This is a genomic window from Streptosporangium sp. H13245 (assembly GCF_055690525.1).
The window spans coordinates 1-115,343 of record NZ_JBSZKT010000020.1 but is presented as its reverse complement, the minus strand read 5'-3'; the positions used below and the strand labels follow the sequence as shown (position 1 = coordinate 115,343).

The window sequence follows — 115,343 nt, the reverse complement described above, 5'->3', positions numbered from 1 at the left end:
AACTCGCCCGCCTTGCAGGCGCGCTCCAGGTCGTCCAGGGCGCCGATCATGCGCGCCAGCTCGTCGTCGCTCAGCAGGTTCGCGCGATGCAGCACCCTGGCGTGCGCGCGCGAGGCCAGCAGGTCGTACGGAACCAGCCGCCAGTCGAAGTGCACGCTCACCGAGAGCCTGGTCAGCGCGTCGGCCGGACCTCCTTCGAACCGGCCGCCCCAGAGCCGCATGGGCTTGCCACCATCAGTCACCGTTGTTCTCCCTCCCCATTCAATCCGCGACCTTAGCCCAATCAGACCAGTCGGGCGTCCCGGGCGGAGGCAATCTTGGAGGGCAGGCTCCACAGCTCGACGAAGCCCTTGGCCAGGGACTGGTCGAAGGTGTCGCCGGTGTCGTAGGTGGCGAGGTTGAAGTCGTACAGCGACGCCTCGGAGCGGCGTCCGGTGACGGTGGCCCGGCCGCCGTGCAGGGTCATCCGGATCTCTCCGGTGACGTGCTCCTGTGCCTCGGCGATGAAGGTGTCGAGGGCCTTCTTGAGCGGGGAGAACCAGAGGCCGTCGTAGACGAGCTCGCCCCAGCGCTGGTCCACCGACCGCTTGAAGCGGGCGAGGTCGCGCTCGACGGTGACGTTCTCCAGCTCCATGTGGGCGGTGATCAGGGCGATGGCGCCGGGTGCCTCGTAGACCTCGCGGGACTTGATGCCGACGAGCCGGTCCTCGACCATGTCGAGGCGGCCGACGCCCTGGGCGCCCGCGCGGCGGTTGAGCTCCTCGATGATGTGGAACGGGCTGAGGTGCCGCCCGTCCAGCGCGACGGGGACGCCCTTGACGAAGCTGACGATGACCTCGTCCGCGTCGCGCGGCTGTGCCGGGTCGGCGGTGTAGGCGTAGACGTCCTCGATCGGGCCGTTCCAGATGTCCTCCAGGAAGCCGGTCTCGACGGCCCTGCCCCAGATGTTCTGGTCGATGGAGTACGGGTTGTTCTTGGTGGTCTCGATCGGCAGGTTCTTCTCCTCGGCGTAGGCGATCGCCTTGTCCCGGGTCCACGCGTAGTCGCGGGCGGGGGCGATGACCTTGAGCTCGGGGTACAGGGCGGCCAGACCGGCCTCGAACCGGACCTGGTCGTTGCCCTTGCCGGTGCAGCCGTGCGAGACGTGGGTGCCGCCGAACTGCTTGGCCGCCGCGGCCAGGTGCTTGACGATCAGCGGCCGTGACAGGGCGGAGACCAGCGGGTAGCGGTCCATGTAGAGGGCGTTGGCCTGCAGCGCGGGTACGCAGAAGTCGGTGGCGAACTCCTCGCGGGCGTCCACGACGACGGATTCCACGGCGCCGCAGTCGATGGCGCGCTTGCGGACGGCCTCCATGTCCTCACCGCCCTGGCCGACGTCGACGGCGACCGCGACGACCTCGGCGCCGGTCTTCTCGGCGAGGAAGGGAATGGCGACGGAGGTGTCGAGACCTCCGGAGAACGCGAGTACGACCCGGTCGGTCATGATGGGTATCTCCAAGATCTTTGCTGGCCAAGGGCGGCCAAGGGTGTCGGATGCTGCCGGGGATAGCCTGCCTGAGCAGGCTAAATACGTCGGTCGGCGTGCCGGAGAAGTCCCTCGGCGACAGCTGCCCCGCCCATCGGGTCGCGGCTGATGACGAGAATCGTGTCGTCTCCGGCGACCGTGCCGAGGATGGACTCCCAGTCGGCGTGGTCGATGGCGGAGGCGAGGAACTGCGCGGCGCCCGGCGGCGTACGGACGATGACCAGGTTGGCGGAGGCCTCGGCGGAGACGAGGAGCTCCTCCGCGAGCCTGCCGAGCCTGGCGGCCGGGGACTCGCCGGTACCGAGCCTGGCGAGCCTTATCCGGCCGCCGCCCTCCCCCGGCAGGGCGTAGACCAGGGAGCCGTCCTCGGCGCGCAGCTTGAGCGCGCCGAGCTCGTCCAGGTCGCGGGAGAGGGTGGCCTGGGTGACCTCGACGCCGCTCTCCAGCAGGAGCTTGGCCAGCTCGGGCTGGGACCTGACGGGCTGCCGCTGCAGGAGGTCGGCGATCCGCGCCTGGCGGGCGACCTTGGTCATCGGGATCGTCATGTGGGTCACCCGCCTCCGGGCGCTTCACCGCTCGCGTGCGTGTCCCGGCCCGACGCCGAGACCAGCCAGTGCAGCAGGGCCTTCTGGGCGTGCAGCCGGTTCTCCGCCTGGTCCCACACCAGGCTCCGCGGGCCGTCGAGGACCTCGGCGGAGATCTCCAGGTCGCGGTAGGCGGGCAGGCAGTGCAGCACGACGGCGCCGGGGGCCGCCCGGCTCACCAGCGCGGCGTTGACCTGGTACGGCATGAGGTCGGCGATCCGCTCCTCCTTGCCCTCCTGGCCCATGGAGACCCAGGTGTCGGTGGCGATGACGTCCGCGCCCTCGGCGGCCTCGGCCGGGTCCGCGAGGACGGCGACCGACCCGCCGGTCTCCGCGGCGACCTCGGCGGCCCGGCGGAGGATCTCCGGGTCGGGCAGGTATCCGGCGGGGGTGGCGATCCGCACGTGCATGCCCGCGACGGCCCCGCCGAGCAGGTAGGAGTGGGCCATGTTGTTGGCCCCGTCGCCGAAGTAGGCCAGGGTGAGCCCCGCCGTCCTGCCGAAGTGCTCCCTGACGGTCTGCAGGTCGGCGAGGATCTGGCAGGGGTGGAACTCGTCGGTGAGGGCGTTGACCACCGGCACCGAGGACGCCGAGGCCATGGCCTCGATCCTCTCCTGGCCCGAGGTGCGCCACACGATGGCGCCCACCTGGCGTTCCAGGACCCGGGCGGTGTCCTCGATCGACTCGCCCCGGCCCATCTGGGAGGATCCGGCGTCGAGGATCAGGGGGAGGCCGCCGAGCTCGCCGATGCCGACCGCGAAGGAGACGCGGGTGCGGGTGGAGTGCTTGTCGAAGAGGACGGCGACGGTCTGCGGCCCCTCGAAGGGCCGGTAGGCGTAGCGGTCCTTCTTCACGGCCTCGGCCAGGTCGAGCACCTGGGCCTGCTCCGCGGGCGAGAGGTCGTCGTCCTTCAGGAAGTGCCTGACGTGCGCCTGTCCGGCGAGGTTACTGGGCATCTGCTGCCTCGTCGAGGATCGCGGGAAGCGCGGCCACGAAGGCCGCGATCTGAGCTGAGGTGATCACCAGCGGGGGCGCGAGCCGTACCGCGTCGGGCTGGAGGGCGTTGACCAGGAAGCCCGCGTGCCGCGCGGCGGTCTGGACCTGGGCGGAGCGGTCGGCGGTCAGCACGACGGCCCGCCACAGGCCCCGGCCGCGGACACCGGCGAGCAGCGGGTGGTCGATCGCGGCGATGCCCTCGGCGAGTTCGGCGCCGACGGTGCGGACGTGCTCCAGCAGGCCGTCGGCGTCGATGGTGTCGAGCACGGCGAGCGCGGCGGCGGCCGAGACGGGGTTTCCGCCGAAGGTGGACCCGTGGTCTCCCTGGGCGAAGACGGTGGCCGCCGCGCCGAGGCCGACGCAGGCGCCGATCGGCATGCCGCCGCCGAGGCCCTTGGCCAGGGTGAGCACGTCGGGCAGGACGCCGTCGTGCTGGTGGGCGAACCAGTGCCCGGTACGGCCGATCGCCGACTGGATCTCGTCGGCGACCAGCAGCGCGCCGGTGACGTCGCAGATCTCCCTGGCCGCCGCGAGGTAGCCCTCGGGCGGGGGCACGACCCCGGCCTCGCCCTGGGTGGGTTCGAGGAAGACCGCGGCGCACTCGCCGGTGACCGCGTTCTTGAGCGCGTCGGCGTCACCGTATGGGACGAAGCGGACATCGATCGGGAACGGCCCGAACTGGTCGCGGATGGAGGGCTTGCCGGTCAGGGCGAGCGCGCCGAGGGTACGGCCGTGGAAGGCGTTCTCCGCGGCCACGAAGTAGGTGCGGCCGCTCGCCTTGCCGTACTTGATGGAGAGCTTCAGCGCGGCCTCGTTGGCCTCGGTCCCCGAGTTGGTGAGGAACACCTTGGCCGGGGCTCCGAGCAGGCCGAGCAGGCGCTCGGCGAGCAGCACCTCGGGTTCGTGCAGGAAGAGGTTGCTGGTGTGGGCGAGCGTGGCGACCTGGCGGGAGACGGCCTCCACCAGGGCGGGGTGGGCGTGGCCGAGCGAGCTGACCGCGATGCCGCCGATCATGTCGAGATACTCGTGGCCGTCGACGTCCCAGACCCTCGTGCCCTCGCCCCGGGCCAGTGCCACCGGGGGCACGCCGTAGTTGGGCATGAAGGCGGCCTCGAAGCGTCTGGCGAGCGCCTCTCCTGCGGGGCTGTCCTGCGGGCTCACTGGTCGTTCCCCTTCAGCTGGGCGGGGGCCTCGGGCCGCCGCCTGACCGGTTCCGGCGCGGCCGCCGCCTCGGGGGCGTCCGGCAGCACCATGGTTCCTATGCCCTCGTCGGTGAAGATCTCCAGCAGCACCGAGTGGGGCACCCTGCCGTCGAGCACGTGGGCCCGTGGCACGCCGCCCTGGATGGCGGTCAGGCACGCCTCCATCTTGGGGATCATGCCGCTGGACAGGCCCGGCAGGAGCTTCTCCAGCTCGGTGGCGGAGAGCCGCTCGACGACCTCGTTCTCGTCGGTGCCGGGACGCCAGTCGCGGTACAGGCCCTCGACGTCGGTCAGGATGATCAGTTTGGACGCCTGGAGCGCCACGGCGAGCGCGGCGGCGGCGGTGTCGGCGTTGACGTTGTAGACGGTGCCGTCGTCGCTGCGCGCGACCGAGGAGATCACCGGGATCCGCCCGTCGTCCAGCAGTGCCCGCACGGCTCCGGCCTCGACCTTGACGATGTCGCCGACCTGGCCGATGTCGACGCCGACGCCGTCGACGACGGCGTGCTTGCGTACGGCGGTGAGCAGGTGGGCGTCCTCGCCGGACATGCCGATCGCGAACGGCCCGTGCCGGTTGATCAGGCCGACCACGTCGCGGTTGACCTGGCCGACGAGGACCATCCTGACGACCCGCATGGCCTCGGGGGTGGTGACCCTGAGCCCGGCGGTGAAGGTGGACTCGATGCCGAGCAGGTCGAGCTGGGCGTTGATCTGCGGCCCTCCCCCGTGCACGATCACGGGCCGCAGCCCGGCGTAGCGCAGGAAGACGACGTCGGCGGCGAACTTCTCGCGCAGGTGCTCCTCGGTCATCGCGTTGCCGCCGTACTTGATGACGACGGTCGCGCCGTGGAAGCTCGCGAGCCAGGGCAGCGCCTCGATCAGCGTGGCGGCCTTCGTCAGGGCCTCGGCGCGCCTCATGAGGAGTACGCCGAGTTCTCGTGGACGTACGCCGCGGTGAGGTCGGTGGTGTGGATCGTCGCCGAGTGCGGTCCCGACGACAGGTCGATGGTGATCGTCACCTCGCGCGGGGTGAGGTCGACCTTGGAGCGGTCGTCGCCCGCGGCGCCGCCCCTGCAGATCCAGATGCCGTTGATGGCGACGTTGAGCCGGTCGGGCTCGAAGACGGCGTCGGTGGTGCCGACGGCCGACAGGACCCGGCCCCAGTTGGGGTCCTCGCCGTAGATGGCGCACTTGAGGAGATTGGAGCGGGAGACGGCGCGGCCGACGGTGACCGCGTCGTCCTCGGAGGCGGCGCCGACGACCTCGATGGCGATCGCCTTGGAGGCGCCCTCGGCGTCCATCAGCAGCTGGCGGGCGAGGTCGGCGCAGACCGCGAGGAGGACCTGCTCGAACTCGGCGAGGCCGGGGACGACGCCCGAGGCGCCGCTGGCCAGCAGCAGCACGGTGTCGTTGGTGGACATGCAGCCGTCGGCGTCGAGCCGGTCGAAGGTGACCCGCGTCACCTTGCGGAGCGCCGCGTCGAGCTGCTCGGCGGACAGGTCGGCGTCGGTGGTGATCACCGACAGCATGGTGGCGAGGCCGGGGGCGAGCATGCCCGCGCCCTTGGCCATGCCGCCGACCATGTAGCCGCCCGCGCCCTTCCTGAAGGAGATCTTCGAGACGGTGTCGGTGGTGCGGATGGCGTCGGCGGCGGCCAGGCCGCCGTCCCTGGCGAGCTGGGAGACCGCGAGGTCGACCCCGGCCAGCAGCGGGTCCATCGGCAGCCGCTCGCCGATCAGGCCGGTGGAGCAGACCGCGACCTCCCCGGCCGAGTCTCCCAGCGCTCCGGCGACCTTCTCCGCGGTGGCGTGGGTGTCCTGGAAGCCGAGCGGCCCGGTACAGGCGTTGGCGCCGCCGGAGTTGAGGACGACGGCGTGGACCCGGCCGCCGGCCAGCACCTGGGTGGACCACAGGACCGGCGCGGCCTTCACCCGGTTGGCGGTGAAGACCCCGGCGGCGGCGCGCGAGGGGCCGTCGTTGACGACCAGTGCCAGGTCGCGGTCGACGCCGGACTTGATGCCGGCGGCGACGCCCGCCGCGCGGAAGCCGAGAGGGGCGGTCACGCTCATGGGGCGACTCCGTTGAGAGGAAGGCCGAGCTCTTCCGGCAGGCCGAGGGCGAGGTTGGCGCTCTGGATCGCGCCTCCGGCCGTGCCCTTGGTGAGGTTGTCGATGGCGACGACGGCGACGACGCGGCCCGCGCGCTCGTCCAGGGTGACCTGGAGGGCGGCGGTGTTGGCGCCGAGGGTCATCGAGGTCGCGGGCCACTGGCCCTCGGGGAGCAGCCGCAGGAACGGCTCGTCCTTGGTGGCGACCTCGTAGGCCTCGCGCAGGACCGCCCGAGTGAGGCCGGGCCTGGCGGGGGCGGTGCAGGTGGCGAGGATGCCGCGGCTCATCGGCACCAGCACGGGGGTGAAGGAGACGGTGACCGGCTCGCCCGCGAGCGGGGAGAGGTTCTGCTCCATCTCCGGGGTATGCCGGTGGACGCCACCGACGCCGTACGCGCTGGCGGAGCCCATCACCTCGCTGCCCAGGAGGTTCGGCTTGGGTATCCTGCCCGCTCCGCTGGTGCCGCTGGCGGCGACCACCACCACGTCGGGCTCGACGAGGCCGGCGGCGAAGGCGGGGAACATGGCCAGGGTGACGGCCGTCGGGTAACACCCCGGCACGGCGATCCTCCGGGTGGCGCGCAGCTCCTCGCGCCGCCCCGGCAGCTCGGGCAGCCCGTACGGCCAGGTGCCCGCGTGGACGCCGCCGTAGAAGTGCTCCCAGGCGGCGGGGTCGGTGAGCCGGAAGTCGGCGCCGCAGTCGACCACGAGGGTGCCGTCGCCGAGCCGCTCGGCGACGGCGGCCGACTGCCCGTGCGGCAGGGCGAGGAAGACGAGGTCGTGGCCGCCGAGGGTCTCGGGTGTGGTCTCCTGCAGGATCCTGCCGGCCAGCGGGGCCAGGTGTGGCTGGTGGGCGCCGAGGGCGGTGCCCGCACTCGAGGCCGCCGTCAGCGCGCCGATCTCGATGCCGGGGTGGGACAGCAGCAGGCGCAGGAGCTCACCCCCGGCGTAACCGCTGGCACCCGCGATCGCCGCTCTCATCCGTCCTCCCACGTCTGCATGGTTATGCATTGCTACTTATGGACTTACTAGAAAGATTATGCATCTTGGAGGATTGCCATGCAAGCCGATACGACCAGGGAACCCCAAGGCTCGCAAATGCTCCCGCCGACGGGAAACGATGGGAAACATCGCGGGAATCGCGCTTCACGGCTTGTGAACGCGGGCACGAAGTCATCGGTCATGTTTCGGCACTGTTGCACGTACCTACCGGTCGGTATCGTGACATTTCCGGCCCCTCAGCCTCCGGGAGTACGAACGCATGACTGTCACCCACGACCAGGTCCAGGCCCGGCTCACCGGCCCGGGGCAGCTTTTCGAGATGGAAGAGGTCTCCAGCCACGGCGAGACCGTCAAAACCTGGAAACACGCGCCCCGCGACTTCCGGGCACTCCTTGAGACGAGCAGGTTCCACGGCGACAAGGTCTTCCTGACGTACGAGGACGAGCACCTCACCTACGAGGAGCACTACCGGCGGGCCGCCACGCTCGCGCGGCGCCTGGTGGACGAGTACGGCGTGGTCAAGGGCGACCGGGTGGCCATCGCCATGCGCAACTACCCCGAGTGGGTGATCGCCTTCTCGGCCACGCTGGCCGCCGGGGCGATAGCCGTGCCGCTCAACGCGTGGTGGACCCCGCAGGAGCTGGAGTACGGGCTGTCGGACTCGGGGGCCAAGGTGCTGGTCGCCGACGGCGAGCGGGCGGCCGGGCTCGCCGGGCTGGGCCCGGCGCTGATCGTGACCCGCGGCGAGACGCCCGAGGGCGCCCGCTCCTTCGAGGACGTGCTGGGCGAGGTGGAGGCGGGCGTGACGCTCCCGCCGGTCGAGCTCTCCCCCGAGGACCCGGCGACAATCTTCTACACCTCCGGCACGACCGGCCGCCCCAAGGGCGCGCTCGGCAGCCACCGCAACCTCGGGCAGTCGCCGATGACCGTCGCCTACAGCCTGTACCGCGCCGTGATCAGGTCGGGCAAGGACCCGGGCGAGGCGGCCGGGCAGCGGCGGGTCACCCTGCTCACCGTGCCGCTCTTCCACGTCACCGGCTGCTTCGCGGTGATGACCACCACCATGTTCGTCGGGGGCGGCCTGGTGCTGATGCACAAGTGGGACCCGGGCCGCGCGCTGGAGCTGATCGAGCGCGAGAGGATCACCGGGCTCTCCGGCGTGCCCACCAACGTGTGGCAGCTCCTGTCACATCCCGACCTGGGCAAGTACGACATCTCCAGCCTCAACGGCCTCGGCTACGGCGGCGCCCCCGCCCCGCCGAAGCTGCTGGAGCGCATCACCGAGCAGCTGCCCAACCGCGCCCCCTCCAACGGGTACGGCATGACCGAGACCACCGCGCTCGCCATCGGCAACGCCGGGGCCGACTACCTGGCCAAGCCCGACAGCATCGGCCTGCCGATGGCCGTGGTCGAGGTGAAGATCGCCGACCCCACCGGCGGCGAACTGCCGGTCGGCACGGTCGGCGAGCTCTGCCTGCGCGGCCCGAACGTCATCCTGGGCTACTGGAACCGGCCCGAGGCCACCGCGGAGACCTTCGTCGGCGGCTGGCTGCACACCGGCGACCTGGCCAGGGTGGACGAGGAGGGGTTCGTGTTCATCGTGGACCGGGCCAAGGACATGGTCATCCGCGGCGGCGAGAACGTCTACTGCGCCGAGGTCGAGGCCGCCCTCTTCGAGCACCCGGCGGTCGAGGACGCCGCGGTGATCGGGATCCCCCACGACGAGCTGGGCGAGGAGGTCGGCGCGGTGCTCCGGCTGTCGTCCCCGGCGAGCGACGAGGAACTGCGCGCCTTCCTGGGCGAGCGGATCGCCCCCTTCAAGATCCCGGTCAAATTCTGGGTACGCGAGACGGAGCTTCCCCGCAACCCCGGCGGCAAGATCCTCAAAACCCGCCTGCGCCAGGAGATCCTGAGCCCCTGACACCCGCTCCGCGCCAGAAGGATCCCGGGCCCCGCTCCACGCCGGAGAAGGTCCGGGGCCCTGACACCCTCCCCACGCCAGAAGGTCCCGGATCCCTCACCTGCTCCGCATCGGAGAGGGCCCTGGTTTTCGCACCTGACACCCGCTCCGTACCGGGAGGGTCCCCGGGTCCCTGACATCCGCTCCACGCCAGGGAGGGTCCTGAGCCCCCGACGCCCGTCGCCCTCCCCGGGAAGCCGGGCATCGGGACCGGCTCTCCCACGTCCCCTCCCCCGGCGGCGACCTGCCGGAAAATGATTTGCCTTCGCGCAGGTCGCCGCCGAAACTAGCTCTTCGTGCCGGAAAACGCCGATCGCCCGATCAAAACCCTGCTTCGCCGCCTGGCGATGGATCTCAGCCCCCTTCGCGACTCACGCGACTTCCGGCTGCTCTTCGGCTCCGGCGTCATCACGATGTTCGGCACCTTCCTGACGCTGGTCGCGGTCCCGCTGCAGATGAAGGAGCTCACCGGCTCCTACCTGGCGGTCGGCCTGGTCAGCGTGGCCGAGTTCGTCCCGATGGTGGTGTGCGGGCTCTGGGGCGGGGCGATCGCCGACGCCCTCGACCGGCGCAAGATCATTCTTCTCACCGAGGTGGGGCTCTGCCTCACGGTCACGATCCTGACCGTCAACGCGCTGCTGCCGAAACCGCAGATCTGGGTGCTGTACGTGGTCGGTGCGCTCTCGGCCGGGCTGGGCAGCCTGCAGCGGCCCAGCCTGGAGTCGCTGATGCCGCGCGTCGTCAGGCACGACCAGCTGACCGCGGCCGCCGCCCTCGGTGCCTTCCGCTGGAACCTGGGCGCCATCGTCGCCCCGGGCCTCAGCGGCCTGATCGCGGCCTGGTTCGGCGTCGCCGTCGCGTACGGCATCAACGTCGTGACCTTCCTGGCGTCCCTGGTCCTGCTCTGGATGGTCCGGGCCCAGCCCCGGCCGGAGGACACCCCCGCGGCCTCGATCAGGTCCCTGGTCGAGGGGGTCCGCTACGCCGTGGGCCGCACCGACCTGATGGGCACCTACCTGGTCGACATCGCCGCGATGATCTTCGCGTTCTCCACCGCGCTGTATCCGTTCCTCGCCGACGAGCTGGGCGCTCCCGAGGCCCTCGGGCTCTTCTTCTCCGCCTCCGCCATCGGCTCGATGATCGCCTCGGTCACCTCCGGCTGGACCGCGCACGTGCACCGGCACGGCCTCGGCGTGATCATCGCGGCGGCCGTGTGGGGGGTGGCGGTGGCGCTGGCGGCGCTGATGCCCAGCGTCTGGGGCATCTTCGCCTTCCTGGCCGTGGCCGGGGCCGCCGACATGATCAGTGGTGTCTTCCGCGCGACCATCTGGAACCAGACCATCCCCGACGAGTTCCGCGGCCGCCTGGCGGGCATCGAGCTGCTCTCGTACACCAGCGGCCCGATGCTCGGCAACGCCAGGGCCGGGCTGATGGCCGGTCTCGGCGGCACCCGCTTCTCCCTGGGCGCCGGCGGCCTGCTGTGCGTCGGCGCCGTGGCCGCCATGGCCGCGCTGCTGCCGAGGTTCCGCACCTACGACGCCCGCACCGACGAGCACGCCGTCAGGGAGCGCGCCCGCCGCGAGCAGGCCGCCCACGCCTGACACCGGGCCACCGGCAAGTGTCCTCACCGAACGGAATCCTGTTGCTACTGTGAGGGCATGACGGTCGACGTACGGAGCCCCGAGATGACGGAGTCCTCGCTGCCCGACTGGGTCTTTCCTCCGCCGGAGGGGTTCGTCGCGGAGGACCTCGATCACATTCCGCAGTTGCCCGCGCACACAGAGTTGATCGATGGAAGCCTGGTCTTCGTGAGTCCTCAGGCTTCTTTTCACACGCGCACCATGTATCTCCTGGAGGAGGGTCTTCGCCGGACCATTCCGGAAGATCTTCGAGCGCGCCGGGAGATGAGCGTCGTGTTGGGTGCGCGGCAACGGCCCGAGCCTGACATAAGCGTCATCCACGCCTCCGCCGAGCACAGCTCGGAGCAGACCTTCTACCGGGCCGAGGACGTCGTGCTGGTGGTGGAGGTCGTCTCCCCCGTGTCCACGGGCCGCGACCGCGACCGCAAGCCCGTGCTGTACGCCGAGGCGGGCATCGCGCACTTCTGGCTGGTCGAGAACCAGTCGGGAAGGCCCGCGATCTACGTCTACGAGCTCGACCCGGTCACCCGCTCCTACGCGCTCACCGGTATCCATCGCGACCGGCTCAAGGTCTCGGCCCCCTTCGACGTCGACATCGACCTGACGAGCATCGACCGGCTCTAGGGTCCAGGGTCCGCCCCACGCACGGCACTCACCACCACCCGCCGCAGGCGCCGCCGCACTGCCCGGACATCCCGCCACTCGCCGCAAGCTCCGCCGCACCAGCCCGGATGTCCCGCCGCCCGCCACGGCCTTCGCCTCTTCGCGCGGAAGCCCACCGGACGAGGCCGTGTCTCACTCGTTCTCGCGCCAGCCCTCGTACTCCTCGGCCAGCGCCTCCAGGCGGGTCACGCCCTCCGGCGGCAGCGCCCCTGAGGGGTCCTCGACCACCACCAGCCACTGGGCGTCCTCGGCGTCGTCCTCCCCTGCGAGGGTCTCCCTGACCACCGCGGGCACGCCGACCAGCGGAAACTCCGCGGCCACGGTCTCGGCGACCTCCTCGGCGTCGTCGCGCTCGGCGAACACCAGCAGATGCCTCATCGTCCCCTCCCCGGAGCACCCGGACCAACCGGCGGGTACGTCATCGTCTCCCCCTGAAGTCTTCCCCCGAAGGAGAATCCACCCGGAACACGAACATCCCGGCCCAGTACCGCGAAAAGGGGCCCGGGACATGTGCCCCGGGCCCCTCGTGAACCGGTCAGACGCCGCGCAACCGTGCTCCGGCGCGCTCCCCGGCCAGGGCCACGGCCGCGTCGCGGGCCGCGGTGGTCTCCTCCACGGTGAGCGTCCGGTCGGGCGCCCGGAAGCGCAGGGAATAGGCGAGGGACTTCCCGCCCTCGCCGACCTGGGCGCCGGTGTAGACGTCGAACAGCCGGATCGACTCCAGCAGCGGGCCCGCGCCCTCGCGCAACGCCGCCTCCACGGTGGCCACCGGGGTCGCCGCGTCGACGATGAGCGCGACGTCCTGACTCGCGACGGGGTACGCGGAGATCGCCGGGGCCTGCGGCGGACCGGCGGTCAGCGGCTCCAGCCGGGTCAGCTCCAGCTCCATCGCGCAGGTGCGCGGCGGCAGGCCGTACGCCTCGACGACGCGCGGGTGCAGCTCACCGGCGTGGCCGACGAGCACGTCACCGGCGTACAGCGCGGCGCAGCGGCCCGGATGCCAGGGCTCGTGCCGGTCCGCGCGGACGTCGAGGGTGACGCCAGCCTCTGCGGCCACCACGCGGGCCGCCTCGACGGCGTCCGCCCAACCGGCCGCGCGGCCCTTGCCCCACCAGCCGGACGGCTCGAACTCCCCGGCCAGCACGGCCCCGACCCGGAGCGGCTGGGCGGGCAGCGCGGACTCGATCGAGGCGAGCTCCTCCGGGCTCGGCCTGCGGTCGACGCCCAGCACGGGGGCGACGGTGGGCGCGTCGGACGAGGGCCGGTAGACCAGGCCCGCCTCGAACAGCGCCACGTCGCCGAAGCCCCGGCCCACGTTGCGGACCAGCGTCTTGAGCAGGCCGGGCAGCAGGGTCGTCCGCATCAGCGGCTCGTCCTCGCTGAGCGGGTTGGCCAGCCGTACGGCCAGGCGGCGCGCGTCGTCGGCGGGCAGCTGCAGGTTGTCGAAGTCGCGCTCCCCGTTGAACGGGTAGGCGAGGATCTCGACGTAGCCCGCGGCGGCCAGGGCGCGGCCGACCCGGCGGCGCAGGCGCTGGCTCTCGCTGAGACCGGCCCCCGCGGGGGCGGCGGGCAGGATCGAGGGCAGGTTCTCGTAGCCCTCCAGCCTGATGACCTCCTCGGCGAGGTCGTTCGGGTCGGTCAGGTCGGGCCGCCAGGAGGGCGGGGTGACCGCCAGCATGTCGTCGCCGGTGACCGCGAGCCTCGCGGCGATCCCGGCGGAGGCGGGGTCGCCCGTGGCCGCGGTGCCGCCGGTCGTGCCGCCCGTCACCGGGCCGGTCGCGTCGGCGCCCTCGACCGTGCAGCCGACCTGCTCCAGGCGCCGGATCACCGTCTCGCGGTCGTAGGTGGTGCCCGCGACCCTGCCGGGGTAGTCGCTCGGGATGGCGATGTGGACCGGCTCGACCCCCACCTCGGCGTGGGTGACGCCCGGCTGGATCGTGCCGCCGCCGAGCTCGGCCAGCAGCCGGGCCGCGCGCCAGGAGGCGTACAGCGGGAGCTCCCTGTCGACGCCCCGCTCGAAGCGCTTGGAGGCCTCGCTGACCAGGTTGTGCCGTCGCGACATGCGCGCGGTGCCGCTGGCGGAGAAGTGGGCCGCCTCGATCACGATGTCGGTGGAGGCCTCGGAGATCTCGGTGTGCAGGCCGCCCATGGTGCCAGCCATCGAGATCGCGCCCGACCCGTCGGTGATCAGGATGTCGTCCGGGTGAAGCTTGCGGACCACGTGGTCGAGCGTCTCCAGCGTCTCACCCGGCTCGGCCCTGCGCACCACGATCTCGCCGGTCAGCCTGGCCGCGTCGAAGGCGTGCAGCGGCTGGCCGAGCTCCAGCATGACGTAGTTGGTGACGTCGACGGCCAGCGAGACCGGGCGCATACCGGCGCGGGAGAGCCGGGCGCGCATCCACATCGGGCTCGGCGCCGACGGGTCGAACCCGCGGATCTCACGGAGCACGAAGCGGTCGCAGGCCGACGGGTCGGCGATCGAGGCCGGGTAGGCCGGGCCCGGCGCGTCGGGCGGCGAGACGTCGGCGGGGTCGATGAACGCCGAGTCGAAGGCGGTGGCGGCCTCGCGGGCCACGCCCCGGATGGAGAGGGCGTAGCCGATGTCGGGGGTGATCTCCAGCTCGATCACGTCGTCACGCAGGCCGAGCAGCTCGACCACGTCCGCGCCGATCGGGGTGCCGCCGGGCAGCACGAGGATGCCGGGCGAGGAGTCGGCCACGCCGAGCTCCGCCTCCGAGCAGATCATGCCGTCGGACAGGCGCCCGTAGGTCTTGCGCGAGGCGATCTCGAACCCGCCGGGCAGCACGGCCCCGGGCAGCGCGACCGGGACGCGGTCACCGGCCTCGAAGTTGGTCGCGCCGCAGACGATCTCGCGCGGCGCGGCCTCCCCCACCTCGACCTGGCAGTGGCGGATGGGCTTCTTGAAGCCCTCCAGCGTCTCGATGGAGATCACCTCGCCCACGACGACGTTCTTGATGTCGTGGCCGTAGGAGATGACGGACTCAAGCTTGAGCCCGGCGGCGGTGAGCTTCTCGGCGATCTCGTGCGCCGTGACGGCGGGGAGATCGACGTACTCCCGCAGCCATGAAAGCGGGACCTTCATCAGACCTCCATTCCGAAGGGAAGGGTGAAGCGGGCGTCTCCCTCGACCATGTCGCGCATGTCCTCGGCGTTGTGGCGGAACATCAGGGTGCGCTCGACGCCCATGCCGAAGGCGAAGCCGCTGTAGCGGGCGGGGTCGACGCCGCAGGCGATGAGCACCCTCGGGTTGACCATGCCGCAGCCGCCCCACTCGATCCAGCCCTCCGACTTACAGGTACGGCAGGGCGGGTTGCCGGGCACCGCGGAGGCGCCTCGGCAGACGAAGCACTTCAGGTCCATCTCGGCGGAGGGCTCGGTGAACGGGAAGTAGTTGGGCCGGAACCGGGTGGTGATGCCCTCGCCGAACATGACCTCGGCGAACCGGTCGAGGGTGCCCTTGAGGTGGGCCATAGTCAGGCCCTCGTCGATCGCCAGCCCCTCGACCTGGTGGAAGACGGGGGTGTGGGTGGCGTCGAGCTCGTCGGTGCGGAACACCTTGCCCGGCGAGATCACGTAGACCGGGAGCTCCCTGCCGAGCAGCGCCCGGATCTGGACGGGAGAGGTCTGGGTGCGCAGCACCTTGCCGGAGTCGACGGACTCCACGAAGAAGGTGTCGTGCTCCGAGCGCGCCGGGTGGTCGGCGGAGATGTTCAGCGCGTCGAAGTTGAACCACTCCCCCTCCAGCTCGGGGCCCTCCGCCACCTCGTAGCCCATCGCGACGAAGGCGTCGGCGATGCGCTCCTGAAGGGTGGTCAGCGGGTGCCTGGCACCACGGGAGGTGCGGGCGGAGGGCAGCGTGACGTCGACGGTCTCCTCGACGAGGACCCGCTCGTCGCGCTCCGCCTCCAGCTGTGCCTGCCGCTCGGCGAGGGCCTCGGCGACCGCCTTGCGGGCGCCGCCGATGCGCTTGCCCGCCTCGGAGCGGGCCGCCGGGGGCAGGGCGCCGATCTCGCGGTTGGCCAGGGCGATCGGTGAGCGGTCACCGGCGTGCGCGAGGCGCACCTGCTTGAGTTCTTCGAGGTCGCGCGCCGCCTTGACGGCGTCGAGCGCGTCGGCCTGCATGCGCGCCATCTCGTCGGCGTGCAGCGGGGTCACCTCGACCGGGTCGTAGTTTGACAAGAGAGAGCTCCGAATCCAGGGCTTGAGCGGCCATGAGTCTAGTCGGGTAAGCCCACCGGGCCGACATTCGCGATCAGGCGAAGTCGGGGGTGCCGGTGGGCACCATAAATCGAAACTCGGCGCCGCCCTCGGGCCCGCGCTGCACGGAGATGGTGCCGCCGTGCGCCTCGATCAGCCCCTTGACGATGAACAGGCCGAGCCCGGTGCCGCCACGGCGGCGGGCGTTACCCCGCCAGAACTGCCGGAACACGCGCGTGACCAGCTCGGGCGGGATGCCCTCCCCCTGGTCGCGGACGGACACGGCGACTCCCCATTCGCTCGGCTCGACGACTATTGTCACCGTACCGCGCCCGTGACGCACCGCGTTTTCCATCAGGTTGGCGAGCACCTGGTCGATCTTGTCCTGGTCGAGCCAGGTCTCGGGCAGCTCGCCGCGCACCTGGAGCACGAAGCGGTCCTCCGGCTCGCCCGCCGCCACCCGGCCCGCGATGATCCTGGAGATCCTGGCCGGGACGTCGACCACCTGGCGGTGGATCTCCAGCCGTCCCGACTCGATGCGCGAGACGTCGAGCAGCTCGGTGATCAGCCGGGTCACCCGGTCGGCGTCGGCGTTGACGGTCTCCAGCATGACGAGCTTCTGGTCGTCGGTGAAGCGGGTCCACTTGGCCAGCAGGGTCGCGGTGAACCCCTTGACGCTGGTCAGCGGGGAGCGGAGCTCGTGGGCGACGGTGGAGACCAGGTCGGCGCGGCTGCGCTCCAGGCGGGCGCGGGCCCCGGCGTCACGCAGCGTGATGACCACCCGGACGACCTCTCCCCCGCGCCGGGGCTCGCGCACCAGCCGGGCGGCCACCAGCAGCTCCTGGCCGCCGGGGGTGCGCAGCGGCAGCTCGGGCTGGCGGGCGCGGCTGGACAGGCCGCCGTAGGTGTCGAGCCACTTCCACCAGTCGCGCCCGTCGTGGTCACGGAAGGAGAACACGTCGCGCAGGTGCCGTCCCACGGCCCGCTCGCGGGTGACGCCGGTCAGCCTGGCCGCGGCCCGGTTGACGGTCAGCACGTGGCCGTCACCGCCGGTCACCACGAGACCGTCGGGAAGCTCGTCGACGTCGATCACAGAAGCGGCATCGGTGCTCCGCTCGCCGGTGTGTTCGCCGTGCACGACCCCGCCTCCTCGACGCTACATGGCCGACAATAGCGGGTTTCCCACACCGTACGGCAGCCTCGCCGGCCAGGGTGCCTCACCTGGGGCTGGGATCGGTGCGCTGAGATCGGGCAGATGCGTACAGACAGACCGCTGCGGCGGTCGCGAGGTTCAGGCTCTCGGCCCGTCCGTAGATGGGGACCCGGACGACCTCGTCGGCCAGCTTCAGGATCTCCTCCGGAAGCCCCCACGCCTCGTTGCCGAAGATCCAGGCCGTCGGGCCGGACAGGTCCACGTCGTCCAGGGTCTGCTTGCCCGCCCCGTCGGCGGCGAGCACCCGCAGCCCGGCCCCCTTCAGGTGATCCACGGCCCGCGCCACCGGGACGCCCGTGGTGACCGGGAGGTGGAACAGGCTGCCGGCGCTGGCCCGCACGCACTTGCCGTTGTAGGGGTCGACCGAGGCGTCGGTGAAGACGACGGAGTCGGCTCCCGCGGCGTCGGCCGTACGCAGCACGGTGCCCGCGTTGCCGGGGTCGCGGACGTGGGCCAGCACCGCCACCAGCGTGGAGCCGGGGACGACGGAGGCGTCCAGGGGCACGTGCACGAAGCGGCACACGGCCAGCAGCCCCTGGGGGGTGACGGTCTGGGCCAGCTCGGCCATCACCTCGCCGCTGGCCCGGTGCAGGGGCACCCCGGCGGCGGTGGCGGCGGTGACGACGTCGGCGTGACGCAGCTCGGCCTCGGCCGTGGCGAACAGCTCCACCACGACCCCATCCAGCGCCAGCGCCTCGCGGACCGCCTGCGGCCCCTCCGCCAGGAAGGAACGGTCGCGGTCCCTGAAGGCCCGTTTCGTCAGTCTCCGCGCGGCCTTGACCCGCGGTGACTTGATGTTGGTCAGCTCAGACCCGGCCATGCCCGTCCCCCAAGAATGCGAATGCGGCCCGCAGCGTCATCGCTGCGGGCCGCATGGTCGTCAGTGCCTCGCTCAGCCGGCGACCGGCGCGTTCACGTCGGCCGGAAGCGCCTTCTTGGCGGCCTCCACCAGCGTCGCGAACGTGGCGGCGTCGTTGACCGCGAGGTCGGCGAGGATCTTACGGTCGACCTCGATGGAGGCGAGCCGCAGACCCTGGATGAGCCTGTTGTAGGTGATGCCGTTCTGGCGGGCAGCGGCGTTGATGCGCTGGATCCAGAGACGACGGAAGGTGCCCTTGCGGTCCTTGCGGTCGCGGTAGGCGTACGTCATCGAGTGGAGCATCTGCTCCTTGGCCTTGCGGTACAGCCTGGATCGCTGACCCCGGTAGCCCTTCGCCCGCTCGAGAACGACCTTGCGCTTCTTCTTGGCGTTGATCGCCCGCTTCACGCGTGCCATGTGTATCTATCTCCCCGGGGGCGGTTACTTAGCGAGCAGCTTCTTGATCTTCTTGGAGTCGGCGTCGGAGAGCACGACCTCGGGCTTGAGACGACGCGTCAAGGTGGACGGCTTGTGCTCGTTGTAGTGCGCACGGTTGGCGCGACGGCGCACAAGCTTGCCGGAACCCGTGAGCCTGAACCGCTTCTTCGCACCGCTGTGCGTCTTCATCTTCGGCATCTCAGCCGTCTCTCCCTCGATCGTGCCGATGTCCCGGGCCGGTAACCCAAGTCAAGGGCGTGCCTGACTACGAGACCGGACCCGGTCTCGGACTGATCTCGCGACTACCTGACGATCCAGGCTATGCGAGTTACTCCTGCGGAGCCGCCACCGCTCCGCTGACGGACACCTCGTCGTTGACGCGCGTCTCGTCGGTGGCCGGTGACCCGTCACCCGAAGGGTTCTCGTCATGCCGTGCCTTGGCCGCGGCCTTCTCTGCCTTGGCCTCGGCCTTCTTCTTGTGCGGGCCGATCACCATGATCATGTTTCGACCGTCCTGCTTGGGCTGGGACTCGACGAAGCCGAGCTCCGTCACGTCCTCCGCCAGCCGCTGCAGGAGCCGGAAGCCCAGCTCGGGACGGGACTGCTCCCGCCCGCGGAACATGATGGTGACCTTGACCTTGTCGCCGGCCTTGAGGAACCGCACCACGTGACCCTTCTTGGTCTCGTAGTCGTGCGGGTCGATCTTCGGCCGAAGCTTGATCTCCTTGATGATGGTGTACGCCTGGTTACGGCGCGCCTCACGTGCCTTCATCGCGGACTCGTACTTGAACTTGCCGTAGTCCATGAGCTTGCACACGGGCGGGCGGGCCGTCGCCGCGACCTCGACCAGGTCGAGATCGGACTCTTGAGCCAGCTTCAAGGCATCGCCGATGGAGACGATGCCCACCTGCTCGCCGTTCGGGCCGACGAGGCGGACCTCGGGCACGCGAATGCGGTCATTGATGCGGGGCTCGGCGCTGATGGGGCCTCCTAGGTTGCGATCCGCGGCCATCCGGGAGGGGGCCGCAACATGCTCGATCGTGCCGGGAGGTCGTAGAACGCACACCCTGTTGAGGGCGCTCGAACGCAAGATGCCCCGCACGTCACGCATGCGGGGCCACATGAACTCGAAGGCTTCACGCCGTAAGCTCCCCGGGGGTTCACCCCGGTTGTGATCCTGACCTGTCAGCCTTGCGGCCGACGAGGTGGGAGGACGACCTCCGCTTGCGCGTCCAGCAGGCACGCCGGACCGATCGAGTCGTTACTCTACCACAACAGCCCGCTCACGCAGAATCATCCCGCCGGGGCGGCACGCCTGACGATCTCGGCCTTTCCCGCCTCGCGCATCGCCTCCACCGGCACGTCCGCGCGGCCGGTCATCATCTCGACCTGCCGGACCGCCTGGTGCAGGAGCATCGGGAAGCCGCCGACGACGATCCCGCCCCGCCCGGCCACGGCCGCGGCGAGCCGGGTGGGCCAGGGCGCGTAGACCACGTCGAAGAGGGCGGGCACGCCCGCCAGCGTCCCGGCGAGGCCGTCGGCCGCGCCGGAGGGCAGGGTCGAGACGACCAGGTCGACCTCCAGCGCGGTGTCGACCTTGTCGAGGGTCCGCACCGACAGGTCCATGCCCAGCCGCTCGGCGACCTCCACGGTCTCCCCCGCCCTGGCGGGGTCGCGGACCACGAGGATCGCCTCGCCGAGGCCCAGCTCGCGCAGGGCGGCCAGCGCGGAGGCCGCCGTCGCGCCGCCGCCGAGGACGGTCGCCGCCCGGGGCGGGGCCACGCCCGCCTCGGCGAGCGCCTGGACGATGCCGTACACGTCGGTGTTGTGCCCGTGCCGGGCGCCGTCGCGCAGGATCACCGTGTTGGCCCCGCCCACCTGGACCGCGAGCTCGGAGACGGTGTCGAGCAGCGGCAGCACGGCCCGCTTGAGCGGCATCGTGAGCGAGAGCCCCGCCCAGTCGCCGTCCAGCCCGGCGAGGAGGCCGGGGAGAGCGGCCTCGTCGCACTCGATCGCCTCGTAGCGCCAGTCGAGCAGTCCCATGCCCTGGTGGGCGGCGCGGTGCAGGTGCGGGGAGAGCGAGTGGACGATCGGCGAGCCCAGGACCGCCGCCCTCAGCACCCGTTCACCTTGTTCCTCTCGTACTCCTGCTTGAGCGCGGCGAAGTCGGACTCCAGCGTGGCGAACTTGGTGAGGCGCTTCGCCGGGCAGGTGGTCACGAAGAAGAGCCAGTCGCCCTTGGTGGGGTTGAGCGCCGCCTGGATGGCGTCGTCGCCCGGGTTGGCGATCGGGCCGGGGGGCAGGCCGGTGTGCTCGTAGGTGTTGTAGGGCGACTTGCTCTCCAGGTCCTTGTGGGAGGCCTCGATGCCGTACTTGTTCAACGCGTACATCACCGTGCTGTCCATCGCCAGTTCGAGAGGCGGGTCGCGGTCGAGCCGGTTGTAGATGACGCGGGCCACCTTGCCCATGTCCTCCTTGGTGCCCGACTCGGCCTGGACGATGCTGGCGATCGTCATGATCTCGTGCGGCGTGTGCCCGAGGGCCTTCGACTTGCCCTGGAGGTCGTCCTTGTCGGCCGTCTGGTTGAAGCGGTCGACCATCTTGGTGAGGATCTCCGAGGCCGTCATCCTGGGCGTGATCTCGTAGGTGGCCGGGAAGGCGTAGCCCTCCAGCTTGCCCCTGGCGTACGGGGGCAGGCCGAGCTCGCGGACGTTCCTGGCGGCCTGCTGGAACTCCCGCAGCGGCTTGCCCGTCTCCTTGGAGAGCTGCTTGAGGGTGTCGACCAGGCGCAGCCCCTCCTTGAGGGTGACCTTCTCCCGCAGCCGCTTCTCCGGGTCGAGGAGCTTGACGGCCTCCGCGGCCGCCATCTGCTTGCGCATGGTGTACTCGCCCGGCTGCAGGGAGGCGCTCTTGCCCGCCGCGCCGACGGCGTTGACGAAGGCCTTGACGCTCTTCACCACGTCCTGCTCCTGCAGGGTCTGCGCGATGTCGGAGGCGCTCTGGCCGTCCTTGATCTCCACGACGACCTCGCCGGACCCCCGGCCGGTGTAGTCGTCGGGGGTCATCACGTCGCGGACCCAGGTGTAGCCGTAGAAGCCGGCGGCGCCGATGCCGCCGAGCAGGATGATGATCGCGAGCATGGGGGCGACGAAGCCGCCCCGGTTGCGGCGGCGCTTCCTGCGGCGGCCGCGCCGTCCGCCGGAGTCGCGGCCTGGGGACGTGTTGGATCCTCGGCGCGACCGACCTTCGTCGTCGGAACCGACCAGGAAGTCCATATCGAGATCGTTCATAGCGTCGCTGGCCAATCTCCCGCTAGAGACGGCCTGGCGTCAAGCGGGTGTGCCGAACCGAAGGAGGGCACCCGGCCAGACGTCCCGGTGTTCCGGGAGCCGTCGTCTGGGCCGCGGGTGCGGGTCGCCGCCTGCGGCGGAACGGGGGGTATTCCGCCGGGCATCAACGCTTCCCGAGGTGTTTGTTCAGCTCTTCCCGGTATCTCACAAACTCACTCTCTTTGTCAGTGAATTTCGTGATTCTATGCTCCGGATTGGTAGTAACAAACCAGAACCAATCACCTTGATCTGGCTGGAGTGCCGCGATCAATGCCTTCTCCCCGGGGTTCGCGATGGGTCCTGGTGGCAGGCCGGGTTTGAGATAGGTGTTGTAGGGAGACCTCACCTCGGTGTCCCGCACCGAAACCTCCAGGGTCCTGCGCCTCTGCGCGTAGAGCACCGTGGTGTCCAGCTGGAGCGGTGTCCGGGCCCTGATCCGGTTGTAGATCACTCTAGCGATCTTCGGGTAGTCCGGATCCCGTCCGCCCTCCGCCTGGACGATGCTCGCCACCGTGACGGCCTCCAAGGGCGACAACCCTTTCTTCGCCGCGCGTTCCCTCAGTCTTAGCTGGGCGGCCACCTGTTTGTAACGTTCCACCATCGCGGCGAGCACGCCCTGAGCGGTCGCGGCGGGCTCGATCTCGTAGGTGGCGGGGAACAGGAAGCCCTCGGCACTCCCGGCGTACCGGGGCAGGCCCAGCGCCCGCCCGTCGGCCACGGCCCTGGCCAGGTCGGCCCGGCGCATGCCGCTCTCCTCGGCGAGCCGGTCGAGCAGCTCGGGCAGGCGGAGCCCCTCGGGAACGGTGACCGTACGGACCACCCGCGACCCGGGCGCCACCAGCATGCCGAGCGCCGACAGGGCGTCCATGCCCCTGCGGAGCCTGAAGCGGCCGGGACGCAGGCTGCCCGTCCTGGCCTGCTCCTTCGCCGCCGCGACGAACGCCCCGGCACTGGCCACCACCCCGGCGTCGGCCAGCACCAGCCCGATCCGGGCGGCGCTCGCCCCCCGGGGAATCTCGACGACGACCGCTCCCGAGCCCGGCCCCTCGAAGTCGGCGGGCACGAGATAGGAGCGGACCACCACGAACCCGGCCGTCCCCGTGGCGACGGCGAGCACGGACGTCCCGGCCACCAGCAGCCATAACGGCCGCAGACGGCTCACCGAACGATCCCGCCGCCCGGCCCCTCGCCCGGGGGAGGCCCGGCGGGGACGCCGGGGGGCCTGCCGGTGGCGCGTTCGGCGTCCAGCGCGGCCTGGAGCAGCACGATGGCGGCCGCCTGGTCCACCACACCGCGCTGGTTCTTCGCCTTCACCCCGCTGGCCCGCAGGCCCTGCTGGGCGGTGACGGTGGTCAGCCGCTCGTCAAACAGCCGCACCGGGACGGGCGCCAGCCGCAGCGAGATCCGGTTCGCGAAGTCGCGTGCGGCCTCCGCCGCCTGCCCCTCGCGTCCGGAGAGCGAGGTCGGCAGGCCGACCACCACCTCGACGATCTCGTACTCGGCCGCGATCTCCGCGAGCCGGTCGAGGTCGCCCTTCCCGCGCCGGACGGTCTCCACCGGCGTGGCCAGCAACCCCGAGGGGTCGCTGCGTGCCACGCCGATGCGGACCGAGCCGACGTCGACGCCCAGCCGAATGCCGTTTCTCATCGTTCCCGTCTCCACCCCGGTGCCGGACACGGCGCGAGGACGTCGTCTTCCGTCAGGTGAGCGTCTGCGCGATCGCCTGCTCGACGGCGGCGAGCGCCTCGCCGATCGCCTCGGGACGCACACCGCCTCCCTGAGCGACGTCGTCCTTGCCGCCACCGCCACCTCCGAGTGCCTTCGCGGCGACGCCGACCAGGCGGCCCGCCTTCAGGCCCCGGCCGCGCCCCGCCTCGTTGACCGCGGCCACCACGACCGGCCGGTCACCGGGGACACCGGCGACGACGACCACCGCGGCGCGATCGCCCGGGAACCGGCCGCGCACGTCAAGCGCGAGCTTACGCAGGTCGTCGGGGGAGGTGCCATCAGGCGCGCGGTGCGTCACGACGGACACTCCGTGCAGGTCGACGGCGCCTTCCGCCATCTGCCCCGCACCGGCGAGCACCTGGGCCGAACGCAGCGCGCCCAGCTCCTTCTCCGCGGCGCGCAGCCGGGTGACGATGCCCTCGACGCGCTCGGGCAGCTCCTCCCTGCGGGCCTTGAGCTGCTCCGACAGCTGGGCGACGAGCACGCTCTCCCTGGCCAGGAAGCGGAACGCGTCGAGACCGACCAGGGCCTCCACCCGGCGCACGCCCGCGCCGATCGAGGCCTCGCCCAGCACCTTGACCAGGCCCAGCTGCCCGGAGCTGGCGACGTGGGTGCCGCCGCAGAGCTCGCGGGAGTATTCGCCGACCTCGACGATGCGGACGGTGTCGCCGTACTTCTCGCCGAACAGGGCGAGCGCGCCCATCGCGCGGGCCTCCGCCTGGGAGGTGTGGAAGGCGTTGACCCGCAGGTCGTTGATGAGGACCGCGTTGACCTCGTCCTCGACGTCGCGCAGCACGCTGGGCGGCACGGCGCCCGCGGCGGTGAAGTCGAAGCGGAAGCGGCCCGGGGAGTTCTCCGAACCGGCCTGCGCCGCGGTCTCGCCCAGCGCGTTGCGGAAGCCCCGGTGCACCAGGTGGGTGGCGGTGTGGCTGCGGGAGATGGCCCGGCGCCGCTCGACGTCGATCTCCGCCTGGGCCTGGTCGCCCACCCGGATCTCTCCGGAGCGGACCTTGCCCCGGTGCACGACGACGCCGGAGACCGGGGACTGCACGTCCACGATCTCCACCTCGGCCCCGCCGGTGCGGATGACGCCCTGGTCGGACAGCTGGCCGCCGCCCTCGGCGTAGAAGGGGGTGCGGCCCAGCACGACCTCGACCGGCGTGCCCGCGCCCGCGGCAGGGACGGAGGCGCCGTCGACGAGGAGGCCGACGACCTCGGCCTCGGCCGTCACGTGGTCGTAGCCGAGGAACTCGACCCTGCCGGTCTTCTCCAGGAGCGTGCCGAAGATCGAGATGTCGGCGTTGCCGGTCTTCTTGGAGGCGGCGTCGGCCTTGGCCGCGTCCTTCTGCTCCTGCATCAACCGGCGGAAGCCCTCCTCGTCGACCTGAAGCCCCTGCTCGGAGGCCATCTCCAGGGTGAGGTCGATCGGGAAGCCGTAGGTGTCGTGGAGCTGGAAGGCCTGAGCGGCGGCGAGCGTGGCCCGCCCCTTGCGCTTGGTCTCCTCGGCCGCCACGTCGAAGATCGCGCTGCCGGTGCGGAGGGTGCGCAGGAAGGAGTCCTCCTCGGCATCGATGACGCCGTGGATCTGCGGGGCGTCGGCCTTGAGCTCGGCGTACTGCTCGCCCATCACCTCGACGGTCACCGCGGTGAGCTCGTGCATGTAGCGCTCCTCGCCCGCGCCGAGCAGGCGCAGGTTGCGGATGGCGCGGCGCAGGATGCGGCGCAGCACGTAGCCCCGGCCCTCGTTGGAGGGCAGCACCCCGTCGGCGACGAGCATCACGCCGGTCCTGACGTGGTCGGCGACGACCCGCAGCGACACGTCGGCGCGGTCGTCGCGGCCGTAGCGCGTCTTGGTGAGGTCGGCGGCCCGGTCGAGGATCTTGTACGTGGTGTCGATCTCGTAGATGTTGTCGACGCCCTGCAGGATCGCCGCCATGCGCTCCAGGCCCATGCCCGTGTCGACGCTCTTGGCGGGCAGTTCACCGGAGATGTCGAAGTCGATCTTGCTGCGTACCGCGCTGAGCTGGTACTGCATGAAGACGTTGTTCCACACCTCCAGGTAGCGGTTCTCGTCGACGACCGGGCCGCCCTCGCGCCCGTACTCGGGGCCGCGGTCGTAGTAGATCTCGCTGCACGGGCCGCCGGGGCCCGGCACGCCCATGTGCCAGTAGTTGTCGGCCAGGTCGCGGCGCTGGATGCGCTCCTGCGGCACCCCGGCCCTGCGCCAGATGTCGGCGGCCTCGTCGTCGTCGAGGTAGACGGTGGCCCAGAGGCGGTCCTCGGGGAAGCCGAACCCGCCCTCGGACTCGGGCCTGGTCAGCAGCTCCCAGGCGAACGGGATCGCCTGCTCCTTGAAGTAGTCGCCGAAGGAGAAGTTGCCGAGCATCTGGAAGAAGCTGGCGTGCCTGGTCGTCTTGCCGACCTCGTCGATGTCGAGGGTCCGCACGACCTTCTGCGCGCTGGCCGCCCGCCTGTAGGGCGGCTTCTGCTGGCCCAGGAAGAAGGGCTTGAAGGGGACCATGCCCGCGTTGACCAGAAGCAGCGTCGGATCCTCGGCGATGAGGCTGGCCGAGGGCACGACGGTGTGCCCTCGCTCCTCGAAGAAGCGCAGGAAGCGGCGGGCGATCTCTGCCGACTCCATGTCAGCGGCCATCCTTTACGTTGGGGTGGTAGGGGTTTTCCACGGTGTCGAGCCCGAACCTGGACCGCAACTCGATTTCCCGCTCGGCCGCGCTCCGCAGGGCCTCCCCCGCCAGGTCACGTGCCTGTTCCAGGGCGCCACCGGCGTTGCGCACGGCCCTTCTGGCCAGGTGGTTCGGGTGCAGTGCCTGAAGCCTACGCATGGCCCACACCGCGCCGAACGCGCCCAGGCCCATGTAGAACAGCCTGCGGATCATCGGGTGCGCCTGTCCAGCGCCGGCGCGGCGCGCCTGGCCCGCCCTCGGGAGCCCAGGGCCCTGCGGACACCGTGGGTGAGGGCCGCGACCTTGATCATGGGCCCGGTGACCAGGTTCTGGGTGACGTCGCTGACCCTGGCCACATGCCCGCTGACCTGCTTGACGTCCTTGGTGATGGCCTCGATCGCGACCAGCTGCCGGTTGGTCTCGCCGACGGCGGCCGCGACGTCCTCCAGCAGCGGCACGACGCGGTCGCCCAGCTGGGAGACCATCTTGGTGGTCTCGGTGAGCAGCCGGGCCAGTCTGACCATGACGACGGCCGTGAAGGAGACCAGGATCGCCCAGGCCATCGCGGCGATCAGCCCCGCGACCTCTCCTGCGGTAAGCATGTGCGGACCCGCTCCCCTCATAGGTTCATAGGTGACCCCGGCCATGGTCGGGCGGATTGGCAAAACCCTATCGTGCCCGATACCACTCATCCCCGCTTACCGCGCGCCCCCGCGGGGACTACTCCCCGCGGAGGAAGGCGCGGATCCTGGACCAGCGGTCGGCGAAGCCCGCCTCGGCGCCGTGGCGGGTGGGCTGGTAGTAGCGCCGGTCCCTGAGCTCCTCGGGGGCGTACTCCTGGCGCACCAGGCCGTGCTCGAACTCGTGGGGGTACCGGTAGCCCTTGCCGTGGCCGAGCTGCTTGGCCCCGGCGTAGTGGGCGTCGCGCAGGTGGTTGGGGACGTGGCCGATGTTGCCGCGCCGTACGTCCTCGGCGGCCGCGCCGATGGCGTTGATCACCGCGTTGGACTTGGGGGCCAGCGCGCAGTGGATGACGGCCTGGGCCAGGTTGAGCCGCCCCTCGGGCAGGCCGATGAACTCCACGGCCTGGGCGGCGGCCACCGCGATCTGCAGGCAGGTGGGGTCGGCCATGCCCACGTCCTCCGAGGCGAAGACGACGATCCTGCGGGCGATGAACCGGGGGTCCTCCCCCGCCTCGATCATCCGGGCCAGGTAGTGCAGCGCGGCGTCGGCGTCGGAGCCCCGCATGCTCTTGATGAACCCGCTGATCACGTCGTAGTGCTGGTCGCCCTGGCGGTCGTAGCGCACGGCCGCCTTGTCCACCGCCCGCTCCACCACCTCGACGGTGACCTCGCCGTCGGCGATCAGCGCGGCGGCCTCCAGGTAGGTGAGCGACCTGCGGGCGTCACCACCGGCCAGCCGCACCAGGTGCTCGGCGGCCTCGGGCGCCAGGCTCACCTTCCCGTCCAGGCCGCGCGGGTCGGTGACGGCGCGCTCCAGCACCACCCGGATGTCGTCCTCCGACAGCGACTCCAGGGTCAGCAGCAGCGAGCGCGACAGCAGGGGCGAGATGACGGAGAAGAAGGGGTTCTCGGTGGTGGCGCCGATGAAGGTGACCCAGCGGTTCTCCACCGCGGGCAGCAGGGCGTCCTGCTGCGCCTTGTTGAAGCGGTGCACCTCGTCGACGAACAGGACGGTCTGGCGGCCGGACATGCCCAGCTCTCGCCGGGCCTGCTCGATGGCCGCGCGGACCTCCTTGACGCCCGCCGACACCGCGGAGACCTCCACGAAACGGCGCTTGGTGACCCCCGCCACCACGTAGGCGAGGGTGGTCTTGCCGGTCCCCGGAGGGCCCCAGAGGAACAGCGACATGGGCGCCTCGGCCTCGACGAGGCGGCGCAGGGGCGTGCCGGGGCCCAGCAGGTGCCGCTGGCCGATCACCTCGTCCAGTCCCCGGGGGCGCATCCGCACCGCCAGGGGCTCCTGGCCGCGATGGGCCTCCTCGGCCGCCGCGTCGAACAGGCTGTCCACGCCTGAGACAGTACCGCTGTCCGGCCGGGCCCCCGCCGGGCTCAGCTCCAGACCGCGGTGGCCCCGCTGTGCCCGGCCCGTACCACGTAGTAGAGCGCCACGGCGGCCAGGACCACGGTCAGCACCGTGACCGCCAGCTCGGCCGGGCGGCCGAACCCGTCGCCGCGCGTGACGTGGACGAGGGCCAGCGAGACCACGCCGAGGGCGAGGGTGACGAGCATCAGCGGGGTGCCGAAGCCCGCGTGCTCGGCGATAAGCTCGCCGAGTTCCCCGCTGGCGGAGGCGAAGCGGCCCTCCTCCAGCGCCTCCCCGCTCTGCCGCGCCACGAAGACGCTCACCGGCACGACGGGGGCGAGCCCGACCACCGCCCAGGTGAGCGCGGGCCGCGTGCGGGGCGCCAGCGCGTACGCGACGGCGAGCACCGCGAGGAGCGGCGTCAGAACCACGGCCGCGTGAACGACCAGGGGATGGAGGGGCAGGCCGAGGATCTCGTCGAACATGGGGGCGCTCCGGTGGTGCGTGGTTCATCATCAGCAAGTACGGATCCCACCATGGGCGGGTTATGGGGAGTGTGAAGAGACATCGTCTTCCCCTCTGTCCCCATCTGATGAATTCCGCCACTTACGTCCAGCACATGTTGGGGCCGGTACTCTTTTCGCCAGCCCTTGAACAATGGATCAGCGATTTTGGAGGACATAGCGGTGAGCGCCGAGGACCGCCAGAGCCAGCTGGCTCGGGAACACAAGGAGCGGCAGGCGAAGCGTGCTGCGCAGACGACCACCACGTCGAAGCGCAACGTCGTCATCGGAGCGGTCGCCGCGGTGGTCGTCGTCGCGGGAGGACTGTTCGCCGGGGTGACCCTCCTGGGAAACGACGGTGAGGACCCGAAGGTCAACGCCGCCGCCACCGGTTCGCCGACTCCCTCGCCTTCGAACACCTCCGTCGCGACGCCCGGGCCGGTCGTCACCGCCCCGGCCGGCACGAAGTGTTCCTACCGCAAGGACACCAGCGGCAGCCCGGCGAAGGCCGTGGGCATGCCGCCGAGCAAGCCCAACCTGAAGCTGAAGACCATGACGATCGCCACCAACCACGGCGACGTCGTGATCGACCTGGCGACCGGGCAGGCCCCCTGCACGGTCAACTCCTTCGCCTTCCTGGCCAAGAAGCACTTCTTCGACAACACCAAGTGCCACCGCCTGGCCACCCCGGAGAACTCCGGCCTGAGCCTGCTGCAGTGCGGCGACCCGCAGGCCAAGGCCGACGGGAAGAACCCCACCGACGGCCAGGGCAGCTCGGGTTACGTCTACGACAACGAGAACCTCGAAGGGGCTTCCTACCTCAGGGGAACGGTCGCGGTGGCCCAGGCGGCCGACGCCGTCAACCAGAACGGCAGCCAGTTCTGGATCTCGCTGGGCAACGAGACCGAGCAGGTGGAGAAGGCCTACACCCCCTTCGGTGTCGTCACCCAGGGCCTGGAGATCCTCGACGAGATCTCCAAGGGCGGGTGGATCGAGAACCCCGACGACATCACCGGCGACGGCGGTTCCAACGCCCCCAAGATCCCGGTGGTCATCAAGAGCGTGCAGCTCTCCTAGCGGACCCGCGGCGAGCTCGCCGCCACAGGACGCCCCGGCGGTCGGACGACGACCGCCGGGGCGTTCTCGCGTCCCCGGCACGGCCGTACGCGGGCACTCCCCTCGTCTCCGTCCCGGGCGAACGGCCCGCACAAACGGCCCGCACAGACCCCGGAACGGCCGTACGCGAGCACCCCCTCGCCTCCGCCCCGAACAAACCCCCGCACGGCCGTACGCGGGCCCTCCCTCACCCTCAGCCCTGGGCAAACGGCCCGTACAGACCCCAGCCCGGCCGTACGCGGCCCGCGGGCGTTTCCGGCCCCCGAAGGACCGGACGGCCCCGGCGGTCGCGCAGGAGGCTCGTGAGGCGCGCGGGGAAGGTCACCGCGGCCCGTTTCACCCCGGGCGTGAACAGAGGGCCCCCGGAACACGTCCGGGGGCCCTCTGTTCACGCCCGGGGCGGGCGGCGGATCATCGGATCAGGCGTCGGCCTTGGGCCTGCCGTCGACGCCCGCCTCCTTGCGCTGCTCCACCGTGATCGGGGTGGGCGCGCCGGTCAGCGGGTCGAACCCGGAGGCCGTCTTCGGGAAGGCGATGACGTCGCGGATGGAGTCGGTGCCCGCCAGGAGCATGCAGATCCGGTCCCAGCCGTAGGCGATGCCTCCGTGCGGCGGCGGGCCGTACTTGAACGCCTCCAGCAGGAAGCCGAACTTGCTCTCCGCGTCCTCCTTGGAGATGCCCAGCACGTCGAAGACGCGCTGCTGCATCTCGGCCCGGTGGATACGGATCGAGCCGCCGCCGATCTCCATGCCGTTGCAGACCATGTCGTAGGCGTAGGCCAGGGCCTCGCCGGGGTGGTCCTGGAAGGTGTCGGCCCACTCGGGCTTGGGACCGGTGAAGGGGTGGTGGACCGCGGTCCAGCCGCCCTCGCCGTCCTCCTCGAACATCGGGGCGTCGACGATCCACAGGAAGTTCCAGGCCGACTCGTCGATCAGGCCGCAGCGACGGCCGATCTCCAGGCGGGCCGCGCCGAGCAGGTCGCGGGAGGCGGAGGCCGCCCCGGCCGCGAAGAAGATCGCGTCACCGGGGGCCGCGCCCACCTTGGCGGCCAGGCCGCCCGCCTCGGTCTCCGACAGGTTCTTGGCGACCGGCCCGCCGAGCGTGCCGTCCTCGCCCACCAGCACGTACGCCAGGCCCCTGGCCCCGCGCGACTTGGCCCACTCCTGCCAGGCGTCCAGCTCCTTGCGGGTCTGCGAGGCGCCGCCCGGCATGACCACGGCGCCCACGTACGGCGCCTGGAACACGCGGAAGGTGGTACCGGCGAAGAACTCCGTCATCTCGACGAGCTCCTGGCCGAAGCGCAGGTCCGGCTTGTCGGAGCCGTAGCGCGCCATGGCCTCCCGGTAGGTCATCCGGGGCAGCGGCACCGGCAGGTCGTAGCCGACCGTCTCCTTCCAGACGCGGCCGACGAGCCTCTCGCCCAGGGCGATGACGTCGTCCTGGTCCACGAAGGACATCTCGACGTCGATCTGGGTGAACTCCGGCTGCCGGTCGGCGCGCAGGTCCTCGTCGCGGTAGCACTTGGCGAGCTGGTAGTAGCGCTCGAGCCCGGCGACCTGGAGAAGCTGCTTGAACAGCTGGGGCGACTGGGGCAGGGCGTACCAGCTGCCCGGCTGGAGCCGGACCGGGACCAGGAAGTCGCGGGCGCCCTCAGGGGTCGAGCGGGTCAGCGTCGGGGTCTCGACGTAGGTGAACCCCTGCTCGTTCATCACCTCGTGGGCGAGGTAGGTGGCCCGGGAGCGGATGCGCATGGCCTGCGCGACCTGCTGGCGGCGGATGTCGAGGTAGCGGTACTTCAGCCGCGCCTCCTCCGAGATGCCCGCGGTGCCCTCGATGGGGAACGGCAGCGGCGCGGACTCGCTGAGCACCTCGACCTCGGAGGCGACGACCTCGATCGCGCCGGTCGGCAGCTCGGGGTTCTCGTTGCCCTCGGGGCGGACCCGCACCTCTCCGACGACCTTGACGCAGTATTCGGCGCGCAGGCCGTGGGCGTCGTCCTCCTCGCGGAAGACCACCTGGGCCGAGCCCGAGGCGTCACGCAGGTCGATGAAGACCACGCCGCCGTGGTCGCGGCGTCGCGCCACCCACCCGGCGAGCGTCACCCGCTGCCCGGCGTGCTCCTCGCGCAGTGATCCCGCTTCGTGCGTGCGGATCATTTGTCCAGTCTCTCCTTCAGCATCGTGACGATCTCAGCGAGCGGTACGGCGCTCTGGTCCCCGCTGACCAGGTCCTTGACCTGGGCGGCCCCGGCGGCGATGTCCCGCTCGCCGAGGATCACCGCGTAACGGGCCCCGGAGCGGTCGGCGCCCTTCATGGCGCCCTTGACGCCCTTGCCGCCGAACGACATGTCGGCGGCCAGGCCCGCCCGGCGCAGCTCGGTGACGAGCGAGAACATCCGGCGGCGCGCCTCCTCGCCCAGCGGCACACCGTACACCTGCACGCGCGCCTCGGCGCTCTCGTCCCCGAACAGGCCCTCGGCCTCCATCGCCAGGACCGTACGGTCGACGCCGAGCGCCCAGCCGACGCTGGGCAGCGGGGGTCCGCCGAGCATCTCGCTCAGCCCGTCGTAGCGGCCCCCGCCCCCCACCGCGGACTGCGAGCCGAGCCCGTCGTGGACGAACTCGAACGTGGTGCGCGTGTAGTAGTCGAGGCCGCGGACCAGCCGGGGATCGTCGGTGTAGGCCGCGCCGGAGGCGGTCAGCAGCGCGCGGACCTCCTCGTGGTAGGTCTTGCACGCCTCACACAGGTGGTCGACGACGAGCGGCGCCCCGGCCAGCCGCTCCTGCACCTCGGGGCGCTTGTCGTCGAGCACGCGCAACGGATTGATCTCGATTCGGGCGCGGGTGGCCTCGTCGAGGTCGAGGCCGCGCAGGAAGTCCTGGAGCGCGGCCCGGTAGACGGGGCGGCACACCTTGTCGCCCAGCGTGTTGACCAGCAGCCGGACCCCGGTGAGCCCCAGGGCGGCGTAGCCGTCGACGGCCAGCAGGATCAGCTCGGCGTCGAGCGCCGGGTCCTCGGCGCCCAGCGCCTCGGCGCCGACCTGCCAGAAGTGGCGGTAGCGGCCCCTCTGGGCCCGCTCGTAGCGGAACTGGCTGCCCGAGTACCAGAGCTTCACCGGGAGCTGCCCGTTGTGCAGGCCGTGCTGGAGGACCGCCCGAACCACCGACGCGGTGCCCTCGGGGCGCAGCGTGATGGAGCGCCCGCCCTTGTCCTCGAAGGTGTACATCTCCTTGGAGACGATGTCGGTCGACTCGCCGACACCGCGCACGAACAGCGCGGTGTCCTCGAAGACCGGGGTCTCGATGTAGCCGTAGCCCGCCCGGCGGGCGGGCGCGGTGAGCGCCTCGCGCACGGCGAGCGCCCGCTCAGAGCGCGGCGGAAGCCAGTCGAAGGTGCCCTTGGGCGCCTGCAAAGTCATTGTCTAGAGTCCCCTGCCGGGGCCGCGGTCGTGCCGTACGCCCGCGGGCTCCGCGGGATCCGCGAGCTCCGCGCCCGCGGCCGCCTTCGCCTCCGCGAGGTACGGGTTGGTGGCACGCTCGTGACCGATCGTGGTCTGTGGTCCGTGGCCGGGCAGGACCACCGTGTCCTCCGGCAGCGGCAGGCACTTGGCCGCCAGGCTGCGCAGGATGGTCGGATAGTCGCCGCCCGGAAGGTCTGTGCGGCCGATGGAGCCGGCGAACAGCAGGTCGCCCGAGAACAGCACGTCCGGGATCTCCTCGGTGCTGGGCAGCCTGAACGTCACCGACCCCCTGGTATGGCCGGGGGTGTGGTCGACGGTGAGCTCCAGACCGGCCAGCCTCAGCACCTCGCCGTCGGCGAGCTCGCGCACGTCGTCGGGCTCGGTGAAGGTGAGCCCGCCGAACATCTGCTGCCTCGCCGACAGCGACAGCCCCCTGCCCGGATCGGACAGCAGCCCGCGGTCCTCCGGGTGGATCCACGCGGGAACGTCACGCGCGCCGCAGACCGGGGCGACCGACCACATGTGGTCGACGTGCCCGTGGGTGACCAGCACCGCGACCGGCTTGAGCCTGTGCTCGCGCAGCAGGTCGTCGAGGTCGCCGACGGCGTTCTGACCGGGGTCGACGACCACGCACTCCTCGCCCGCGGCGGGAGCGACGACGTAGCAGTTGGTCTGGAAGGACCCTGCGGGAAAGCCGGCGATGAGCATCTGCCTCAGCTGATCTCGTCAAGAATGCGGATGGGAATGTAACCGAAGGGTACCGGTGCGGGTCGGCGGGCTGCGAACCATTACCCATTGGCCGATACGATTCGCCCACCTCATTAAGTACTACTCGGCACTCGGGAGGGCGAAGCGGTGAGCGGCAAGGAGCGTCAGAAGCAGTTGGCGCGCGAGCACTACGAGCGGCAGACGCAGCGACGCGTCGAACGCGAGACCAGGGCCAAGCGCAATGCGATCATCGGCAGCACCGTGGCCGGTGTGGTCGTCGTGGCGGGTGTGATCGCCGCGACGACCCTGTTCGGCGGCTCCGACACGACGGCGACCGCGACCACCGATCCGGCCCCGTCGGACAACGCCTCCCCGGCCGCGTCGCCGGGCGCGTCGGCGGCGGGCGGGCCGAAGGCCTTCGACCCGGCCAGCGGCACCTGCGGGTACGCCGCGGAGCCCGGTGGCGGCCCGGCCAAGAACGTGGGCCTGCCCCCGGAGAAGGTCGATCTGACCCCCAAGAAGATGACCCTGAAGACCAACCAGGGCGACATCGTCATCAAGGTGTCGGCCGACAAGACCCCGTGCACGGTCAACTCCTTCGCCTTCCTGGCGCAGAAGAAGTACTTCGACGGTTCCAAGTGTCACCGGCTGGGTTCCGACCAGTTCCCGATGCTGCAGTGTGGCGACCCGCTGGCCAAGGCCGACGGCAAGAGCCAGACCGACGGCCAGGGCGGTCCCGGTTACCGTTTCGTGAACGAGAACCTGGAGGGCGCCAAGTACACCCGCGGCGTCGTGGCCATGGCCAACAGCGGTCCCGACACCAACGGCAGCCAGTTCTTCATCGTGTTCGGCGACGCCCCGCTGACCCCGGACTACACACCGTTCGGTACGGTCACCAAGGGTCTCGAGATCCTCGACAAGGTGAACAAGGCGGGCGTCATCACCCCGGGCCCCGACGGCACCGGGGCACCGAAGGAAACCGTCGAAATCAAAGACGTGACAATGTCCAGCTAGAGCTGACGTAATACATACAAGGGGCGGTAAGTCCCGAAAGGCTGATGAAAGTGCGGGAGGACACGGTGAGCACCGACCCGTGGGGCCGGGTAGACGACGACGGCACCGTCTACGTACGTACGGCTGAGGGAGAGCGGGCCGTCGGGTCCTGGAAGGCCGGCGAACCGGAAGAGGCGCTCGCCTACTTCCATCGCAAGTTCGACGAGCTGGCCGGGCAGGTCACCCTGCTGGAACAGCGGGTCCGCGGCACCGACCTGCCACCCGCCCAGGCCGAGGCGACGATCGTCAAGCTCCGCGAGGCGATCACCGACGCGCACGCGGTCGGTGACCTCGACGCGCTGCTGGGCCGCCTCAACGCCCTCACGGAGCTGGTCGCCCAGCGCCGGGAGGAGGTCAAGGCCGCTCGCGACGTGGCCAGGGCCGAGGCCAAGGGCATCAAGGAGCGGATCGTCGCCGAGGCCGAGCGCATCGCCGACGACACGACCCACTGGAAGACCGGTGGTGAGCGGCTGCGCCAGCTGATCGAGGAGTGGAAGGCCGCCGAGCGCATCGACCGGGTGACCGAGGCGGCGCTGTGGAAGCGCCTCTCCGCGGCCCGTACGGCCTTCGCCAAGCGGCGCAAGGCCTACTTCGCGGGGCTGGACGAGCAGCGCGAGGGGGTGCGTTCCGCCAAGGAGCGCATCGTGGCCGAGGCCGAGACGCTGGCCTCGTCCACCGACTGGGGTGCCACCGCGTCGGCCTACCGCGAGCTGATGCAGGAGTGGAAGACCGCGGGCAGGGCCTCCCGCGAGGTCGAGGACGAGCTCTGGGGCCGCTTCAAGGGCGCCCAGGACCAGTTCTTCCAGGCGCGTTCGGCCGTCTTCGCCGAGCGCGACGCCTCGCTGGCGGCCAACGCCGAGCTCAAGGAGCAGCTCCTGGTCGAGGCGGAGAAGATCCTTCCGGTCACCGACGCCCGTGCGGCCCGGGGCGCCCTGCGCAACCTCCTGGAGCGCTGGGAGGCCGCGGGCCCGGTCCCGCGCGAGCAGCGTGACCGCCTGGAGGGTGGCCTGCGCAAGATCGACGAGGCGGTCCGCAAGGCCGAGGAGACGGAGTGGAAGCGCTCCAACCCCGAGGCCAGGGCCCGCGCCCAGAACACGGTCGACCAGCTGCGCAAGTCGATCGCGCAGCTGGAGGGCCGCCTGGCCAAGGCCAGGGACGCCGGTAGGGACAAGGACGTCAAGGACGCCGAGGAGGCCCTGGCCGCCCGTCGTTCCTGGCTGGAGGAGGCGGAGCGCACGCTCGCCGAGTTCTCCTGACGCCCGGCGCCGTCACCGGCTGACGCTCTCTCGGGGCCGCGGGGACATTCCCACCACGGAGTGTTCCCGCGGCCCCGCGGTGTCTGTACAGGGCCGTACGGGGCCGTAGAGGGGCGTACGGGACAAAAGCCTAGGAACCGGCGCCGCTGACCCGGTAGACGTCGTAGACGCCCTGGATGTTGCGGACGGCCTTCAGGACGTGGCCCAGGTGCTTGGGGTCGCCCATCTCGAAGGTGAACTTGCTGATCGCGACCCGGTCCCTGGACGTCGTCACCGACGCCGACAGGATGTTGACGTGCTGGTCGGAGAGGGTGCGGGTCACGTCCGAGAGCAGGCGGGGCCGGTCGAGCGCCTCGACCTGCAGCGCGACCAGGAACACCGAGTCGTCGGCGGCGGACCAGGCGACCTCGACCAGGCGGTCGGGCTCGGACTGGAGCTGGTCCATGTTGGGGCAGTTGGTGCGGTGCACCGACACACCGTGCCCCCGGGTGACGAACCCCACGATCTCGTCGCCGGGCACCGGCGTGCAACATCGCGAGAGGCGTACCCACACGTCGGAGTCGCCCGCGACGACCACTCCCGCGCCGCCGCTGCCGCGCGGGCGCCCGCGCAGCTTGGTCGGCACGGAGGTCTCGGCGATGTCGTCCTCGGCGCCCTCCACGCCCCCGATGGACGTCACGAGCTTCTGCACGACCGTCTGCGCGGCCACGTGGCCCTCGCCGACGGCCGCGTAGAGCGCGGAGACGTCCGGGTAGCGCAGATCCCTGGCGAGGGCCAGGAGGGACTCTCCGGACATCAGGCGCTGCAACGGCAGGCCCTGCTTGCGCATGGCGCGGCCGATCGCCTCCTTGCCCGCCTCGATCGCGGTCTCGCGGCGCTCCTTGGAGAACCACTGCCGGATCTTGTTGCGGGCCCGGCCGGACTTGACGAACTTCAGCCAGTCGCGCGAGGGGCCCGCGTCGGGCGACTTGGAGGTGAAGATCTCCACGGTGTCGCCGTTGCCCAGGCGCGACTCCAGGGGCACCAGGCGGCCGTTGACCCTCGCCCCGATGCAGCGGTGGCCGACCTCGGTGTGCACGGCGTAGGCGAAGTCGACGGGCGTCGCGTTCTCCGGCAGGGCGATGACCTGGCCCCTGGGGGTGAAGACGTAGACCTCGGAGACCGACAGGTCGAACCTGAGCGACTCCAGGAACTCGCCGGGGTCGGCGGTCTCCTTCTGCCAGTCGAGGAGCTGGCGCAGCCACGCCATGTCGCTGGCGGGCTTCAGTTTCGCCCCGGGAGGACCCGAGGTGGTCATGTCCTCCTTGTACTTCCAGTGCGCCGCCACGCCGTACTCGGCCCTGTGGTGCATGCCGTGGGTGCGGATCTGCAGCTCCACCGGCTTGCCCTCGGGGCCGATGACCGTGGTGTGCAGCGATTGGTACATGTTGAACTTGGGCATCGCGATGTAGTCTTTGAACCGGCCGGGGACCGGGTTCCAGCGCGCGTGGATCGTGCCGAGCGCCGCGTAGCAGTCGCGGACCGAGTCGACCAGCACCCGGATGCCCACCAGGTCGTAGATGTCGTCGAAGGCGACGTCCCTGGCGATCATCTTCTGGTAGACGGAGTAGTAGTGCTTGGGGCGTCCCTTGACGGCCGCGCGGATCTTGGCGTCGCGCAGGTCGCCGGAGACCTTCTCGATGACCTCCTGCAGGAACAGGTCCCTGCGCGGGGCCCGCTCCGACACCATCCGGGCGATCTCGTCGTACCGCTTGGGGTAGAGCATGGCGAACGCGAGGTCCTCCAGCTCCCACTTGATGGTGTTCATGCCCAGCCGGTGGGCGAGCGGCGCGAAGATCTCCAGCGTCTCCCGCGACTTCTGGTGCCGCTTGTGCTCGGGCAGGTAGCGCATGGTGCGCATGTTGTGCAGCCGGTCGGCGAGCTTGATCACCAGCACCCGGATGTCGCGGGACATCGCCACGACCATCTTGCGCACGGTCTCGGCCTCGGCCGCGGCGCCGAACTTGACCTTGTCGAGCTTCGTGACGCCGTCGACCAGCAGCGCGATGTTGTCGCCGAAGTCCGAGCGCAGCTCGTCCAGGCCGTAGGCGGTGTCCTCGACGGTGTCGTGCAGCAGCGCCGCGCACAGCGTCTCGTCGTCGGTGCCCAGCTCGGCCAGGATCGTGGCCACCGCCAGCGGGTGGGTGATGTACGGGTCGCCGCTCTTACGCTTCTGGTCGCGGTGGTGGTAGGCGGCCACGTCGTAGGAGCGCTCGATGAGCCGCAGGTCCGCCTTCGGATGGGTCGCGCGGACCGTCCGGAACAGCGGCTCCAGAACCGGATTCATGCCGCCACCCCATGTCCCCCCGAAACGTGCGAGCCTTCGCCTTACCGCCGGCTTCTCCTCGGCGGCTCCGGACATGGCGGAACCGGCGTCGCCTGCTGGGACGGCCGTCTCGGGACCGCCTCCGTCGGCGGTCGTGTCGGGGACGACCACATCACGGGGCACTCAGACTCCCTACGTTCGAGTCCAGATCCCTCAGTGTATCCAGACGGGGTTGTGTGCTTTCGTCCGCGGGGTCGATCAGACGATGACGAGGGAGTGCAGCTCCACGTCGGTCAGACGCTCACGGCCCTTGAGGAAGGCCAGCTCCATGAGCACGGCGATGGCGACGACCTCGGCGCCCGCCCTGCGGACCAGCTCCACCGCCGCGCGTGCCGTGCCTCCCGTGGCGAGCACGTCGTCGACGATGAGAACGCGCTCTCCGGGGGTGAAGGCGTCCCGGTGAACCTCGATGGTGGCGGAGCCGTACTCCAGATCGTAGGACGCCTCAAGCGTCTCAGAGGGCAGTTTGCCTTTCTTCCGTACCGGGACGAAGCCCGCGCCCGCCCGGACGGCGACCGGGGCGGCCAGGATGAACCCCCGCGCCTCGATGCCGACGATCTTGTTCACCTCGTACAGCCCGGCCAGTTCCTCGGTCACCGCGGTGAACGCCACCGGGTCGGCCAGCAGGGGGGTGATGTCCTTGAACAGCACCCCGGGCTGCGGGTAGTCGGGCACGTCGCGGATGCGGTCGAGGATCAGGCTGCTCAGCTCGGTCATGGTCGGCGCTCCTGTGAAGGTCTCGGGGAGGGGGAAACTGGGGGACACCTGAGGACACCGGGGGCATCGGTGTCGAAAGGTCTCGCGGGGCTCGGGAGAGCGAGGGCGAGAGGGCCAGGGGTCCAGGGGTGTGGGGAAGGAAAAACGCCTCCGCCCCCTGGACGGGGAGCGGAGGCGCGGACGTGCCCGTGCTTACTTCTTCTTCCGTTTGTCACCGGCGGAGGTGGCTCCGCCCGCGACCGTGGCGGCACCGTTGGAGGCCCCGGCGGTGACCGGCTGGCGCACCGTCTTGATCCCGGAACTCCCCCCGTGGGAGGCGATCCTGCGGGCGAGCGCCTGGTAGCGCGGCTCGCGCTCCTTGAGCGTGACCAGCAGCGGCGTCGCGACGCACAGCGAGGAGTAGGTGCCGACGAGCATGCCGACGAACAGCGACAGCGACAGGTCCTTCAGCGTTCCCGCGCCGAACAGCGTGGTGCCGATGAAGAGGATCGCCGCGACCGGCAGGATCGCCACCAGGGTGGTGTTCAGCGACCGGATCAGCGTGTGGTTCAGCGCGTTGTTGGCGGCCTCGGTGTAGGTGAGCTTGGAGGTCGTGCCGAGCTTGGCGGTGACCTCCTTGATCATGTCGAAGACGACGACGGCGTCGTACAGCGAGTATCCGAGGATCGTCAGGAAGCCCAGCAGGGTCGCCGGGGTGACCTCGAAACCGGACCAGGCGTAGACACCGGCGGTGATCACCAGGTCGTGCAGCAGCGCCACGACGGCGGCGAGCGCCATCTTCCACTCGAAGGCCATCGTCAGGTACAGGATGATCGCCAGCATGAAGACGATCAGTCCGATGATGGCCTTGTTGGCCACCTGACCGCCCCACGAGGCGCCGATGACCTGGAGGTTGACCTGGTCCGCCGGAATCTTGAACTCGGCGGCCACCGCCTTCTGGACCGCGGTGACCTGGTCGGCCGGGAGGCTCTCCGTGGTGACCCGCCAGCCGTTCTGGGTCGTCTGCGCGATGACCTGGTGCGCACCGGCGTCGGTGAACGTGGCGCGCACCTGCTCGATGTTGGCGGTCGGCGCCTTGAAGGAGAAGACGGAGCCGCCCTTGAACTCCACGCCCAGGTTGAGCCCGTTGAAGACCAGACCGGCGATGGAGATCACCAGCAGGATTGCGGAAAGGGTGTACCAGAGCTTCTTGCGGCCGACGAAGTCGACGTCGACCTCGCCCCGGTACAGCCGGCGCGCGATGCCGGACATCAGGCCTCCTGCGGAACGGTCTTGGGCGTGACGGGGGCCTCGCTCATACGCTCGGCGTCGAGCCCGGAGAGCTTGTGCCCCTTGGCGAAGAACTTCAGCTTGGCCAGCATCGCGACGAACGGCTTGGTGAACATGAACACCACGGCGATGTCGATGAGCGTGGTCAGGCCCATGGCGAAGGCGAATCCGGCCACGCCGCCGACCGCCAGGAAGTAGAGCACCACGGCGGCGATGAACATGACGGCGTCGGCGATGAGGATCGTCCGCCGGGCGCGGACCCAGGCGACCTCGATGGCCGTGCGCAGCGAGCGCCGGCCCTCCTTCATCTCGTCGCGGATTCGTTCGAAGTAGACGATGAACGAGTCCGCGGTGATACCGATCGAGACGATCAGTCCGATGATGTGCGGCAGCGAGAGGCGGAAGCCCGCGAACGCGCCGAGCAGCACGACGGCCTGGTAGGTCACGATCGTGGCCACCACGAGGCTCAGCACCGAGACGACGCCCAGACCCCGGTAGTAGAGCATCGAGTAGATGACGACCAGCAGCAGGCCGATCGCGCCCGCGATGAGGCCGCCGCGCAGCTGGTCGGCGCCCAGCGTGGAGGAGACCTCCTCGATGGACTGCTTCTCGAACTTCAGCGGCAGCGCGCCGTACTTGAGCTGGTTGGCCAGCTCGTCGGCCGTCACCTGGGTGAAGCTGCCGGAGATCTGCGCCCGGCCGCCGGTGATGGGCTCCTGGATGACGGGCGCGGAGATGACCACGCCGTCGAGGACCATGGCGACCTGGTTGCGGGGGGCCTGCGAGTTGAAGGCGGTGGTGGTGACCTTCGACCACTGGTCGGGGCCCTGGCCCTTGAAGGCGAGCTGGACGAGCCACTCACCGGTGGTCTGGTCGACGCCGGAGGACGCGCTGTCGATCGAGGTGCCGGTCACGGCCGCCTTGTCCAGCACGAACTTGGTGCTGCCGTCCTGGCTGCAGCCGACGTACTGCTTGTCCGGCGCGTCCTGGGCGCCCACCCCGGTGTTCTTGCTGCAGTTGAGCGTCTCGAACTGCTTGAGCGCCGCCGGGTCGATCCCGCTGGTGTCGACGCCCGCCATCGGGTCGTCGGGCGCCGCGGGCGGGGCCGTCGGCACGGCGCTCGTCCCGGGCGCGGCACTGGCGTCCGGGGCCGCGCTCCTGTCCGGCGCGGCGGACCTGCCGCCGCTCGGCTCGGTGGAGGGCACGGCGGAGGCGCCGGGGCTCGGGTTGGTGAGCGCCGACGACAGGGCGCGGCCGGCCGGGGAGGCCCCGGTGTCGGGCGCGGCGGTCGCGCCGGGCTTCGGGGTCGTCGACTCGGCGGGCTTGGGCTCCTTGGAACCCTTGCGCCCGGAGGCCGTGGGGGACGGCGTCGGCGTCGGTGCCTGGGTGGAGAGCTGCCCCGGGGGCGGAGGCGACCCGGCCCCGATCGCCAGCACTTGGCGGAACCTCAGCTCCGCGGTGGTGCCGACCAGCTTGACGACTTCCTCCTGGCCGGCTCCGGGGACGGAGATGACGATGTTGTCGCCGGATTTGGCGACCTCGGCGTCGGAGATGCCGCTGCCGTTCACCCGCTCGCGGATGATGTTCACCGCGAGGTCGAGGCTCTCCTGAGAGGGAGCGTTCCCGTTCGGCGTGATGGGCTGCAGCGTCACGGTCGTGCCGCCGGCGAGGTCGAGGCCATACTCCGGCGTGTACGCCTTGTTGAGGAGCATCGCCCCGCCCATGGCGAGAATGATCGCCAGAAGCACCAGGAGCATGCGCCCCGGTCTGCTCTGGCCGCTGGTCGGTCGGGCCACTGGTCGTCAGTTCTTTCGGTTATAGGGGGTTGGAGGTGAGGCTACTCACGGCTTCTTGCTCGTCGTGTCGTGGTCTGCACCCTGCTGTTCGGCCGTCTCCACGAAACCGTGGTCGACAGCCTTGACATTCTCCTCCTCCGAGTCGTCAAGGGGAACCAGGACACGGCCGATCGCCGCCTTGACCCAGCGGGTCTCCACACCGGGGGCGATCTCCAGGATCACGTCGTCGGCGTCGATGGCCACCACGGTCGCGAAAAGACCCGTCGTGGTCATGACGCCGGTGCCCGGCGTGAGACTGTTCTGCATCTTGACCTGCTCCTGCTGCCGCTTGCGCTGCGGCCGGATGAGCAGGAAGTAGAACACCACGACCATGAGAGCGATCATGATCAGGCTCGAATAGTTGCCGCCCACAGGGCCGCTCCCTCTCTTGAGAATGACCGGCGAAAGCCGGACGCCGTCTACGGCCACGCCGCTCAGCACGTCAGCCTACACAGCCAGCCAAGGCTCGGAGTTTAGGCGAGCTGTTAAGAGCGCGGCAACGAAGTCACGTTCCGGCACGCAGGGAAGTTCCCGTTTCGATACACTTGTCATCGATCTGTGATCAATCCTGGACGACTTCCCTACCGACTCCCAACGCTAGATTTGCCCGGGATCATCCTCAAGATCGACGAGGAACGAGGCACCGAAGGCGTCCGGCGGGGGCACCAGGCCCAGATGGGTCCAGGCGGCGGCGGTCGCGACCCGGCCCCGGGGGGTGCGGGCCAGCAGGCCTTGGCGCACCAGGAACGGCTCGGCGACCACCTCGACCGTCTCCGGCTCCTCCCCCACGGCCACCGCCAGCGTCGACAGCCCCACCGGCCCGCCGCCGAACTTGCGCAGCAGCGCCCCGAGCACCGCCCGGTCGAGCCGGTCGAGCCCCTCGGCGTCGACCTCGTAGAGGTTGAGCGCGGCGGAGGCGACATCGCGGGTGACGACGCCCTCGGCGCGCACCTCGGCGAAGTCGCGGACCCGGCGCAGCAGCCGGTTGGCGATGCGGGGGGTGCCCCGGGAGCGCCCGGCGATCTCGCGGGCGGCGTCGCCGGGGAGCGCGACGCCCAGCAGGCGCGAGGAGCGGTGCAGCACCTCCTCCAGCTCGGCGACCCCGTAGAAGTCCATGTGCGCGACGAAGCCGAAGCGGTCGCGCAGCGGCGCGGGGAGCATGCCGGCCCGGGTGGTGGCCCCGACCAGGGTGAACGGGGCGATCTCCAGCGGGATCGCGGTCGCCCCCGGCCCCTTGCCCACCACGATGTCGACGCGGAAGTCCTCCATCGCGAGGTAGAGCATCTCCTCGGCGGGCCTGGCCATCCGGTGGATCTCGTCGATGAACAGGACCTCGCCCTCCGAGAGGGTCGACAGGATCGCCGCGAGGTCACCGGCCCGCTCCAGCGCGGGCCCGGAGGTGATCCGCAGGGGCACGGACAGCTCGGTCGCGATGATCATGGCGAGGGTCGTCTTGCCCAGCCCGGGACCGCCGCTCATCAGCACGTGGTCCGGCGGCCGGTTGCGCCGCAGCGCGCTCTGCAGCACCAGCGACAGCTGCTCGCGCACCCGCCCCTGGCCGATGAACTCCTCCAGCCGCTTGGGCCGCAGCGCCGCCTCGATGTATCTCTCGTCGCCCTCGGCGTCCGGCGACACCAGGTCGCGGTCGGAACTCACGCCGCCCCTCCCTCCGCCTCGCTCGCCACGCGGCCCCTCTCACGGCCTCCCGTACGGCGGGCCCCGGCCGGGTGCCTCATCGCACGCTCAGCGCGCGGAGGGCGGCCTTGAGCAGGGGCGCCACCTGGGGGACGCGGCCCTCGGCCAGCTCGGTGTCGGCCTGGGGCTCGACGACGGCGACCGCCTCGTCGGCGTCTCGCGCCGAGTAGCCCAGGCCGACCAGCCCGGAGTGGACCTGGGCCCGCCAGGCGGGCGCGGCGGCGCGGCCGTTGAGCGCGGCGCTGACGGCCTCCTCCGGCGTGCCGAGCTTGTTCTTGAGGTCGACGATGATCCGCTGGGCGCCCTTCGGCCCCACCCCGGGGACCCTGGTCAGCGCCTTGACGTCGGCGGAGGCCACGGCCACCCGGAGCGCGTTGGGGGTGTGCACGGCCAGCATCGCGAGGGCGACCTTGGGGCCGACCCCGCTGGCCGTCTGCAGCATCTCGAAGATGCCGCGCTCGTCGTCGGTGGCGAAGCCGAACAGGGTCAGCGACTCCTCGCGGACCACCAGCGAGGTGGCCAGGCTGGCCTCCTCCCCCGTTCTCAGCGTCGCGAGCGTGCCCGGCGTGCAGTGCACGAGGACTCCCACCCCGCCGACCTCGACGACCGCGCCGCCGGGCGCGATCGCGGTCACCTGTCCTCGCACCGAGGCGATCACTTCGTGGTTCCTCTCGGGTATCCGGCCCCGCCGCGGCCCCGGAAGTAGGCGGCGGGGGTCGTGGTGGCGGTCGCGGCCTTCGCGGCGGCCTCGGCCAGCCTGCTCTGGGCCCCGCCCCGCCACACGTGGCAGATCGCGAGGGCGAGCGCGTCGGCGGCGTCGGCGGGCTTGGGCATGGCGTCCAGCCGCAGCAGGCGGGTCACCATCGTGCCGACCTGCCGTTTGTCGGCCGTGCCGCTGCCGGTGATGGCGGCCTTGACCTCGGACGGCGTGTGCAGCGCGACCGGCAGGCCCCTGCGGGAGGCGCACAGGATCGCCACGGCGGAGGCCTGGGCGGTGCCCATCACGGTCCTGAGGTTGTGCTGGGCGAAGACCCGCTCCACGGCGACCGCGTCGGGCCTGACCTCGTCGAGCCACTGCTCGATGCCCGCCTCGATCGCCACCAGCCGGGCGCCGATGTCGTCGTCGGCGGGGGTGCGGACGACCCCCACCTTGACCAGGCTCAGCGGTGCGCCGGGCCGCCCCTCGACGGCACCGAGCCCGCATCGGGTCAGCCCCGGATCGACCCCCATCACCCGCAGCTCGGGCAACCGCACCGACACGCCTCCGCTCGCCGAACACCTGTTCGGTGGCAGACTCTACCGCGTGGGAGCACCCCGCGCACGGCTCTCCCCCGGCCCGGCGAAGGGGTCCTGGACGGACCCCGCGCTCACAGGTGCTGGGCGGCGGGCTCGGTCTCCCGGCCGCCTCCGGCCCTGTCGCGGAGCCGGTCCAGGCGGTTCATCACCGGCGAGGCCGAGATCCCGTGGATCACCAGGGAGGCCAGCACGGTGAAGGCGACCACGGCCCAGAGCTCCTCGGCGGGCACGCCGAAGTCGGCCTGGCCGAGGGCGTAGGCGAGGTAGAACAGCGAGCCGATGCCGCGGATGCCGAAGAACGCCGTCGCCACGCGCTCGCGCGGCCCCGCCCTGCCGCCCAGCCCGGCGAGCCACCCGGTCAGCGGCCGGATGACCAGCAGCAGCAGGAGGGCGACCCCGGCGCCGCGCCAGGTGAGCGCGGACAGGCCGCCCACCGCGACGAAGCCGCCGAGCAGCAGGATCAGCCAGGCGGTGAACAGCCGCTCGACCTGCTCGATGAAGCCGTGCAGCACCCCGTTGTAGCCGTGGCTGCGCTCGGCCGCCCTGATGCTGCAGGCGGCCACGAACACCGCGATGAAGCCGTACCCGTGCACCAGCTCGGTGAGGCCGTAGGCCAGGAACGTCGCGGCCAGCGCCACGAAGCCGTCGCGGTGCTCGGCGAGCCGCAGGTCGGACTTCTGGGCGCGGAAGAACAGCCGCCCCAGCCCCCGGCCGATCAGCAGGCCGCACACCACGCCCGCGGCGCACCGGTAGAGCAGGTCCACCAGCGTCCACTCGGCGATCCAGCCGACGCCTCCGCTGACGGCGAGCGCGATCGCGGCGTAGACCAGGGGGAAGGCCAGGCCGTCGTTGAGGCCCGCCTCGGAGGTGAGGGTGAAGCGGACCTCGTCGTCGGCCTTCTCCGAGTCGACGGGCTCGCCGACCTGCACGTCGGAGGCGAGCACCGGGTCGGTCGGCGCGAGCACCGCGCCCAGCAGCAGCGCCGCCGCCAGGGGCCAGCCGAGCAGCCCGTACGCGGCGGCGGCCACCCCGAGGACGGTCAGCGGGAGCGTCCAGCCCAGCAGGCGCCAGGTCGAGGACCAGTTACGTCGTCCGAAGGGCCGGTTGATGGCGAGCCCGGCGCCCATGAGGGAGATCAGCACGCAGATCTCGGTGGCGTGCTCGACCAGCGCCCGGTGGGTCACCGGGTCGGGGTCGGGCAGCTCCAGGGGAAGGGCGTAGAGGAGGAGGCCGCCGATCAGGCAGGCCAGGGGGAGCGAGAAGGGGCGCCGGTTGAGGAGCCGGGGCAGCGTGGCCGCGAGCAGCGCGGCGACGCCCGCCACGGCAAAGATGAGATCAGGATTGCCCATTGTCCGCGTGATATGCCCTCGACCACGCGGACAAACCTCGCAGACAATGCGAGATCACACCGAACGGTCCGGGTTACGCGTCGAGCTTCTCCATGACCTCGTCGGAGACGTCGAAGTTGGCCCAGACGTTCTGCACGTCGTCGCTGTCCTCCAGGGCGTCGATCAGCCTGAAGACCTTGCGGGCGCCGTCCTCGTCCAGCGGGACGTTCATCGTCGGCATGAAGCTGGACTCGGCCGAGTCGTAGTCGATCCCGGCCTCCTGCAGGGCCTTGCGGACCGGGACGAGGTCGGTGGCCTCGGAGACGACCTCGAACTGGTCGCCCAGGTCGTTGACCTCCTCGGCGCCCGCGTCGAGGACCGCGACCAGCACGTCGTCCTCGGCCAGCTCGCCCTTGGGGACGAGCACGACGCCCTTGCGGTTGAACATGTAGGACACCGAGCCGGGGTCGGCCAGCGAGCCGCCGTTGCGGGTCAGCGCGACGCGGACCTCGGAGGCCGCGCGGTTGCGGTTGTCGGTGAGGCACTCGATCAGCACCGCGACGCCGCCGGGGGCGTAGCCCTCGTACATGATGGTCTGCCAGTCGGCGCCACCGGCCTCCAGGCCGCCGCCGCGCTTACGGGCACGCTCGATGTTGTCGATCGGGACCGAGCTCTTGCGCGCCTTGGTGATGGCGTCGTACAGCGTCGGGTTGCCGTCCGGATCGGGTCCGCCCGTCCGGGCCGCGACCTCGATGTTCTTGATGAGCTTGGCGAACAGCTTGCCGCGCTTGGAGTCGAGCGCGGCCTTCTTGTGCTTCGTCGTCGCCCATTTGGAGTGGCCGGACATCGCCTAGAGCTCCCTCACCATCTCAGCGAAATATGAATGCACACCGACATCCCCGGTAAGTTCCGGGTGGAAGGACGTGGCGAGCAACGGTCCTTGACGGACCGCGACGATCCTATCCCCAGGTTCGGCCAGTGCCAGCACTTCGACCTCCGAACCCACGGATTCCACCCAGGGGGCGCGGATGAAGACGGCCCGCATGCCGCCCCGGCCGGCGAAGTCGACGTCGGCCTCGAAGGAGTCGACCTGGCGTCCGAAGGCGTTGCGGCGGACGACCATGTCGATGCCGCCGATCGTCTGCTGGCCTTCGATCCCGCCCTCGATCCGGTCGGCCAGCATGATCATTCCTGCGCAGGAGCCGTAGGCGGGCATGCCCGCCTTGACGCGCATCCGGAGCGGTTCGAGCAGCTCGAAGGTCTCGGCGAGCTTCCACATCGTGGTGGACTCCCCGCCCGGGATCACGAGGCCGTCGACCGCCTCCAGCTCGCGGGGACGCCGTACGGTGACCGCTCTCGCGCCCACCGCCTCCAGGGAGCGCAGGTGCTCGCGCACGTCTCCTTGCAGCGCGAACACGCCGATCGTGGGGACGATGGTCACCGATGGTCCTTCCCGTGCGGATGGGGTGCCCCTTCAGCGTATGGCTACCGCTCGTGCGGTCCCAAACCGGTTCTTTTCCGGCCCGGTACGGGAATCCGGCGCCGTTCTCCCGCGGCCAGGCCCCCGGACGCGCCGCGGGCGCCCCGCGGGTCGGTTCGCGGGGCGCCCGTGGTGGGACAGGGTGATGTCAGGGGCGCTTGGTCTCCAGGTCCACGGTCTCCTGGATCCAGTCGATCCCGGGGGTCCTGGCGGCCGAGGGGTCGACCGGGCGCAGGTAGGTCTGCTGCACGCCGGGGACCCGGTCCTCGATCACGAAGGTCGCCTTGGTGTGCGCCGCGGAGCCAGCCTGCGTGACCTTGGGCAGCACCTTGAAGTCGGCGGTGAGCCGGTCGCGCTCGATCCTGGTCAGCACGTAGCCGCGCTGGTTGTTGTAGAACTTCAGGTGCGGGTTGATCGTCAGGTACGGGTGGGTCGCCGGGTCGGAGTCGAGGCCGTCGCCGCCCGTGGAGATGGACGAGGCGACCAGCTCCGAGCCGACCGTGCGGGTGGTCGGGTCGTCGTAGTCGAGCTTGAGGTCACTCGCCCAGTGGGCGTGCACGTCGCCGGTGAGCACCACGGGGTTGCGCACCTTGGCGTCCACCCAGCCCTGGGTGAGGCGCTGGCGCGAGGCGACGTAGCCGTCCCAGGCGTCCTGGCTGGTGATCTTGGCGGGCCCGGCGTTGTTGTCGCGCTGGGCGAAGAAGACCTGCTGGCCGATGACGTCCCAGCGCGCCTCCGAGCGCCGCATGCCGTCCAGCAGCCAGCGCTCCTGCGCGGCGCCGGTGATCGAGCGGGCCGGGTCGACCGCCGCCGGGCAGTCGCTGTAGCCGTCGCCGCAGCCCTGGTCGCTGCGGTACTGGCGGGTGTCGAGCATGTGGAAGGTGGCCATCCTCCCCCACCGGACGCGCCGGTAGAGCTGCATGTCGATGCCCCGGGGGATGGAGGCCCGCCGCAGCGGCATGTTCTCGTAGTACGCCCTGAAGGCCGCCTCGCGCCGGGCGAGGAAGTTCGGCTGGGGCACCTCGGGCTTCTCGGGCACCTCGTCGGCCCAGTTGTTGTCCAGCTCGTGGTCGTCCCAGACGACCAGCCAGGGGGCGGCGGCGTGCGCGGCCTGCAGGTCGGGGTCGGTCTTGTACTGGGCGTGCCGCTGGCGGTAGTTGGCCAGGCTCTCGGTCTCCGGCCCCTCGTGGTGGCGGATGTTGCCGCCGGGAATGGTGTAGGTGTCGCGCCGGTACTCGTACTGGTAGTCGCCCAGGTGCAGGACCAGGTCGGGCCGCTCCTCGGCCAGGCGCCGGTAGGCGGTGAAGTAGCCGTGCTCGTACTGGGCGCAGGAGACGAAGGCCATCGCCAGGGAGGACCCGTAGGAGAGGGCGTGCGGGGCCGTCCTGGCCCTGCCGATCGGCGAGACGTACGGGCCGACCTTGAAGCGGTACCAGTAGTCCCTGTCGGAGGGCAGCCCGTTCAGCTCGACGTGGACGCTGTGGCCCCACTCGGGGGTGGCCGCGGCCACGCCCCTGCGCAGCACGTGGCGGCCCCTCTCGTCGCCGTAGACGTGCCACTCGACGAGGAAGGGCCGGGCGGGCATGCCGCCCAGGCCGTCCTCGGCGAGCGGCTGCGGCGCCAGGCGGGTCCAGATCACGAAGCCGCCGGAGTCGGGGTCGCCGCAGGCGACGCCGAGCGTGAAGGGGTCCGAGCGCAGGCCACGGGAGGCCAGGGACGCGGCGCTCTCCTGGGCGGGCTCGGGGCCCGCGTGGGCGGCGGCGGGGATGCCCGCCGCCGCGCCGGCCGCGATGCCGGTGACGAGAAATGATCGGCGGGTGAACTTCGACAAGGGAACCTCCCGGGTGATCGGGCGCGAACGCCCGTCAGCCTCGCGGAGCATCATGACTGCGGAGTTAACTCCCCCTGTCAGGAAAAAGGCGACCTCCGTCACAGAGATCGCCTGCTTCCCGGGCTCCTCCCGGGTCTCCCGGAGCCGCCCGCGCTACCAGCCGCGCTCGGCGAGCCGGTGCGGGGCCGGGATGTCGTCGACGTTGATGCCGACCATGGCCTCACCCAGACCTCGGGAGACCTTCGCGATGACGTCGGGGTCATCGTAGAAGGTGGTGGCCTTGACGATCGCGGAGGCGCGCTCGGCGGGGTTGCCTGACTTGAAGATGCCCGAGCCGACGAACACGCCCTCGGCGCCGAGCTGCATCATCATCGCCGCGTCGGCCGGGGTGGCGATGCCGCCCGCGGTGAACAGCACGACCGGCAGCTTGCCGGTCCTGGCGACCTCGGCGACCAGCTCGTACGGCGCCTGGAGCTCCTTGGCCGCGACGTAGAGCTCGTCCTCGGGCAGCGAGCCGAGGCGCTTGATCTCACCCCTGATCTTGCGCATGTGGGTGGTGGCGTTGGAGACGTCGCCGGTGCCGGCCTCGCCCTTGGAGCGGATCATCGCCGCGCCCTCGGTGAGGCGGCGCAGCGCCTCGCCCAGGTTGGTCGCGCCGCAGACGAAGGGCACCGTGAACTGCCACTTGTCGATGTGGTTGGCGTAGTCGGCCGGGGTGAGCACCTCGGACTCGTCGATGTAGTCGACGCCGAGCGACTGGAGCACCTGGGCCTCGACGAAGTGGCCGATGCGGGCCTTGGCCATGACCGGGATCGAGACGGCGGCGATGATGCCGTCGATCATGTCGGGGTCGCTCATCCGGGAGACGCCGCCCTGGGCGCGGATGTCGGCGGGCACCCGCTCAAGGGCCATCACGGCGACGGCGCCGGCGTCTTCGGCGATCTTGGCCTGCTCGGCGTTGACGACGTCCATGATGACGCCGCCCTTGAGCATCTCTGCCATGCCGCGCTTGACCCGGGCGGTTCCGGTGACGGTCGTCTCGCTGACTTCGGGCGTGCTGCTGGACACGGTCTCTACCTCACGACGGCTGGCTGCGGGTCACGGGCCGTCCGGGGGACGGCCACTACGCTTCCATCGTAGGTGCTGGCGGCCTGCCCCCTTACCTGACGTCCTGTCACCCTTGGGCGATCTTCTTGGACAGGATGGCGGACTCGCGCCTCAGGGAATGACGGGTTTGGCGGAGGCGAGCACGACCCAGACCTGTCCGGGGGCGAAGTTCATCGGGTCGCCGGTCTCGGTGGTGAAGACGGTGCCGTCCTTCTCCTTGGGCCGCGACCAGCGGGCCTTGAACGCCTGCCCGTCGCGGAGCACGATCGCCTTGCCCTTGCCCGTGCTGTGCACCAGCGGGGTGTAGCTCTGGTTCTTGTCGTGGAACTCCGAGCGCTCGGTCTTGGTGTACTGCACGACGATCGTGGGCGCGCCGAGCTGGCCGCCCTCGGCCGCCATGTCCTTCTTGCCGTCCTGCCAGATCAGCCACTTGCCCGCCGCCTTCGACCAGCCGAAGGTGAAGCTCGCCGCCGGGTATTTCACGCTGTAGGCCTTGCGCGGCACGCCGCCCTCGGCCGGGGCGTCGCCGAAGGTGAACCCGATGTCCTTGGCCTTGCTCGCCTTGGGCGCCCCGGCCAGCAGCTGCCGGGTGTTGGCGAACAGGTTGTAGGGGGCGAACCGCCCCGGCTGGCGGAAGTACGCGCCCGGCTGCCTGCTGTCGGAGACGTCGAAGAGCGGGGCCTCGGCGATGAAGGGGAGCATCTTGGTCTGCGCGCCCGAGTAGGCGAAGGCGGGCCTGCCGAACTGCGGGACGATGTGCAGGTCGGAGATGCGGGCGCTGCGGACCGGGCCGATCTTGGCCGGGATCTTCGAGGAGAAGACCGCCATCAGGCGGGTCAGGCCCGCCTCGACCTGCTCGACGTAGACGATGTCGGCGCTCTTCAGGCCGAGCTGCGGCTTGCCCGCCGAGGTGTTCTCGATCTTCGCCGTGAGCACCGCCCTGCGGGCCGCGCCGGGCAGGCCGGTGAAGGGGTGCGTCGGCTCGGGCGTGGGGGTGGGGGCCACGCTCGGCTCGTCGGCCGCGCCCGCCGGGGTGCCCGGCGCGGCCGGATCCTCGGAGGAGCAGGCGGCGGCCGGGGCCAGGATCGCGACTCCCGCCAGCGTGACGGCGATCATCCGGGGCACCCGCACGGCTCATCTCCTCAAGTCGGCCACTCGGTCATTCGGCCACTCAGTCATGAATCGCCAAGAGCTTACCTGTGTCCGACTTGTCAGATACTCCGGTTTATGTAGGCCTATTTCCCCTTATTCGGCGGCCAGTGCCTTCGGGGGCGTGTCGTCGATCTCGAAGAAACCCGGGTACTCGGTGTGCCCCGCCAGCCGCAGCGTGCGGGCCAGCCAGCGGCGCTGCGCCGTCCGGGTGACGCCCACCGCGTTGTTGTAGAACCGGCGGGAGTAGAGGACCTTGGCCACCGCGGCGTCCAGCTCCTCCAGCAGGTCGGACCCCGCCGGGGTGTCGGCCAGCCGGTCGCGGAAGCGCTCCTGGTCGACGACGGCGCGCAGGGCGCGCGACAGGTCGCTCTCGGCGTGCTCGCGCTCCTCGGGACCGGCCGTACGGGCCTCGTGGGCCGCCGCGGCCAGCACCAGGCTCGTCGCCGGGTCCAGCAGCCGGGAGGCCGCCAGCTCCAGGCTGACGGCGGTGCGCCGCACCAGGGCGGCGTCCAGGGACTCGCGGGCCAGCTCCAGCCGGATGTGCATCCGGTCGAGCCGCCCGGCCCGCCAGGAGATGTAGACGGCGAGGAGCACCACGATCGCGCCCACCACCAGGATCAGCGTGGTCGTCACGGCGTGCCGTCCCCCTCGGTCCCGACGACGGCCGCGGCCCCCGTCACATCCGCAGCCCCCGTCACTCCCGTCACGGAGTCCTCCTCGACCCCGGCCGTGCTCGCCACGGTCTCGTAGACCCGCAGGACGTCGCGGGCGACCGTCGACCAGTCGTACTTGCGCACGGCCTGGCGGGCGGCCTCCGACAGCCTGGCCCGGCGCGCGGGGTCGTCGAGCAGCGCGGCGGCCTCGCGGGCGAGCGACGCGGCGTCGCCCGTCTCGAACAGCGCCCCCGCCCCGCCGTCGTCGAGCACCTTGCGGAAGGCCGGGATGTCGCTCGCCAGGATCGCCGCGCCGGCCGACATCGCCTCGGTCAGCACGATGCCGAAGCTCTCGCCGCCCAGGTTGGGCGCGCAGAAGACGTCGACCGTGTGGTAGGCGCGCACCTTGTCCTCCTCGCTGACCATGCCGAGCAGGCCGATCCGGTCGTGGAAGGCGGCCGGGACCCGCTCCAGCACCTCGTCGGCGTCACCGGGCCCCGCCAGGAGCAGTCGCAGCCCCGGCCGCTCGGCGGCCAGCAGGGCGAACGCCTCCAGCAGCACCGGCAGGCCCTTGCGCGGCTCGTCCATCCGGCCGAGGAAGCCGATCACCTCGCCCTCGTCCCAGCCGGGCAGCGGCTCGCCCTCGTCGTAGCGGCTCACCGTCACCCCGTTGGGGATGAGCACGGCGTCGCCGCCCATGAACTCGACCAGGGTCTTCCTCGCCGCGTCGGAGACGGCGATCCTGCCGCCGATCTTCTCCAGCGCGCTCATGATGACCGGCACCCCGACCGAGAAGGACCGGGAGTTGCCGTACGAGGCGTGGAAGGTGGCCACGATCGGCCCCCTGGCCACCCAGCAGGCGAGCAGGCCCAGCGAGGGGATGGCGGGCTCGTGCACGTGCAGCACGTCGAAGCGGCCCTCGCGCACCCAGCGGCGCACCCGGTTCGCCGACAGGAACCCGAACGACATCCTGGCCACCGACCCGTTGAAGGGCACCGGGACGGCCCGGCCCGCCGAGGTCACGTACGGGGGCAGCTCGGCGTTCTCCGCGGCCGGGGAGATCACCGAGACGTGGTGGCCGTCGGCCATGAGCGCCTCGGCCAGGTCGCGGATGTGCACCTGGACGCCGCCCGGCACGTCCCACGTGTAGGGGCAGACGATGCCGATCCTCATGCCCCTGTCTCCCCGGGCGTCTCCCTGGGCTCCCTGGGCTCCAGGTCTTCGAGCCAGAGGCGCTGGAGCATGTGCCAGTCCTCGGGGTGCTCGGAGATGCCCTTCTCGAAGACGGTGGCGAGGCTCTGCATGACGACGGCCACCTTCTCCTTCCTGGTGCCCTCGGCCGGGATCGCGATCTCCTCGTGGAACTGCAGCCCCCAGCCGCTCCCCTCGAAGTAGGGGATCGCCGGGATGAGGGCGGCCCCGGTGTGCACGGCCAGCAGGCCGGGACCGGCGGGCATCCGGGTGGCCGCGCCGAAGAACTGCACCTCGACCCCGCCCGAGGTCAGGTCGCGCTCGGCGGGCAGGGCGACCGGCAGGCCCGCGCGCAGGCGCTGCGCCAGGGTGCCGAAGGTGTGGCCGTCACCGCCGGTGAGCGGCAGCACCTCCATGCCGAGCCCCTCGCGGAACGCGGTGTAGCGGTTAAACAGCGACTCGGGCTTGAGCCGCTCGGCGACCGTGGTGAACGGGTGGCCCGTCCCGGCGAACCAGGCGCCCGCCTGGTCCCAGTTGCCCATGTGCGGCAGGGCGAGGATCACGCCGCGCCCCCTGGCGAGGTTGTCGTAGACGGGCTCGGTCCCGGTCACCCGCATCCGGGCGACGATCTCGTCCATGGGGATCGAGGGCAGCCGGAACACCTCGTGGAAGTAGCGGAAGTAGGAGCGCATGCCGTCGCGGCTGAGCGCCCGGATCGCCGGGTCGCCGGGCGAGGTGCCCTTCACCCTGGCGAGGTTGGCCTCAAGCCTGAGCACCGACTTCCCCCGGCGCCTCCACAGCCGGTCGGCGGCGGCGCGGAAGGCCCAGGCGGTGAGCCGCTCGGGCAGCCGGGGCACGACCGTCCAGCCGGCGCCGAAGGCCGCGGCGACGAGACGGTCCTGGGGGGAGGGCTTGTCGGTCATCGATCTTTCCGATCAGCGGAGGGTCCGGGGCGGGGTGGAGACGGCCTGCCGGCGTACGTGCAGCAGTCGCTGGCCGACCGTGACCGCGCTGGCGGCGGCGAGCAGCCAGAGCCCCGCGGCCAGGATGTACGGCACGCCGAGGCCGCCGAGACCGGCCGAGACCAGGCCCACCACCAGGCGTTCCGGCCGCTCGGCGAGGCCGACGTCGCACGTCATGCCCAGCGCCTCGGCCCTGGCCTTGACGTACGAGACCACCGCCCCCGCGACGAGGCAGAAGAGCGCGACCCCGGCCAGCACCCGCTGCCCGCTCACCACGAACCAGAAGATCAGCCCGGAGAAGATGCCCGCGTCGCCGACCCGGTCGAGGGTGGAGTCGAGGAAGGCGCCCCAGGTGCTTCCCGGGCCCGTCATCCTGGCCATCACCCCGTCGAGGAGGTCGGCCAGCACGAAGAAGGTGATCACCACCGTTCCGACGAACAGCTGGCCCCGAGGGTAGAAGAACAGGGCCGCGGCGACGGTGCCGAGCGTGCCGGCGGCGGTGACCGCGTTGGGGCTGATCCCGCGGCGGGTGAGTGCCCTGCCCAGCGGGGTCAAGAGCCTGGTGACGGCGGGGCGCAGAAGTTTCAGCATGGCGCTCCGATCGTAGGCCACCCGGCCCTCGGGCGCGCATCGGCGGCGGGCGGCGGCGAGCCGCGGGAGAACGGTGTCCGCGGGCCGCCGGGGACGACCCGGATACGTAGCGATCAGGTCTTCCTCTCGCAAGAGGATCGCCCCATCCCTCTTGTGATATTCGCCACATGGGTATTTGGTGAACAGACCGAGTACACGCGATGAGCGAACTCGGCAGCGGACCCCGGGGGTGTGGCCCCACCAGGCCGCGCCCCTTCGGCAACGACGCGGGAGGCGATGTGGCGGAAAGAGCAACCGGCGGAACAGCGGGAGCCGCGGGGAGGGCACCCGCGGCCGACCGGCCGGGCATGATACGAAACGTCGTGCTGGTCGGCCATTCCGGTGCCGGGAAGACAACACTCGTGGAGGCGCTGCTGGCCGCGACCCGGACCGTCCAGCGGTCCGGCAGGGTCGAGGACGGCACGACCGTGAGCGACTTCGACGAGGTCGAGGTGCGCCAGCAGCGCTCGGTGAACCTGACCGTGGCCCCCGTGATCCACAACGACATCAAGATCAATCTGCTGGACACGCCCGGCTACGCCGACTTCGTCGGCGACCTGCGCGCCGGGCTGCGCGCGGCCGACGCGGCGCTGTTCGTCGTCTCGGCCGTCGACGGCGTGGACGGCCTGACCAGGATGCTCTGGGACGAGTGCGCGGCGGTCGGGATGCCCCGCGCGGTCGTGATCACCAAGATCGACCACCAGCGGGCGAACTTCGAGGACGTCCTCGCCGCCTGCCAGGACGCCTTCGGCGACGGCGTCTCACCCCTCTACCTGCCGGTGGTGACCAACGGCAGGGTGAACGGCCTGATCGGCCTGCTGAGCCAGCGGTTCTACAACTACGCGACCGGCACCCGGACGGAGAACTCCCCGGGCCCCGCCTACGCCGACCAGATCGAGCTCTACCGGGGCGCCCTGATCGAGGGCGTCATCCAGGAGAGCGAGGACGAGTCCCTGATGGACCGCTACCTCTCCGGCGAGGAGATCGACACCAAGGCCCTCGTCGAGGACCTGGAGAAGGCCGTCGCGCGCGGCGGCTTCTACCCGGTGCTGGCCGCGGGGGCCGGGGTGGGCGCCCTGGAGATCCTGGAGCTCATCACCCAGGGGTTCCCCTCCCCGCTCGAACACCCCCTCCCGGAGATCATGTCGATCGGCGGCGAGCCCGTCTCCGGCGTCACCTGCGACCCCGAAGGGCCCCTGGTCGCCGAGGTGGTCAAGACCACCAGCGACCCGTACGTGGGCAGGATCAGCCTGGTACGGGTCTTCTCCGGCACGCTGCGCCCGGACATGACGGTGCACGTCTCCGGGCACGGCCTGGCCGACCGAGGGCACGAGGACCACGACGTGGACGAGCGCATCGGCGCGCTCTCCTCACCGCTGGGCAAGCACCAGCGCACGACCGCCAAGTGCGTGGCCGGGGACATCGCGGCGGTGGCCAAGCTGTCGCGCGCGGAGACCGGCGACACCCTGTCTGACCGGGAGAACCCGCTGCTGATGACGGCCTGGACCATGCCGGAGCCGCTGCTGCCCGTGGCGATCCAGCCCAGGTCCAAGGCCGACGACGACAAGCTGGGCCAGGCGCTGCAGCGGCTGGTCGCCGAGGACCCCACGCTCAGGCTGGAGAACAACCCCGAGACCCGCCAGCTCGTGCTGTGGTGCATGGGCGAGGCCCACACCGACGTGCTCCTGGACCGGCTGAGCAGGCGGCACGGCGTGGAGGTGGAGAAGACCGAGCTGCGGGTGCCGCTCAGGGAGACCTTCGGCGGCAGCTGCCAGGCCCTGGGCCGCAACGTCAAGCAGACCGGCGGCCACGGCCAGTTCGCCGTCTGCCATCTGGAGGTCGAGCCCCTGCCGTCCGGCGGCGGCTTCGAGTTCGTGGACAAGATCGTCGGCGGGGTGGTGCCGCGCCAGTTCATCCCCTCGGTGGAGAAGGGGGTGCGCACCCAGATGCAGCGCGGCGTGCTCGCCGGGTACCCCATGGTGGACGTGCGGGTCACGCTGTACGACGGCAAGGCCCATTCGGTCGACTCCTCCGACATGGCGTTCCAGATCGCCGGGGCGCTCGCGCTGAAGGAGGCCGCGGCCAAGGTGCCGACGCTGCTGCTCGAACCGGTCGACGAGGTGTCCATCCTGATCGCCGACGACCACGTCGGCGCGGTGATGTCCGATCTGTCCTCGCGCAGGGGCCGGGTGCTCGGCACCGAGCCGGTGGGCGTCGGGCGCACCCTGGTCAGGGCCGAGGTGCCCGAGCTGGAGATCACGAGATACTCGATCGACCTGAGGTCCATGTCGCACGGGACGGGGACGTTCCGGCGGGTCTTCCTGCGGTACGAGCCGCTTCCCTCGCATCTCATGGACAAGGTCACCGGCTGACTTCGGTGACGCGGTGACGTGGTGACGCGTGTGCCGGACGGTGCCTCGCCTGGCAGGACGGACGCACCGTCCGGCACACGCCTCCCAGCATGCACTTATGTAACAGAGTCATCACGAAAGGATTTCTTTTTTCCGGTCAAAGCACACCGGTGCTGGTGCCACACTGGGGAACCATGCGAATCGGACGCCCTCTTCTGGCCGCTGCCGCCCTCGCCGTCCTGACCACGGGAGCCGCCTACACCTTCGGCCCCGAGGCCGCGCCCGCCCGGCCGAAGGCCGCGAAGAGCTCGGAGATCTCGGGTGAGCCGGTCGACGCGACGACGGGCGCGACGACCGCCGCCTCGGCGTCGGCGCGCTGCGACGTGGACGCGAAGTACCCCAAGCGGCAGCTGCGCGGGGTGTGGATCGCCACGGTCAAGAACATCGACTGGCCCTCGCGCACCGGCCTGTCCCCGGCCCGGCAGCAGGCCGAGTACGTCAGGATCCTCGACAACGCGGCCAAGCGGCGGTTCAACGCGGTGTTCGTCCAGGTCCGTCCCGCGTCCGACGCGCTGTACAAGTCGGACCTGGAGCCCTGGTCGCAGTATCTGACCGGCACGGCGGGCAAGGATCCCGGCTGGGACCCGCTGCCCTTCCTCGTCGCCGAGGCCCACAAGCGCGGCCTGGAGTTCCACGCCTGGTTCAACCCCTACCGCGCGGCCCCCGACGGGAACCTGTCCAAGCTGCCCGCGAGGCACCCGGCCCGGCTCCACCCCGACTGGATCGTGAAATATGGGGATCTGGCCTACTACAACCCTGGGCTGCCCGCGGTCCGCGACTACGTCACCAAGGTCGTCAAGGACGTGGTGACCCGCTACGACGTCGACGGGGTCCACTTCGACGACTACTTCTACCCCTACCCCGTCGCGGGCGCGACGTTCGCCGACAGTGCCGCCTTCGCCAAGTACGGCAAGGGCGCCAAGCTCGCCGACTGGCGCCGCGCCAACGTCAACAAGCTGATCGCGCAGGTCGACAAGGCCGTGCACGAGGTCAGGAACAGCGTGAAGTTCGGCGTCAGCCCGTTCGGGATCTGGCGCAACAAGGCCGAGGACCCCAGCGGCTCGGCCACCGGCGGCATGTCCGCGTACGACTCCATCTACGCCGACGCCCGCCACTGGATCAAGAAGGGCACGGTCGACTACGTCATCCCCCAGCTGTACTGGCCGCGTGGGTTCAAGATCGCCGACTACGACGTGCTGATGCCCTGGTGGGCCAACGAGGTCAAGGGCACCGGGGTGCAGCTCTACATCGGCCAGGGCCTGTACCGCGTCGGCACCACCGACACCGCCGCCTGGACCAGGCCCGGCGAGATGTCCTCCCACCTGACCCGCAACCGCAAGTACGGGCAGATCTCCGGCGACGTCTACTTCAGCGCCAAGCAGCTCTCCACCAACCCGCTGGGCGCGCTCGACCGCGTCGTCAAGGACCACTACGGCCGCCCGGCGCTGCTGCCGCTGATGAGGGACCGTGGCGGCCAGGCCCCGGCCAAACCCGCCGACGTGCGGCTCCAGGGCACCTCGCTCAGCTGGAGGAGCTCCCCGGACGCCCGCTCGTACGCGGTCTACCGGATCGCCTCGGGCAAGCCCGGGGAGTGCGCCACCGTCGACGCCCGTAACCTGGTCGCGGTCGTGCCCGCCGCGGCCGGAGACCGCCAGGCCTTCACCGCGACGGGCGGCGGCGCCTATCTGGTCACCGCCCTCGACCGCCTGCAGAACGAGAGCGCCCCGAGCGGGACGTGAGAACCCGGCCCAGCCGGTCCCCGACCGGCTGGACCCATGACACGATCTTCCCCTACGGTGCCAGCACTTGGCAGGAGCTGAAGGGGAGGTCGTTCGTGAAGCGGACGCTTGTCGCGTTTGCGGTGGTGCTTGGCCTGCTGTGGCCGGGGGCCGCGCAAGCCACCACGCAGACGGACGGACGGGTGGTGCTGATCGGCATTCCCGGCCTGCGGTGGAGTGATCTCAGCCCCACCGCCACCCCGAACCTGTGGCGGCTGGCCGGGCAGAGCGCGGTCGGCTCCCTGTCGGTCCGCGCGGTGGGCAGGGTCACCTGCCCCTACGACGGGTGGCTGACGGTGTCGGCCGGGGTGCGGTCCGCGGTCGGCTACGGCTGCGGGCTGCCCCCGCAACCCGAGACGGCCGGGGCGGGCGCGGTCATCCCCGACTACGACTACCTGCACCGGGTCGCCGGGCAGCGCAACGCGGGCGCCCTCGGCGAGGCCGTCCACGCCGCCGGTGAGTGCACGCTGGCGGTCGGCCCCGGGGCCGCGCTGGCGCTGGCCGACCGCTCGGGCAGGGTCGACGAGTACGCCCCCTCCCCCGAGCGGGTCCGCGCCGACGCGCTCACCCGGTGCCGGGTGACGGCCGTCGACGTCGACGACCTCATCAAGCCGTACGTGACCGGCGGCCGGCTGGCGCGGGAGGAGGACAGGCTCACCGCGCCGGAGCGGGACGCGGCCCTGCGCCTGGCCGACACCAAGGCCGGGGCGGCGCTGACCATGCTGGCCGCGCTGCCGGGGGACGTCAGCGTGCTGCTGGCGGGCCTGTCCGACCACGGCGGCAACCCGCACCTGCGGGTGGCCATGATGCGCGGCGGAGACGTCTCCGGCCGCTTCCTGGGGGCGGCCTCCACCCACCGCGACGACACCACGATCCTGCCGGACATCACCACGACGATGCTCTCCCTGGCGGGGATCGCGACGCCGCCCGGCGTGATCGGGGCGCACTGGCAGGCCGCCGGGAGGAGCACCGGCGGCACCGAGGCGGCGCGGGTCGAGCTGGAGCGGGCCGACGTGGCCGGGGAGACGATCAGGAACGTGGGCGGGATCTTCTTCACCTCGGTCGCGGTGCTGCAGGTCGCGTTCTACCTGACCGCCTTCCTGCTGCTGCGCCGCAGGCGGGGACTGACCGGCATCCGCGTGGCCGCGATCGTGCTGGCCTCGGTGCCCGTGTCGACGTACCTGGTGAACCTCACCCCCTGGCACCACGCGGGATCGCCGGTGCTCTCACTGGTCGGCGGGATCGCCGGGTGCGCGCTGCTGCTGGCCGTGATCGCGCTGGCGGGCCCCTGGCGCCGGGCGCCGCTCGGGCCGCTGGCGGTGGTGGCGGGGGTGACCGCGACGACGCTGGCGGGCGACCTGCTGACCGGGACGACCCTGCAGCTCAACAGCGTGATGGGCTACAGCGCCGTGGTCGGGGCCCGCTACTACGGGCTGGGCAACATCCCGTTCGCGCTCTTCGCCACCTCGGTGCTGCTGCTGGCCGCCACGATCGCGCACCGGCTGACGCGCGGCGACCGCGCGGACACGCCCGGCCTCGCCGACACGCCCGGCCTCACGGACACGCCCGGCCTCGCGGACACGCCTGACCTCGCGGACGCGCCGACGGACCGGTCGGCGAAGCGGCCCTCGGGCGGGAGCCGGGCGGGCATGGTGGCCGCCGCCGTCGTGGCGGTGCTGGGCGGTTTCGCGATGATCCTGGGCGGCTGGCCGGGCGTGGGCAGCGACTTCGGCGGGGTGATCGCGTTCGTGCCGGGCATCGCGGTGACCGCGCTGCTGATCGCGGGCAGGCGGGTCTCGATCGTCAAGCTGGGCGCGTTCTGCGTGGCGGGCGGCGTCATCGTGATGTCCATCGCCTACCTCGACTACCTGCGCCCGCCGGGCTCGCAGACCCACCTGGGCCGCTTCGTCGGCCAGGTGTTCACCGGCGAGGCCCTGGAGGTGATCGGCCGCAAGTTCGGCGCGATGCTGAGCACGCTGCTCAACCCCAACCTGATGCCGGTCGTGATCGCCGCGGTGGCGTTCCTCGTCTACGCGCTGCTGCGTCCCGAGCAGGCGACCGCGGGGGTGCTGCCCGCCGCGTTCGCGCACTCCCCCGCCCTGCGGGCCGGGCTGATCGGCACCCTGGTCAGCGGGGTGGTCGGCATGCTGGTCAACGACTCGGGCGCCGCGGTGCTGTCCATGGCGCTGGCGCTCGCCGTGCCGCTCACGCTGTCGGCGGGCATCAGTGCCCTGGACGGCGGCGCCCCGCGCTACGACGACCCGGGCCAGGACCCGGCGAGCAACTCCCTGGTGTCGCGCAGCAACTGAGGAAGCACCCTGGTCTGACCGACGACGGGCATGAAGTTGGTGTCGCCGCCCCACCGGGGCACCACGTGCTGGTGCAGGTGGGCGGCGATCCCGGCGCCCGCCACGCCGCCCAGGTTCATGCCCACGTTGAAGCCCTGCGCGCCGCTGGCCTTGCGCAGGGCCACCAGCGCCCGCCGGGTGAAGTCGGCGAGCTCGAAGGTCTCGGCCTCGTCCAGGTCGGTGTAGTCCGGCACGTGCCGGTAGGGGCAGACCATCAGGTGGCCGGAGTTGTACGGGTAGAGGTTGAGCAGCGCGAAGACCGTCTCCCCCCGGGCGACGATCAGCCCGTCCTCGTCGCTCATGCGGGGGATCTCACAGAACGGGCAGCCGTCCTCGGGGCCGGAGCCGGTCGGTTTGCTCGCCCCCTTGATGTAGGCCATCCGGTGGGGGGTCCAGAGTCTCTGGAACGCGTCCGGTGTCCCCGCTCCGTGCTGCGCCTCCGGCTCGTTGCTCATGGTCGCCAGCATATTGCCACGCCGATCCCCGCCGTCTTGCGCCTCCCCCGGGCATCCGGGCCCGGATGCCCGGTATGGGACGCGCGGCGTATGTCACACGGTATTGACGGACGAATGCGGTGGATTTCCGGCAGAATCCCCCCAGCACGTCCACCGACAGCCGAGGAGTAACCCATGACCGACGTCTCCGTCGAGGAGCCGACCGAGGAGACCGCGTCCCCCGGGTCCCCCGCGCCTTTCACGTCTTCCGTGCCTTCTGTGTCGTCCTCCGCGGAGACGGGCGGGAGGCCCAGCCGCCCGTTCTCCCTCAGCCTGTCCCTGTCCGACACCGCGGAGCCCCCGGCGCCCGCAGTGCCCACAGGGCCCGCGGGCGAGCCTGTCGCCTCCCAGGGCGAGCCCTTCCTGGCCGTGGTCGAGGCGCTCCCCGAGCCGTCGCCCGCGCCCGAGGCGCCGGACGACACGATCTCCCTCTCCCCCGTCAGGACGGCACCGGCCGCGAAGATCCCCGCGCCGTCCCCCGTCTCCCCGGTGTCCTCGGCCGTGGTGAAGGGCCGGATCAAGGTGGCCGACGAGGTGGTGGAGAAGGTCGCGGCCCTCGCCACGCTGGAGGTCGCGGGGGTCGCCGAGCTCGGAGGCGACGCCGCCCGCGCGATGGATCCGGCGCGCGAGCGCGCGGGCATCGCCAGGCGCGGCCCCCGGGGCGTCAACGCCCACGTACAGGACCGTACGGCGGCCGTGGACGTGGCGATCGTGGCGGAGTACGGGCACGTCGTGATGGACGTGGCCAACGAGGTCAAGACCAACGTGGCCCGGACCATCAGCCGGATGCTGGGCATGCGGGTCGTGGAGGTCAACGTCGACGTGGAGGACGTCCGCATGCCGGGCGAGACCGGATCCGAGGCTCCCGCCGGGCCCGGAGCCGACGCGTAGGAGGCCGAGAGGCCCCGGAACGACGTACGGGGGCGCGAGAGCCCCCCGTACGCCCGTGGGCAGCCGAGGCCGCCCACGGGGAGGGCTCAGACCTGGAGGCGGCGCTCGATCGCGTCGACGATCTCGGCGATCGCCTCGTCGACCGGCACCCCGTTCTTCTGCTCGCCGTTGCGGAAGCGGAAGGAGACCGCGCCGTTGGCGATGTCGTCGTCGCCCGCCAGGAGCATGAAGGGCACCTTGGACTTCTGCGCGTTGCGGATCTTCTTCTGCATGCGGTCGTCGGAGGCGTCGACCTCGATCCTGATGCCCCGCTCGCGGGCCTTCTTCGCCAGGTCCTGAAGGTAGGGCGCGTGGGCCTCGGCGATCGGGATGCCGACCACCTGGACCGGCGCGAGCCAGGGGGGGAACGCGCCCGCGTAGTGCTCGACCAGGACGCCGAAGAAGCGCTCGATCGACCCGAACAGCGCCCGGTGGATCTTGACGGGCCGCTGGCGGGTGCCGTCGGCGGCCTGGTACTCGAGCTCGAAGCGCTCGGGCAGGTTGAAGTCGAGCTGGATCGTCGACATCTGCCAGGTGCGGCCGATCGCGTCGCGCGCCTGCACGGAGATCTTGGGGCCGTAGAAGGCGGCGCCGCCGGGGTCGAGGACGAGCTCCAGCTTCTCGGACTCGGCGACCTCGCGCAGCGTCTCGGTCGCCTCCTCCCACACCTCGTCGGAGCCGACGAACTTCTCCGGGTCCTTGGTCGACAGCTCCAGGTAGAAGTCGTCGAGCCCGTAGTCGCGGAGCAGGTCGAGCACGAAGCGCAGCAGCGACTTGAGCTCGTCGCGCATCTGGTCGCGGGTGCAGTAGATGTGCGCGTCGTCCTGCGTCATGCCGCGCACCCGGGTCAGGCCGTGGATGACGCCGGACTTCTCGTAGCGGTAGACCGCCCCGAACTCGAACAGCCGCAGCGGCAGCTCCCGGTAGGACCGCCCGCGCGACTTGAAGATCAGGTTGTGCATCGGGCAGTTCATCGGCTTGAGGTAGTACTCGGCGCCTTCGAGCTCCATGGGCGGGAACATCCCGTCCTTGTACCAGTCGAGGTGGCCGGAGATCTCGTAGAGCTTGCTCTTGGTGATGTGCGGGGTGTTGACGAAGGAGTATCCCGCCTCCTCGTGCCGCTTGCGCGAGTAGTCCTCCATCACGCGGCGGATCACGCCGCCCTTGGGATGGAAGACCGGCAGGCCCGAGCCCAGCTCGTCGGGGAAGGAGAACAGGTCGAGCTCGACGCCCAGCTTGCGGTGGTCGCGCTTCTCGGCCTCCTCCAGCATGTGGAGGTACTCGTCCTGCTTCTCGCGCGACTCCCAGGCGGTGCCGTAGATCCGCTGGAGCTGCGGGTTCTTCTCGCTGCCCCGCCAGTAGGCGCCGCCGGAGCGCATCAGCTTGAACGCCGGGATGGACCGGGTGGTCGGCACGTGGGGGCCCCGGCACAGGTCCTTCCAGCGCAGCTCGCCGGTCTTGGCGTCGAGGTTGTCGTAGATGGTCAGCTCGGCGCCGCCCACCTCGACGCTCTCCTCGTCGCCCGCGCCGCCCTTGAGGCCGATCAGCTCCAGCTTGTACGGCTCCGAGGCGAGCTCCTCGGCGGCCTGCTCGTCGGAGACGGGCCTGCGGGAGAAGATCTGCCCCTGCTTGACGATCTCGCGCATGCGCTTCTCGACGCGCTTGAGGTCCTCGGGGGTGAACGGGTCCTTGACGTCGAAGTCGTAGTAGAAGCCGTTCTCGACCGGCGGGCCGATGCCCAGCCTCGCCCCCGGGAAGATCTCCTGGACGGCCTGGGCCATGACGTGCGCGGTGGAGTGGCGGACGATGGCGCGCCCGTCGGGGCTGCTCGCGGCGACCGGCTCGATCACGTCGCCCTCGGCCACGTGGGCCGCGAGGTCCTTCAGCTCGCCGTTGGCGCGGGCGGCCACCACCGAGCGGCCGTCGGCCTCCAGCGCCTCCCCGTACGTCGTGCCTCCCGCCACCACACGCGCGGCTCCGGCGAGGGTGATACGAAGTTCTGGCACGGCGGACACTGTTGCTCCCTGGGAGACGTCGACGAATGGTCTGGGGATCGATGCTACCGGTGCCGGCAACGCGATTTCTCAGGCGTCGCGGCTCCGGCGGTAGCCCAGGGAGGTCAGCTCGGCCCGGGTGCCGCGGAAGACGTTGCGGTCGACGGGTTTGTTCGAGTGCTGATGGATCGTCCACCTGTCCCACGGGCTCGGCACCTCCGGCCTGCCCCGGGGATGGTCGGGCGCGGCGATCCACAGCGGGTAGGGCTCCAGCCCGGCGCAGTTGCCGTTGCGCGCGAACGACAGGAACGTGTAGACCACCGGCTTCACCCCGGCCAGGGCGACGATCGCCTGACACCAGCTGCGGGCGAACCGCGCCACCCGGTGCGCCGGGAGGTGGTCGTTGGTCTCCAGGTCCAGCGCGAGCAGGTCCCCCCTGCGCAACCCTCCGGCCCGCCGCACGATCCGCAGGAAGTGCACCGCCTGCGCCTCGGGATCTCCGGCCGGACGGGCGAAATGGTAGGCGCCGCAGACGATCCAGCTCTCGCGCATGCCGTTCCAGTTGGTGCCGAACCACTTGTCGGTGAAGGTGCTCCCCTCGCTGGCCTTGGCGAAGGCGAAGGAGACCCCGCCCCTCGCGTACGCGCCCCAGTTGACGGCGCCCTGCCAGTTCGACACGTCGATCCCCTGCAACATGGCGGCCACGCTAACCGCCGGGCGCCCCGGGCACACGCCCGACGCTCCCTCGGCGTACTGCCATTGCGGCTGCTTTGGCTAGGCTTGGTCGGCGTGAACGCAGCAGCCCAGACCTCCGGCGCGTACGCGGCCGGCATCGCGACCATGACCTCCGGCGGGACCGTGCTCGACACGTGGTTCCCGTCCCCGCAGCTGGGCGAGCCCTCCTCGCCGGGCACCACGCGGCTGACCGAACGGGAGGCGGTCGAGGAGCTCGGTTCCGGGGTCGCCGCGCTTCTCGGCCCCGACGAGGACCGCGGCGTGGAGGTGGTCGCGGTACGCACCGGCATCACCAAGCTGTCGGAGGCCCCGGCCGACGCCCACGACGCCTACCTGCGCCTGCACCTGCTGTCGGCGCGGCTCGTCCAGCCGCACGGCCAGAACCTGGACGGGCTGTTCGGCCTGCTCAGCAACGTGGTGTGGACCAACCACGGCCCGTGCGCCGTCGAGGGCTTCGAGCAGGTGCGGCTCCGCCTGCGCGCCCGGGGGCAGGTGACCGTCTACGGCGTGGACAAGTTCCCCCGGATGGTCGACTACGTGCTGCCCACCGGCGTACGGATCGCCGAGGCCGACCGGGTCCGCCTCGGCGCGCACCTGGCGAGCGGCACGACCGTGATGCACGAGGGTTTCGTCAACTTCAACGCCGGGACGCTCGGCACCTCCATGGTCGAGGGCCGCGTCTCGGCGGGCGTCGTCGTGGGCGACGGCTCGGACGTCGGCGGCGGCGCCTCGATCATGGGCACCCTGTCCGGCGGCGGCAAGCAGGTCATCTCCATCGGGCGGCGCTGCCTGCTGGGCGCCAACAGCGGCGTCGGCATCTCCCTGGGCGACGACTGCGTCGTGGAGGCGGGCCTCTACGTCACCGCCGGGACCAAGGTGGCCCTGCCCGAGGGGCGGGTGGTCAAGGCGGCCGAGCTCTCCGGCGCCTCCGGCCTGCTGTTCCGCCGCAACTCCACCTCGGGCGCGGTCGAGGCCGTGCCCCGCGGCGGGACGAGCGTGGAGCTCAACAGCGTCCTGCACGCCAACGACTGACCGTCGTCTCCCGCGTCTCATGCCCGGGAGGTCCGCCGTGGGCGCGGTCCGCCGGGACGCCGCCGGAAAGGCCGTCCGGGTCGCTCCTCGCGACCCGGGGGCCTCAGCTGGCAGGGTGGCCCCACGGGCCCCACGCGGGCCCGCGGCCCTCATGTCGACGCGAGTGCCTCATCGGAGGCTCGGGAGCGGGCTCTTCGCGCTGGAAGGATGTAGATGACCGGTCAGGAGACGGCGGGCGACGGTGAGAGCGCGGCGGGGGCGGCGGCCCGGTGGGTGACCGGGCTGTTCGCGCCGCAGGTGCTGGTCATCGGGCTGCCCCCGCTCGTCGGGCTGATGGCCGACGGCTGGCCGGGCGCGGCCTGGGGCCTGGTGGCCTCGGCCCTGTGCGGCGGGATCCCGGCCCTGGTGATCCTGTCCGGGGTCCGTTCCGGGCGCCTGGACTCCCACCACCTGGTCGACCGGGCGAGCCGGACGGTTCCGCTGCTGGTGGCGGTCGCGGCGGTGGTCGTCGCGCTGACGCTGCTGATCCTCCTGGGCGCGCCCCGGCTCCTGGTGGCCACGGTGACCGCGATGCTGGCCGCGCTCGTGGTGACGGTCCCGATCACCCTCTGGTGGAAGATCTCCTTCCACGCGGCCGTGTCGGCGGGCACCGTGGTGGTCCTGGCCCACGTGCTGCCGCCCGTGCCCACGCTGGTCGCGGGCGCGCTGGTGGTGGCGACGGTGTGCTGGGCGCGGGTCAGGCTCACCCACCACACGCCCGCCCAGGTCGCCGCGGGGACCGTCACCGGGGCGGGGACGGCCTGGGCGGCCCTGAGCGCCTTCGGCGTCTGAACGGGGCGGGCCCCGCGTGGGGCGCCCCACAGGAAAGGGACCTCCCCGCGCGAGGGGCCTCCACGGGAAAGCGAGGGGCCCGGAGACGTGGAGACCTCCCCTGCCTGCGGGGCCGGAGGCGGGTGTTCCGGCCGGAGACGATCGTCCGGGCCGGAGACCCCTCGGCCCCGGAGCCGGGGCCCTCAGAAAAGGCTCTTGAGGAACTCCCTCGTCCGGGTGCCCCGGGAGAACTCGGCGGCGACGAAGTCGGTGACCCCGGCCTTGGCGAGCGCCTCGATCCGCGCCGACACCTCGTCCTCGTCGCCGATGATCGCCACGTCCGCCGGGCCCTCGGCGCCCTCCCTGTCGAGCACCGCCCGGTACGACGGCAGCTGGCCGTAGATCTCGAACCGCTCGGCGGCCAGCGCCCTGGCCTCCTCCGGGTCGTCGGTGACGCAGACGGGCAGCGCGCACACGATCCTCGGCGCGGGACGTCCGGCGGCCCGCGCGGCCTCGGTGACGGCGGGCACCACGTGTTCGGCCACCGTCCTGGTACCGGTCATCCACAGTACGGTGCCGTCGGCCATCTCCCCGGCCAGCCTGAGCATCCTCGGGGCCAGGGCGGCGATGAGCACGGGCATGTCCTTCGGCCCCGGTATGTTCAGCCCGATCTGTCCCGTGAGGGTCTCCCCCTGGAAGGCCGCGTTCTCCCCGCGCGCGAGCGGCATCAGGATCGACAGGTACTCGCGCATGTGGCGGGCGGGCCGCTCGAAGCTCATGCCGTACATGCTCTCGATCACGACCTGGTGCGAGAGCCCGATGCCGAGGGCGAGCCGCCCGCCGAGGGCGGCGTTGACGGTGAGCGCCTGCTGGGCGAGGGCCGCCGGATGGCGCGGGTAAGTCGGGACGACGGCGGTGCCGAGCTCGATCCCGGGAACCTGGCCCCCGGCCACGGCGAGCACGGTCAGGGCGTCGAGGTCGAACACGTGCGACACCCAGACGGAGGAGAAGCCGTCGTCGGCGGCGCGGGCGATGCGCTCCCGCAGGTCGCCGAACGCGTCGGGTTTCCGGGAGCCGTTGATGAACAGTCCGAATCGCATCGCTACCGAACTCCATTCTAGTGAGTTCGGCCCAGTCTAGATCGATCATGGGCGGCGGGGGACCCGGAATCTCCGGAAAATCCGGATGTTCCAGGAGGACTCAACCGAGCGGGAACCCGGCGTCCCCGACAAGGACGGGCGTACACCCAGGAAGGGCTCAGGGGAGGACGGGCGTACGCCCAGAGAGGACTCAACCAGGTGGGAACGGTAACCAGGCGTACGCCCAGGGAGGGCTCACGAAAAGACGGGCGTACGCCCTGGGAAGGCTCACGGGAGCTCGGTGAACCGCTCCACCTGCTCGATCTTGCCCGCGATGACGATCACGTCCCCGTACCCCAGCACGGTCCCGGCGTCGGCGTAGGTGAACTCGTCGTACTGGCCCTTCACGCACACGACGGTCACCCCGTACTTGCGCCGCAGGTTGGACTCGCCCAGGGGCACGCCGACGTACTCGCGGGGCGGGCGGGTCTTGACCACCGCGTAGTCGCCGTCCACCTCCATGTAGTCGAGCATCCGCCCGTTGAGCAGGTGGGCCAGCCGCTCCCCCATCTCGTGCTCGGGGAGGATCACGTGGTGGGCGCCGACCCGCTCCAGGATGCGGCCGTGCTCGCGGCTGATCGCCTTGGCCCAGACGTCCTCGATCTCCAGCTCGACGAGCAGGGACGTGGTGAGGATGCTGGACTCCAGGTCGGTGCCGATGGCGACCACCGCCCGGTAGAAGTCGGGCACTCCCATCTGCCGCAGCGCCTCGATGTCGGTGGAGTCGGCGACGACGACGTGGGTGAGCTTCCCCGCCAGGCTCTGCACCACCTTGGGGCGGCTGTCGATGGCCAGCACCTCGGTGCCCCTGCGGAACAGCTCGACCGCCAGGGAGCTGCCGAAGCGGCCGAGCCCGACGACCACCACCGGATCGTTCCTTCTGTCAGCCAACGATCGTCCTCTTTTTTCGGGAGTCCGCAGCCGCGGGGGGATCCGTCAACGCGAGAAGCCCGGAGGCGGACGACAGCCTCCAGGCTCCTGTGTGCGTCTCACTGCGCGGGCCCTTGAGCCCGAATTCGGCTGATTCTACCTCAGGGGAACTCCAGAAGGACTTCCTCGCCACCGGAATCGCGGCCGGTTCCGGCGAGGGTGTCGAGGACCTGCTGACCGTACTTGGCCAGCTTGTTCTCCCCGACCCCGCTGACCGTGCCCAGCTCGGCCAGGGACGAGGGGGCCCTGGTCGCGATCTCGCGCAGGGTCGCGTCATGGAAGATCACGTACGCGGGCACGCCCTGTTCCTTCGCGGTGGCCCCGCGCCAGGCGCGGAGCAGCTCGAACACCGGGGCCGCCTCCTCCGGCATCTCGACGGGCTCGGCCCGGCGCGAGGTGGAGCCCTTGGCGGGCCTGGCGGCCTTCGGCGCCCTCTCCGGCTCGCGGCGCAGCGGGACCTGGCGTTTGCGGCCCAGGACCTCCGCGCTCGCCTCGGTCAGCACCAGCGTGCCGTAGTCGCCCTCGACGGCGAGCAGCCCCTGGGCCAGCAGCTGGCGCACCACCCCGCGCCACTCGGCCTCGCCCAGCTCCGTGCCGATGCCGAAGACCGTCAGGCCGTCGTGGTCGTGCTGGATGACCTTGGCCGTCTTCTTCCCGAGGAGGATGTCGATGATCTGCCCGGCGCCGAACTTCTGGCGGCGCTCGCGCATGAGCCGGAACACGGTCGACAGCACCTTCTGCGCGGCGACCGTGCCGTCCCACGACTCCGGCGGCGACAGGCAGGTGTCGCAGTTGCCGCAGGCGGTGCCCTCCTGGCCGAAGTAGGCGAGCAGCCGCGTACGGCGGCACTCGACCGCCTCGCACAGGGCCAGCATGGCGTCCAGGTGGGCGGCCAGGCGGCGGCGGTGGGCGTCGTCGCCCTCGGAGGTGTCGATCATCTTGCGCTGCTGCACGACGTCCTGGAGGCCGTAGGCGAGCCACGCGGTGGAGGGCAGGCCGTCGCGTCCGGCCCTGCCGGTCTCCTGGTAGTAGCCCTCGACGGACTTGGGCAGGTCGAGGTGGGCGACGAAGCGCACGTCCGGCTTGTCGATGCCCATGCCGAACGCGATGGTGGCGACCATGACGAGGCCGTCCTCACGCAGGAATCGGGCCTGGTTGGCGGCGCGGACGCGGGAGTCGAGTCCCGCGTGGTAGGGCAGCGCCTCGATGCCGTTCTGCACCAGGAACTCGGCGATCTTCTCGACCGAGTTGCGCGACAGGCAGTAGACGATGCCCGCGTCCCCGGCGTGCTCGGTGCGCAGCAGCTCCAGCAGCTGCCGCTTGGGCTCGTTCTTGGGGGCGATGCGGTACTGGATGTTGGGGCGGTCGAAGCTCGCCACGAAGTGGCGGGCCCCCTCCAGGCTCAGGCGGGAGGCGATCTCGGCGTGGGTGGCCTCGGTGGCCGTCGCGGTCAGCGCGATGCGCGGCACGTCGGGCCAGCGCTCGTGCAGCGCGGACAGCGCGAGGTAGTCGGGCCGGAAGTCGTGCCCCCACTGGGCCACGCAGTGCGCCTCGTCGATGGCGAACAGCGAGATCACCCCGCTGTCGAGCAGCCGCAGCGTCGCGTCGACCCGCAGGCGCTCCGGCGCCAGGTAGAGCAGGTCCAGCTCGCCGGAGAGGAAGGCCGACTCGACGGCGCGGCGCTCCTCGAAGTCCTGGGTGGAGTTGAGGAACCCGGCCCGTACGCCGAGCGCGGTCAGGGCGTCGACCTGGTCCTGCATGAGCGCGATGAGCGGCGAGATCACCACTCCGGTGCCCTTCCGCACGAGGGCGGGGATCTGGTAGCACAGCGACTTGCCGCCGCCGGTCGGCATGAGCACGAGGGCGTCGCCACCGGAGACGACGTGCTCGATGATCTCCTGCTGGCCCGCCCGGAACGAGTCGTAGCCGAAGACGCGCTGCAGGACCCGCGACGCGTCACTCACCTCGGGGCCGTTCTCGGGGGAAACCATCGGGACATTGTACGAGGATCTTCCCGCTGGTCGGCGGCGAACAGGCCAACGGGAAAAGGTGCCGCCGGGAGGGTCGGACCTCCCGGCGGCACCGGCACCACGGTTTTCCCGCGTCCTTCCTACGGGGTCACGGGTTGACGTTGATCGTGAAGGTCGACGTCGTGTTCCTGATGTTCTGGAAGTTGTTGCTCAGCTGGAGGTTGTTGAAGGTGGCCGAGCCGACCGCCGGGCCCTGGCCGGGCTCGGGCATCTCGTTGGCCCAGATGGCCCAGCCGGACTTGGCGTCGAAGGCGTCGCCGCTCTTCTTGGCACCGGTGATCGAGACGTTCGTGAAGATCGTGTCGGTGACCGGGTTCTGCGGCTGGCCGCCGACGTAGTTGGTCTGGAACATGATGCCGCCGTAGGTCGGGTCCACGATGTCCACGTTGTTGACGCGGATGCCCTGGAAGACCTTGGAGGCGGAGAAGATCCAGATCGCCGGGAAGACCTGCTGTCCCCAGAAGTGTCCGCCGGCGCGGACGATCGAGATGTTCTCGAACCTGGTGGGCGGGCTGGCGCCGAAGCCGTTCATCGGGTAGCCGAAGTCCAGCGAGCTGATCGTGATGCCGGAGTAGACCAGCGTGTCGGCGATGTAGATGTTCCTGAAGACGTTGTCGTACCCGCCGTAGACCGCGACGCCCGCGGCCCGCCAGGTCAGGATGGACGTCAGGTTCTCGTAGACGTTGCCGCGCATGTCGGCGCCGCCTGCGTCGATGGCCGAGAACAGCGCGAAGCTGTCGTCACCGGTGGCGCGGGCCTCGTTGTTGCTGACGAGGTTGTCCGTGCTGCCGTTGGTCATGTTGATGCCGTCGGCGAACATGTTGCGGATGCGGGAGTTCTTGATCGTCACCCGGTCGGTGTTGGCGCCCCAGTAGAGGCAGACCATGTGCTCGTTCCAGATGTTGTCGATCACGATGTCGCTGACGTTCGAGAAGTCGAACACCTTGCCGGGACCGTCGATGCGCGAGGTGTAGTTACCGAAGTAGGCGAAGTTCGAGAAGGACGAGCCCCTCGCGGTGCCCTCGGCGCGGAAGCCGACGTCGGTGTTGTCCTGCGTGTCGGGCGCGCGGAACTGGGTGTACCAGGGGCCCGCGCCGACCACCTTGACGGCCTTGCCGTAGACCTGGAACTTGCTGGCCGTCTGGTAGGTGCCCGCCGGAAGGTAGACGCCGACCAGGTTGCCGGTGGTGTCCATCCGCACCCGGTCCAGGGCGTTCTGCACGTCCTGGTGGGTGAAGCCGGTGGGGGTCGTGTACTTGGCGGGGTCGGGGTTCGCGACCGGCGAGACCTGCTCGGTGTTGATGAAGTCGATCGCGTACGTCGTGCTGTTGGCCGGGTCCTTCTGCAGCCTGATCTTGCTACCGGCCGGGACGGTGGTCCCGAGCATGACGTTGGCCTCGTCGTAGATGTGACGCGGGCCGCCGGAGCCGGGCGAGTTGTTGGGGCCGGCCTCGGGGCCGTACAGCCAGGCGTACTTGGACGTCAGGTTGATGGGCTTGAGGAAGGTGCCGTTGACGTAGACGTTCAGCGTCGAGTTGATGCCGCCGCCGCCCGCGGAGTCGGGGATGGAGAAGCGGGTGACCAGGGTGTTGGTGCTGGCCTTGGTGGTGAACTCGACGTAGCTGCCCGTGCTGTTCAGCGTCACGGCCCTGCGGCCGGACGCCTCACCGGCGGGGTCGCCGATCTCGCGGTTGGGGCCGACCACGGTCGCCCCGCCGCCGACGACGGCGTCCTCGGCCTCGTACATGTCGTACGGCATGTTGGCGCCGCGGCCGACGAAGAACGGCTGGGTGCTGGTGTTGTTGGCCCGCTTGACCGGGAGCTCGTTGGCGTCGTCGGCGAGGACCGTCCTGACGGTGAACTTGCCGTTGGCCGCCGTCCAGGTGCCCAGGTTCACCGGGCTGGTGGTGGCGCCCGGCGCGATCACGCCGGTGTGGGAGCCGGTCAGGGTACGGACGACGGTGCCCGCCTCGTTGAGGACGTTCAGCGTGATGCCGTGGGCGCCGCTCGCGGAGGCCACGGTGCCCTGGTTCCTGATCGCCACGGAGAAGGTGACGACGGCGCCGTTGGACGGGTTGCTGGGGGTCCAGCTGGTCGTGGCGACCAGGTCGGAGGTGTCGACCGGCCTGATCACGAGCGGGGCGGAGGCCGCGAAGGTGTTGTTCGACTCGTTCTGCTCGATGACGCTGTTGTCCTCGTCGACCTTGGCGCTCAGCGCGTAGCTGCCCGCGTCACGGGGACCGGCGTTGGCGGTCACCGTGGTGGACGCTCCGGCGGCCAGCGCGCCGACCGCGGCGGTGCCGACCTTGGTGGTGCCCAGGTAGAAGTTGACGTTCGTCGCGCCGGAGGCCGCCGTGCCGGCGTTGCGCACCGTGGCCGAGAGCGTGACGGAGTCGGTCTCGATGGGGGACGCGGGGGACGCGGTCACCCCGGTGATCGTCAGGTCCGGGTTCGGCGCCGGGGTGCCGATGACCTGGAACTCGGCGACCTGACCGGCGGGGGCGCCGGTGTTGGAGGTGATCCTGAGCTGGATGTCGGCGTAGGCGCCGCCGACCGGGATCGTCACCGTGTTGCCGGTGGCGGGGTTGAAGATGTAGTTCGCCGCCGACACCAGGCTGGTGAAGGTGGTCGAGCTCTGCGTACGCCCGAGGACCTGGATGTTCTGGGTGCGCGTTCCCCAGGCGCTGTCGGGGTTCAGCTTCACCACGACCGAGCTGAGGGTGGCGTTCGCGCCGAGGCTGACGGTCAGCGTGTTGGGGTAGCTGCCGCCGTTGCCCTCCCAGTAGGTCGCCGTGTTGTTGTCGTTGGCGTTGGTGGCCACGAACGTGAAGACCGAGGAGGAGGCGGTGATCGCCTTGCCGATGGCCAGGTTCGTCCCGGACGGGGTGCTGCCCTGGCGGGTGACGGTGTTGCTGTTGCCCGACTGGTTGCCCGCGGCGTCCTTGGCCTTGACGTAGTAGGACACCGTCGCGGTGGCCGGCTGGGTGTCGGTGTAGGTCAGGACGTTGCCCGCCACGCTGCCGCGCAGGTCGTTGTTGGCGTAGATGTCGTAACCGGTCACGCCGACGGTGTCGGTCGAGGCGTTCCAGGTCAGCCTGATCTGGCCCGAGCCCGGCTCGGTGTAGGCCAGGTTCGACGGCGTGGTCGGCGGCGTGGTGTCACCTCCGCCGCTGACGGGGCCGTACACCTCGAACTCGGAGATCTGACCGGCCGGCCAGCCCGTGTTCGCGGTGATGTTCAGCCGCAGGTAGCGGGCGCTGGTCGCGGCGAAGTTGATCGTCACCGTGTTGCCGGTCGCCGGGTTGAAGGTGTATCCGGCGGAGCCCACGATGGTCGTGGTGGGCGTGGAGCTCGTGCCCGCCAGCACCGACAGGGTCTGCGTCCTGGTGTTCCAGGCCGCCGCGGGCGGCAGCTTCAGGACGACCTGGTCGACGCTGGTCGCGGCCCCGAGGTCCACCTGGACCCACTGCGGGAAGGCGTTGTTGCTGCTCTCCCAGTAGGAGGTGGCGTTGCCGTCGGTGACGTTGCCCGCGCCGTAGGGGGCGCTGACAGTGCTGGACGAGGCCGGCTTGCCCGCCGCCAGGTTGGGGCCGGCCGCCGCCGAGGCCGGCGCGACGACCGCCCCGGCCAGAGCGAGCAGGCTGGTCGCGGCCATCGCCGCCATCAGCCGTAACGCCAGGTACTGCTTTCTCATTGCGTTCCTCTATCTCTCGTCTGGAACGACAGGGTCGGGAGGGAGGCCGTGGCCTCCGTCACGCGACGCGCTCGGCACCCGGGGGTGCCTCGCCCACGAGGTGCGGATCTCCGGTCCTCTTCTTCCGGGTCCTCGGAATCCGGCGGGCGGGCCAGCCGTGTGATCTTGTACGGGCCGATCCGCGAGCCGTGCCTCGTTCGTCGCTGGGGGGTGCTGGTCGCCGTGTGCGCCGGTGTCCTTCTTGTGGAGGTGACCGGCGGGACGAGCGATGGGTGAACGTCGGATCTGTCGGATCTGTCGGTGAGTCCCGGACGGGAGGTGTCCGGAATGGCGGGCCCCTGACCGGCCGGGGCGGCGCGGGACGCTCTGCCGGGCGGGGCCGTGACGGCCCTGCCGTCAACCGCCGGTCAATGTCGGCGCGGGGGCGATGAGTGTCGCAACCGGGGCCGCCAGGGCGGCGACCGACCGCGTAATGCCGAGAACGACATCACCTGGGGCCTCTCCGGAGGGGTGGGAGGGATGTGCGGGCGCAGCACGTCACTGCCGTAAGTTGCGGAGAACAGAGAAAATTTAACAGGACTTTGCAATATTTTTGCATGGCGCTGGCCAAATGTTACATACGTGCTACGGCCGCGTCAACGGGTCGAGAAAGGTGGCTTACCGGGACCCTCTGCCTCAAGTGCGATCCGGCCGATCCGCCTGCCACGGGGGCCTCGCGGCCCTTCCCGGGCCGGGGCGCGAGGGGGGTCGCACCCCTCGGGAAGGCGCCCGCACGACGGGCTCCGGGGGCGAGAATCAAGATCGGGGAAACATCCCCGAAACAAACGGCCGCCGCACGGCTCGCGTGACGGGACCGGCAGGACGAAACCGGCGGCCCCGCACGTCACGGCCTGTCTTCACACCGTTCCCCACGCCGTCCTCGCGCTCGACGCTGGAGGCCGGAGCCGCGAGCCCGTACGGCGCGGTTCTTACGACGGGCGGCCGGAGACCGCCGGTCCCGGAGGGCGCCGGGCCGGGGCTCCCGGGGGCACCCGGCCCGGTGGACACGGGACTTGACCTATTTGGCCTGAAATATGTGGCCTAAGAGACAGCATGCTGAAATATGGGGACGTCTCACCGATCGAACAGGCGCAGCCGGTGTGCCGTGGCCGCGGCCTCACCGCGCGAGGCGGCGCCCAGCTTGGCGAGGATGTTGGAGACGTGCACGCTGACGGTCTTCGCCGAGATGAACAGCTCCCCGGCTATCTCGCGGTTGCTGCGGCCGGTCGCCACCAGGCCCAGCACCTCGTGCTCGCGGGCGGTGAGCCCGAATCCCGCCTCCTCCGGCCCCGGCTCCGCCTCCGCGGAGGCGGGCTCGCCAGGGAGCGCGATCCTCGCCCTCCTGGCGAGGGAGGCGATCTCGGCGGCCAGCGGCGCGGCCCCGAGTCCTGCGGCGAGCTCCGCCGCCCGGGACAGGCTCGGAGCCGCCTCGTCGCGCTCCCCCGCCGCGACGGCGGCCCGTGCCGCGCCGAGCAGGGCGCGGGCCTCGGCGTAGGGCTGGCGGAGCGCGGCCCAGGCGGCGACGGCCACCTTCCACGCCTCCCGGTCGGACACCCCTTCCGCCTGGGCGGCCTCGGCCGTGAAGGTGAGGCTGTGCGCCCGCTGGAGCTCCCCCGCCACGCCGAGCTTCTCCGCCACGGCGCGCAGCCGGGACAGCACCGGCGACGGCGGAGGCGGCGAGGACGGTGAGGAGGGCGGGGACGATGAGGACGATGAGGACACCGCCACCGGCAGGCAGGCGCGCAGGAGTGGCCACACGTAGCGGGGGCTGGACTTCAGGTCGTGCTCGTCCAGGATCCGCTCGACGAGCGCGGACGCCTCGTCGTCCCGGCCGCGCGCCACCAGCAGCTCGACCTCCCTGCGCAGCTGGGGCAGGACCGTCTGGTCCCGGTGGATGCCCGGGGCGAGCGCGGTCCGCGAGGCCTGGAAGAGCGATCCGGCCCGGTCGAGGTCGCCGCGTGCCAGCGCGATGTCGGCGATCAGCCCCTGCAGGCTCGCGCGGTAGGGCGGCGGCGGGGTGACCTCCAGGGTGTGCTCGACCACCTCGGACGCCTCGTCCCAGCGGCCCAGCGAGACCAGGGGCTCGGCGAGGTTGATCGCGACGAAGGCCCCGGACGTGCGGGCCAGGCCGTAGACCTCGGCGTCGGCGACGCCCCGGCGGGCGACCTCCGCGGCCCGCTCGTGCCGTCCGGCCCCCTCCAGGGCGTCGGACTCGAAGATGACCGCCCGCATCAGCGCGTGGTAGGTGTTGGCCCGGCCCGCGATCTCCCGGGCCCGCGCGAACGCGGCGAGCCGCTCCTCCGTCCCGGAATCCTGGCAGCCGGCCCAGGTGAGCGTGACGAGCGCGTGGGCCTCGGCGTCGGGGTCGCCCACCTCCCGGGCGATGCGCATCGCCTCCTCGGCCGTCGCCTCCTTCTCCGCCCAGTCGTCGGGGTGGCTGAGCACGCGCGCCAGGTTCTCCAGGACCTGGGCGCGCAGGGAGGTCGGCGGCTCGGCGGGGACGAGCGCGGCGGCGGCGCGGAGATCCTCCACGGACCCGGCCCTGCCGAGGTCGTACCTGACGAGCCCGCGCTGCCGCAGCAGCCGGGCCGCGCGGATCGGGTCGGTGGCGGTGTCGATCTCCCGCAGGGCCGCCCTGGCGAGGGAGATGCCCCGCTCGAACTCCCCCGCCAGGTGCGCCACGGTGACGGCCTGCCGGAGCACGTCGACGTGGTCGGCCTCGATCCGCTCGGCGGCGTCGGGCACCGCCTCCCACAGTTCGAGGACCCTGGTCAGCATCCGCAGTTGCTCGTCGTAGGCCGCCGTCTTCCTGGCGGCGGCGGCCGCGTGCCACGCGCTGATCAGCGCCCAGAGGGAGTTGTGCGCGGCGTGCCAGTGGTGGGCGAGCTCGATGGCGCCCCGGGGGGCGGGCAGGATGCCGGGATTGATCTCCAGGGCCTCGGCGAAACGGGTGTGCAGGCGCGTGCGCTCGCCGGGCAGCAGGTCGTCGTGGACGGCCTCGCGGATCAGGGCGTGCCGGAAGGCGTACGTCTCGCCGTCGACCACGAGCACGTTGCCCGCCACCGCCGGGCGCAGCAAGCGGGAGAGCTCGCCGTCGTCGGCCCCGGCGACGGCCGAGAGCATCGTGTGCTCGATCCTCGCCCCACCGGCGGCGGCCAGCCGCATCAGCTCCTGGGTCTCCTCCGGCAGCCGCTCGACGCTGGCCAGCAGCAGGTCGCGCAGCGAGTCGGGCAGGGTCTCGCCCTCGCCACCGCTGAGCAGCGCCTCGACGAACAGCGGGTTTCCCTCGCTGCGCGCGTAGACCAGGTCGAGGTCGGCGACCGGCCCGCCGTCGAGGATGCTCGCGGCCTGCTGGTCCACCTCCCTGCGGCTCAGCCTGCGCAGGTCGAGCCGGGTGACCCAGTCGACCCGGCTCAGCTCGGTCAGCAGCGGGCGCAGGGGATGCGTGCGGTGGAGCTCGTCGGCCCGGTAGGTGACCAGGGTCAGCAGGTGCGCGTCGGAGCGCTGGTAGCGGACGAGGAAGGACAGCAGGTCGCGGGTGGAGCGGTCGGCCCAGTGGGCGTCCTCGATGACCAGGATCGCCGGCCGGGTCTCGGCGAGCCGCTCCAGCAGGCCCAGGACCTGCTCGAAGAGCCGGGCCCGTGCCTCGGCCCCCTCCCTCTCCGGCTCACCGAACTCCGGCAGCAGCCGGGCCAGCCCCCGCGTCGCCCCGCCGGGCAGCAGCGCGGCGACGCCGTCGTGGCCCAGGTCGCGCGCGAGCTTGCGCAGCACCGCGGTGAAGGGGGCGAAGGGAAGGCCGTCGGTGCCCAGCTCCAGGCATCCGCCGATGAGCACCAGGGCGTCGCCCGAGCGCTCGGTGAACTCGCGGACGAGGCGGGTCTTGCCGACCCCGGCCTCGCCTCCCACGAACACGGTCGAGGCCGATCCGGAGCGCGCCCTGGCGAGCGCGCCCTCCAGAACGGCGAGCTCGTCGGCACGGCCGACGAACAGGGGACTTACCGCGTGGGCTCTCACGCCCCCAGGATGCCACCGGTCACCGACAGAACCCCAGCGGGGAGGTGTGGACCCCTCATCCGGGTGGCCGGGGTGGCCGAGGCCCCGTTCCGACGCGTTCCCCGGCGCCTCCGGCCGGGGGGAGACGGACGCCCCCCGGAGTTTCCGGAGACCCGGCCGGTGCCGACGTGAGGACCGCCGGGGTCTCGCGTGACGGGATCCGCGACGCCGCGGGCGTCATCTCACTCTGAGTTCAAGATCCTCGGCGAACTTCGCCCAGGCCTCGGCGAGTTCCTTGGCCACCTGGCAGACCAGGTCGACGCAGTGCTCGGGAACCGCGTCGATCAGCTGCTCCCGGCTCGGCGCGAGGTAGGCGCTCGCGCCGAGTGTCCGCAGCAGGAGCCGGCCACGCTCCCTGGAGCGGATGGACGGGTCCTTGACCAGGATGCTCAGCGCCGATGTCCGGCCCCGGTCCTGCTCCGCCCCTGGGCGGGGCCCGGTCGCGACACCCGGCAGCGGGACAACCGAGACGTCCATCCGGTTCTGGGCGGGTGGCGCGGGTGGCACGGCGGCGGGCCGCAGCGAGTTCGGCAGGGGGTCCTCTCCTCGCTTCAGGCGCTCACGGACGTCCCGTACCGTGCTCGGCGAGATCCCGGACTGCTGTGCGATCTGGCGGAGCGAGGCCTGCGGCTCCTCCGCGATCAGCGCGGCCGCGCGGATCCGCCCGGCGGAGCTGTCCAGCGGACGGACCCGCCCGTCGCGCCCCAGCCGTGCCTCGATCCGGGCGCCCTGGGGAAACGCCGTACGGCGGATGTCCCGCACCGTCCGGGCGGACAGCCCGGTGACCTTCGCGATCGCCCGGTCGGACCAGTAGGGGTGCGACCGCACGATCCGGCCGGCGGCCGCGGCGCGGTCGGCGGCCGACAGCGGCAGGCCGTGGGCGACGTTCTCCTTGACCGCGACCACGAAGGCGTCCCGCTCGTCCCCGTCGAAGAACCGCACGCGCATACTCTCCTCACCGCGCAACGCCGCCGCCCGCAGCCGGTGCATCCCGTCCACGACCCGCATGGTGGGCCGGTGCACGATCACCGGGGGCAGTACGGTCTCCAGCCTGGAGAGCAGACGGACGTGCTCCGGGTTCTCCCCCGCGCTCCGCGGCGTGTCCGCCGAGAGCAGCGAGCGGACGGGCACCGTCTCGACTCCCGAGAGCCTGGAGTGGTAGTCCTCCCCCAGCGCCTCTACCCCGGTCTGGTTCACATGCGACGAGGCCGTTTCCATGGTCTGGTTAACCAACGTGTCCTCCCATCCAACGAAACCCTTTCGCTTCCCATTGCCGCGTCGAGCAGGCCGGTGTTCCCTCCCGGACCTCACCGGCCCGCCCTCCCCGTCCCGCGGGATGTACGCACGGGTCGGTACGCGGCGGGGCCGCCGGGGTCAGGGCTCGGCGGGCTCGGTGCCGGTCGTGGAACCGCCCGTCCTCGCGCGGGGTGACCGTCCGGATCGACGACCACCGGCCGCCCGGGGAGATCACGGAGATCCCTGACCGGCGGCGAGCGGATATCGGCGTCCGCACCGGCCCCGGGGGCCCGGCGCGCGAGGTGCTCGTCGTCCACGTCATCGGCTACGACGAGGCCCCTCGCCCGGCGCCCGCCTCGGCGGGCACCCTCATCGCCCCTTCGGCCGCCGGGCCGCCCGGCGCGTGGATACCCGGCCGGACACTCGTTCCGGACGTACTCATACGAATCTCCCGCGTCCCGCCGGACGCGTTCACCCGTGTTCCGTGACCCTCGCGCCGGCAGCGGTTGCGGGGGCGTGACGAGTGCGCATGGATCTCCTTCCGCGAGGTGGGCCACCGTGCGGGCTCCTGCAGGAATTCTGCGGTCCAGCGCCTGTTTTGTCGTTGACGCTCCCCGCACTCCTGTTGATCAGTTCTGCACGGCCGCGGTGGGCGAGAAGGCGTGCCTGCAGTCGCTGGGGGTCATGTCGTAGCGGGCGCGGAAGGCGCGGCTGAAGTGGGCCTTGTTGGTGAAGCCCCAGCGTGCGGCGATGGCGTTGACGGAGCGGCTGCGGAGGGAGGGATCGGCGAGGTCGCGGCGGCAGTTCTCCAGGCGGCGTTCGCGGATCCAGGAGGCCACGGCGCGGCCCTCCTCCTGGAAGAGGGTGTACAGGTAGCGGGTGGAGATCCCGTGGGCGGTGGCGATGGTGTCGGGGGTGAGGGCCGGTTCGCCGAGATGCTGCTCGATGAAGGAGAGGATGCGCTGCTTCAGGGCGTGTCTGTGGATCTCCGGGGGTACGGCGTCCTCGGCGTCCACGCAGGTGGCGAGGACGGAGACCAGGAGGTCTCGGGTGACCTGGGTCAGGGTGGGGATGTCGGCCGGGGTGAACTCACCGGCGCGCGCGTTGAGGTCGGTCAGCCAGCGGGCCAGCGCCCCGCCCATTCCGCGGCGCCCGTCGATGGGGACGCCGACCAGGTTCCGCATCGCCTTCTCCGGCAGCGGCAGCAGCCCGCGAGGGCACTGCACGATCAGGTTCGACCAGCCGTCCGGGAGAGCGTGGACGTCGGCGTGGAAGGCGCGGCTGCTGTCCACCACCACGAAGTCACCGGCGCGGAGCAACATGTCACGCCCGGCCTGGGAGATGGACCCGCCCCCGGCGAGGAAGTAGTTGATCTGGTAGACCTCCGGGTCGGTCTGCCGTATCACCTTCGCCGTCCGCGCGATCTCCAGGTGCGGATAGGCCAGCGCGGACACCTGCAACGGCCCCAGGTCCATGACGCGTATCTTGGCGCGGAAGTCGTCGTGATCGTTGCTGCGGTGCCGGTTGGGCACGTGCGACTGTGCCGCGACCTCCTGCCACAGCGCGAATCGCTCCGGTGCCGCCACGGCCTCCGTAGTGAACTCGGTCACCAGCATCCATTACCCCCACGGTTACCCTGCATTTTTCACCAGGAACCCTGACTTGACAGACATATGTTGACTCGCGACCTTACGGAAGCATAGTCGCATTTTTGAGCATTCTTAAATGCCTACTGGCCCTTATATTCGACGGGACCGGCTCCGTCGCCGGTCGGCGGGCGACCCGTCCCCGTGACGGCGCGGCCGAAGGCCGGCGCCCGCGTACGGACGGCGAGAACGGACGCCCGGCCGGTGGAAGAGGCCACGCCACGGGGCCTTCGGGCCCCTCTCGGACACGAACGGCCGAGCCGGTCGTCGCCGACCTGTCCGCCGTCTGGTCGCCGTCCGGTCGCCGCGCGGGCCGATCCGGGAATGGCGGATTCGACCGCGTCCGGCCGGGCCGCGCCGGGAACCGCGTCGACTTTGATGGGTCTGCCGAAATTCGGATAATTTAGCTTATTTCTTCATATATAGAAAAAATATAGAAATAGGCCGTTCTCCTCTTCTGGGGGAGGTCACATCCCCGCCGCGAAGTCCCGAAGGGGCCGGAGAGGCCGGAGGAGCACCACCACAGCCCCGTACCGGCTGCGGACCGGAGGAGAGGTGTCCGGGGCGCGCGCAGAGGCCCCCAGGGCGCCGGTGGATCCGGAGGGCGGCCGACCCGGCCCCGGTCCCCTCGGTCACGGTGTGGCGCTCCGCTCGGGCCGGGGGCGACGCCGGGACCCACGGGTCGCGACGGACCGGGCCACGCCGAGGCGGCGGATCGGATCCTCCCGGGCGATCGCCGTACTCCGCCGCGCGATGGCCCCATGGACAGACGAAAGCCCCCCGGTTGGTGTCAACCGAGGGGCTCTGACCTGCTTCTTGCTAGTGTGGGCGATACTGGGATCGAACCAGTGACCTCTTCGGTGTGAACGAAGCGCTCTCCCGCTGAGCTAATCGCCCGCCCTGTGCGGCCCCTCACGGTGCCGACGTGGAAAACCATACAGCAATCCGAGAGCGCTCGCGAAGCGGTATCCGCCACTCAAAGGATCTTGGAAGACGACACGGTCGGGAGGCAAAGGTCTGAGGATGCATCCGGCGGGGGGCTACGGTGTCATAGCATCGTCCTGATCCGTAGAAGCACCGAACGACCCGCGCTCGACCCGAATCACCCGAGACGCCCCGCCGGGGAGTCGATGGTGACCAAAACGAGATGCAAAACCCTTGCAAATACGGCCCTGTTGGTGATGTTTAGCCAGGTAGATGCCCAAATGTCGCGCTGTGATGTGTGTTACAGAAGGGCGCGGAGGCGGAATCTTTCCTACAGGTTTCTTTGTTCCGCGTGATAGCTCGCGAGGGACGAAGCCGTTCGGAGCAGCAAGAGCAGTGAAAGCCCCGCAGAGGGGACCGACGACGAAAAAGGTTTGGCTGACGATGAACAGCGCCACCGTCTCTGCCGAGCTAGGCCTTCGGCTTGTGGTCCCCGACCGTACCACCGTCCCCCTGCTCGCCGGGCTCAGCTACACGGCCGGTGATCCGTACGCGATCAGGATGGCCTTCCACGTGGGAAACGACGAGCCGGTCGAGTGGATCTTCGCTCGCGAGCTGCTGACGGTCGGCATCGTGCGGCGGGTCGGCGACGGGGACGTCCAGGTGTGGCCCGCGCGCGCCGACGGTGAGCGCACGCTGCACATCAGCCTCACCTCGCCGTTCGGCCAGGCCCTGTTCGAGGTGCCGCTGGCTCCGCTCACGGAGTTCCTGCACCGGACGTACGAGCTGGTCCCCGCCGGTCGCGAGACCGACTTCATGGACCTGGACGCCGAGCTGAGCAACATGCTCTGGAGCTCCTGACCGGTTCGGCGGGGCCGCTCCGGGCTACGTCCCGGGCTTGAGCAGGCCCCGCATCCGGGCGATCTCGATGCCCTGGCCCGCCACGACGTCCTTCGCGGTGGCCAGCATGGCCCGGTCGGCGCCCTCGCGCAGCTGGAGCCCGGCCATCGTGACCGCCGCCTCGTGATGAGTGATCATGAGGGTCAGGAAGAGCGTGTCGAAGGCCGTCCCCCTGGCCGCCCTGAGCCGGTTCATCTCCTCCAGCGGGAGATTGTGGTCGTCGTGGCCGCCGTGCTCGTCCGCGGTCCGTCCGGCCGCCCTCAGCCACGAGGTCAGGGCCTCGACCTCCGGCCGCTGCGCGGCGGTGATCCGCTCGGCGAGCCTCCGCAGGACCGGCGAGGACGACCGGGACGGCACCAGCGCCGCCATCTCCAGCGCCTGCCGGTGGTGCGGGATCATGCCCTCGGCGAATTTCACGTCGGCCGCGGTGACGCGCGCCTCCGACTCCCCCAGCCTCTCGCCCGGCCTGGCCGTACGTCCGTCCTCCCCCGGCCCGCCCGGGATGATCACGGGCGCGCCGGACTCTGCGACGAGCGGGGCCGGTCGCTCCGGCGCGGTCTCCGCGCACCCGCAGAGAACCGATGCCACGATGATCATCGCGGTAACCTGTCTCGGCACACGCATCCTCCGCATAGCTTCAATAATGGGGCAAGTGGACCGACGTAATGGGGGCACCGTGCGACCGATCGTGGCATTCGGCCTGGCCGCGCTACTTCTCGTGGCCGGGTGCGGGGCCGACCCGGCACCCGCCGCCTCGCCACCGTCCACCGCCGCCTCGGCGCCTCCGGCCACCCCGGAGGAGAGCCCGGGCGCCTCGGAGCCGGTGGAGGAGACCCCCGACCAGGGGATCTCGGGCGACGGCACCCACAGCGACAACGTCACGCACCTGGCCAACGTGCCCCCCGGCGCCCCGCTCGACGGGCCCCAGGCGTGGGGCACCGACCTGGCCTTCCAGGGCGACTACGCGTTCGCCGGCAACTTCGACGGCTTCACCGTCTTCGACATCTCCGACCCGTCGAGCCCCTCGGTGGCAGCCCGGGTGCTCTGCCCCGGCGAGCAGAACGACGTCTCGGTGAGCGGGGACCTGCTGTTCCTGTCGATCGACTCCGTCCGGGAGGGCCCGGAGTGTGACGCCCAGCGCGGCGAGCCCGAGTCGGACGGCTTCGAGGGCATCCGGATCTTCGACATCGCGGACAAGACCCACCCCAAGTTCGTCTCGGCGGTCCGCACCGACTGCGGCTCGCACACCCACACCCTCGTCCCCGGCAAGACCCCGGACAAGGTCTACCTCTACATCTCCTCCCCCGGCCCGGAGCCCGAGTCGACGACCTGCCCGGAACCGCACAACAAGATCTCCGTGGTCGAGGTGCCCGTCAAGGCCCCGGAGACCGCCAAGGTGGTCTCCAAGCCGGTGCTCTCCGACAAGCCCGCCGAGGAGGGCATCGGCGGCTGCCACGACCTCACGGTCTACGCGGAGAAGAACCTCGCCGCCGCCGCCTGCTTCGGCGACGGGATCCTGCTGGACATCGCCGACCGGGTCAACCCCAAGGTGCTCCAGCACGTGAGCGACACGGAGAACTTCGCCATCTGGCACTCGGCGACGTTCAACAACGACGCCACCAAGGTCGTCTTCGGGGACGAGCTGGGCGGCGGCGTCAGCGCGACCTGCGACGCCCACACCCCGAAGACCAAGGGCGCCAACGCCGTCTACGACCTCGGCAAGGACCGCAGGCTCAAGCTCCGCGGCTACTTCAAGATCCCGAGGGAGCAGGCGTCCGGCGAGAACTGCGTCGCGCACAACGGGTCGCTGCTGCCGGTGCCCGGCAAGGACATCATGGTCCAGTCGTGGTACCAGGGCGGGGTGTCCATCTGGGACTTCACCGACGCGGCCGAGCCCCGGGAGATCGGGTTCTTCGAGCGGGGCCCGATCCAGGGGGTCGGCGGCTCCTGGTCGGCGTACTACTACAACGGCCACATCTACTCAAGTGACATCACCAAGGGCCTGGACGTGCTCCGCATCGACGACCCGCTGACCGATCCGGCCGCCAAGGTCAAGATCAAGGAGCTGAACGCGCAGACCCAGGTCTCCTACTAGCCTGCCGGTGGGACCCGGCCTGCCGGACGACCGGCTCCGTGAGGGCGTGCCCCACGGAGCCGGGAAACGGGGCTCAGGGGTCGAGGTCGGCGGCGGCGCGCTCGGCGAAGACCCGCATGGCCTTGGCGGTGATCGGGCCGGGCGCCGCGGGCAGCACGGTCTGGTCGACCATCCGGATCGGCTGGATGTCACGGGTGGTGGAGGTCAGGAACGCCTCCTCGGCCTCGTACAGGGCCGAGAGCGGGACGTCCTCCTCGGTGCCCCCGCACCACTCCAGGGCGAGCGCGCGGGTGACCCCGGCCAGGCAGCCCGAGGCGAGCGTGGGGGTGAGCAGCCGCCCGTCGCGTACGACGAAGATGTTGCTGCCGGTGCCCTCGCAGAGGTTCCCCGCGAGGTTCTCGAAGATCGCCTCGCCGCCGCCCCTGGCCTTGGCGAAGAACAGCGCCTTGGCGTTGTCGCCGTAGGAGGTGCTCTTCACCCCGGCGAGCGCGCCGCGCTCGTTGCGCGGCCAGGGCACGACGGTGACGTCGGCGGTGGCCGGGAACGGCTTCTGCTCGTCGACGATCACCACGGTCGTGCGGCCCTGGTCGCCCCGGTCGGAGCCGAGCGGCCCCGGGCCGCTGGTGTAGGTGACCCGGACGCGGCCGAGCCTCCAGGGCGGGGCCTCGGCCAGGCAGGCGCGGATCCCGTCGGCGATCGCCTCCACGTCGGGGTCGGGCAGGTCCATCCGCCGCGCCGAGAGCGTGAGCCGGTCGAGGTGGCGGGTGAGCGCGAACGTGGCGCCGTCCATGCACTTGATGGTTTCGAACACCCCGTCGCCGACCATCAGACCGTGATCGAACACCGAGACGGTGGCCTGATCCGGAGAGATAAGTGCCCCGTTAAGCCATATAGGTACGTTCATACGACTCCTTCTGAACCTGATGTTGATGCCAGCGCGATGAGCCGGGATGCCTTCAGCTCGGTCTCGTCCCACTCGCGTCGCGGGTCGCTACCCCAGGTTATGCCCGCGCCCGTACCGAAGCGGATCTCGTCGGACGACATCCAGAACGTGCGGATCCCCACGGCCAGCGACGCGCGCCGCCTGTCGGCGTCGACCCAGCCCACGGTCCCACAGTAGGGCCCGCGCGGCTCGGGTTCGAGCTCATCGATGATCCGCAGGGCCGAGGATTTCGGGGCCCCGGTCACCGATCCCGGCGGGAAGGTCGCGGAGAACAGCTCCGGCCACCCGTACTCCGGCGCGAGCCGCGCCCGGACCGTGGAGACCAGGTGCACGAGACCGGGGTGCTCCTCCACCTCGCACAGGGCGGGCACGCTCACCGAGCCGACCTCGGCGACCCTGCCCAGGTCGTTGCGGACCAGGTCGACGATCATCACGTTCTCCGCGTAGTCCTTCTCCAGCAGGTCCCCCGCGGTGACCCCGGTCCCCTTGATCGGCCTGGACTCGACCACGTCGCCGTCCCTGGACAGGAAGAGCTCCGGGGAGGCCGACACGACGTCCAGTCCCGGCAGGCTCACCGTGGCGGCGTAGGGGGCGGGGTTGCCCTCCGCCAGCCGTACGGCCAGGGCGAGCGGGTCCGGCTCCTCACCCGGGGGGAGCGGCGCGGTCAGCACCCGGCAGAGGTTGGCCTGGTAGACCTCGCCCCGCTCGATGCGGGCCCGGACGCGCCGCACGCCGTCCTCGTACGCGGTCCGGCCGAGGGAGCCGCGCCACGACGACGGGCGCGGCCCGCGCCAGGGGCCGCGCGGCGCGGGCAGCGGGGCCCGGCGGACGTCGCCGAACCTGGCGCACGTCACCTTGCCCTCGTAGTCGACCACGACGGCCCACCATCCCTCGCCGTCCAGCGCGGCGAGATCGGTGGTGAGGTCCCGGAGACCGGTGGCCAGATATCCGGATATATGCGCAAAAGAGTCATGCACCGCCCTATTCTCCCGCTCGCCTGGCCAGCAGCCGTACCAGGGTGCGGGCGGCGGGCAGCGGGGCGGGCGGCAGGGCCGCGTAGACGGTCCTGCGCGGGGCGAGGTCGCCGAGGGAGCGCAGCACCAGATCGGACGGCACGGCGTACGCGGCGATGGCGGGCACGAGCGTGACGCCGAGCCCGGCCGCGACGAACCCGAACTTGCCCGTCCACTCGGCGATCCTGACCGTGGCCCGGGGCGCGAACCCGGCGCGGGCGCAGGCCGAGGCGAGCGCGGTGGCCCGCCCCGGCGGGGGCGCCTCGATCCAGGTCTCCTCCCGCAGCTCGCGCAGGTCGACGATCTCCTCCGCCGCCAGCCGGTGGTCGCGGGGCAGCGCGACGAGCAGTTCGTCGTCGGCCAGCTCGACCATCTCCACCTCGCCCGCCTCGCGAGGCAGCTCGGACGGGTAGTCGCTGACCACCGCGACGTCCAGGCCCCCCTCACGCATGCGGCGCAGCAGGCCCGCGCTGGGGCCCTCGACCGGGACGAGCTCGACCTCGGGGAAGTCCGCGCGGAACGCGCGCAGGGCGCCCGGCACGAGCGCGACGTTGGCGGTGGCGAACGCCCCCACCCGCAGCCGCCCCCGGTAGCCGCCGTGGATCCCGGCCAGCTCCTCCTCCGCCCTGGTCAGCCGGTTCAGGACGACCTGGGCGTGATGGTGCAGCGCCTCACCGGCGGGCGTGAGCCGCACCCCGCGCGGCAGCCGCTCGAACAGCGGGCCGCCCGCCCGGTGTTCGAGCGCGGCGATGCGGCGGGACACGGCCGACTGGGTGTAGTTGAGCCTCGCGGCGGCCGAGGTGAACGACCCGGTACGGGCCACGGTGTCCAGCAGGCGCAACGCCTCGATGTCGAACACATTCCTCCTTCGCATGGCTTACATGCAATCTAGTCGCTGGTGGAATGCCTTCCCGGTTTCGTAGCGTGAGGCGCATGATTTCCTTTCTTGGTCTGGGACACATGGGTGTCCCGATGGCCCGGCGGCTCGTGGGAGCCGGATACGCGGTGACGACGTGGAACCGCACCCCTCGCGCGATCGAGGGGGCCGTGGCGGCGGCGTCGCCCGCCGAGGCCGTGGCGGGCGCGGAACTCGTCGTCACGATGCTCAGCGACCCCTCGGCGGTGCGGCGGACGCTCTCGGACGCGGCACCGGGGCTGCGGGCCGGGACGCTGGTCGTGGAGATGTCGACGATCGGGCCCGAGGCGGTGGCCGGGCTGCGCGAGCTGCTTCCCCCGGGAGTACGGCTGGTCGACGCGCCCGTGCTGGGCAGCGTGGGACCGGCCGGGGACGGCACCCTGACGGTGCTGGCCGGGGGCCTGCCCGAGGACCTGGCCCGCTGCCGGAAGGTGCTGGAGGTGTTCGGGGAGGTGCGAAAGGTCGGCGGCCCCGGCGCGGGCGCGGCGATGAAGCTGGCCGTCATGAGCGCGCTGGTGCCCGCCCAGGTGCTGCTCGCCGAGACCGTCGCGTACGCGGGGGCGACCGGGGTGGACACCTCGGCCCTGCTGGACGTGCTCGGCGGCACGCCGCTGGGGGCGCTCACCGAACGGGTCCGCCCGGTCGTGGAGAGCGGCCCGTACGAGACGCGCTACGCCCTCGGCCTCGCGGCCAAGGACGTGGAACTGGCCGCGCACGGCACCCAGACGCTCGCCGCCTCGGCCGGGGCGAGGCTGGCGGACGCGGTGGCGGCCGGGCTCGGTGGAGCGGACCTCAGCGCGATCTTCGCGCACGTCGCCGCGACCGGTCCTGCAGGGGCGGGCCGGACGGGCGTGGCGGGTCGTTCTTCGGAGCAGTCGGGTCATTCTTCGGGTCAGGCGGGTCCTTCGGGTCAGGCGGAGCAGGTGGGTCAGGTGGGTCGTTCGGAGCAGGTGGGGCGTTCGGGTGTGGAGAGGCTGAACCCGGCCACGGTTCCCGCCACCAACGGCTACTACTCGCACGCCACCAGGGCCGGGGGCCTGCTGTTCGTCTCGGGGCAGGTGGCGCTGGACGAGGAGGGGAAGGTGGTCGGCGAAGGGGACATGACACGCCAGTCCGAGTACGTGATGGACCTGCTGTCACGCGTCCTCGCCGACCAGGGCTGCACGTTCGACGACGTGACCCACATCCGGACCCATCTCACCGACATGTCGCTGCTGCACGAGTACGGGGCCGTACGACGGCGTTTCATCACCGGCGAACCCCCGGCCAGCACGACCGTGGAGGTCTCGCGGCTGTTCCAGCCGGGTCTGCTCATCGAGGTGGAGGTGATCGCCGCCATCCCGGCGAACGGGTGACGGCGATCGCCTCCACCGGTTCGCCGGGTCTGCCCCGGTCTCGCCGGTGGGCTGTTACGGCGGGGCCACGAGGGGGCGCGGATCATCGCGTCCACCGGCCTGGCAGCGGCCCGGCGGCGGTCTGGCACCGGTCTCGACGGCGGGCCGTGACGGCGCCGTGGCCGCCCTACGACAGGGGGCCGGTGATCGTCTCGGCGGCGGCGACGACCGCGTTGGCCGCGACGAGCTGGACCACCGTCTCGATCTCCGGCGCGAGGAAGCGGTCGGGGCCGGGGCCGGGGACGGACTGGCGCAGGACGTCCACCACGGCCCCGGTCGCCGGGGCGGGCCGCAGCGGGGCGCGCAGGTCCAGGGCCCGCGCGGCGGTGAAGACCTCGATCGCGAGCACCCGGGTGAGCCCGTCCACCGAGCGGCGCAGCTTGCGCGCGGCCGACCAGCCCATGGAGACGTGGTCCTCCTGCATGGCGGAGCTCGGGATGGAGTCGACGCTCGCGGGCGCGGCCAGGCGCTTGAGCTCGGAGACCACCGCCGCCTGGGTGTACTGGGCGATCATGTGGCCGGAGTCGACGCCGGGGTCGTCCGCGAGGAAGGCGGGCAGGCCGTGGTTGCGGGCCACGTCCAGCATGCGGTCGGTGCGGCGCTCGGAGATGCTCGCCATGTCGGCGACCGCGATGGCCAGGAAGTCGAGCACGTAGCCGACGGGGGCCCCGTGGAAGTTGCCGTTGGACTCCACCCGGCCGTCGGCCAGGACCACCGGGTTGTCGATCGCTGAGGCGAGCTCCCGCCCGGCGACCAGGGCGGCGTGCGCCAGGGTGTCGCGGGCGGCCCCGGCGACCTGCGGGGCACACCTGAGGGAGTACGCGTCCTGGACGCGGGTGCAGGTGCCGTCCCGGTGGGACTCCATGATCTGCGAGCCGCCGAGCAGGGCCCTGAGGTTGGCCGCGCTGGCCGCCTGCCCGGGATGCGGGCGCAGGGCCTGAAGGTCGGCGGCGAAGACGCGATCGGTGCCGAGGAGCGCCTCCACGCTCATGGCCGCGCTCACGTCGGCGGTCCTGAACAGGCGTGCGAGATCGTCCATGGCCAGGATGAGCATGCCGAGCATGCCGTCGGTGCCGTTGATGAGCGCGAGCCCCTCCTTGGCCACCAGTTCCACCGGCTCGATGCCCGCGCGCTTGAGCGCCTCCGCGGCGTCGCCCCGCTCCCCCGAGGCGTCGCGGACGACGCCCTCTCCCATGATCGTGAGGGCCACGTGGGAGAGCGGCGCGAGATCGCCGGAGCAGCCGAGGCTTCCGTACTCGTGCACGACCGGGGTGATCCGCGCGTTGAGCAGGCTCTCCAGCACCTTGGCCGTCTTCGGGCGCACCCCGGTGTGGCCGGTGGCCAGGGTGTGCAGGCGCAGCAACATCATCGCCCGGGTGACCTCGACCTCCACCTCGGGGCCGGACCCGGCGGCGTGCGAGCGTACGAGGGACCGCTGCAGCTGGGCGCGGAGGGAGGGGTCGATGTGGCGGGTGGCCAGGGCGCCGAACCCGGTCGAGACGCCGTAGGCGGGGGTGGGGCTCTCGGCCAGCTCGTCCACACGGGTGCGGGCCGCCGCCATCGCGGCCACGGCGTCGTCGTCGAGGCGTACGGGAACGCCGTGCCTGGCGACCCTGACGACCTCCTCGAAGCTCAGCGGTTCCGGCCCGATGGTCACGACCTCGTTGTCGCGCATGCTGTCAACTCTCTCGCGTAGGGTGAGTCGTGGTAACTGGTGAAACCATCGCTGGCTCCTTACACCTCAAGATACCGGTCGTATTCGGTTTGGGGAGTCGCCGGGTATTCGCTAGAGTTCTCACAGTGAGTCCGGGCCGGTCCCGGAGGCACGCGGAAGTGGCTCAGTGGTAGAGCATCACCTTGCCAAGGTGAGGGTCGCGGGTTCGAATCCCGTCTTCCGCTCGGAAAAGGGGCGCCAGCCCCCCACTCGGTGGAGTGGCCGAGAGGCGAGGCAACGGCCTGCAAAGCCGTCTACACGGGTTCAAATCCCGTCTCCACCTCTGGTTTTCAGCGAGGACGATTAGCTCAGCGGGAGAGCGCTTCCCTGACACGGAAGAGGTCACAGGTTCAATCCCTGTATCGTCCACCATCCACCACAGAACGGCCGTCAACGCCCCACCCAGGGGCCTTGGCGGCCTTCTTGCTTGTCTGGGTGATGTTGGTTGTTCCGGGTTGTTGTCAGCACCGGTGCTGACTCGCGACGGGCTGACTTGCCGGGAATCGCTTGACCTTCCTTCCGAACCGAGCGAGTGTCATGGATGACATACGCTGACTGTGGAGGTCGCAAAGTCATGCAAACTTCTCATACTCACAATGACCTGCGTCTCACCTTCTTCTGCACGGACCCGGACTCTGTGCCGGGTGAAGACTGCGCGACCTTCTACCGGACCAACCGGGGCACATGGGTCGTCCAGGGCGATCGACGCGAGGAGCCCGAAGTGGCGACACAGTTGGTGGCCCTGAAGCCTCACGAGACCTCGGTCGAGGTTCCAGGCCCCTTGGTGGAGCTACTCGTACACAAATATGCCAAGGAGCATTATGGAATTGATCTCGGCTGAGGAGCGCGGGAGGTTCTTCGCGACGTTCAAGCGCGAAGCCGTCCACCTGGAGCTGCGGGATCACTACGCCACCAGCGATCTGGAGCGTGAAAGGTTCGCCGCGTGGAAGGCGGGTGAGGCTGACGATCTGAGCTGGATGAACCCGTGGTGCGACCGAATTCGTGCGGCGGTAGCCGAGGGCAAGCGCTATCGACGTGCGTGCGTCGTCTCTGAACCGCTGTCGGAGTATCGCCAGTTCGCCCATGACGTTGTAGGCCCGAGCGTGGAGGCTGGGGAAGAGATCCGTTGGGTACCAAGGCGGCTCGTCTCGGCCGTGGCACTGCCTGGCAACGACTTCTGGATGTTCGATGAGGAAGCCGTGGTTTTCGGCATTTTCTCCGGAGACGGTGAGGTAATCCAGCGCCAGCTCTACACCGACCCTGATGTTGTGAAGCTCTGTCGTGATGCTTTTGAAGCCGTCTGGGCTTTCTCGATCCCGCATGGCGAGTATCGCCCGACCTGAACCAACCTGACATGTCAGCACAAGCAGCATCGGCGAAGAAGGCGTTCGGCGTCCGGCTCCGGGACCTGCGCAAAGACGCGGGCCTGACGGGACGGCAGCTCTCGGAGGCGTCAGGTCTCCACAACACCAAGATCAGCCGAATTGAGCACGGGCAACAAAACCCGTCCGAGGAAGATATCCGGGCTTGGTGTATCGCCTGTGGCGTCGCGCGGATAATTCCCGAGCTGATCGCCGTGCAGCGCGAAATCGAACAAATGTGGGTGGAGTGGCGGCGTCATCTCCAAGCCGGGCAGCAGCACATCCAGTCACGGGCCATGCCGCTGTATGAGCAGACGGAACTTCTGTGTGCCTACGAATCCGTCGTCGTGCCTGGCATCCTGCAAACCCCTCGCTACGTTCGGGCGCTCTTCGAGTCCGCTGGTCGGCTTTACGACTTGCCCGAGGGGGAGGCAGAGGCCGCCGTAGCCGCCCGCATGCCGCGTCAACGGCTCATCACAGCCGGGACCGGACGCAACCGCTACAGCTTCCTTGTCGAGGCCGGGGCGCTCAATTTCATCATCGGTGGTATTGGCGTCATGCGCGAGCAGCTGGATTTCCTTCTGACAGTGACGGCGTTGCCTCATGTCTCTCTGGGCATCATTCCGCCGAATCGCGTGCGGACTCTCTACCCGGGCGAAGGCTTTTACATCTTCGACGGCAAGCTCGTGCGCAGCGAGTTGTGGTCGGGAGGTCTCCGGACGAACCGGCCTGAGGAGATCGGCACGTTCTTGAGAGCGTTCGCCATGCTCCGCGACCTGGCCGTTTACGGTGCGACCGCACGCACGCTGATAGAGACAGCCCGAGATCATCTGCAAACTGATGAAAACCTCTAGCCGCTCATAGATCGAGGTTCCTACCGTCTGGGTTATGGCATCCGGACAGAGAGTGACAGAGGCCCGCGCCGGGGGGCATGAGGGCGATGAGACCGCCAGCCCTGATGGGCAAGGGCTTCCCGAGGGGTTGCGGGACCTCGCACGGCTGGTCCATGCGCGGGGTGTGCGTACGTCGATCATTCACTACGTGGGGCTTCGCCTTCGTGGGCATCGGCCGCTTCCGTTTCCTCGGGAAGATCGGTTCGAGCTGATCGCGCACAGTCGCGATGGCTGGGAGGTGGCGAGTGTGAGCGTGGGGGAGTGTTCCGGCTGTTTCGTGGTCTCGCTGCCTTCGGTGGGGATCACGACCCAGCTGGTGAACGCCGATCAGCCGCTCGCGGTGGTGGATCTGATCCTCGCCGCGCTGCCGAAGGAGGTCGCGTGAGGCGGGAGATGAGGCCGGACGGCGAGGCGCGCTCCTGTGATGAGGTGGCCGGGGTGGACGCCACGGCGTTTCGAGAGCTTGAGCTGGGATGGCTGGCCGTGCGGGTGGTGTGGTCGCTCGTACCGGATGGAGGGAGAAGATGAGCGGCGTTGTGCCGGCGCAGCTTCGGGTCCCCTATGTCATCGCGCACGCCGACGAGGTCGCGCCGCAGCCTTTGAGGTTCGTGCGGCGTCCGCTGGGCGGGCTTCGGCTGGCCTATGCCGACGAACGCCGGGGCGATCGGGTCGGCGGGGTGTTGCGGGTCCGGGTGCTGAACAACCAGCGCGGGGCGCCGCAGTGGCGCAAGCTCAACACCCTGCGCCAGTGGCGGTGCATGGAGAAACTGCTGTGCCAGGTCTGCGGGCAGGCCGCGACCGACCCCGACACCGGACGCATTCCGTGGATCATGACCGACAGCGCGTTCCGTGAGATCCCCGGCGACCCCACCGGGGGTCTCACCAGCGCTCCGCCAACGTGTTGGACCTGTATCCCGGAGGCGCTGGCCACCTGCCCCCAGCTTCGCCTCTCCCAGGCCGTCTGCACCGTCGCCCGCGCCGAACCCGCCGCCGTACTGGCCGATATGTTCACCCCCGGTCCGGGCCGCGGAGCGCTCCACACGGGCGAACGCAACGTCGAGGTCAGCCTGAAGGACGAGGTGTCGATTCCCAGGGCGCTCGCCACCCAGCTGATCGTCCGTGTCCAGGACATGCGGCCTTTGAACGTGGCGTGAGTTCTCCCCCTGCTTCCCGGGGGTCAGGTGTCTTCCCCGGTGCGGCCTCACGCCCGATGCCTGCCTCCCTGACCCCCGGGAACCCAAGATCTCCTCATCATCGTGAAGGGGTGTACGGAGGGTCGCCGGAGCACGGCGTGGGGACACTGGTTGAAAGGGGAACGCCTCGGCCACACCGCCGTGGCCGGGTCCCGGCTCGCACGCCCCCCGCCACCGGTGTTCGACCGGCCCGTGAACCGGTAGGCCGATCCGGGCACCGGTGCCTGGAGCCACCGTTCCTAGATCCGAGACAAGGGGGCAGCGATGGACGACGAGCCCGTTCTCGTCACCGGTGCCGGTGGGGACGTCGGGGGCGTCGGCCGTACCGTGGTCGGGCTGCTGCGCGGGCGCGGCCTGCCCGTGCGGGCGATGGCGCACCGCGACGACGAGCGCGCTGACGCGCTGCGCGCCCTCGGGGCCCAGGTGGTGGTCGGCGATCTCACCCGGCCCACCGACGTGGCGAACGCCCTCGACGGGTGTTCCCGGATATTCTTCGGCATGAGCGTGTCGCCGTCGTACCTGGAGGCCGCCGCCACCGTCGCGACGGTGGCCCGCGCGGTGGGCGGGCTGGAGGCCCTGGTCGGCATCTCGCAGATGACCGTGTCCCAGATGACCGCGCTGAGCACCGAGGAGTCCCACCAGCAGCGGCTGCACTGGCTGTCGGAGCGGGTGCTCGACTGGTCGGGGCTTCCCGTGGTGCACGTACGGCCCACCGCCTTCCTGGAGAACCCGATGTTCACGACGCTGGCCGAGCGTTCCATCGCCGACAGCGGGACCATCCGGCTCCCCTTCGGGACCGGCCGCACGTCACCGGTCGCGGCCGGTGACGTCGCGGCCGTGGTCGCCACGATCCTGGAGGACCCGCGACCGCACATCGGGCGCGTCTACGAGCTGACCGGGCCCCGTTCCCAGGAGATGACCGGCGTCGCCGAGGAGTACTCCCGGGCGCTGGGCAGGAAAGTCACGTACGTGGACGTACCGCTCGACGCCTGGATCGACGAGGTCCTCGCGCCCGCCGGGCTTCCGGCGCACACCGAGGAGCACATCGTCACCATGGCGCGTCTGCACCGCGAGAACCGTTATGACCGGGCGACCCGGGACGTCGAGTCGGTCACGGGACGGCCCGCGACGACGGTGGAGGAGTTCGTCGCGGAACGGGCCGACCGTTTCACGCGGTGAACGCCCCACGGGGTGAACGCCTTACCGCCCGCGTTTCACACGATGAGCGCCCCATCGCTCGCGCTTCACCCGGTGAGCGCCCCGCCGGGTGATCGGCTTACCTCCCGCGTTTCACACGATGAGCGCCTCACCGTCCGGGTTCATCCGGCGAGCCGGGCGCGAGCCCCTCTCCCGGTCACGAGCCGTCCATGGAAGCGGAGGCGGCCTCAGAACCGGGCCATGACCAGGTCAACGAGACCGGCGCGAGCGGGTCACGGGGTATCCGGGGCGTCATGAGGTTCCCGTGGATCGGGGCATGATCAGGCCCGACTCGTAGGCGAGGACGACGAGCTGGGCGCGGTCGCGGGCCCCGGTTTTGATCATGGCGCGGCTGACGTGGGTCTTGGCGGTGAACGGGCTGATCACCATGTCCGTGGCGATCTCGTCGTTGCTGAGCCCCCGGCCGACCAGCGCCACGACCTCCCGTTCGCGCCTGGTGAGGATGTCCAGCGCGCCTTCCGTGACCGCGTCGGCCGGACGGGACACGTACTGGGCGATCAGCCTGCGGGTGATGCCGGGCGACAGCAGGGCGTCACCCCGCGCGACCACGCGCACGCCGTGGAGCAGGTCCTCGGGTTCGGTGTCCTTGACGAGGAACCCGGCCGCGCCCGCGCGCAGGGCGTCGAAGACGTACGCGTCGAGCCCGTAGTTGGTCAGAATCACGACGCGTACACCGGCCAGGGCCGGGTCGGCGGCGATCCGCCGGGTCGCCTCGATGCCGTCGAGCACGGGCATCTGGATGTCGAGGAGCACGACGTCGGGGACGTGGCGGGCGGCCAGCTCGACGCCCCGCAGCCCGTCGGCCGCCTCGGCGACCACCTCGATGCCGTCCTCGGCGTCGAGCAGGGCGCGGAACCCCGCGCGGATGAGCGCCTGGTCGTCGACGAGCAGCACGCGAATCATGGGGCACCCTCCGGTGAAAGCCCGGCGCGCGTAACGCGGCCTCCTCCCGCAGGAGCCCAGTGCGTCACAAGGCCCCTTCCCGCAGGACCCCGGCGCGTCACAAAGCACCCTCCCGCAAAAGCCCGACGCATCACGCGGCACTCTCCCGCAAAAGCCCAACGTCTCACGCGGCTCCCTCTCGCAGGAGCCTGGCGCGTCACGAAACACCATCCCGCAGGAACCCGACGCGTCACGCGGGACCTTCCTGTAGGAGCTTGGCGCATCACGCGGCCCCCTCTCGCAGGACCCCGGCGCGTCACGAAACACCGTCCCGCAAAAACCCAGCGCGTCACGCGGTGCCCTCCCGTAGGAATCCGGCGCGTCACGAAGCACCCTCCTGTAAAAGCCCGACGCATCATGCGGTGCCCTCCCGCAAAAGCCTGGCGCGTCATGCGGGGCCGTCCACGGGGAGTTCGGCGCGGACGCTGAAACCGCCCTTGGTGCGGGGTCCGGCGTGCAGCCGCCCGCCGAGCGCGGTGACCCTCTCGCGCATGCCGTTCAGCCCGACCCCGGGCACCGGGACGGCGCCGGGCGCCGCGCTTCCGTCGTCGTCGACCCGCACGGTCAGCTCCTCGGGGCCGTAGGTGATACGCACCGACGCCACCGCGGGACCGGCGTGCCTGGCGGCGTTGGTGAGCGCCTCCTGGACGATCCGGTACGCGGTGCGGTCGACGTCCGCGGAGAGTGCCCGCCGCTCCCCGTCCACGACCACGGTCGCGGGCAGGCCCGTCGCCCGTGACCGCTCGACCAGTTCGGCGAGGCGGTCGAGCCCGCTGCCGGGTGGCTCGTCGTCGCGCAGCACCTCCAGGGTGGCGCGCAGTTCTCGCATGGCCTCCCCGCTGGCCTCCTGGATGGCGAGCAGCGGCGCGGGCACCTCCTCACCTCGCTTGCGGGCGAGGTGGACCGCGACCCCGGCCTGTACCTTGATCACGGAGATGCTGTGGGTGAGCGAGTCGTGCAGTTCCCTGGCGATCCGCAGCCGTTCCTCGTCCGCGCGGCGGCGGGCCGTCTCCTCGCGGGTGCGCTCGGCCTCGGTGGCGCGTTCCTCGGCCCGTCGCAGGTCGTCCCGGCGGTGGCGGGAGACCACGCCCATGACGCCCGCGGCGACGAACCAGCCGACCAGCAGGCCGGTGGACTGCCGCGAGAATCCCCCGGACTCGACCCCGAGTCCGGCTCCGACTCCGGACGACAGGCCGAACGCCAGGTTGCCGCCCAGGAACACCGCGCTCGCGGCCACCGCGGCGGAGCGGTGACCGGTCAGGACCGCGGTGTAGACGGCCACCAGCACCGGGAAGGCCGCCGGGGGCCCGACGTCCGCCCGTACGGAGTAGACCATCATGCACAGCGCGGTGAACAGCGCGATCACGGCCGGGAGGCGGCGCCGGGCGGCGAGCGGCAGGGTCCCGGCGAGCAGCAGCGCGTACTCGACCGGCCCGTGCGGACCGCCCTGCGCCGGTCCGGCGAGCGTACCGGCCACCAGCAGCACGGCGATCCCCCCGGCGAGCGCCGCGTCCGGCACCTGACCGCGCCCCGCCCACCCGCGCACCCGGTCACCCCACCCACGTACGTGATCGACCCACCCGCGTACGCGATCAGCCCGACCGGGTGCGCGATCGGCCCACCCGCGTACGCGATCGTGCCATCCGTACGCGTGCCCCCGCTCTCCGCGTACGTGACCGCGCCGTTCGCGCATGCGATTCATGCCGGAACAGTAGACCGGGCGCCGCGTTCCGCGCCTCCTCCCGGAGAGGGGACCGGGGCTACTCCCTGCGCGGTAGCCTCCGGTCCGCTACGCCCCCGGTGCCGGGCACGAGAGCATCCACCGGTGCGACGCCCGGAAGCGGGCCGATCGGCGACCATCGGCTCACCGGTACGGACACCGGCCCCGGTACAGGCACCGGCTCTGGTCTGGCTCTGGTACGAACACCGGCTCTGGTACGGGCACCGGCTCGCCGGTACGGACACCGGCCGGAAGCCGGGCCGGGTCGCCGGGGGTGCCACGGCGGGCCCGGACGGTTCCGCGGGGGCCACCCCGATCCGGGCGCCGTCTCCGCGACCGGGGACGGCGGCGTTCCGACCACCCACCACGATGGGAACGACGGCAGATGGCGAACACCTTCCGATACGTGACTCCCGTTACCCCCGAGGCCGCGACCGGCCGGGTCGCCGACGTCTACGGCCAGGCGGCCACCGACTTCGGCCTCGCCAGGATGCCGGTCCTCATGACGCTCTCCCCCGCGCCCGACCTGCTCGCCGCGACCTGGGCGCTGCTGCGCGAGTCGCTCGTGGCCGGGCCCGCCTCCAGGACGGGCAGGGAGGTGGTCGCGCTCGGCGTGTCCGTGGCCAACCGGTGCCCGTACTGCGTCGCCGCGCACACCACCCTGCTGCACGCCACCGGCGACCACCGGCTGGCCGAGGTCATCGCGCGCGGCGGCACGCCCGCCGATCCCGGGCACGCCGCGCTCCTCGACTGGGCCACGGCCACCCGCGTGCCGGGCGCGGCGCGGCCGTCGGCGGCGTTCCCTCCGGAGCACGCGGCCGAGTACGCGGGCACCGCCCTGACCTTCCACTTCATCAATCGCGTGGCCTCGGCCCTGCTGGCCGACAGCATGCTGCCCGGCAACCTGCACCGGTCGCGGCTGGTCCGCAGCCTGGGCGGCAGGGCGCTGGCCCGTACCGTACGCAGGCGGTCGGCGGCCGGTGCGAGCCTCCCCCTGCTGGCGGGGCCGCCCGCGCTCCCTGAGCCCGGCTGGGCGGCGGGCACACCGGTGGGGGCCGCCTTCGCCGCGCTGCGGTCGGCGGCGGGCGCGGGCGGGACGCTGCTGGGCGAGCGGGCCCGCGCGACCGTACTGGAGGCCGTGGACGGGTGGGACGGCGAGCATCCGGGGATGGGTGGCGGGTGGCTGGACGGGCCGCTGGCGGACCTGCCCGGCGCCGACCGGCCGGGGGCGAGGCTCGCCCTGCTCGCCGCGCTGGCGCCGTACCGCGTCACCGACGCCGACGTCGCGGCCTGGCGTACCGACCACCCGGACGACGCCGACCTGGTACGGCTGGTCGCGTACGGGGCGATCACCGCTGTCGAGGGCGTCGAGGCGTCGATCCGCCGGGACCTGCCCGCACCGTCCGGAGCATGAGCGCGACCAGTGTCACGCCGTCCGGAGCGTGAGCGCGACCAGTGTCACGCCGTCCGGAGCGTGAGCGCGACCGGCGTCACAACCGGCGGCACGCTGTCTGGAGCGCGATCACGATCGGCGGCACGCCGTCCGGAGCATGAGCACGACCGGCAGCGCGCCCTCTGGAGCGTGAGCGCGACCGGCGTCACGATCGGCGGCATACCGTCCGGAACATGATCACGACCAGTGTCACGCCGTCCGGAGCGTGAGCGCGACCGGCGTCACGACCGGCGGCACGCCGTCTGGAGCGTGAGCGCGATCGGCGGGGTGCTGTGTCAGGTGCGGAGTTTGGCGTAGAAGCGGCGGCACTCCTCGTACGCCGGGAGCAGCCCCCGCCGCCCGGCCTCCGCGAGGGAGGGCGCCGCCGCGTCCTTGGCCGACAGCAGCGGCGTCACCCCGCCCGGCCAGCCGATCCCCAGCTCGGTGTCGAAGGGGTCGACCCCGTGCTCGCGGCCCGGCGCGTAGCCCTCGGAGCACAGGTACACCACCATGGCCTCGTCGCTCAACGCCATGAACCCGTGTCCCAGCCCCTCCGACACGTACACCGAGCGGTGGTCGACGTCGTCCAGCACCACCGACTCCCAGCGCCCGAACGTCGGCGACCCCACCCGCAGGTCGACCACCACGTCGAAGACCGACCCGCGCACGCACTTCAGGTACTTGGCCTGTCCCGGCGGGACGTCCGCGAAGTGCACCCCCCGGACCGTCCCTCGGCGCGAGACCGAGAGGTTCGCCTGTGACAGCGCGAGCCCCTGCCCCGTCGCCCCGTCGAACGTGCCGCCGTGGAACCACTCGTGGAAGCTCCCGCGCTCGTCCACGAACACCTCCGGCTCGAAGACCCACGCACCGTCGATACCGAGCGGACGCATGCCCATGTGCTCCCTCTCCCTCCGAGGTCACTCCCGCTCCCGGGTGACGGCTCTCGCCGGGACCGTTCCAGGGACGGGACCGTTCCAGGGGCCGATGAGCCGATTGTCACGGATGAGTGCTGATCAGACGGACGATCCGGGCAAGCTGGCCACTTCTGGTCATCAAGGCCCGGCCACGCCGCCAGGCGGTCGTTCGCACGACGAACGCGGAAGGCCGGGGGTCCGTCAGGCGCGCGTTCGGCTTCTTGTTCACGACGACCTCACCGGCGTCGGCCGCCCTCGCACAACCGCGCCACACTCATGGGGCGGGCTCCGCGTGGCGCAGCACTTTCTGGGCGTTGAGCTGCATTAAAGTGACATCGCCGGTATCCCGGATCGATCGGTGCTACGAGGCGATCTCCCCTCATGCTCACAGAGCCGAGGTCAAGGAGAACACCATGTTCCGCAAGGGTGCCGCCGCCACAGGATGTCTCGTGGCGATCACCGTGCTCGCGCCGGTGATGGCCTCGGCCGTCGCCACCCACCCGGCCCGGACGATCTCGGCCGTTCCCGGCGGACAGGCCGCCGAGCGGGTCGCGACGGCGTGGAAACCTCCGCTGGGCATGCTGGAAGCCCTGCAACGCGACCTGGGCCTCACCGTGGCCCAGGCCCAGAAGCGCCTGCTCAACGAGGTCCATCTGACCCCGATCGCGGCGCAGCTCCGCAGACGGCTCGGCGACCGCTTCGCCGGTGCCTGGCTGCCGGACCCCACCGCCCAGATCCTCATAGTGGCCACCACCAGCCAGGCCGACAGCGCCCAGATCACCGCCCGGGGGGCGCAGCCCCTCCTCGTCGCCCGGTCGCTGGCGACGCTGGAGCAGGTCAAGGAGAAGCTCGACGACGCCGTGCCCGCCCTGTCGGCGGTGAGCAGCGTGCGCTACATCGACGTCAAGACCAACAAGGTCATCGTCCTGTCGAACACGCCCAAGGCGACCGCGAACTCCATCAGGGCCGCCCGGGTCACCCCCGCCGCGGTTCAGGTGATCTCCTCGACCGAACGGCCCCGGCTCCTGCGCGCCGACCCGCAGACCGACCTGGTGGGCGGCCAGGCCTACTACGTCGGTGCCACGACCCGCTGCTCGGTCGGCTTCTCGGTGCACCACGGCACCCAGAAGGGGTTCGTCAGCGCCGGGCACTGCGGCAGGCCGGGTGACGCCACCGTCGGCTTCAACCGGCTCGCCCAGGGCACCGTACAGGCCTCGACGTTCCCGGGCGTCGACCACTCGTGGGTCGCGGTCAACGACACCTGGCTGCCCCGGCCGCTGGTGGGCAACGACACCGGTGGCACCGTGCGCGTCTACGGCGCCAGACCGGCCATCGAGGGCTCCTCGGCCTGCCTGGCCGGATCCTCCAGCACCGGCCTCAACTGGTACTGCGGCACCATCGCCCAGCGCGACGCCGACGTCACCTACCCCGAGGGGGTCGCCCACAACCTGATCCGTACCAGCGCCTGCGGTCACCCCGGTGACTCGGGCGCCTCCGTGATCTCGGTCGACCAGGCCCAGGGGGTCGTCTCGGGCGGCTCGGGCAGCTGCTCCGGCGGCGGCGTCACCTACGTCCAGCCGATCGGCGGGATCCTCACCGCCTACGACCTGACCCTGGTGACCAACGACGTGGCCCCCCTGGCGAGCACCGGGAGCTGCAGCGGTTACCCCACCGTCCTGACCGGCACGCTGGGCAGCGCCAAGTTCGTCTACCAGCCCAACGGCCTGTACTACAGCACGACCGTCACCGGCGACCACTACGGCTGCCTGGAGAGCAACACCGGCGGCGACTACGACCTCTACCTGCAGAAGCAGACCGGTTCCGTCTGGAACACCGTCGCCTCCTCCGACAGCCCCAACCCCTTCGAGGCGATCGGCTACCGGGGGCCGCCCGGCTACTACCGCTACCTGGTGATCGCCTCCAGCGGTGTCGGCCCCTACAAGCTGGGCTACACGACGCCGTAGCCACCGGCGGCCAGGACGGCGAATTCACAGCCTGAAGCGCCGCCACCGGCACCGGACTGGGGATGAGTCCGGCACCGGCGGCGGCGCGGCCCTCAGTGGTCGCCGTCGCCGGACGGCGACCCCAGCGACTCCAGCCAGCCCTCGATGGCGCGGGCCATCGAGGGAGACCTGTCCTCCAGCATGGTGTAGTGGTCGCCCTCGACCTCGCGGAGGACGTGCTCGGTGTGCCAGGAGGCACGCCAGTCGTCGCTGACCGGCACCTCACCGTCGAAGCCGGTCAGCGGGGTGTCCGGGTGCAGGAACAGGATGGGCGCCCGCACCTCCCCCACCGTGCTCTCGCGGAACAGCCGGTAGTAGCGGCCCATCGCCGCCAGCCGCGCGCTGGTGAACGGGCCGAAGGACGCCTCCCTGTCGAACATGCCCCGCACCAGCTGCATGCCGATGTCGTCGATGACCTTGTCGTCGGGCATGAAGGTGTCCAGCAGGACCAGTCCCACCGGGTTGACGCCGATGCTCTCCAGGTAGCCGACGGCGGAGTGCGCGAAGATCCCGCCCGCGCAGTAGCCGAGGACCGCGAACGGCTCGTCCCCCGCGGCCCGGCGTACGGACTCCGCCCACACGCGCACCGCGGCGTCGACCGTGCCGGGAAGCCTCTCCTCCTTGGCGAAGCCGGGCACCGTGAGCGCGTAGAGGTCCCGTACGCCACGGAAGTTCGCCGCGAGCCGGGCGAACTGGGTCGCCCCGCCCAGCGCCATGGGGGTGCTGAAGCAGAACAGCGCGGGCCCGCCGGGACCGGAGGCCAGCTTGACCGGCGGCGGGATCTCGTCGAGCTCCTCGACCGAGGAGAAGGAGGGACGCAGGTCGGCCATGGCCCGCAGGAGCCCCATGGCCTCGTGCATCTTGCCCGCCTTCGCGGCCTCGTGGAACAGCGCGCTGGGGGTCTCCGAGGGGTCGGCCCCGCCCGGTGCGCCGTCCCCGCCGCCGCCCAGGCGGGCCGCCAGCTCACCCAGAAGGTGTTTCGCCAGGTCGGAGGGGTTGGGATAGTCGAAGACCACCGTCGCGGGCATCCGCAGCCCGGTCGCCTTGACGAGGCCGTTGCGCAGCTCCATGGAGGTCAGCGAGTCGAAGCCCGCCTCCAGGAAGTTCTGTTGCGCGTCGATCGCCTCGGGGCCGGGGTGGCCGAGCGCCCTGGCGGCGTGTACCCGCACCGCCTCGCGCAGCACGTCCAGCCTCTCCTCCTCGGGCAGCCCGGCGAGCCTGGCCACCAGCGGCGAACCGCCCGTCTCCTCCTCCTCGTCGTCGCGGCCGCCGCCGTCGAGGATCGCGGTGACCTCGGGAAGGGCCCGCAGCAGCGGGCGGGACCTGGAGAGGGTGTACGCGGGGGCGAACCGGCTCCAGTCGATGTCGGCCACCACCAGGTGAGGCTCGTCGTGGTCGAGGGCCTGGCCGAGCGCGGCCGTGGCGGCGGAGGGCTCCATGGCGCGTACGCCGAGGCGGCGCAGCCGGGAGCCGACCTCGTCGTCCACCATGCCGCCGCCGCCCCAGGCACCCCAGGCGACGCAGGTCGCCGCCAGTCCCCGCGCGCGGCGGCGGGCGGCCAGCGCGTCCAGGAACGCGTTCGCCGCGGCGTACGCCGCCTGTCCTCCCTGGCCCCAGACGGCGGCCCCCGAGGAGAACAGCGCGAACAGGTCCAGCGGGCGGTCGCCCAGCAGTTCGTCGAGGTGCCGGGCGCCCGCGACCTTGGCCAGGCCGACCTCGGCGAACTCCTCGACCGTGGTACCGGCCAGCGGCGCCCCGTCCTGGACGACACCGGCCGCGTGGACCACCGCGCGGAGCGGGTACTCCGCGGGCAGCCCGTCCAGCAGGCGGCGGAGGTCCTCGCGGTCGGCGACGTCGCACGCGGCGATCGTGACCGTGACGCCCAGGGCCGTCAGCTCGGCCTCCAGCTCGGCGGCGCCCGCGGCGGCGCGACCGCGTCTGCTGGTCAGGAGCAGGTGCTCGGCGCCCCGGCCCGCCAGCCAGCGGGCCACGTGCGCGCCGACCCCGCCGGTGCCGCCGGTGACGAGCGCGGTGCCGCTCAGCCGCCGGACACCGCCGGGAGCCTCAGAGGCAGATGAACCCGAGGCGTGCCCGGTGAGGGTGTCGCCGAGCGGTGCCCGTACCATCCGGCGGGCGAGCATCCCGTTCTCCCTGACCGCGAGCTGCTCCTCCCCGCCCGGCCCGGCCAGTACGCCGCAGAGGCGGTCGACGGCCCGCTCGTCCGGGGCGGGGGGCAGGTCGACGAGGCCGCCCCAGGTGTCCGGGTGGTCCAGGGCGAGGACGGTGCCGACCCCCCAGACCTGCGCCTGGAACGGGGCGGCGTCCCCGGAAGTGCCGGTGTCCACCGCGCCGGAGGTCACGGCCCACAGCGGGGCGGTGACCCCGGCGTCGTTCAGGGCCTGGACGAGCGTGACGGTCGCCGCCGTACCGCGCGAGAGCCCGGGGTGCGCGGGGTGGGGGTGTTCGTCCAGTGCCAGCAGGGAGAGCACGCCGGTCACGGGCTCGTCGGCGAGCCGGTCGCGCAGCGCGGAGGTGAGCGCGGCGCGGTCCTGCCCGGCCACCTCGACGGGCACCACCCGGGCGCCGTGCCGGGCGAGCCCGGCGACGACCGCGTCCAGCGTGGCCGTCGGGGCGGAGTCGCCGTCGGCGGGCAGGGCGACCAGCCACGAGCCGGTCAGCGTGCCGCCCGCCGGGTCACCGACCGGCCGCCAGGCCACCCGGTAGCGCCAGGAGTCGATCGTGGCCCGCTCCCGCGTACGCCGCCGCCAGGAGGACAGCGCGGGCAGCACCTCGTCCAGGACGCCGGGGGCGATCCGCAGGTCGTCGGCGAGGCTCAGCGCGTTCCCGTGCTCGACCGCCTCCCAGAAGGCGGTGTCCACCGGGTCGGCGGCCGGGGCCTGCGCGACCGGCGCGGACTCCAGCCAGTAGCGCCGCCGCTGGAAGGCGTAGGTCGGCAGGTCCACCGGGCGGGCCCCGGAGTACAGGCCCGACCAGTCGACGGTGGCGCCCCGCACGTGCAGCTCGGCGGCGGAGGCCAGGAGCCTGGGCAGCCCGCCGTCGTCGCGGCGCAGGGTGCCGGTGACGACGGCGTCGTGGCCAAGCGCGTCGAAGGTCTCCTGAAGGCTCATGGTGAGCACCGGGTGCGGGCTGGTCTCGACGAACACGCCGTGCCCCTGCGCGGCGAGCGCGCGGACGGCGGCGTCGAAGCCGACGGTGCGGCGCAGGTTGGTGTACCAGTACTCGGCGTCGAGGGCGGTGTCGCCGACCCAGTCGCCGGTCACCGTGGAGATCATCGGCACCTCGCCCGCGCGGGGCTCGATCGGCCCGAGGTCGCGCAGCAGGCGATCGCGCAGCTCCTCGACCTGCGCGGAGTGGGAGGCGTAGTCGACGGGGACCTTCCTGGCCCGGACACCCTCCGCGGTCAGTTCCTCGATCAGCGCGTCGAGGGCGTCCGGCACGCCGGAGACCACGACCGAGCGGGCCCCGTTGACCGCCGCGACGGAGATCCGGTCCCGCCAGGGCTCCAGCCGCGCGGTCAGCTCCCCGACGGGCAGCCCGACGGAGACCATGCCCCCGCGCCCGGCGAGCACGTCGCCGATGGCCTGGCTGCGCAGGGCGGCGACGCGGGCGCCGTCGTCGAGGGAGAGCGCGCCGACGACCGTGGCGGCGGCGATCTCACCCTGGGAGTGGCCGATCACGGCGTCGGGGCGGATCCCGTACCCGCTCCAGAGCCGGGCCAGCGAGACCATGACCGCCCACAGCACCGGCTGGACCACGTCCACCCTGTCCAGCGGGGGCGTGCCGGGCTCCCCGCGCAGCACGGCGGACAGCGACCAGTCCACGAACGGCGCCAGCGCCCGCTCGCAGTCGGCGACGTGCCCGGCGAAGGCGGGGGACGCGGTGAGCAGCTCGGTGGCCATCCCGGCCCACTGCGAGCCCTGGCCGGGGAAGACGAACACCGTCTTGCCCGGCGTCCCGGCCGCCACGCCGGTGACCGCGCCGGCGGTCTCGTCGCCCGAGAGCAGCCCGCGCACCCCGGCCAGCAGTTCCTCGCGGTCGCGTCCCACGACCACGGCCCGGTGCGGGAAGGCGGTGCGCGCGGCGGCCAGGGCGAGGCCGATGTCGGCGACCGGCTGCCCGGGGTGGTCCTCGGCGTGGGCGAGGAGCCGGTCGAGCTGGGCCTGGAGGACGGGCGCGCTCTTGGCCGAGACGGCCCACGCCGTCGCGAACCCCGGCAGCGCGAGCGCCGGTGCGGCGTCCGCAGACTCGGGCTCCCCGGCCGATGTGTCGGGGGCGGGGGCCTGCTCGACGATCACGTGGGCGTTGGTGCCGCTGACGCCGAAGGAGGAGACGCCCGCGCGGCGGGGCCGCTCGGCGGCGTCCGGCCAGTCGACGGGTTCGGTCAGCAGCCGGACGTTCCCGGCCGACCAGTCCACGTGGGAGGAGGGCTCGGACACGTGCAGGGTGCTGGGCAGGACGCCCTCGCGCAACGCCATCAGCATCTTGATCACGCCCGCGACCCCGGCGGCGGCCTGGGTGTGGCCGATGTTCGACTTGATCGACCCCAGCCACAGCGGCTGGTCCTCGGGGCGGTCCTTGCCGTACGCGGCCAGCAGGGCCTGCGCCTCGATCGGGTCGCCGAGGGTGGTACCGGTGCCGTGCGCCTCGACGGCGTCCACGTCGAACGCGGCGAGACCGGCGTTGGCGAGCGCGCGGCGGATGACCCGCTGCTGGGACACCCCGTTCGGGGCGGACAGGCCGTTGCTGGCGCCGTCCTGGTTGACCGCGGAGCCTCGGATGACGCCGAGGATCGGGTGGCCGTTGCGGCGTGCGTCCGACAGCCGCTCCAGCAGCAGCATGCCCGCGCCCTCGCCCCAGCCGGTGCCGTCGGCGTCGTCGGAGAACGCCTTGCACCGTCCGTCTCGCGCGAGGCCCCGCTGGCGGCTGAACTCCACGAACGTCTCGGGAGTGGCCATCACGGTCACCCCACCGGCCAGGGCGAGCGTGCTCTCCCCGCGCCGCAGCGAGTCGCACGCCCAGTGCAGCGCCACCAGGGACGACGAGCACGCGGTGTCGACGGTGACCGCCGGGCCCTTGAGCCCGAACACGTAGGCGACCCGCCCGGAGATCACGGCGGTGGAGTTGCCGGTCAGCAGGTGGCCCTCCACGCCCTCGGGCAGCGCGTCCAGGCCGGTGCCGTACCCGCTGGAGAAGGCGCCGACGAAGACGCCGGTCTGGCTGCCCTTCAGCGACGCCAGGTCGACGCCGGCCCGCTCGAAGGCCTCCCAGGACACCTCGAGCAGCAGTCGCTGCTGCGGGTCGGCGGCGAGCGCCTCGCGCGGCGAGATGCCGAAGGAGCCCGCGTCGAAGTCTCCCGCGTCGTAGAGGAAACCGCCCTCGCGGGTGTAGCTGGTCCCGGGCCGGGTGAGCTCCGGGTCGTACAGGGCCTCCAGGTCCCAGCCCCGGTCGCCGGGGAAGTCCGAGATGCCGTCGCGGCCCTCCGCGACGAGCCGCCACAGGTCCTCGGGGCTGCGTACGCCCCCGGGGAACCGGCATCCGGCCGCGATGACCGCGATCGGCTCGCGGTCCTTGGCCTCCACCTCGCGCAGCCGCTGCTGGGCCTGCTGGAGGTCCGCGGTCACCCGCCGGAGATAGCCGAGGAGCTTCTGCTCGTCCGCCACGTCACGTCACCTTCCCACACGTCGAGCCGGGCGCCCACCGCTGGGGCGTTCGGCACGGAGAGACCGTTCATCGGAGAGACCGTTCAACGCGGCAGGAACACCACGCGGAGATCGTTCATCGGAGAGACCGCTCAACGCGGCGGAACCACCACGGAGAGACCGTTCATCGGAGAGACCGCTCACCACGGCGGGAACACCGCGGAGGGACCGCTTGTCGGAGGGACCGTTCGTCACGGCGGGAACATTTGGGAACACAGGGCTCAGAGCCCCTTGTCGATCAGTGCGAACAGCTCGTCGGCGCTCGCCGACTCGACGCCCTCGCCGGTGGCCGCGCCGTTCGCGTCCGCCTCCGGCCGGTCGCCGCGCCACTGGGCCAGCAGACCTCCCAGACGCGTGGCGATCGTGAACCGCGTCTCCTCGTCTGGGGTGATCTCGGTGAGCACCCGGCCCAGCCGGTCGAGTTCCTGAAGAACCTGCGTCTCGGTCGGCGCCTCGTCGGGCGCCATCTCCGCGCGCAGGTAGTCGGCGAGGGCCGCCGGGTTCGCGTAGTCGAACACCAGCGTGGCGGGCAGCCGCCTGCCGGTCGCGGCGTTCAGCCGGTTGCGCAGCTCGACCGAGGTGAGCGAGTCGAAGCCCATCTCGTCGAAGGCCCGGTCGGCCTCCACCTGGTCGGCGGAGGCGTGGCCGAGCACGGCGGCGACCTCGGCCCGTACCAGGTCGAGCAGCATCCGGTGGCGGTCGGCGGCGGGGAGCGCGGCCAGCCTGGTGAGCAGGTCGGCGCCGGTCTGCCCGCCCGTGGCGGCCGTCGCGGTACGGCGGGCGGGCGCGCGCACCACGCCCCGCAGCAGCGGGGGCAGCCGGTCACCCCTGGCCGCCAGTGCCTTGGCGTCGAGGCGGATCGGCACCAGCGCGGACTCCGGCCTGCCCGAGGCCGCGTCGAGCAGCGCCAGGCCCTCCTCGGGGACGAGCGGCACGATGCCGTCGCGGGCCATCCGGCTGACATCGGCGTCGGTGAGGGTGCCGAGCATGCCGCCCACCTGGGACCAGGGGCCCCAGGCCAGCGACAGCGCGGGCAGTCCCTGCGCGCGCCGCAGCCCGGCCAGCGCGTCGAGGAACGCGTTGGCCGCGGCGTAGTTGCCCTGCCCGGTGCTGCCGAGCGTGCCCGCCACCGACGAGAACATCACGAAGGACGACAGGTCGAGGTCGCGGGTCAGCTCGTGTAGGTTGAGCGCGGCGTCCGCCTTGGGGCGCAGCACCCTGTCGACCCGGTCGGGGGTGAGGGAGGCGATCGTCCCGTCGTCCAGGACGCCCGCGGCGTGCACCACCGCGGTGAGCGGGTGCTCGGCGGGCACCCCGGCCAGCAGTTTCGTCAGGGCGGTCCGGTCGGCCACGTCGCAGGCGGCGATCTCCACGTCCGCGCCCAGGGCCGTCAGCTCGGCCCGCAGCGACTCCGCGCCCTCGGCGGCGGGGCCGCTGCGCCCGGCCAGCAGGAGGTTGCGGACGCCGTGGGCGGTCACGAGGTGGCGGGCGACGAGCCCGCCGAGGCCGCCGGTGCCGCCGGTCACCAGCACGGTGCCGTCCGGGTCGAGCGGGACGGGCAGGGTGAGCGCGACCTTGCCGACGTGCCGGGCCTGCGACAGGAAGCGGAACGCCTCGGGGGCGCGGCGGATGTCCCAGGCGGCCACCGGCAGCGGCCGGATCGCCCCCCGCTCGAACAGGTCGACGAGAGCGCGCAGCATCTCCCCGATCCGGTCGTACCCAGCCTCGACGAGGTCGAAGTCGCGGTAGCGGACACCGGGGTGCGCGGCGGCCACGGCCTCGGGCGTCCGGAGGTCGGTCTTGCCCATCTCCACGAACCGGCCGCCGCGCGGCAGCGTCCGCAGCGAGGCGTCGACGAAGTCGCCCGCCAGCGAGTTGAGGACCACGTCGACTCCTCTCCCGCCGGTCGAGGCGAGGAAGGCGCCCTCGAAGTCCAGGGTGCGCGAGGAGGAGATGTGCGCCTCGTCTAGGCCCAGGGAGCGCAGGACGTCCCATTTGCCGGTCCCGGCGGTGCCGTAGACCTCGGCGCCGAAGTGGCGGGCGAGCTGCACGGCGGCCATGCCCACCCCGCCCGCGGCGGCGTGGATCAGCACCTTCTCCCCCGCCCTCAGCCCCGCCAGGTCCACCAGCGCGTAGTACGCGGTGAGGAAGGCGACCGGCGTCGACGCGGCCTGGGCGAAGGTCCAGCCGCCGGGTACGGCGGCCAGCTGGCGGTGGTCGGTGACGGCGAGCGGGCCGAACGCGCCACCGTCGAACATGCCCATCACCCGGTCGCCCACGGCGAACGCGGTGACGCCGGGGCCGACCTCCACGACGCGGCCCGCTCCCTCGAGGCCCATCGCGCCCGCCTCGCCCGGGTACATGCCGAGCGCGTTGAGCACGTCCCTGAAGTTCACCCCGGCGGCGCGGAGCGCGACCCGGACCTGCCCCGGCGCCAGCGGGGCGACGGCCTCGGGCGCGTCCAGGAACGTCAGGTTCTCCAGGGTGCCCTTGTCCCTGCTGTCCATCCGCCAGGAGGCGGCGCCCTCGGGCGGCGACAGCGCCGCGCCGGTCGCGCGGACGAGCCTGGCGGCCAGCACGGCCCCTCCCTCCCGCAGCGCCACCTGCGGCTCGCCGGTGGCGAGCGCGGCGGGGAGCCGTCCGGCGGACGCGGCGTGGCCGTCCAGGTCGGCGAGGACGAACCGGTCGGGGTTCTCGGCCTGGGCCGAGCGGACCAGGCCCCACACGGCGGCCCCGGCGACGTCGCGGGCGGTCTCGCCGGAGGCGGCGGAGACCGCTCCCCTGCTCACGAAGACCAGCCGGGAGCCGTCGAGGCGGTCGTCGGCCAGCCAGGCCCGCGCCAGGTCCAGCGCCCGCCGGACGGCCGAGTGGACGCTCCCCGCCACGACCTCCGCGTCGGTTTCACCATCGGCCTCGGTGCCGGTGCTCACGAGGACGACGTCGGGGACGGCCGCGCCGGAGTCGAGGGCCGCAACCAGCTCCTCGATCCCGGCGTAGGACGCCGGGGAGGTCCCGGCCGCGCGCAGCGCCGCCCCGGCGCCGGAGGCGTCGCCGCCGAGCAGCGCCCACTCCTCCGCCGGTACGGTCCCGGTCTCGGCCGGGACCCACTCCACCCGGTGCAGCGAGCGCCCGGCGTCCGGGCGGGCAGCGGTGAGGTCGCCGGTGCCGATCGGGCGCAGTACGAGCGAGCCGATCGACACCACCGGGTGCCCGGCCTGGTCGGCCGCCTCCAGGCGCAGCGAGTCTCCGCCGGTCGGGACCACCCGTACCCGCAGGCCGGACGCCCCGGCGGCGTGCAGTTCCACCTCCGACCACGTGAACGGCAGCGCGGCGTGTTCCGCCGAGGCGTCGCTGAGGGCGAGGGCGTGCAGCGCGGCGTCCAGCAGGGCCGGGTGGATGCCGAACCGGGAGGCGTCGGTGGCGACGGCCTCGGGGAGCGCGATCTCGGCGAACACCTCGTCGCCGCGCGTCCAGGCCGCCGTGAGGCCGCGGAAGGCCGGGCCGTAGTTGAGGCCGAGGTCGGTGAGCCGGTCGTAGAGGCCGTCCGTCTCCACCGGCTCGGCACCGGGCGGCGGCCACTCGGCGAGGTCGAAGTCCCCGGTGGGTTCCGAGGGTGTGAGGAGGCCGGTGGCGTGCCGGGTCCACGGCTCGTCGGCCGGGAGGTCCTCGGCGCGCCCGTAGACGCTGACCGCGCGGGCCCCGGAGTCGTCCGGGGCGCCGACCACGACCTGCACCTGGACGCCGCCCTGACCGGTCAGGACCAGCGGGGCCTCCAGGGTGAGCTCCTCGACCCTGGCGCAGCCCACCTGGTCTCCTGCGCGGACGGCCAGCTCCACGAGCCCGGTGCCGGGGAACAGCACCGTCTCGCCCACCGCGTGGTCGGCGAGCCACGGGTGCGTACGGGCCGAGAGACGGGCGGTGAACAGGTGCCCGCCGGAGTCTGGCAGCTCGACGGCGGCCCCCAGGAGGGGGTGGCCGGGGGAGCCGAGGCCGACGGACTCCGGGTCTCCGGAGCTGGGGACCTGCAGCCAGTAGTGGTGGTGCTGAAAGGCGTACGTGGGCAACTCCACCCGACGCGGCCCCTCGACACCGGCCGCACCCGTCACCTCGGCGAAGAAAGCCTCCCAGTCGACGGCCACGCCGCGTGCGTGCAGGGCACCCACCGCCGCGACCAGCTCTGATGCCTCACCACGATCACGCCGCAACATCGGCACGAACACCGCTCCAGTGTCACCGGTAACGCATTCCTGACCCATCGCCGACAGCACCGCGTCCGGACCCGCCTCCACGAACGTGCCGACCCCGGCCGCCTCCAACACCGCGATCCCGTCGGCGAACCGCACCGCCTGACGCACATGCCGCACCCAGTACTCCGCCGTGCCCAACTCCTCCCCCGCCAACGCACCCGTGACGTTAGAGACCACCGCGATCCGCGCCGGGCCGTACGACACCTTCTCCGCCACCGCCCGGAACTCCGCCAGCATCGCCTCCATCCGAGGCGAATGGAACGCGTGACTGACCCGCAACCGACGACTCTTCCGCCCCAAACCAGTGAAATGCTCCGCCACCTCGGCGACCGCATCCTCATCCCCAGACACCACCACCGAGGTCGGGCCGTTCAACGCGGCGATTCCCACTCGGGTCCCGTCCGCGTCAACGGAAGACAGCACCTCCAAGACCTCGGCCTCGTTCGCCTGCAGCGCGACCATGGAACCGCCCTCGGGCAGCGCCTGCATCAACCGGCCCCGCGCCGCCACCAGCGCACACGCGTCCTCCAGCGACAACACCCCCGCCACATGCGCCGCGACCAGCTCCCCGATCGAGTGCCCCAGCAGGTAGTCCGCCCGCACCCCCCACCCCTCCAGCACCCGGAACAACCCCACCTCGACCGCGAACAACGCCGCCTGGGTGTAGGCCGTCTGGTCCAGCAACCCCGCCGCCTGCGACT

90 protein-coding genes and 4 tRNA genes (1 of these 94 running past the window's edge) are annotated in these 115,343 nt (G+C 71.5%); 27 read left to right on the top strand and 67 right to left on the bottom strand.

Annotated elements, in window-relative coordinates:
* The 8 genes from argH to argC all read right to left on the bottom strand — a co-directional run.
* On the bottom strand, positions 1–221 hold the 5' portion of the coding sequence (argH, locus tag ACW9TB_RS25225; protein WP_472750532.1) for an argininosuccinate lyase. The gene continues 1,177 nt to the left of window position 1, outside the view; the window shows 221 of its 1,398 coding nt (coding positions 1–221); the start codon lies at positions 219–221; its stop codon lies beyond the left edge, outside the window.
* 62 nt (positions 222–283) lie between these two features.
* Complete coding sequence (locus ACW9TB_RS25220) at positions 284–1,483, bottom strand: argininosuccinate synthase (protein ID WP_472750525.1); 1,200 nt, start codon at positions 1,481–1,483, stop codon at positions 284–286.
* Positions 1,484–1,563: 80 nt separating this feature from the next.
* A complete protein-coding gene (locus ACW9TB_RS25215) occupies positions 1,564–2,070 on the bottom strand; it encodes an arginine repressor (RefSeq protein WP_435291037.1) in 507 nt (168 codons plus the stop codon).
* Between the two features lie 5 nt (positions 2,071–2,075).
* Positions 2,076–3,065, bottom strand: coding sequence for an ornithine carbamoyltransferase (gene argF, locus ACW9TB_RS25210; RefSeq protein WP_472750524.1), 990 nt, complete (start codon positions 3,063–3,065; stop codon positions 2,076–2,078).
* Complete coding sequence (locus ACW9TB_RS25205) at positions 3,055–4,206, bottom strand: acetylornithine transaminase (RefSeq protein WP_472750531.1); 1,152 nt, start codon at positions 4,204–4,206, stop codon at positions 3,055–3,057. The genes argF and ACW9TB_RS25205 overlap by 11 nt, the downstream gene beginning before the upstream one ends.
* Before the next feature lie 56 nt (positions 4,207–4,262).
* Positions 4,263–5,225: an acetylglutamate kinase gene (gene argB, locus ACW9TB_RS25200; RefSeq protein ID WP_472750523.1), complete on the bottom strand. Its 963-nt coding sequence runs from the start codon at positions 5,223–5,225 to the stop codon at positions 4,263–4,265.
* Positions 5,222–6,376: a bifunctional glutamate N-acetyltransferase/amino-acid acetyltransferase ArgJ gene (gene argJ, locus ACW9TB_RS25195; RefSeq protein WP_472750522.1), complete on the bottom strand. Its 1,155-nt coding sequence runs from the start codon at positions 6,374–6,376 to the stop codon at positions 5,222–5,224. Before argJ ends, argB begins: the two co-directional genes overlap by 4 nt.
* Positions 6,373–7,395, bottom strand: coding sequence for an N-acetyl-gamma-glutamyl-phosphate reductase (gene argC, locus ACW9TB_RS25190; RefSeq protein WP_472750521.1), 1,023 nt, complete (start codon positions 7,393–7,395; stop codon positions 6,373–6,375). Before argC ends, argJ begins: the two co-directional genes overlap by 4 nt.
* A 280-nt stretch (positions 7,396–7,675) precedes the next feature.
* Here argC and ACW9TB_RS25185 point away from each other — a divergent pair, with 280 nt between their 5' ends.
* The 3 genes from ACW9TB_RS25185 (at position 7,676) to ACW9TB_RS25175 (ending at position 11,640) form a co-directional block, all read left to right on the top strand.
* Complete coding sequence (locus tag ACW9TB_RS25185; RefSeq protein ID WP_472750520.1) at positions 7,676–9,337, top strand: class I adenylate-forming enzyme family protein; 1,662 nt, start codon at positions 7,676–7,678, stop codon at positions 9,335–9,337.
* Positions 9,338–9,672: 335 nt separating this feature from the next.
* Complete coding sequence (locus ACW9TB_RS25180; protein ID WP_472750519.1) at positions 9,673–10,977, top strand: MFS transporter; 1,305 nt, start codon at positions 9,673–9,675, stop codon at positions 10,975–10,977.
* 57 nt (positions 10,978–11,034) lie between these two features.
* Positions 11,035–11,640 (top strand): Uma2 family endonuclease, encoded by a 606-nt coding sequence (locus ACW9TB_RS25175; protein ID WP_472750518.1) that lies wholly within the window; start codon positions 11,035–11,037, stop codon positions 11,638–11,640.
* Positions 11,641–11,811: 171 nt separating this feature from the next.
* Here the strand turns inward: ACW9TB_RS25175 and ACW9TB_RS25170 are convergent, their stop codons facing one another.
* From ACW9TB_RS25170 to ACW9TB_RS25090, 17 genes are all read right to left on the bottom strand, one after another.
* Complete coding sequence (locus ACW9TB_RS25170) at positions 11,812–12,057, bottom strand: hypothetical protein (RefSeq protein ID WP_472750517.1); 246 nt, start codon at positions 12,055–12,057, stop codon at positions 11,812–11,814.
* A gap of 157 nt (positions 12,058–12,214) precedes the next feature.
* Positions 12,215–14,782: a phenylalanine--tRNA ligase subunit beta gene (locus ACW9TB_RS25165; RefSeq protein ID WP_472750516.1), complete on the bottom strand. Its 2,568-nt coding sequence runs from the start codon at positions 14,780–14,782 to the stop codon at positions 12,215–12,217.
* The gene (gene pheS / locus ACW9TB_RS25160) at positions 14,782–15,831 is read right to left on the bottom strand and encodes a phenylalanine--tRNA ligase subunit alpha (protein WP_472750530.1); all 1,050 of its coding nucleotides are present in this window, start codon (positions 15,829–15,831) and stop codon (positions 14,782–14,784) included. Before pheS ends, ACW9TB_RS25165 begins: the two co-directional genes overlap by 1 nt.
* A gap of 121 nt (positions 15,832–15,952) precedes the next feature.
* Positions 15,953–17,035, bottom strand: a complete 1,083-nt coding sequence (locus ACW9TB_RS25155; RefSeq protein ID WP_472750515.1) for a sensor histidine kinase — start codon at positions 17,033–17,035, stop codon at positions 15,953–15,955.
* Positions 17,036–17,114: 79 nt separating this feature from the next.
* Entirely contained in the window at positions 17,115–17,930 is an 816-nt protein-coding gene (locus ACW9TB_RS25150; protein ID WP_472750514.1) for a TrmH family RNA methyltransferase, read from the bottom strand.
* 72 nt (positions 17,931–18,002) lie between these two features.
* The gene (gene rplT, locus ACW9TB_RS25145; RefSeq protein ID WP_012892552.1) at positions 18,003–18,386 is read right to left on the bottom strand and encodes a 50S ribosomal protein L20; all 384 of its coding nucleotides are present in this window, start codon (positions 18,384–18,386) and stop codon (positions 18,003–18,005) included.
* A 24-nt stretch (positions 18,387–18,410) separates the two neighbouring features.
* A complete protein-coding gene (gene rpmI / locus ACW9TB_RS25140) occupies positions 18,411–18,605 on the bottom strand; it encodes a 50S ribosomal protein L35 (protein ID WP_030920046.1) in 195 nt (64 codons plus the stop codon).
* A gap of 130 nt (positions 18,606–18,735) precedes the next feature.
* On the bottom strand, positions 18,736–19,353 hold the full coding sequence (infC, locus tag ACW9TB_RS25135) for a translation initiation factor IF-3 (RefSeq protein ID WP_472750513.1): 618 nt from the start codon (positions 19,351–19,353) through the stop codon (positions 18,736–18,738).
* A 347-nt stretch (positions 19,354–19,700) separates the two neighbouring features.
* The gene (locus ACW9TB_RS25130; RefSeq protein WP_472750529.1) at positions 19,701–20,525 is read right to left on the bottom strand and encodes a shikimate dehydrogenase; all 825 of its coding nucleotides are present in this window, start codon (positions 20,523–20,525) and stop codon (positions 19,701–19,703) included.
* Positions 20,522–21,697 (bottom strand): endolytic transglycosylase MltG, encoded by a 1,176-nt coding sequence (mltG, locus tag ACW9TB_RS25125; protein WP_472750512.1) that lies wholly within the window; start codon positions 21,695–21,697, stop codon positions 20,522–20,524. The genes ACW9TB_RS25130 and mltG (ACW9TB_RS25125) overlap by 4 nt, the downstream gene beginning before the upstream one ends.
* Before the next feature lie 163 nt (positions 21,698–21,860).
* Complete coding sequence (mltG, locus tag ACW9TB_RS25120; RefSeq protein WP_472750511.1) at positions 21,861–22,898, bottom strand: endolytic transglycosylase MltG; 1,038 nt, start codon at positions 22,896–22,898, stop codon at positions 21,861–21,863.
* On the bottom strand, positions 22,895–23,383 hold the full coding sequence (gene ruvX / locus ACW9TB_RS25115) for a Holliday junction resolvase RuvX (protein ID WP_472750510.1): 489 nt from the start codon (positions 23,381–23,383) through the stop codon (positions 22,895–22,897). Before ruvX ends, mltG (ACW9TB_RS25120) begins: the two co-directional genes overlap by 4 nt.
* A 52-nt stretch (positions 23,384–23,435) precedes the next feature.
* On the bottom strand, positions 23,436–26,105 hold the full coding sequence (alaS, locus tag ACW9TB_RS25110; protein ID WP_472750509.1) for an alanine--tRNA ligase: 2,670 nt from the start codon (positions 26,103–26,105) through the stop codon (positions 23,436–23,438).
* 1 nt (position 26,106) lies between these two features.
* Positions 26,107–26,361: a hypothetical protein gene (locus ACW9TB_RS25105; protein WP_472750508.1), complete on the bottom strand. Its 255-nt coding sequence runs from the start codon at positions 26,359–26,361 to the stop codon at positions 26,107–26,109.
* Positions 26,358–26,750: a DUF948 domain-containing protein gene (locus ACW9TB_RS25100; RefSeq protein WP_472750507.1), complete on the bottom strand. Its 393-nt coding sequence runs from the start codon at positions 26,748–26,750 to the stop codon at positions 26,358–26,360. The genes ACW9TB_RS25105 and ACW9TB_RS25100 overlap by 4 nt, the downstream gene beginning before the upstream one ends.
* Before the next feature lie 118 nt (positions 26,751–26,868).
* Complete coding sequence (locus tag ACW9TB_RS25095) at positions 26,869–28,179, bottom strand: replication-associated recombination protein A (RefSeq protein WP_472750506.1); 1,311 nt, start codon at positions 28,177–28,179, stop codon at positions 26,869–26,871.
* 41 nt (positions 28,180–28,220) lie between these two features.
* On the bottom strand, positions 28,221–28,679 hold the full coding sequence (locus ACW9TB_RS25090; protein ID WP_472750505.1) for a DUF2231 domain-containing protein: 459 nt from the start codon (positions 28,677–28,679) through the stop codon (positions 28,221–28,223).
* Positions 28,680–28,880: 201 nt separating this feature from the next.
* On the opposite strand from ACW9TB_RS25090, the gene ACW9TB_RS25085 reads away from it, so the two are divergent.
* Complete coding sequence (locus tag ACW9TB_RS25085; protein WP_472750504.1) at positions 28,881–29,774, top strand: peptidylprolyl isomerase; 894 nt, start codon at positions 28,881–28,883, stop codon at positions 29,772–29,774.
* 458 nt (positions 29,775–30,232) lie between these two features.
* Here ACW9TB_RS25085 and aspS read toward each other — a convergent pair whose 3' ends face one another.
* From aspS to ACW9TB_RS25070, 3 genes are read right to left on the bottom strand one after another with little or no spacing between them, the layout of a single operon-like run.
* Positions 30,233–31,969 carry an aspartate--tRNA ligase gene (gene aspS, locus ACW9TB_RS25080; RefSeq protein WP_472750503.1) on the bottom strand — a complete coding sequence of 579 codons (1,737 nt, stop codon included), beginning with the start codon at positions 31,967–31,969 and terminating at the stop codon, positions 30,233–30,235.
* The gene (gene hisS / locus ACW9TB_RS25075; RefSeq protein ID WP_472750502.1) at positions 31,966–33,231 is read right to left on the bottom strand and encodes a histidine--tRNA ligase; all 1,266 of its coding nucleotides are present in this window, start codon (positions 33,229–33,231) and stop codon (positions 31,966–31,968) included. Before hisS ends, aspS begins: the two co-directional genes overlap by 4 nt.
* Positions 33,232–33,234: 3 nt before the next feature.
* On the bottom strand, positions 33,235–33,981 hold the full coding sequence (locus ACW9TB_RS25070; RefSeq protein ID WP_472750501.1) for an MBL fold metallo-hydrolase: 747 nt from the start codon (positions 33,979–33,981) through the stop codon (positions 33,235–33,237).
* 147 nt (positions 33,982–34,128) lie between these two features.
* Between ACW9TB_RS25070 and ACW9TB_RS25065 the strand changes: the two genes are divergently transcribed.
* Together ACW9TB_RS25065 and ACW9TB_RS25060 are read left to right on the top strand one after the other, a co-directional pair.
* A complete protein-coding gene (locus ACW9TB_RS25065) occupies positions 34,129–34,995 on the top strand; it encodes a peptidylprolyl isomerase (protein ID WP_472750500.1) in 867 nt (288 codons plus the stop codon).
* Positions 34,996–35,060: 65 nt separating this feature from the next.
* Positions 35,061–36,290, top strand: coding sequence for a DUF349 domain-containing protein (locus tag ACW9TB_RS25060; RefSeq protein WP_472750499.1), 1,230 nt, complete (start codon positions 35,061–35,063; stop codon positions 36,288–36,290).
* Positions 36,291–36,420: 130 nt separating this feature from the next.
* On the opposite strand, the gene ACW9TB_RS25055 is transcribed toward ACW9TB_RS25060, so the two are convergent.
* The 18 genes from ACW9TB_RS25055 to pgsA form a co-directional block, all read right to left on the bottom strand.
* Positions 36,421–38,616, bottom strand: a complete 2,196-nt coding sequence (locus ACW9TB_RS25055; protein ID WP_329078920.1) for a RelA/SpoT family protein — start codon at positions 38,614–38,616, stop codon at positions 36,421–36,423.
* 237 nt (positions 38,617–38,853) lie between these two features.
* Positions 38,854–39,372, bottom strand: coding sequence for an adenine phosphoribosyltransferase (locus tag ACW9TB_RS25050; protein ID WP_472750498.1), 519 nt, complete (start codon positions 39,370–39,372; stop codon positions 38,854–38,856).
* A 192-nt stretch (positions 39,373–39,564) separates the two neighbouring features.
* Positions 39,565–40,623 (bottom strand): protein translocase subunit SecF, encoded by a 1,059-nt coding sequence (secF, locus tag ACW9TB_RS25045; protein ID WP_472750497.1) that lies wholly within the window; start codon positions 40,621–40,623, stop codon positions 39,565–39,567.
* Positions 40,623–42,398 (bottom strand): protein translocase subunit SecD, encoded by a 1,776-nt coding sequence (gene secD / locus ACW9TB_RS25040; protein ID WP_472750496.1) that lies wholly within the window; start codon positions 42,396–42,398, stop codon positions 40,623–40,625. The genes secF and secD overlap by 1 nt, the downstream gene beginning before the upstream one ends.
* A gap of 84 nt (positions 42,399–42,482) precedes the next feature.
* Positions 42,483–42,848 carry a preprotein translocase subunit YajC gene (yajC, locus tag ACW9TB_RS25035; protein ID WP_472750495.1) on the bottom strand — a complete coding sequence of 122 codons (366 nt, stop codon included), beginning with the start codon at positions 42,846–42,848 and terminating at the stop codon, positions 42,483–42,485.
* Positions 42,849–43,073: 225 nt separating this feature from the next.
* Positions 43,074–44,132, bottom strand: a complete 1,059-nt coding sequence (gene ruvB / locus ACW9TB_RS25030; RefSeq protein ID WP_472750494.1) for a Holliday junction branch migration DNA helicase RuvB — start codon at positions 44,130–44,132, stop codon at positions 43,074–43,076.
* A 76-nt stretch (positions 44,133–44,208) separates the two neighbouring features.
* Positions 44,209–44,829 carry a Holliday junction branch migration protein RuvA gene (gene ruvA, locus ACW9TB_RS25025; protein ID WP_472750493.1) on the bottom strand — a complete coding sequence of 207 codons (621 nt, stop codon included), beginning with the start codon at positions 44,827–44,829 and terminating at the stop codon, positions 44,209–44,211.
* Entirely contained in the window at positions 44,826–45,410 is a 585-nt protein-coding gene (ruvC, locus tag ACW9TB_RS25020; RefSeq protein ID WP_472750528.1) for a crossover junction endodeoxyribonuclease RuvC, read from the bottom strand. The genes ruvA and ruvC overlap by 4 nt, the downstream gene beginning before the upstream one ends.
* 128 nt (positions 45,411–45,538) lie before the next feature.
* Positions 45,539–46,816, bottom strand: a complete 1,278-nt coding sequence (locus ACW9TB_RS25015; protein WP_472750492.1) for a cation:proton antiporter — start codon at positions 46,814–46,816, stop codon at positions 45,539–45,541.
* A 73-nt stretch (positions 46,817–46,889) separates the two neighbouring features.
* Positions 46,890–47,642, bottom strand: a complete 753-nt coding sequence (locus tag ACW9TB_RS25010) for a YebC/PmpR family DNA-binding transcriptional regulator (RefSeq protein WP_329078906.1) — start codon at positions 47,640–47,642, stop codon at positions 46,890–46,892.
* Between the two features lie 3 nt (positions 47,643–47,645).
* A complete protein-coding gene (gene pdxT / locus ACW9TB_RS25005) occupies positions 47,646–48,236 on the bottom strand; it encodes a pyridoxal 5'-phosphate synthase glutaminase subunit PdxT (protein WP_472750491.1) in 591 nt (196 codons plus the stop codon).
* 187 nt (positions 48,237–48,423) lie between these two features.
* Entirely contained in the window at positions 48,424–50,106 is a 1,683-nt protein-coding gene (locus ACW9TB_RS25000) for an alkaline phosphatase D family protein (protein ID WP_472750490.1), read from the bottom strand.
* Positions 50,107–50,259: 153 nt separating this feature from the next.
* Complete coding sequence (pdxS, locus tag ACW9TB_RS24995) at positions 50,260–51,174, bottom strand: pyridoxal 5'-phosphate synthase lyase subunit PdxS (protein ID WP_344749964.1); 915 nt, start codon at positions 51,172–51,174, stop codon at positions 50,260–50,262.
* A 150-nt stretch (positions 51,175–51,324) separates the two neighbouring features.
* A complete protein-coding gene (locus tag ACW9TB_RS24990; protein ID WP_472750489.1) occupies positions 51,325–52,344 on the bottom strand; it encodes a DUF3048 domain-containing protein in 1,020 nt (339 codons plus the stop codon).
* 114 nt (positions 52,345–52,458) lie between these two features.
* A complete protein-coding gene (locus tag ACW9TB_RS24985; protein ID WP_472750488.1) occupies positions 52,459–52,998 on the bottom strand; it encodes a LemA family protein in 540 nt (179 codons plus the stop codon).
* Entirely contained in the window at positions 52,995–54,191 is a 1,197-nt protein-coding gene (locus tag ACW9TB_RS24980) for a glycosyltransferase family 4 protein (protein ID WP_472750487.1), read from the bottom strand. The genes ACW9TB_RS24985 and ACW9TB_RS24980 overlap by 4 nt, the downstream gene beginning before the upstream one ends.
* Positions 54,188–55,132, bottom strand: coding sequence for a phosphatidylinositol mannoside acyltransferase (locus tag ACW9TB_RS24975; protein WP_472750486.1), 945 nt, complete (start codon positions 55,130–55,132; stop codon positions 54,188–54,190). Before ACW9TB_RS24975 ends, ACW9TB_RS24980 begins: the two co-directional genes overlap by 4 nt.
* Positions 55,133–55,144: 12 nt before the next feature.
* Positions 55,145–55,762, bottom strand: a complete 618-nt coding sequence (gene pgsA / locus ACW9TB_RS24970) for a phosphatidylinositol phosphate synthase (RefSeq protein ID WP_472750485.1) — start codon at positions 55,760–55,762, stop codon at positions 55,145–55,147.
* Between the two features lie 278 nt (positions 55,763–56,040).
* Here pgsA and ACW9TB_RS24965 point away from each other — a divergent pair, with 278 nt between their 5' ends.
* The 3 genes from ACW9TB_RS24965 to ACW9TB_RS24955 all read left to right on the top strand — a co-directional run bounded on the left by ACW9TB_RS24965 (position 56,041) and on the right by ACW9TB_RS24955 (position 62,299).
* Positions 56,041–58,173: an elongation factor G-like protein EF-G2 gene (locus ACW9TB_RS24965; RefSeq protein WP_472750484.1), complete on the top strand. Its 2,133-nt coding sequence runs from the start codon at positions 56,041–56,043 to the stop codon at positions 58,171–58,173.
* Positions 58,174–58,346: 173 nt separating this feature from the next.
* Positions 58,347–59,951, top strand: a complete 1,605-nt coding sequence (locus ACW9TB_RS24960) for a glycoside hydrolase family 10-like protein (RefSeq protein ID WP_472750483.1) — start codon at positions 58,347–58,349, stop codon at positions 59,949–59,951.
* Between the two features lie 95 nt (positions 59,952–60,046).
* Positions 60,047–62,299, top strand: coding sequence for a hypothetical protein (locus ACW9TB_RS24955; protein WP_472750482.1), 2,253 nt, complete (start codon positions 60,047–60,049; stop codon positions 62,297–62,299).
* On the opposite strand, the gene ACW9TB_RS24950 is transcribed toward ACW9TB_RS24955, so the two are convergent.
* Positions 62,242–62,793: an HIT family protein gene (locus ACW9TB_RS24950; protein ID WP_362846648.1), complete on the bottom strand. Its 552-nt coding sequence runs from the start codon at positions 62,791–62,793 to the stop codon at positions 62,242–62,244. The genes ACW9TB_RS24955 and ACW9TB_RS24950 overlap by 58 nt on opposite strands.
* 174 nt (positions 62,794–62,967) lie before the next feature.
* Between ACW9TB_RS24950 and ACW9TB_RS24945 the strand changes: the two genes are divergently transcribed.
* On the top strand, positions 62,968–63,723 hold the full coding sequence (locus ACW9TB_RS24945; RefSeq protein ID WP_472750481.1) for an Asp23/Gls24 family envelope stress response protein: 756 nt from the start codon (positions 62,968–62,970) through the stop codon (positions 63,721–63,723).
* 86 nt (positions 63,724–63,809) lie between these two features.
* Here the strand turns inward: ACW9TB_RS24945 and thrS are convergent, their stop codons facing one another.
* Positions 63,810–65,777 (bottom strand): threonine--tRNA ligase, encoded by a 1,968-nt coding sequence (gene thrS, locus ACW9TB_RS24940; protein WP_472750480.1) that lies wholly within the window; start codon positions 65,775–65,777, stop codon positions 63,810–63,812.
* 69 nt (positions 65,778–65,846) lie between these two features.
* Positions 65,847–66,452, bottom strand: a complete 606-nt coding sequence (locus tag ACW9TB_RS24935) for a glycoside hydrolase family 25 protein (RefSeq protein ID WP_472750479.1) — start codon at positions 66,450–66,452, stop codon at positions 65,847–65,849.
* Between the two features lie 93 nt (positions 66,453–66,545).
* On the opposite strand from ACW9TB_RS24935, the gene dapD reads away from it, so the two are divergent.
* Both dapD and ACW9TB_RS24925 read left to right on the top strand, forming a co-directional pair.
* A complete protein-coding gene (dapD, locus tag ACW9TB_RS24930) occupies positions 66,546–67,523 on the top strand; it encodes a 2,3,4,5-tetrahydropyridine-2,6-dicarboxylate N-succinyltransferase (protein ID WP_472750478.1) in 978 nt (325 codons plus the stop codon).
* A 213-nt stretch (positions 67,524–67,736) separates the two neighbouring features.
* Positions 67,737–68,354: a hypothetical protein gene (locus ACW9TB_RS24925; protein WP_472750477.1), complete on the top strand. Its 618-nt coding sequence runs from the start codon at positions 67,737–67,739 to the stop codon at positions 68,352–68,354.
* A 182-nt stretch (positions 68,355–68,536) separates the two neighbouring features.
* Here the strand turns inward: ACW9TB_RS24925 and ACW9TB_RS24920 are convergent, their stop codons facing one another.
* The 6 genes from ACW9TB_RS24920 to ACW9TB_RS24895 form a co-directional block, all read right to left on the bottom strand.
* The gene (locus ACW9TB_RS24920) at positions 68,537–69,433 is read right to left on the bottom strand and encodes an LLM class F420-dependent oxidoreductase (protein ID WP_472750476.1); all 897 of its coding nucleotides are present in this window, start codon (positions 69,431–69,433) and stop codon (positions 68,537–68,539) included.
* Positions 69,434–69,700: 267 nt separating this feature from the next.
* Complete coding sequence (locus tag ACW9TB_RS24915; protein WP_472750475.1) at positions 69,701–70,363, bottom strand: potassium channel family protein; 663 nt, start codon at positions 70,361–70,363, stop codon at positions 69,701–69,703.
* 140 nt (positions 70,364–70,503) lie between these two features.
* On the bottom strand, positions 70,504–72,393 hold the full coding sequence (gene recQ, locus ACW9TB_RS24910; protein WP_472750474.1) for a DNA helicase RecQ: 1,890 nt from the start codon (positions 72,391–72,393) through the stop codon (positions 70,504–70,506).
* Positions 72,394–72,520: 127 nt separating this feature from the next.
* A complete protein-coding gene (locus ACW9TB_RS24905) occupies positions 72,521–76,126 on the bottom strand; it encodes a galactose-binding domain-containing protein (protein WP_472750473.1) in 3,606 nt (1,201 codons plus the stop codon).
* 1,113 nt (positions 76,127–77,239) lie between these two features.
* Positions 77,240–80,179, bottom strand: a complete 2,940-nt coding sequence (locus ACW9TB_RS24900; RefSeq protein ID WP_472750472.1) for a helix-turn-helix transcriptional regulator — start codon at positions 80,177–80,179, stop codon at positions 77,240–77,242.
* Positions 80,180–80,395: 216 nt separating this feature from the next.
* The gene (locus ACW9TB_RS24895) at positions 80,396–81,451 is read right to left on the bottom strand and encodes a ParB/RepB/Spo0J family partition protein (RefSeq protein WP_472750471.1); all 1,056 of its coding nucleotides are present in this window, start codon (positions 81,449–81,451) and stop codon (positions 80,396–80,398) included.
* 194 nt (positions 81,452–81,645) lie between these two features.
* On the opposite strand from ACW9TB_RS24895, the gene ACW9TB_RS24890 reads away from it, so the two are divergent.
* Positions 81,646–81,942, top strand: a complete 297-nt coding sequence (locus ACW9TB_RS24890) for a hypothetical protein (protein ID WP_472750470.1) — start codon at positions 81,646–81,648, stop codon at positions 81,940–81,942.
* A gap of 141 nt (positions 81,943–82,083) precedes the next feature.
* Here the strand turns inward: ACW9TB_RS24890 and ACW9TB_RS24885 are convergent, their stop codons facing one another.
* Together ACW9TB_RS24885 and ACW9TB_RS24880 are read right to left on the bottom strand one after the other, a co-directional pair.
* Complete coding sequence (locus ACW9TB_RS24885) at positions 82,084–83,064, bottom strand: AraC-like ligand-binding domain-containing protein (RefSeq protein WP_472750469.1); 981 nt, start codon at positions 83,062–83,064, stop codon at positions 82,084–82,086.
* Between the two features lie 861 nt (positions 83,065–83,925).
* Positions 83,926–83,997 (bottom strand) — tRNA-Val (locus ACW9TB_RS24880).
* Positions 83,998–84,468: 471 nt separating this feature from the next.
* On the opposite strand from ACW9TB_RS24880, the gene ACW9TB_RS24875 reads away from it, so the two are divergent.
* The gene (locus ACW9TB_RS24875) at positions 84,469–84,885 is read left to right on the top strand and encodes an SsgA family sporulation/cell division regulator (protein ID WP_184547867.1); all 417 of its coding nucleotides are present in this window, start codon (positions 84,469–84,471) and stop codon (positions 84,883–84,885) included.
* 24 nt (positions 84,886–84,909) lie between these two features.
* Here the strand turns inward: ACW9TB_RS24875 and ACW9TB_RS24870 are convergent, their stop codons facing one another.
* The gene (locus tag ACW9TB_RS24870; RefSeq protein ID WP_472750468.1) at positions 84,910–85,521 is read right to left on the bottom strand and encodes a DUF305 domain-containing protein; all 612 of its coding nucleotides are present in this window, start codon (positions 85,519–85,521) and stop codon (positions 84,910–84,912) included.
* A gap of 46 nt (positions 85,522–85,567) precedes the next feature.
* On the opposite strand from ACW9TB_RS24870, the gene ACW9TB_RS24865 reads away from it, so the two are divergent.
* Positions 85,568–87,019, top strand: a complete 1,452-nt coding sequence (locus ACW9TB_RS24865; RefSeq protein WP_472750467.1) for an LVIVD repeat-containing protein — start codon at positions 85,568–85,570, stop codon at positions 87,017–87,019.
* 73 nt (positions 87,020–87,092) lie between these two features.
* On the opposite strand, the gene ACW9TB_RS24860 is transcribed toward ACW9TB_RS24865, so the two are convergent.
* The 3 genes from ACW9TB_RS24860 to ACW9TB_RS24850 are packed head-to-tail and all read right to left on the bottom strand — an operon-like array spanning position 87,093 to position 89,849.
* Positions 87,093–87,923: an aminotransferase class IV gene (locus tag ACW9TB_RS24860; RefSeq protein ID WP_472750466.1), complete on the bottom strand. Its 831-nt coding sequence runs from the start codon at positions 87,921–87,923 to the stop codon at positions 87,093–87,095.
* Positions 87,920–88,939 carry a chorismate-binding protein gene (locus ACW9TB_RS24855; protein WP_472750465.1) on the bottom strand — a complete coding sequence of 340 codons (1,020 nt, stop codon included), beginning with the start codon at positions 88,937–88,939 and terminating at the stop codon, positions 87,920–87,922. Before ACW9TB_RS24855 ends, ACW9TB_RS24860 begins: the two co-directional genes overlap by 4 nt.
* A gap of 4 nt (positions 88,940–88,943) precedes the next feature.
* Complete coding sequence (locus ACW9TB_RS24850; protein WP_472750464.1) at positions 88,944–89,849, bottom strand: LysR family transcriptional regulator; 906 nt, start codon at positions 89,847–89,849, stop codon at positions 88,944–88,946.
* 59 nt (positions 89,850–89,908) lie between these two features.
* Between ACW9TB_RS24850 and ACW9TB_RS24845 the strand changes: the two genes are divergently transcribed.
* Complete coding sequence (locus tag ACW9TB_RS24845; RefSeq protein WP_472750463.1) at positions 89,909–91,246, top strand: NAD(P)-binding domain-containing protein; 1,338 nt, start codon at positions 89,909–89,911, stop codon at positions 91,244–91,246.
* Between the two features lie 166 nt (positions 91,247–91,412).
* On the opposite strand, the gene hutH is transcribed toward ACW9TB_RS24845, so the two are convergent.
* The gene (hutH, locus tag ACW9TB_RS24840; RefSeq protein WP_472750462.1) at positions 91,413–92,960 is read right to left on the bottom strand and encodes a histidine ammonia-lyase; all 1,548 of its coding nucleotides are present in this window, start codon (positions 92,958–92,960) and stop codon (positions 91,413–91,415) included.
* A gap of 152 nt (positions 92,961–93,112) precedes the next feature.
* On the opposite strand from hutH, the gene ACW9TB_RS24835 reads away from it, so the two are divergent.
* From ACW9TB_RS24835 to ACW9TB_RS24795, 9 genes are all read left to right on the top strand, one after another.
* Positions 93,113–93,184, top strand: a tRNA-Gly gene (locus ACW9TB_RS24835).
* A 27-nt stretch (positions 93,185–93,211) separates the two neighbouring features.
* A tRNA-Cys gene (locus tag ACW9TB_RS24830) sits at positions 93,212–93,282 on the top strand.
* Between the two features lie 14 nt (positions 93,283–93,296).
* Positions 93,297–93,371: transfer RNA gene (locus ACW9TB_RS24825), tRNA-Val, on the top strand.
* Positions 93,372–93,820: 449 nt separating this feature from the next.
* The gene (locus ACW9TB_RS24820) at positions 93,821–94,342 is read left to right on the top strand and encodes a DUF6879 family protein (RefSeq protein WP_472750461.1); all 522 of its coding nucleotides are present in this window, start codon (positions 93,821–93,823) and stop codon (positions 94,340–94,342) included.
* 11 nt (positions 94,343–94,353) lie between these two features.
* Positions 94,354–95,214, top strand: a complete 861-nt coding sequence (locus ACW9TB_RS24815; protein WP_472750460.1) for a helix-turn-helix domain-containing protein — start codon at positions 94,354–94,356, stop codon at positions 95,212–95,214.
* A 34-nt stretch (positions 95,215–95,248) separates the two neighbouring features.
* Positions 95,249–95,638, top strand: coding sequence for a hypothetical protein (locus ACW9TB_RS24810; RefSeq protein ID WP_472750459.1), 390 nt, complete (start codon positions 95,249–95,251; stop codon positions 95,636–95,638).
* Positions 95,635–95,781, top strand: a complete 147-nt coding sequence (locus tag ACW9TB_RS24805) for a hypothetical protein (RefSeq protein ID WP_472750458.1) — start codon at positions 95,635–95,637, stop codon at positions 95,779–95,781. The genes ACW9TB_RS24810 and ACW9TB_RS24805 overlap by 4 nt, the downstream gene beginning before the upstream one ends.
* Positions 95,778–96,407, top strand: a complete 630-nt coding sequence (locus tag ACW9TB_RS24800) for a hypothetical protein (protein WP_472750457.1) — start codon at positions 95,778–95,780, stop codon at positions 96,405–96,407. Before ACW9TB_RS24805 ends, ACW9TB_RS24800 begins: the two co-directional genes overlap by 4 nt.
* Before the next feature lie 303 nt (positions 96,408–96,710).
* The gene (locus ACW9TB_RS24795; RefSeq protein WP_472750456.1) at positions 96,711–97,625 is read left to right on the top strand and encodes an NAD(P)H-binding protein; all 915 of its coding nucleotides are present in this window, start codon (positions 96,711–96,713) and stop codon (positions 97,623–97,625) included.
* A gap of 270 nt (positions 97,626–97,895) precedes the next feature.
* Here the strand turns inward: ACW9TB_RS24795 and ACW9TB_RS24790 are convergent, their stop codons facing one another.
* Both ACW9TB_RS24790 and ACW9TB_RS24785 read right to left on the bottom strand, forming a co-directional pair.
* Entirely contained in the window at positions 97,896–98,567 is a 672-nt protein-coding gene (locus ACW9TB_RS24790; RefSeq protein WP_472750455.1) for a response regulator, read from the bottom strand.
* A 427-nt stretch (positions 98,568–98,994) separates the two neighbouring features.
* The gene (locus ACW9TB_RS24785) at positions 98,995–100,152 is read right to left on the bottom strand and encodes a sensor histidine kinase (RefSeq protein WP_472750454.1); all 1,158 of its coding nucleotides are present in this window, start codon (positions 100,150–100,152) and stop codon (positions 98,995–98,997) included.
* 580 nt (positions 100,153–100,732) lie between these two features.
* On the opposite strand from ACW9TB_RS24785, the gene ACW9TB_RS24780 reads away from it, so the two are divergent.
* Positions 100,733–101,740, top strand: coding sequence for a carboxymuconolactone decarboxylase family protein (locus ACW9TB_RS24780; RefSeq protein ID WP_472750453.1), 1,008 nt, complete (start codon positions 100,733–100,735; stop codon positions 101,738–101,740).
* A 314-nt stretch (positions 101,741–102,054) separates the two neighbouring features.
* Here the strand turns inward: ACW9TB_RS24780 and rfbC are convergent, their stop codons facing one another.
* A complete protein-coding gene (rfbC, locus tag ACW9TB_RS24775) occupies positions 102,055–102,648 on the bottom strand; it encodes a dTDP-4-dehydrorhamnose 3,5-epimerase (protein ID WP_472750452.1) in 594 nt (197 codons plus the stop codon).
* A 437-nt stretch (positions 102,649–103,085) separates the two neighbouring features.
* On the opposite strand from rfbC, the gene ACW9TB_RS24770 reads away from it, so the two are divergent.
* Complete coding sequence (locus ACW9TB_RS24770) at positions 103,086–104,636, top strand: S1 family peptidase (RefSeq protein WP_472750451.1); 1,551 nt, start codon at positions 103,086–103,088, stop codon at positions 104,634–104,636.
* Between the two features lie 92 nt (positions 104,637–104,728).
* Here the strand turns inward: ACW9TB_RS24770 and ACW9TB_RS24765 are convergent, their stop codons facing one another.
* Positions 104,729–110,356 carry a type I polyketide synthase gene (locus ACW9TB_RS24765; protein ID WP_472750450.1) on the bottom strand — a complete coding sequence of 1,876 codons (5,628 nt, stop codon included), beginning with the start codon at positions 110,354–110,356 and terminating at the stop codon, positions 104,729–104,731.
* Positions 110,357–110,616: 260 nt separating this feature from the next.
* On the bottom strand, positions 110,617–115,326 hold the full coding sequence (locus ACW9TB_RS24760) for an SDR family NAD(P)-dependent oxidoreductase (protein ID WP_472750449.1): 4,710 nt from the start codon (positions 115,324–115,326) through the stop codon (positions 110,617–110,619).
* Between the last annotated feature and the right edge of the window lie 17 nt (positions 115,327–115,343).

Coding starts and splice junctions, on each gene's coding strand:
- ACW9TB_RS25220 (WP_472750525.1), bottom strand. CDS start 1,483: ATGACCGACCGGGTCGTACTCGCGTTCTCCGGAGGTCTCGACACCTCC.
- ACW9TB_RS25215 (WP_435291037.1), bottom strand. CDS start 2,070: ATGACGATCCCGATGACCAAGGTCGCCCGCCAGGCGCGGATCGCCGAC.
- argF (WP_472750524.1), bottom strand. CDS start 3,065: ATGCCCAGTAACCTCGCCGGACAGGCGCACGTCAGGCACTTCCTGAAG.
- ACW9TB_RS25205 (WP_472750531.1), bottom strand. CDS start 4,206: ATGCCCAACTACGGCGTGCCCCCGGTGGCACTGGCCCGGGGCGAGGGC.
- argB (WP_472750523.1), bottom strand. CDS start 5,225: ATGAGGCGCGCCGAGGCCCTGACGAAGGCCGCCACGCTGATCGAGGCG.
- argJ (WP_472750522.1), bottom strand. CDS start 6,376: ATGAGCGTGACCGCCCCTCTCGGCTTCCGCGCGGCGGGCGTCGCCGCC.
- argC (WP_472750521.1), bottom strand. CDS start 7,395: ATGAGAGCGGCGATCGCGGGTGCCAGCGGTTACGCCGGGGGTGAGCTC.
- ACW9TB_RS25185 (WP_472750520.1), top strand. CDS start 7,676: ATGACTGTCACCCACGACCAGGTCCAGGCCCGGCTCACCGGCCCGGGG.
- ACW9TB_RS25175 (WP_472750518.1), top strand. CDS start 11,035: ATGACGGTCGACGTACGGAGCCCCGAGATGACGGAGTCCTCGCTGCCC.
- ACW9TB_RS25170 (WP_472750517.1), bottom strand. CDS start 12,057: ATGAGGCATCTGCTGGTGTTCGCCGAGCGCGACGACGCCGAGGAGGTC.
- ACW9TB_RS25165 (WP_472750516.1), bottom strand. CDS start 14,782: ATGAAGGTCCCGCTTTCATGGCTGCGGGAGTACGTCGATCTCCCCGCC.
- pheS (WP_472750530.1), bottom strand. CDS start 15,831: ATGGCGCGCATGCAGGCCGACGCGCTCGACGCCGTCAAGGCGGCGCGC.
- ACW9TB_RS25150 (WP_472750514.1), bottom strand. CDS start 17,930: ATGGCCGGGTCTGAGCTGACCAACATCAAGTCACCGCGGGTCAAGGCC.
- rplT (WP_012892552.1), bottom strand. CDS start 18,386: ATGGCACGCGTGAAGCGGGCGATCAACGCCAAGAAGAAGCGCAAGGTC.
- rpmI (WP_030920046.1), bottom strand. CDS start 18,605: ATGCCGAAGATGAAGACGCACAGCGGTGCGAAGAAGCGGTTCAGGCTC.
- mltG (WP_472750512.1), bottom strand. CDS start 21,697: ATGAACGATCTCGATATGGACTTCCTGGTCGGTTCCGACGACGAAGGT.
- ruvX (WP_472750510.1), bottom strand. CDS start 23,383: ATGAGAAACGGCATTCGGCTGGGCGTCGACGTCGGCTCGGTCCGCATC.
- alaS (WP_472750509.1), bottom strand. CDS start 26,105: ATGGAGTCGGCAGAGATCGCCCGCCGCTTCCTGCGCTTCTTCGAGGAG.
- ACW9TB_RS25105 (WP_472750508.1), bottom strand. CDS start 26,361: ATGATCCGCAGGCTGTTCTACATGGGCCTGGGCGCGTTCGGCGCGGTG.
- ACW9TB_RS25100 (WP_472750507.1), bottom strand. CDS start 26,750: ATGCTTACCGCAGGAGAGGTCGCGGGGCTGATCGCCGCGATGGCCTGG.
- ACW9TB_RS25090 (WP_472750505.1), bottom strand. CDS start 28,679: ATGTTCGACGAGATCCTCGGCCTGCCCCTCCATCCCCTGGTCGTTCAC.
- aspS (WP_472750503.1), bottom strand. CDS start 31,969: ATGATCCGCACGCACGAAGCGGGATCACTGCGCGAGGAGCACGCCGGG.
- hisS (WP_472750502.1), bottom strand. CDS start 33,231: ATGACTTTGCAGGCGCCCAAGGGCACCTTCGACTGGCTTCCGCCGCGC.
- ACW9TB_RS25070 (WP_472750501.1), bottom strand. CDS start 33,981: ATGCTCATCGCCGGCTTTCCCGCAGGGTCCTTCCAGACCAACTGCTAC.
- ACW9TB_RS25055 (WP_329078920.1), bottom strand. CDS start 38,616: ATGAATCCGGTTCTGGAGCCGCTGTTCCGGACGGTCCGCGCGACCCAT.
- ACW9TB_RS25050 (WP_472750498.1), bottom strand. CDS start 39,372: ATGACCGAGCTGAGCAGCCTGATCCTCGACCGCATCCGCGACGTGCCC.
- secF (WP_472750497.1), bottom strand. CDS start 40,623: ATGTCCGGCATCGCGCGCCGGCTGTACCGGGGCGAGGTCGACGTCGAC.
- secD (WP_472750496.1), bottom strand. CDS start 42,398: ATGCTCCTGGTGCTTCTGGCGATCATTCTCGCCATGGGCGGGGCGATG.
- ACW9TB_RS25015 (WP_472750492.1), bottom strand. CDS start 46,816: ATGGGCAATCCTGATCTCATCTTTGCCGTGGCGGGCGTCGCCGCGCTG.
- ACW9TB_RS25010 (WP_329078906.1), bottom strand. CDS start 47,642: ATGTCCGGCCACTCCAAATGGGCGACGACGAAGCACAAGAAGGCCGCG.
- ACW9TB_RS24980 (WP_472750487.1), bottom strand. CDS start 54,191: ATGAGGATCGGCATCGTCTGCCCCTACACGTGGGACGTGCCGGGCGGC.
- ACW9TB_RS24975 (WP_472750486.1), bottom strand. CDS start 55,132: ATGACCGACAAGCCCTCCCCCCAGGACCGTCTCGTCGCCGCGGCCTTC.
- pgsA (WP_472750485.1), bottom strand. CDS start 55,762: ATGCTGAAACTTCTGCGCCCCGCCGTCACCAGGCTCTTGACCCCGCTG.
- ACW9TB_RS24960 (WP_472750483.1), top strand. CDS start 58,347: ATGCGAATCGGACGCCCTCTTCTGGCCGCTGCCGCCCTCGCCGTCCTG.
- ACW9TB_RS24950 (WP_362846648.1), bottom strand. CDS start 62,793: ATGAGCAACGAGCCGGAGGCGCAGCACGGAGCGGGGACACCGGACGCG.
- ACW9TB_RS24945 (WP_472750481.1), top strand. CDS start 62,968: ATGACCGACGTCTCCGTCGAGGAGCCGACCGAGGAGACCGCGTCCCCC.
- ACW9TB_RS24935 (WP_472750479.1), bottom strand. CDS start 66,452: ATGTTGCAGGGGATCGACGTGTCGAACTGGCAGGGCGCCGTCAACTGG.
- ACW9TB_RS24925 (WP_472750477.1), top strand. CDS start 67,737: ATGACCGGTCAGGAGACGGCGGGCGACGGTGAGAGCGCGGCGGGGGCG.
- ACW9TB_RS24920 (WP_472750476.1), bottom strand. CDS start 69,433: ATGCGATTCGGACTGTTCATCAACGGCTCCCGGAAACCCGACGCGTTC.
- recQ (WP_472750474.1), bottom strand. CDS start 72,393: ATGGTTTCCCCCGAGAACGGCCCCGAGGTGAGTGACGCGTCGCGGGTC.
- ACW9TB_RS24905 (WP_472750473.1), bottom strand. CDS start 76,126: ATGAGAAAGCAGTACCTGGCGTTACGGCTGATGGCGGCGATGGCCGCG.
- ACW9TB_RS24875 (WP_184547867.1), top strand. CDS start 84,469: ATGAACAGCGCCACCGTCTCTGCCGAGCTAGGCCTTCGGCTTGTGGTC.
- ACW9TB_RS24870 (WP_472750468.1), bottom strand. CDS start 85,521: ATGATCATCGTGGCATCGGTTCTCTGCGGGTGCGCGGAGACCGCGCCG.
- ACW9TB_RS24865 (WP_472750467.1), top strand. CDS start 85,568: ATGGGGCAAGTGGACCGACGTAATGGGGGCACCGTGCGACCGATCGTG.
- ACW9TB_RS24860 (WP_472750466.1), bottom strand. CDS start 87,923: ATGAACGTACCTATATGGCTTAACGGGGCACTTATCTCTCCGGATCAG.
- ACW9TB_RS24850 (WP_472750464.1), bottom strand. CDS start 89,849: ATGCGAAGGAGGAATGTGTTCGACATCGAGGCGTTGCGCCTGCTGGAC.
- ACW9TB_RS24845 (WP_472750463.1), top strand. CDS start 89,909: ATGATTTCCTTTCTTGGTCTGGGACACATGGGTGTCCCGATGGCCCGG.
- hutH (WP_472750462.1), bottom strand. CDS start 92,960: ATGCGCGACAACGAGGTCGTGACCATCGGGCCGGAACCGCTGAGCTTC.
- ACW9TB_RS24820 (WP_472750461.1), top strand. CDS start 93,821: ATGGAATTGATCTCGGCTGAGGAGCGCGGGAGGTTCTTCGCGACGTTC.
- ACW9TB_RS24815 (WP_472750460.1), top strand. CDS start 94,354: ATGTCAGCACAAGCAGCATCGGCGAAGAAGGCGTTCGGCGTCCGGCTC.
- ACW9TB_RS24810 (WP_472750459.1), top strand. CDS start 95,249: ATGGCATCCGGACAGAGAGTGACAGAGGCCCGCGCCGGGGGGCATGAG.
- ACW9TB_RS24800 (WP_472750457.1), top strand. CDS start 95,778: ATGAGCGGCGTTGTGCCGGCGCAGCTTCGGGTCCCCTATGTCATCGCG.
- ACW9TB_RS24795 (WP_472750456.1), top strand. CDS start 96,711: ATGGACGACGAGCCCGTTCTCGTCACCGGTGCCGGTGGGGACGTCGGG.
- ACW9TB_RS24790 (WP_472750455.1), bottom strand. CDS start 98,567: ATGATTCGCGTGCTGCTCGTCGACGACCAGGCGCTCATCCGCGCGGGG.
- rfbC (WP_472750452.1), bottom strand. CDS start 102,648: ATGCGTCCGCTCGGTATCGACGGTGCGTGGGTCTTCGAGCCGGAGGTG.
- ACW9TB_RS24770 (WP_472750451.1), top strand. CDS start 103,086: ATGTTCCGCAAGGGTGCCGCCGCCACAGGATGTCTCGTGGCGATCACC.